At 37.3% G+C, this 115343-nt stretch carries 110 protein-coding genes, 16 tRNA genes, 2 rRNA genes, 1 pseudogene, 1 riboswitch and 1 other annotated feature (1 of these 131 running past the window's edge); of the genes and pseudogenes, 100 read left to right on the forward strand and 29 right to left on the reverse strand.

The window, feature by feature from the left end; all coding sequences use genetic code 11:
- From JOC86_RS13830 to JOC86_RS14000, 35 genes are all read left to right on the forward strand, one after another.
- Nucleotides 1-367, forward strand: a 23S ribosomal RNA gene (locus JOC86_RS13830); the annotation flags it as partial.
- Between the two features lie 145 nt (nt 368-512).
- Nucleotides 513-628, forward strand: a 5S ribosomal RNA gene (rrf, locus tag JOC86_RS13835).
- A 7-nt stretch (nt 629-635) separates the two neighbouring features.
- Nucleotides 636-710, forward strand: a tRNA-Asn gene (locus JOC86_RS13840).
- A 3-nt stretch (nt 711-713) separates the two neighbouring features.
- Nucleotides 714-805, forward strand: a tRNA-Ser gene (locus tag JOC86_RS13845).
- 20 nt (nt 806-825) lie between these two features.
- Nucleotides 826-900, forward strand: a tRNA-Glu gene (locus JOC86_RS13850).
- Between the two features lie 10 nt (nt 901-910).
- Nucleotides 911-986, forward strand: a tRNA-Val gene (locus tag JOC86_RS13855).
- 22 nt (nt 987-1008) lie between these two features.
- Nucleotides 1009-1085: transfer RNA gene (locus JOC86_RS13860), tRNA-Met, on the forward strand.
- 3 nt (nt 1086-1088) lie between these two features.
- Nucleotides 1089-1165: transfer RNA gene (locus tag JOC86_RS13865), tRNA-Asp, on the forward strand.
- 321 nt (nt 1166-1486) lie between these two features.
- Nucleotides 1487-1562 (forward strand) — tRNA-Phe (locus tag JOC86_RS13870).
- Nucleotides 1563-1615: 53 nt separating this feature from the next.
- A tRNA-Thr gene (locus JOC86_RS13875) sits at nt 1616-1691 on the forward strand.
- 10 nt (nt 1692-1701) lie between these two features.
- Nucleotides 1702-1785, forward strand: a tRNA-Tyr gene (locus JOC86_RS13880).
- A 7-nt stretch (nt 1786-1792) separates the two neighbouring features.
- Nucleotides 1793-1866 (forward strand) — tRNA-Trp (locus JOC86_RS13885).
- Between the two features lie 13 nt (nt 1867-1879).
- Nucleotides 1880-1955: transfer RNA gene (locus tag JOC86_RS13890), tRNA-His, on the forward strand.
- 45 nt (nt 1956-2000) lie between these two features.
- Nucleotides 2001-2072 (forward strand) — tRNA-Gln (locus JOC86_RS13895).
- Between the two features lie 3 nt (nt 2073-2075).
- Nucleotides 2076-2150: transfer RNA gene (locus JOC86_RS13900), tRNA-Gly, on the forward strand.
- Between the two features lie 6 nt (nt 2151-2156).
- Nucleotides 2157-2230 (forward strand) — tRNA-Cys (locus JOC86_RS13905).
- A 7-nt stretch (nt 2231-2237) separates the two neighbouring features.
- Nucleotides 2238-2318, forward strand: a tRNA-Leu gene (locus tag JOC86_RS13910).
- 506 nt (nt 2319-2824) lie between these two features.
- Nucleotides 2825-3985, forward strand: coding sequence for an MFS transporter (locus JOC86_RS13915; protein ID WP_205173539.1), 1161 nt, complete (start codon nt 2825-2827; stop codon nt 3983-3985).
- 288 nt (nt 3986-4273) lie between these two features.
- Complete coding sequence (locus tag JOC86_RS13920) at nt 4274-4564, forward strand: antibiotic biosynthesis monooxygenase family protein (protein WP_205173540.1); 291 nt, start codon at nt 4274-4276, stop codon at nt 4562-4564.
- A gap of 31 nt (nt 4565-4595) precedes the next feature.
- Complete coding sequence (locus JOC86_RS13925; protein WP_205173541.1) at nt 4596-4940, forward strand: avidin-fold protein; 345 nt, start codon at nt 4596-4598, stop codon at nt 4938-4940.
- A 137-nt stretch (nt 4941-5077) separates the two neighbouring features.
- A complete protein-coding gene (locus tag JOC86_RS13930; protein WP_205173542.1) occupies nt 5078-6283 on the forward strand; it encodes a lactate 2-monooxygenase in 1206 nt (401 codons plus the stop codon).
- Between the two features lie 419 nt (nt 6284-6702).
- Nucleotides 6703-6776: transfer RNA gene (locus tag JOC86_RS13935), tRNA-Gly, on the forward strand.
- 279 nt (nt 6777-7055) lie between these two features.
- Entirely contained in the window at nt 7056-7478 is a 423-nt protein-coding gene (locus tag JOC86_RS13940; RefSeq protein WP_205173543.1) for a hypothetical protein, read from the forward strand.
- A 22-nt stretch (nt 7479-7500) separates the two neighbouring features.
- Nucleotides 7501-8115, forward strand: coding sequence for a signal peptidase I SipW (gene sipW, locus JOC86_RS13945; protein ID WP_239587617.1), 615 nt, complete (start codon nt 7501-7503; stop codon nt 8113-8115).
- Between the two features lie 75 nt (nt 8116-8190).
- A complete protein-coding gene (locus tag JOC86_RS13950) occupies nt 8191-8781 on the forward strand; it encodes a CalY family protein (RefSeq protein ID WP_205173544.1) in 591 nt (196 codons plus the stop codon).
- Between the two features lie 52 nt (nt 8782-8833).
- Nucleotides 8834-10339, forward strand: coding sequence for an alkaline phosphatase PhoX (locus JOC86_RS13955; RefSeq protein WP_205173545.1), 1506 nt, complete (start codon nt 8834-8836; stop codon nt 10337-10339).
- 244 nt (nt 10340-10583) lie between these two features.
- Entirely contained in the window at nt 10584-11480 is an 897-nt protein-coding gene (locus JOC86_RS13960; protein ID WP_239587657.1) for a carbohydrate ABC transporter permease, read from the forward strand.
- On the forward strand, nt 11480-12307 hold the full coding sequence (locus tag JOC86_RS13965) for a carbohydrate ABC transporter permease (RefSeq protein WP_205173547.1): 828 nt from the start codon (nt 11480-11482) through the stop codon (nt 12305-12307). The genes JOC86_RS13960 and JOC86_RS13965 overlap by 1 nt, the downstream gene beginning before the upstream one ends.
- Before the next feature lie 81 nt (nt 12308-12388).
- Nucleotides 12389-13666, forward strand: a complete 1278-nt coding sequence (locus JOC86_RS13970; protein ID WP_205173548.1) for an ABC transporter substrate-binding protein — start codon at nt 12389-12391, stop codon at nt 13664-13666.
- Between the two features lie 180 nt (nt 13667-13846).
- Complete coding sequence (locus JOC86_RS13975; protein ID WP_205173549.1) at nt 13847-15637, forward strand: sensor histidine kinase; 1791 nt, start codon at nt 13847-13849, stop codon at nt 15635-15637.
- A complete protein-coding gene (locus JOC86_RS13980) occupies nt 15618-17177 on the forward strand; it encodes a response regulator transcription factor (RefSeq protein ID WP_205173550.1) in 1560 nt (519 codons plus the stop codon). The genes JOC86_RS13975 and JOC86_RS13980 overlap by 20 nt, the downstream gene beginning before the upstream one ends.
- Nucleotides 17178-17195: 18 nt before the next feature.
- Complete coding sequence (locus JOC86_RS13985) at nt 17196-17921, forward strand: ThuA domain-containing protein (protein WP_205173551.1); 726 nt, start codon at nt 17196-17198, stop codon at nt 17919-17921.
- An 11-nt stretch (nt 17922-17932) separates the two neighbouring features.
- A complete protein-coding gene (locus JOC86_RS13990) occupies nt 17933-18958 on the forward strand; it encodes a Gfo/Idh/MocA family protein (protein ID WP_205173552.1) in 1026 nt (341 codons plus the stop codon).
- 15 nt (nt 18959-18973) lie between these two features.
- The gene (locus JOC86_RS13995) at nt 18974-20014 is read left to right on the forward strand and encodes a Gfo/Idh/MocA family oxidoreductase (protein WP_205173553.1); all 1041 of its coding nucleotides are present in this window, start codon (nt 18974-18976) and stop codon (nt 20012-20014) included.
- Nucleotides 20015-20026: 12 nt separating this feature from the next.
- A complete protein-coding gene (locus JOC86_RS14000; protein WP_205173554.1) occupies nt 20027-20995 on the forward strand; it encodes a sugar phosphate isomerase/epimerase family protein in 969 nt (322 codons plus the stop codon).
- A 179-nt stretch (nt 20996-21174) separates the two neighbouring features.
- On the opposite strand, the gene JOC86_RS14005 is transcribed toward JOC86_RS14000, so the two are convergent.
- Nucleotides 21175-22518, reverse strand: coding sequence for a sodium-dependent transporter (locus tag JOC86_RS14005; protein WP_205173555.1), 1344 nt, complete (start codon nt 22516-22518; stop codon nt 21175-21177).
- Between the two features lie 90 nt (nt 22519-22608).
- Nucleotides 22609-22818, reverse strand: a binding site (T-box leader).
- Nucleotides 22819-22887: 69 nt separating this feature from the next.
- On the reverse strand, nt 22888-23556 hold the full coding sequence (locus JOC86_RS14010; RefSeq protein ID WP_205173556.1) for a B3/B4 domain-containing protein: 669 nt from the start codon (nt 23554-23556) through the stop codon (nt 22888-22890).
- Nucleotides 23557-23869: 313 nt separating this feature from the next.
- Between JOC86_RS14010 and queG the strand changes: the two genes are divergently transcribed.
- The 10 genes from queG (at nt 23870) to proC (ending at nt 34173) form a co-directional block, all read left to right on the forward strand.
- Nucleotides 23870-25009 carry a tRNA epoxyqueuosine(34) reductase QueG gene (gene queG, locus JOC86_RS14015; RefSeq protein WP_205174218.1) on the forward strand — a complete coding sequence of 380 codons (1140 nt, stop codon included), beginning with the start codon at nt 23870-23872 and terminating at the stop codon, nt 25007-25009.
- Between the two features lie 117 nt (nt 25010-25126).
- Nucleotides 25127-25984 (forward strand): amidase domain-containing protein, encoded by an 858-nt coding sequence (locus JOC86_RS14020; protein WP_205173557.1) that lies wholly within the window; start codon nt 25127-25129, stop codon nt 25982-25984.
- Nucleotides 25985-26051: 67 nt separating this feature from the next.
- Entirely contained in the window at nt 26052-26525 is a 474-nt protein-coding gene (trmL, locus tag JOC86_RS14025) for a tRNA (uridine(34)/cytosine(34)/5-carboxymethylaminomethyluridine(34)-2'-O)-methyltransferase TrmL (RefSeq protein WP_205173558.1), read from the forward strand.
- 294 nt (nt 26526-26819) lie between these two features.
- A complete protein-coding gene (gene nfsA / locus JOC86_RS14030) occupies nt 26820-27569 on the forward strand; it encodes an oxygen-insensitive NADPH nitroreductase (protein ID WP_205173559.1) in 750 nt (249 codons plus the stop codon).
- A gap of 525 nt (nt 27570-28094) precedes the next feature.
- Entirely contained in the window at nt 28095-29990 is a 1896-nt protein-coding gene (locus tag JOC86_RS14035) for a PrkA family serine protein kinase (protein ID WP_205173560.1), read from the forward strand.
- Between the two features lie 93 nt (nt 29991-30083).
- The gene (locus tag JOC86_RS14040) at nt 30084-30263 is read left to right on the forward strand and encodes a hypothetical protein (protein WP_205173561.1); all 180 of its coding nucleotides are present in this window, start codon (nt 30084-30086) and stop codon (nt 30261-30263) included.
- Nucleotides 30264-30352: 89 nt separating this feature from the next.
- Nucleotides 30353-30520, forward strand: a complete 168-nt coding sequence (locus JOC86_RS14045; protein ID WP_205173562.1) for a hypothetical protein — start codon at nt 30353-30355, stop codon at nt 30518-30520.
- Nucleotides 30521-30844: 324 nt separating this feature from the next.
- Nucleotides 30845-32011 (forward strand): sporulation protein YhbH, encoded by a 1167-nt coding sequence (gene yhbH, locus JOC86_RS14050; RefSeq protein ID WP_205173563.1) that lies wholly within the window; start codon nt 30845-30847, stop codon nt 32009-32011.
- A 212-nt stretch (nt 32012-32223) separates the two neighbouring features.
- Nucleotides 32224-33255 carry a phosphotransferase enzyme family protein gene (locus JOC86_RS14055; protein ID WP_205173564.1) on the forward strand — a complete coding sequence of 344 codons (1032 nt, stop codon included), beginning with the start codon at nt 32224-32226 and terminating at the stop codon, nt 33253-33255.
- Between the two features lie 108 nt (nt 33256-33363).
- On the forward strand, nt 33364-34173 hold the full coding sequence (gene proC, locus JOC86_RS14060; protein ID WP_205173565.1) for a pyrroline-5-carboxylate reductase: 810 nt from the start codon (nt 33364-33366) through the stop codon (nt 34171-34173).
- A 79-nt stretch (nt 34174-34252) separates the two neighbouring features.
- Here the strand turns inward: proC and JOC86_RS14065 are convergent, their stop codons facing one another.
- From JOC86_RS14065 to JOC86_RS14085, 5 genes are all read right to left on the reverse strand, one after another.
- Nucleotides 34253-34867: a spore coat protein gene (locus JOC86_RS14065; RefSeq protein WP_205174219.1), complete on the reverse strand. Its 615-nt coding sequence runs from the start codon at nt 34865-34867 to the stop codon at nt 34253-34255.
- Between the two features lie 231 nt (nt 34868-35098).
- Nucleotides 35099-35761 carry an SIMPL domain-containing protein gene (locus JOC86_RS14070; RefSeq protein WP_205173566.1) on the reverse strand — a complete coding sequence of 221 codons (663 nt, stop codon included), beginning with the start codon at nt 35759-35761 and terminating at the stop codon, nt 35099-35101.
- A 9-nt stretch (nt 35762-35770) separates the two neighbouring features.
- Nucleotides 35771-36172, reverse strand: a complete 402-nt coding sequence (locus JOC86_RS14075) for a collagen-like protein (protein ID WP_205173567.1) — start codon at nt 36170-36172, stop codon at nt 35771-35773.
- 578 nt (nt 36173-36750) lie between these two features.
- On the reverse strand, nt 36751-38052 hold the full coding sequence (locus JOC86_RS14080) for an NCS2 family permease (RefSeq protein ID WP_205173568.1): 1302 nt from the start codon (nt 38050-38052) through the stop codon (nt 36751-36753).
- A 448-nt stretch (nt 38053-38500) separates the two neighbouring features.
- Nucleotides 38501-39112 carry a nitroreductase family protein gene (locus JOC86_RS14085; protein WP_205173569.1) on the reverse strand — a complete coding sequence of 204 codons (612 nt, stop codon included), beginning with the start codon at nt 39110-39112 and terminating at the stop codon, nt 38501-38503.
- A gap of 147 nt (nt 39113-39259) precedes the next feature.
- Between JOC86_RS14085 and JOC86_RS14090 the strand changes: the two genes are divergently transcribed.
- From JOC86_RS14090 to wrbA, 8 genes are all read left to right on the forward strand, one after another.
- Nucleotides 39260-39571, forward strand: coding sequence for a winged helix-turn-helix transcriptional regulator (locus JOC86_RS14090; RefSeq protein WP_205173570.1), 312 nt, complete (start codon nt 39260-39262; stop codon nt 39569-39571).
- 358 nt (nt 39572-39929) lie between these two features.
- On the forward strand, nt 39930-40805 hold the full coding sequence (locus JOC86_RS14095; protein ID WP_205173571.1) for a hypothetical protein: 876 nt from the start codon (nt 39930-39932) through the stop codon (nt 40803-40805).
- On the forward strand, nt 40805-41356 hold the full coding sequence (locus tag JOC86_RS14100) for a hypothetical protein (protein ID WP_205173572.1): 552 nt from the start codon (nt 40805-40807) through the stop codon (nt 41354-41356). Before JOC86_RS14095 ends, JOC86_RS14100 begins: the two co-directional genes overlap by 1 nt.
- Before the next feature lie 228 nt (nt 41357-41584).
- Nucleotides 41585-42820, forward strand: coding sequence for a sensor histidine kinase (locus tag JOC86_RS14105; RefSeq protein WP_205173573.1), 1236 nt, complete (start codon nt 41585-41587; stop codon nt 42818-42820).
- Between the two features lie 383 nt (nt 42821-43203).
- Nucleotides 43204-45465 (forward strand): RNA polymerase recycling motor HelD, encoded by a 2262-nt coding sequence (helD, locus tag JOC86_RS14110; protein ID WP_205173574.1) that lies wholly within the window; start codon nt 43204-43206, stop codon nt 45463-45465.
- 83 nt (nt 45466-45548) lie between these two features.
- Nucleotides 45549-46379: an aldo/keto reductase gene (locus JOC86_RS14115; protein WP_205173575.1), complete on the forward strand. Its 831-nt coding sequence runs from the start codon at nt 45549-45551 to the stop codon at nt 46377-46379.
- A 361-nt stretch (nt 46380-46740) separates the two neighbouring features.
- The gene (locus JOC86_RS14120) at nt 46741-47142 is read left to right on the forward strand and encodes a DoxX family protein (protein ID WP_205174220.1); all 402 of its coding nucleotides are present in this window, start codon (nt 46741-46743) and stop codon (nt 47140-47142) included.
- Nucleotides 47143-47284: 142 nt separating this feature from the next.
- Nucleotides 47285-47896, forward strand: a complete 612-nt coding sequence (gene wrbA / locus JOC86_RS14125; protein WP_205173576.1) for an NAD(P)H:quinone oxidoreductase — start codon at nt 47285-47287, stop codon at nt 47894-47896.
- A 223-nt stretch (nt 47897-48119) separates the two neighbouring features.
- Here wrbA and JOC86_RS14130 read toward each other — a convergent pair whose 3' ends face one another.
- Nucleotides 48120-49019 (reverse strand): RluA family pseudouridine synthase, encoded by a 900-nt coding sequence (locus JOC86_RS14130; RefSeq protein ID WP_205173577.1) that lies wholly within the window; start codon nt 49017-49019, stop codon nt 48120-48122.
- 173 nt (nt 49020-49192) lie between these two features.
- Here JOC86_RS14130 and JOC86_RS14135 point away from each other — a divergent pair, with 173 nt between their 5' ends.
- Nucleotides 49193-49588, forward strand: coding sequence for a YhcU family protein (locus JOC86_RS14135; RefSeq protein WP_205173578.1), 396 nt, complete (start codon nt 49193-49195; stop codon nt 49586-49588).
- Between the two features lie 52 nt (nt 49589-49640).
- Here JOC86_RS14135 and JOC86_RS14140 read toward each other — a convergent pair whose 3' ends face one another.
- Together JOC86_RS14140 and JOC86_RS14145 are read right to left on the reverse strand one after the other, a co-directional pair.
- Nucleotides 49641-50111: a thioredoxin family protein gene (locus JOC86_RS14140; protein WP_205173579.1), complete on the reverse strand. Its 471-nt coding sequence runs from the start codon at nt 50109-50111 to the stop codon at nt 49641-49643.
- Nucleotides 50108-50536 carry a disulfide oxidoreductase gene (locus tag JOC86_RS14145; RefSeq protein ID WP_205173580.1) on the reverse strand — a complete coding sequence of 143 codons (429 nt, stop codon included), beginning with the start codon at nt 50534-50536 and terminating at the stop codon, nt 50108-50110. The genes JOC86_RS14140 and JOC86_RS14145 overlap by 4 nt, the downstream gene beginning before the upstream one ends.
- A gap of 135 nt (nt 50537-50671) precedes the next feature.
- Between JOC86_RS14145 and JOC86_RS14150 the strand changes: the two genes are divergently transcribed.
- The 7 genes from JOC86_RS14150 (at nt 50672) to JOC86_RS14180 (ending at nt 59793) form a co-directional block, all read left to right on the forward strand.
- Nucleotides 50672-52360 carry a glycoside hydrolase family 13 protein gene (locus JOC86_RS14150; protein WP_275583406.1) on the forward strand — a complete coding sequence of 563 codons (1689 nt, stop codon included), beginning with the start codon at nt 50672-50674 and terminating at the stop codon, nt 52358-52360.
- Between the two features lie 436 nt (nt 52361-52796).
- Nucleotides 52797-54338 carry a bifunctional GNAT family N-acetyltransferase/carbon-nitrogen hydrolase family protein gene (locus tag JOC86_RS14155; protein ID WP_205173581.1) on the forward strand — a complete coding sequence of 514 codons (1542 nt, stop codon included), beginning with the start codon at nt 52797-52799 and terminating at the stop codon, nt 54336-54338.
- A 248-nt stretch (nt 54339-54586) separates the two neighbouring features.
- Complete coding sequence (locus JOC86_RS14160) at nt 54587-56329, forward strand: phospho-sugar mutase (RefSeq protein WP_205173582.1); 1743 nt, start codon at nt 54587-54589, stop codon at nt 56327-56329.
- A gap of 138 nt (nt 56330-56467) precedes the next feature.
- Nucleotides 56468-57190, forward strand: coding sequence for an SDR family oxidoreductase (locus JOC86_RS14165; protein ID WP_205173583.1), 723 nt, complete (start codon nt 56468-56470; stop codon nt 57188-57190).
- Between the two features lie 275 nt (nt 57191-57465).
- Nucleotides 57466-58581, forward strand: coding sequence for a GAF domain-containing sensor histidine kinase (locus tag JOC86_RS14170; RefSeq protein WP_338021762.1), 1116 nt, complete (start codon nt 57466-57468; stop codon nt 58579-58581).
- Between the two features lie 13 nt (nt 58582-58594).
- Nucleotides 58595-59236, forward strand: coding sequence for a response regulator (locus JOC86_RS14175; protein ID WP_205173585.1), 642 nt, complete (start codon nt 58595-58597; stop codon nt 59234-59236).
- A 23-nt stretch (nt 59237-59259) separates the two neighbouring features.
- Nucleotides 59260-59793: an NADPH-dependent FMN reductase gene (locus JOC86_RS14180; protein ID WP_205173586.1), complete on the forward strand. Its 534-nt coding sequence runs from the start codon at nt 59260-59262 to the stop codon at nt 59791-59793.
- Between the two features lie 2 nt (nt 59794-59795).
- Here the strand turns inward: JOC86_RS14180 and JOC86_RS25030 are convergent, their stop codons facing one another.
- Entirely contained in the window at nt 59796-59921 is a 126-nt protein-coding gene (locus JOC86_RS25030; RefSeq protein WP_275583407.1) for a hypothetical protein, read from the reverse strand.
- A 30-nt stretch (nt 59922-59951) separates the two neighbouring features.
- The gene (locus tag JOC86_RS14185) at nt 59952-60203 is read right to left on the reverse strand and encodes a YhdB family protein (RefSeq protein WP_205173587.1); all 252 of its coding nucleotides are present in this window, start codon (nt 60201-60203) and stop codon (nt 59952-59954) included.
- A 204-nt stretch (nt 60204-60407) separates the two neighbouring features.
- Here JOC86_RS14185 and JOC86_RS14190 point away from each other — a divergent pair, with 204 nt between their 5' ends.
- The 4 genes from JOC86_RS14190 (at nt 60408) to JOC86_RS14205 (ending at nt 64457) form a co-directional block, all read left to right on the forward strand.
- The gene (locus JOC86_RS14190) at nt 60408-60716 is read left to right on the forward strand and encodes a DUF3889 domain-containing protein (RefSeq protein ID WP_205173588.1); all 309 of its coding nucleotides are present in this window, start codon (nt 60408-60410) and stop codon (nt 60714-60716) included.
- Nucleotides 60717-61104: 388 nt separating this feature from the next.
- Nucleotides 61105-61431, forward strand: coding sequence for a YnfA family protein (locus JOC86_RS14195; RefSeq protein WP_205173589.1), 327 nt, complete (start codon nt 61105-61107; stop codon nt 61429-61431).
- A gap of 96 nt (nt 61432-61527) precedes the next feature.
- The gene (locus JOC86_RS14200) at nt 61528-62730 is read left to right on the forward strand and encodes an MFS transporter (protein ID WP_205173590.1); all 1203 of its coding nucleotides are present in this window, start codon (nt 61528-61530) and stop codon (nt 62728-62730) included.
- A gap of 317 nt (nt 62731-63047) precedes the next feature.
- Complete coding sequence (locus JOC86_RS14205) at nt 63048-64457, forward strand: SpoVR family protein (RefSeq protein ID WP_205173591.1); 1410 nt, start codon at nt 63048-63050, stop codon at nt 64455-64457.
- A 115-nt stretch (nt 64458-64572) separates the two neighbouring features.
- Here the strand turns inward: JOC86_RS14205 and JOC86_RS14210 are convergent, their stop codons facing one another.
- Nucleotides 64573-65211, reverse strand: a complete 639-nt coding sequence (locus JOC86_RS14210; protein WP_205173592.1) for a YczE/YyaS/YitT family protein — start codon at nt 65209-65211, stop codon at nt 64573-64575.
- A gap of 226 nt (nt 65212-65437) precedes the next feature.
- On the opposite strand from JOC86_RS14210, the gene JOC86_RS14215 reads away from it, so the two are divergent.
- Nucleotides 65438-66055: a protein kinase family protein gene (locus JOC86_RS14215; RefSeq protein ID WP_205173593.1), complete on the forward strand. Its 618-nt coding sequence runs from the start codon at nt 65438-65440 to the stop codon at nt 66053-66055.
- A 74-nt stretch (nt 66056-66129) separates the two neighbouring features.
- Here the strand turns inward: JOC86_RS14215 and JOC86_RS14220 are convergent, their stop codons facing one another.
- Nucleotides 66130-67620, reverse strand: coding sequence for a potassium/proton antiporter (locus JOC86_RS14220; RefSeq protein ID WP_205173594.1), 1491 nt, complete (start codon nt 67618-67620; stop codon nt 66130-66132).
- Nucleotides 67621-67785: 165 nt separating this feature from the next.
- On the opposite strand from JOC86_RS14220, the gene JOC86_RS14225 reads away from it, so the two are divergent.
- The 3 genes from JOC86_RS14225 to JOC86_RS14235 all read left to right on the forward strand — a co-directional run bounded on the left by JOC86_RS14225 (nt 67786) and on the right by JOC86_RS14235 (nt 70190).
- A complete protein-coding gene (locus JOC86_RS14225) occupies nt 67786-68631 on the forward strand; it encodes a YitT family protein (RefSeq protein ID WP_205174222.1) in 846 nt (281 codons plus the stop codon).
- Between the two features lie 141 nt (nt 68632-68772).
- Entirely contained in the window at nt 68773-69555 is a 783-nt protein-coding gene (locus JOC86_RS14230; RefSeq protein ID WP_239587618.1) for a hypothetical protein, read from the forward strand.
- A gap of 71 nt (nt 69556-69626) precedes the next feature.
- Nucleotides 69627-70190: a YitT family protein gene (locus JOC86_RS14235; RefSeq protein WP_205173596.1), complete on the forward strand. Its 564-nt coding sequence runs from the start codon at nt 69627-69629 to the stop codon at nt 70188-70190.
- Between the two features lie 77 nt (nt 70191-70267).
- Here JOC86_RS14235 and JOC86_RS14240 read toward each other — a convergent pair whose 3' ends face one another.
- Complete coding sequence (locus tag JOC86_RS14240; RefSeq protein WP_205174223.1) at nt 70268-71614, reverse strand: potassium transporter TrkG; 1347 nt, start codon at nt 71612-71614, stop codon at nt 70268-70270.
- Between the two features lie 194 nt (nt 71615-71808).
- On the opposite strand from JOC86_RS14240, the gene JOC86_RS14245 reads away from it, so the two are divergent.
- Nucleotides 71809-72135 (forward strand): hypothetical protein, encoded by a 327-nt coding sequence (locus JOC86_RS14245; protein WP_205173597.1) that lies wholly within the window; start codon nt 71809-71811, stop codon nt 72133-72135.
- A gap of 131 nt (nt 72136-72266) precedes the next feature.
- Here JOC86_RS14245 and JOC86_RS14250 read toward each other — a convergent pair whose 3' ends face one another.
- Nucleotides 72267-72419, reverse strand: coding sequence for a hypothetical protein (locus JOC86_RS14250; protein ID WP_205173598.1), 153 nt, complete (start codon nt 72417-72419; stop codon nt 72267-72269).
- Between the two features lie 167 nt (nt 72420-72586).
- On the opposite strand from JOC86_RS14250, the gene JOC86_RS14255 reads away from it, so the two are divergent.
- Nucleotides 72587-72958 carry an ArsR/SmtB family transcription factor gene (locus JOC86_RS14255; RefSeq protein ID WP_205173599.1) on the forward strand — a complete coding sequence of 124 codons (372 nt, stop codon included), beginning with the start codon at nt 72587-72589 and terminating at the stop codon, nt 72956-72958.
- A 7-nt stretch (nt 72959-72965) separates the two neighbouring features.
- The gene (locus JOC86_RS14260; RefSeq protein ID WP_419096093.1) at nt 72966-75077 is read left to right on the forward strand and encodes a heavy metal translocating P-type ATPase; all 2112 of its coding nucleotides are present in this window, start codon (nt 72966-72968) and stop codon (nt 75075-75077) included.
- A 386-nt stretch (nt 75078-75463) separates the two neighbouring features.
- Here the strand turns inward: JOC86_RS14260 and JOC86_RS14265 are convergent, their stop codons facing one another.
- Entirely contained in the window at nt 75464-76366 is a 903-nt protein-coding gene (locus JOC86_RS14265) for an aldo/keto reductase (RefSeq protein ID WP_205173600.1), read from the reverse strand.
- A 153-nt stretch (nt 76367-76519) separates the two neighbouring features.
- On the opposite strand from JOC86_RS14265, the gene JOC86_RS14270 reads away from it, so the two are divergent.
- From JOC86_RS14270 to JOC86_RS14305, 8 genes are all read left to right on the forward strand, one after another.
- Nucleotides 76520-76705: a VOC family protein gene (locus tag JOC86_RS14270; RefSeq protein ID WP_205173601.1), complete on the forward strand. Its 186-nt coding sequence runs from the start codon at nt 76520-76522 to the stop codon at nt 76703-76705.
- Between the two features lie 51 nt (nt 76706-76756).
- Nucleotides 76757-76939: a hypothetical protein gene (locus JOC86_RS14275; RefSeq protein WP_205173602.1), complete on the forward strand. Its 183-nt coding sequence runs from the start codon at nt 76757-76759 to the stop codon at nt 76937-76939.
- A 76-nt stretch (nt 76940-77015) separates the two neighbouring features.
- Nucleotides 77016-77124: riboswitch (TPP riboswitch) on the forward strand.
- 81 nt (nt 77125-77205) lie between these two features.
- Nucleotides 77206-78189: an ABC transporter substrate-binding protein gene (locus tag JOC86_RS14280; RefSeq protein ID WP_205173603.1), complete on the forward strand. Its 984-nt coding sequence runs from the start codon at nt 77206-77208 to the stop codon at nt 78187-78189.
- 13 nt (nt 78190-78202) lie between these two features.
- Nucleotides 78203-78493, forward strand: a complete 291-nt coding sequence (locus JOC86_RS14285; protein WP_205173604.1) for a thiamine-binding protein — start codon at nt 78203-78205, stop codon at nt 78491-78493.
- Nucleotides 78490-79254 (forward strand): ABC transporter permease, encoded by a 765-nt coding sequence (locus tag JOC86_RS14290; RefSeq protein WP_205173605.1) that lies wholly within the window; start codon nt 78490-78492, stop codon nt 79252-79254. Before JOC86_RS14285 ends, JOC86_RS14290 begins: the two co-directional genes overlap by 4 nt.
- Before the next feature lies 1 nt (nt 79255).
- Complete coding sequence (locus tag JOC86_RS14295; protein WP_205173606.1) at nt 79256-80002, forward strand: ABC transporter ATP-binding protein; 747 nt, start codon at nt 79256-79258, stop codon at nt 80000-80002.
- Entirely contained in the window at nt 79989-80783 is a 795-nt protein-coding gene (locus JOC86_RS14300) for a TatD family hydrolase (RefSeq protein WP_205173607.1), read from the forward strand. Before JOC86_RS14295 ends, JOC86_RS14300 begins: the two co-directional genes overlap by 14 nt.
- A 458-nt stretch (nt 80784-81241) precedes the next feature.
- A complete protein-coding gene (locus JOC86_RS14305; RefSeq protein ID WP_205173608.1) occupies nt 81242-82492 on the forward strand; it encodes a dicarboxylate/amino acid:cation symporter in 1251 nt (416 codons plus the stop codon).
- A 176-nt stretch (nt 82493-82668) separates the two neighbouring features.
- Here the strand turns inward: JOC86_RS14305 and JOC86_RS14310 are convergent, their stop codons facing one another.
- Nucleotides 82669-83793 (reverse strand): histidine kinase N-terminal domain-containing protein, encoded by a 1125-nt coding sequence (locus tag JOC86_RS14310; RefSeq protein ID WP_205173609.1) that lies wholly within the window; start codon nt 83791-83793, stop codon nt 82669-82671.
- Nucleotides 83794-84021: 228 nt separating this feature from the next.
- On the opposite strand from JOC86_RS14310, the gene JOC86_RS14315 reads away from it, so the two are divergent.
- Entirely contained in the window at nt 84022-84480 is a 459-nt protein-coding gene (locus tag JOC86_RS14315; protein WP_205174225.1) for a helix-turn-helix transcriptional regulator, read from the forward strand.
- A gap of 64 nt (nt 84481-84544) precedes the next feature.
- On the opposite strand, the gene JOC86_RS14320 is transcribed toward JOC86_RS14315, so the two are convergent.
- On the reverse strand, nt 84545-85060 hold the full coding sequence (locus JOC86_RS14320; protein ID WP_205173610.1) for a universal stress protein: 516 nt from the start codon (nt 85058-85060) through the stop codon (nt 84545-84547).
- 596 nt (nt 85061-85656) lie between these two features.
- Between JOC86_RS14320 and JOC86_RS14325 the strand changes: the two genes are divergently transcribed.
- From JOC86_RS14325 to JOC86_RS14340, 4 genes and pseudogenes are all read left to right on the forward strand, one after another.
- Nucleotides 85657-86934, forward strand: a complete 1278-nt coding sequence (locus JOC86_RS14325) for an MFS transporter (RefSeq protein WP_205173611.1) — start codon at nt 85657-85659, stop codon at nt 86932-86934.
- Between the two features lie 584 nt (nt 86935-87518).
- On the forward strand, nt 87519-89276 hold the full coding sequence (locus tag JOC86_RS14330) for an ABC transporter ATP-binding protein (protein WP_205173612.1): 1758 nt from the start codon (nt 87519-87521) through the stop codon (nt 89274-89276).
- Nucleotides 89273-91291, forward strand: a complete 2019-nt coding sequence (locus JOC86_RS14335) for an ABC transporter ATP-binding protein (protein ID WP_205173613.1) — start codon at nt 89273-89275, stop codon at nt 91289-91291. Before JOC86_RS14330 ends, JOC86_RS14335 begins: the two co-directional genes overlap by 4 nt.
- Nucleotides 91292-91834: 543 nt before the next feature.
- Nucleotides 91835-92607: pseudogene (locus JOC86_RS14340) on the forward strand (DUF2935 domain-containing protein).
- A gap of 23 nt (nt 92608-92630) precedes the next feature.
- Here the strand turns inward: JOC86_RS14340 and JOC86_RS14345 are convergent.
- Entirely contained in the window at nt 92631-93248 is a 618-nt protein-coding gene (locus tag JOC86_RS14345) for an NAD(P)-dependent oxidoreductase (protein WP_205173614.1), read from the reverse strand.
- 202 nt (nt 93249-93450) lie between these two features.
- Here JOC86_RS14345 and JOC86_RS14350 point away from each other — a divergent pair, with 202 nt between their 5' ends.
- The 9 genes from JOC86_RS14350 to fumC all read left to right on the forward strand — a co-directional run bounded on the left by JOC86_RS14350 (nt 93451) and on the right by fumC (nt 102481).
- A complete protein-coding gene (locus tag JOC86_RS14350; RefSeq protein WP_205173615.1) occupies nt 93451-94263 on the forward strand; it encodes an amino acid ABC transporter substrate-binding protein in 813 nt (270 codons plus the stop codon).
- Nucleotides 94247-94942 carry an amino acid ABC transporter permease gene (locus JOC86_RS14355; RefSeq protein ID WP_205173616.1) on the forward strand — a complete coding sequence of 232 codons (696 nt, stop codon included), beginning with the start codon at nt 94247-94249 and terminating at the stop codon, nt 94940-94942. The genes JOC86_RS14350 and JOC86_RS14355 overlap by 17 nt, the downstream gene beginning before the upstream one ends.
- A 20-nt stretch (nt 94943-94962) precedes the next feature.
- Nucleotides 94963-95697 carry an amino acid ABC transporter ATP-binding protein gene (locus JOC86_RS14360; protein ID WP_205173617.1) on the forward strand — a complete coding sequence of 245 codons (735 nt, stop codon included), beginning with the start codon at nt 94963-94965 and terminating at the stop codon, nt 95695-95697.
- 175 nt (nt 95698-95872) lie between these two features.
- Nucleotides 95873-96364, forward strand: a complete 492-nt coding sequence (locus JOC86_RS14365) for a YjdJ family protein (RefSeq protein WP_239587620.1) — start codon at nt 95873-95875, stop codon at nt 96362-96364.
- A 493-nt stretch (nt 96365-96857) separates the two neighbouring features.
- Nucleotides 96858-97421 (forward strand): biotin transporter BioY, encoded by a 564-nt coding sequence (locus tag JOC86_RS14370; RefSeq protein ID WP_205173618.1) that lies wholly within the window; start codon nt 96858-96860, stop codon nt 97419-97421.
- Nucleotides 97422-97624: 203 nt separating this feature from the next.
- Nucleotides 97625-99073: an AMP-binding protein gene (locus JOC86_RS14375; protein WP_205173619.1), complete on the forward strand. Its 1449-nt coding sequence runs from the start codon at nt 97625-97627 to the stop codon at nt 99071-99073.
- The gene (locus JOC86_RS14380; protein ID WP_205173620.1) at nt 99070-100218 is read left to right on the forward strand and encodes a thiolase family protein; all 1149 of its coding nucleotides are present in this window, start codon (nt 99070-99072) and stop codon (nt 100216-100218) included. The genes JOC86_RS14375 and JOC86_RS14380 overlap by 4 nt, the downstream gene beginning before the upstream one ends.
- A 28-nt stretch (nt 100219-100246) precedes the next feature.
- Nucleotides 100247-101026 (forward strand): SDR family NAD(P)-dependent oxidoreductase, encoded by a 780-nt coding sequence (locus JOC86_RS14385; RefSeq protein WP_205173621.1) that lies wholly within the window; start codon nt 100247-100249, stop codon nt 101024-101026.
- A 66-nt stretch (nt 101027-101092) separates the two neighbouring features.
- Nucleotides 101093-102481 carry a class II fumarate hydratase gene (fumC, locus tag JOC86_RS14390; protein WP_205173622.1) on the forward strand — a complete coding sequence of 463 codons (1389 nt, stop codon included), beginning with the start codon at nt 101093-101095 and terminating at the stop codon, nt 102479-102481.
- A 65-nt stretch (nt 102482-102546) separates the two neighbouring features.
- Here fumC and JOC86_RS14395 read toward each other — a convergent pair whose 3' ends face one another.
- On the reverse strand, nt 102547-102762 hold the full coding sequence (locus JOC86_RS14395; RefSeq protein WP_205173623.1) for an alpha/beta-type small acid-soluble spore protein: 216 nt from the start codon (nt 102760-102762) through the stop codon (nt 102547-102549).
- A 301-nt stretch (nt 102763-103063) separates the two neighbouring features.
- Here JOC86_RS14395 and JOC86_RS14400 point away from each other — a divergent pair, with 301 nt between their 5' ends.
- A complete protein-coding gene (locus JOC86_RS14400; protein WP_239587621.1) occupies nt 103064-103327 on the forward strand; it encodes a hypothetical protein in 264 nt (87 codons plus the stop codon).
- 69 nt (nt 103328-103396) lie between these two features.
- Here JOC86_RS14400 and JOC86_RS14405 read toward each other — a convergent pair whose 3' ends face one another.
- The 4 genes from JOC86_RS14405 to JOC86_RS14420 form a co-directional block, all read right to left on the reverse strand.
- Complete coding sequence (locus tag JOC86_RS14405; RefSeq protein ID WP_205173624.1) at nt 103397-104494, reverse strand: ABC transporter ATP-binding protein; 1098 nt, start codon at nt 104492-104494, stop codon at nt 103397-103399.
- A gap of 99 nt (nt 104495-104593) precedes the next feature.
- Nucleotides 104594-105508: a PucR family transcriptional regulator gene (locus JOC86_RS14410; protein ID WP_205173625.1), complete on the reverse strand. Its 915-nt coding sequence runs from the start codon at nt 105506-105508 to the stop codon at nt 104594-104596.
- A 120-nt stretch (nt 105509-105628) separates the two neighbouring features.
- Nucleotides 105629-105823, reverse strand: coding sequence for a hypothetical protein (locus JOC86_RS14415; RefSeq protein ID WP_205173626.1), 195 nt, complete (start codon nt 105821-105823; stop codon nt 105629-105631).
- An 86-nt stretch (nt 105824-105909) separates the two neighbouring features.
- Nucleotides 105910-106119, reverse strand: coding sequence for a DUF5342 family protein (locus JOC86_RS14420; RefSeq protein ID WP_205174228.1), 210 nt, complete (start codon nt 106117-106119; stop codon nt 105910-105912).
- A gap of 236 nt (nt 106120-106355) precedes the next feature.
- Here JOC86_RS14420 and JOC86_RS14425 point away from each other — a divergent pair, with 236 nt between their 5' ends.
- Nucleotides 106356-106751, forward strand: a complete 396-nt coding sequence (locus tag JOC86_RS14425) for a ferritin-like domain-containing protein (protein WP_239587623.1) — start codon at nt 106356-106358, stop codon at nt 106749-106751.
- A 115-nt stretch (nt 106752-106866) separates the two neighbouring features.
- On the opposite strand, the gene JOC86_RS14430 is transcribed toward JOC86_RS14425, so the two are convergent.
- The 4 genes from JOC86_RS14430 to JOC86_RS14445 are packed head-to-tail and all read right to left on the reverse strand — an operon-like array spanning nt 106867 to nt 111858.
- Complete coding sequence (locus JOC86_RS14430; protein ID WP_205173628.1) at nt 106867-108057, reverse strand: YheC/YheD family endospore coat-associated protein; 1191 nt, start codon at nt 108055-108057, stop codon at nt 106867-106869.
- Nucleotides 108054-109421 carry a YheC/YheD family endospore coat-associated protein gene (locus tag JOC86_RS14435; RefSeq protein WP_205173629.1) on the reverse strand — a complete coding sequence of 456 codons (1368 nt, stop codon included), beginning with the start codon at nt 109419-109421 and terminating at the stop codon, nt 108054-108056. Before JOC86_RS14435 ends, JOC86_RS14430 begins: the two co-directional genes overlap by 4 nt.
- On the reverse strand, nt 109418-110512 hold the full coding sequence (locus JOC86_RS14440) for a YheC/YheD family endospore coat-associated protein (RefSeq protein ID WP_205173630.1): 1095 nt from the start codon (nt 110510-110512) through the stop codon (nt 109418-109420). Before JOC86_RS14440 ends, JOC86_RS14435 begins: the two co-directional genes overlap by 4 nt.
- Nucleotides 110509-111858 (reverse strand): YheC/YheD family endospore coat-associated protein, encoded by a 1350-nt coding sequence (locus JOC86_RS14445; RefSeq protein ID WP_205173631.1) that lies wholly within the window; start codon nt 111856-111858, stop codon nt 110509-110511. Before JOC86_RS14445 ends, JOC86_RS14440 begins: the two co-directional genes overlap by 4 nt.
- A 132-nt stretch (nt 111859-111990) precedes the next feature.
- Between JOC86_RS14445 and JOC86_RS14450 the strand changes: the two genes are divergently transcribed.
- The 4 genes from JOC86_RS14450 to JOC86_RS14465 form a co-directional block, all read left to right on the forward strand.
- Nucleotides 111991-113127 (forward strand): DUF445 domain-containing protein, encoded by a 1137-nt coding sequence (locus tag JOC86_RS14450; protein ID WP_205173632.1) that lies wholly within the window; start codon nt 111991-111993, stop codon nt 113125-113127.
- Between the two features lie 126 nt (nt 113128-113253).
- The gene (locus JOC86_RS14455) at nt 113254-113607 is read left to right on the forward strand and encodes a YlbF/YmcA family competence regulator (RefSeq protein ID WP_205173633.1); all 354 of its coding nucleotides are present in this window, start codon (nt 113254-113256) and stop codon (nt 113605-113607) included.
- A 408-nt stretch (nt 113608-114015) separates the two neighbouring features.
- Entirely contained in the window at nt 114016-114882 is an 867-nt protein-coding gene (locus JOC86_RS14460; protein ID WP_205173634.1) for a Cof-type HAD-IIB family hydrolase, read from the forward strand.
- 170 nt (nt 114883-115052) lie between these two features.
- A protein-coding gene (locus JOC86_RS14465) for a coproporphyrinogen III oxidase (protein WP_239587624.1) crosses the window boundary here: on the forward strand, nt 115053-115343 show its 5' end (the start). 1212 nt of this gene lie beyond the right edge of the window; the window shows 291 of its 1503 coding nt (coding positions 1-291); its start codon is at nt 115053-115055; its stop codon lies beyond the right edge, outside the window.

Consider the following 115343-nt stretch of genomic DNA (forward strand, 5'->3'; position numbering starts at 1 on the left):
TCGGTCCCAAGGGTTGGGCTGTTCGCCCATTAAAGCGGTACGCGAGCTGGGTTCAGAACGTCGTGAGACAGTTCGGTCCCTATCCGTCGTGGGCGCAGGAAATTTGAGAGGAGCTGTCCTTAGTACGAGAGGACCGGGATGGACGCACCGCTGGTGTACCAGTTGTCTTGCCAAAGGCATCGCTGGGTAGCTATGTGCGGAAGGGATAAGTGCTGAAAGCATCTAAGCATGAAGCCCCCCTCAAGATGAGATTTCCCATCACTTATGTGAGTAAGATCCCTGAAAGATGATCAGGTAGATAGGTCTGAGGTGGAAGTGTGGTGACACATGGAGCTGACAGATACTAATCGATCGAGGACTTAACCAAGTCATATATATGAAACGATACTCGCTTTTTCTTGACATCATTCTTTATCTAGTTTTGAGAGAACAAATTTTTTTAAAAAAACTCTTGAAAAAATTGAAATACAAGGTATAATAATACTTGTCTCTAAAAAAGAAAGTACATACAGTCTGGTGATTATGGCGAAGAGGTCACACCCGTTCCCATGCCGAACACGGAAGTTAAGCTCTTCAGCGCCAATGGTAGTTGGGGGATTCCCCCTGTGAGAGTAGGACATCGCCAGGCATATCGTTCCACAGTAGCTCAGTGGTAGAGCTATCGGCTGTTAACCGATCGGTCGCAGGTTCGAATCCTGCCTGTGGAGCCATAAGGAGAGCTGTCCGAGTGGTCGAAGGAGCACGATTGGAAATCGTGTAGACGGTCAACGCTGTCTCAAGGGTTCAAATCCCTTGCTCTCCGCCATTTGAACACAAACTTACAATGGCCCGTTGGTCAAGCGGTTAAGACACCGCCCTTTCACGGCGGTAACACGGGTTCGAATCCCGTACGGGTCACCACTTACATAATGGAGGATTAGCTCAGCTGGGAGAGCATCTGCCTTACAAGCAGAGGGTCGGCGGTTCGATCCCGTCATCCTCCACCATTTTTAAACCATATAATATCATCGCGGGGTGGAGCAGTCTGGTAGCTCGTCGGGCTCATAACCCGAAGGTCGCAGGTTCAAATCCTGTCCCCGCAACCAAATGGTCCGGTAGTTCAGTTGGTTAGAATGCCTGCCTGTCACGCAGGAGGTCGCGGGTTCGAGTCCCGTCCGGACCGCCAGTTTAAAATAAAAATGATCCTTCAGGGTTTATACCCAATAGAAGGAAAAGGGTTTCGATAAGCGAGAAGGTCGAGAAAGCGACTGAAAGAACACCAGAGCGTATGTGAATACGTGAGGATGTGAGTGAAGGAGCTGACGAAGAGATTCGAAGCTTAGCGGAAGCCGAAAATTATATGGCTCGGTAGCTCAGTTGGTAGAGCACGACCGAGTAAGCTTCAAAGCGTTACTTCAGCGCACAAGTCGAGCAGCTACTTGATTAAGCTTCCTGAGACTTGGGTGATGGACTCAGCACTATTTCATTTAGGAAACAATATTAATAAGGCTCGGTAGCTCAGTTGGTAGAGCAATGGACTGAAAATCCATGTGTCGGCGGTTCGATTCCGTCCCGAGCCACCACCATTTAATCTAGTGGCTCAATAGAGTTATGTCAGCAGTTTGATCTTAGTAATGCCGGTGTAGCTCAACTGGTAGAGCAACTGACTTGTAATCAGTAGGTTGGGGGTTCAAGTCCTCTTGCCGGCACCATTAGATATATGGAGGGGTAGCGAAGTGGCTAAACGCGGCGGACTGTAAATCCGCTCCTTCGGGTTCGGCAGTTCGAATCTGCCCCCCTCCACCATTCTTATAGGGGTATAGTTTAAAGGTAGAACAGAGGTCTCCAAAACCTCCGGTGTGGGTTCGATTCCTACTACCCCTGCCAATTAATCATTATGGCGATTGTGGCGAAGTGGTTAACGCATCGGATTGTGGTTCCGACATTCGTGGGTTCGATTCCCATCAGTCGCCCCATAATTGTAGTAACATTACAAAAATGAAATACATATATTATATCGATGGGCTATAGCCAAGCGGTAAGGCAACGGACTTTGACTCCGTCATGCGTTGGTTCGAATCCAGCTAGCCCAGTTTGCGGAAGTAGTTCAGTGGTAGAACATCACCTTGCCAAGGTGGGGGTCGCGGGTTCGAATCCCGTCTTCCGCTCCATATCGAGGCGGCATAGCCAAGTGGTAAGGCAGAGGTCTGCAAAACCTTTATCACCGGTTCAAATCCGGTTGCCGCCTCCATTTTTTTGCCGGTGTGGCGGAATTGGCAGACGCGCACGACTCAAAATCGTGTTCCTCTGGAGTGCCGGTTCGACCCCGGCCACCGGTATCATTAACAAGCATTGGAACGGTACTTACAAGCGTAGGTAGCGTTATTTTTTTGCGTTTAAGGACCATTTAAATGACTGTGAGCACCGTAAAGCCCCGTTTTCCTATTTTACAGGACGTCGGGGTTTTTTAATTGCGAAAAAGTAGAGGGGTGTTAACCGGTTAAACGGAGCCGAGATTCAAGTTTCTCAAGCCATGAGGAAGAAAAAGCGCGTAAACAGGTGATACAATCAAAAATGGGCAAGCATTGAGGTAAAAAGATTAAGTCAAACACATTCAAATGTGGAAGGCTTCTTATTTTCCTCTTCTCATTGACTGATTATTTCCATTAAATTATAATCGGCTTAACAGTAAAGGGATTGAAAATATTACAAAGGAGATGTTGAGATGACACCATACGCAAGACCTCCTTGTTAATCTTTAGGATCAACTAGCTCACGAGCACCTCCATGTTCTGATTGACAAACTGTAATCAGAAATGAGAGGAGCTTAATCGTGGATTATAGGATGAATATTTGGAAACTATATGCCATTCGTATTTTTCAGAGCCTAATCCCTGCCTATGTTATTGAAAGGTTGTTTTGGGAGCAGAGAGGCATGACCATTCAAATGGTTGTGTATACGGAAATCATTTTTGCCATTACCATTGTTTTACTTGAGGTGCCGTCAGGAATTATCGCAGACAAGTGGGGTCGTAAAAACATGATCCTGTTAGGAGCCTTTTTGGAAGGCGGCATGTTTCTTATACTGATTTTCGCAACGGAGTTCTGGCACTTTGCTGCTGCTATTTTTCTATCAGGGATTGCTAATTCTGCAAGCAGAGGTGCGGAAAATGCACTACTTTATGATTCATTGCTGCTAAATGGCAGGGAACGGTCATTTGAAAAGTACCTCGGCCGATTGAATGTCTGTGATGTAACATCAGCCATCCTAGCAGCATTATGTGGAAGCTTTTTAGCAAGCGAGTTTACCTTTGAATTTAATTATTGGCTATCGCTTGCCAGTATGCTTATCTCTGTGTGTTTATCGTCAATGCTGATTGAACCAGCTGTGAAAGGTAACACTGGAGAATCCGTCGCTTTCAAAGAATATATAGTAGCTTCTGTGCAGTTTTTCAGAAGAAACCCAAGTGTATGTCTTATGGTACTTTCCGGTATGGTGACGGGTGCTTCTTTGAGTTTCGTCTGGGAGTTTTGGCAGCTTTATTTGAACAGACTGGAGATTCCGGTTGTCTATTTCGGATTATTTTCTGCAGCTTTTATGTTCTTGAGCCTTCCCGGAAATTTGCTCGCCCATATTTTGATAGACCGATTCAAGTACAGGACCTTGCTATTAACTGTAACTGCATTTATGTCTGTAGGATTCTTATATGTATCACTCATTAAAGATTTTACTGGTCTAGTGGCGATTTCCATTATTTTTTTGGTTTCAGGAATAATTGATCCCCTTGTTAGCGGATATATACATCATAGAATGGATTCCTCCATAAGAGCGACCATTGATTCGTTTCAGTCATTAGGACTGAATGCAGTGCTAATCATGACGGGGCTGGGATTTGGATATTTTTCATCTGAATTTGATGTTTTCGGTGGGTTCGGCTTCATTGCCGTGATTTGCGGGGGATATTTTCTTTACTTTTTAATTACGTCCAAAGATGCAATTGAATAGAAAAACGGAAAATAGGCTGTCACTTGTGTGGCAGCCATATTTTGACGAGAGTTTACAGTTATTCTAATAGCAAGTTTTAATAGAGATTATAATATAGAAATTATAAGGATATAAGCACTGATCAATGTTGGTGCTTTTTTTAGTTGATAGAAAATTAGGTTGTCTTCCTTGTATAGGGGATTTGTTTATATCAGGGAAATTTCATCAAATCCAGAAGGTTTTCAATCATTCGTCTTGAATATATAGATAACACAAAGAAGTAGGATTATATAGATTGGAGGTAATAAGATGATTCTTGAAGCAGTCATATTGAATGTGAGAAAGGGAAGGGAGCAGGAGTATGAGGAAGCCTTTAAAAAGGCTTCTACTATTATTTCCTCCATGAAGGGTTACATATCTCATGAATTACAGAGATGTTTAGAAGTGGAAGGGAGATATTTATTGCTTGTGAACTGGGCAACACTTGAGGACCATACAGAAGGGTTTAGGCAATCGAAAGAATATCAAGAATGGAAACAGCTGTTGCATGATTTTTATGATCCTTTTCCTTCTGTTGAACATTTTGAAAGGGTAGATTAATTTTTTATTGATAAAAAAGGAGAAGATTTTAATGATTGATTATAATGGTCGTACTTTTGTTTCGATCACCAATACGAAAAATGGTGAGGTTTCGTCAAAAACTTATTTTCACTATAAACAAGAAGGAAATATTCTTACTGCTACCTATCATGGTGGAGAAATCGTTCAGGGGACATTGATTGGAGTCGTTGATGGTAATGGGAGTCTAGAGTTTAGATATAATCATGTGAATAGGAAAAGTCAGATCAGAGGTGGAAAATGTGTTTCTACGCCAGAAATGTTATCTGATGGAAGAATAAGACTATATGAAAAATGGAAATGGCTTGACGAAGACCAGAGTGAAGGAGAATCCATTATTGAAGAAGAAATAAGCTAGGTGCTTTAATCGGTTCGCTTTTCAATAAAATATTTAGGTTGTTAGACAATTTGTATTATTTGATGTGCTTTGCCTCTATGAGATGTAGTTATAAGCAGTTTCTTTTAATCTATATTATTACTTAAAGGAGATTTAAAATGTCGAATTTCGGTAACCAAGTTCAATCTAAATTGTATCAAACGATGAAAAATCCTGATCCAAATAGGCTTCCCGTTGTTTATGAGGAGTGGGAAAAGCGTGCACGTGAGGTATTAGAAGACGGACCGTTTTATTATGTAGCGAGTGGCTCCGGTGGGGAGAAGACGTTGAAGGCAAATCTTGAAGCCTTTGATCACTGGAAGATCGTACCTAGAATTTTAAGAAATGTGGAAAATCGTGATTTATCCGTAGAGCTATTAGGTCATTCATATCCTTTTCCTTTACTTCATGCTCCCATTGGTGTGCAATCGATCATCCATCCAGAAGGTGAGCTAGCGTCCGCAAGGGCTTGTGCTGCAATAGGGGTTCCTTTTATTACGAGCTCTGCATCGACTAAATCGATGGAGGAAATTGCAGTAGCCATGGGGGATGCACCTAGATGGTTTCAATTATATTGGAGTAAAGATGAGGATATAGCAGCTAGTTTTTTAAGAAGAGCTGAGAAGTCAGGGTATTCTGCAATCGTGGTCACATTAGATACACCTATGATGGCATGGCGTGAATTTGACCTGAAAAATGTTTATTTACCTTTCTTAACAGGGGAAGGGGTTGGAAATTACTTAACAGATCCATCTTTTTGTTCGAAGCTAGCGAAGTCTCCCGAAGAGGATCCAGAATCTGCTATTGCCTATTGGACCCAAGTATTTGGCAATGCTAGCTTAACATGGAATGATCTTGCATTTCTACGAAAACATACGAAATTACCAATCTTGCTTAAAGGCGTCTTACATTCAGATGATGCAAAAATGGCATTGGAATATGGGGTTGACGGAGTCATTGTTTCAAATCATGGTGGCCGCCAAGTAGATGGAGCCATAGGAGCCATTGAGGCGCTTCCGCACATCTGTGATGTCATACAAGATCGAATTCCTGTACTGATGGATAGTGGGATAAGAAGAGGTTCAGATGTTATTAAGGCAATGGCCCTTGGTGCAAAAGCCGTGCTTGTTGGAAGACCATGTATGTATAGATTGGCTGTTGCGGGAGAACAAGGGGCGAAAGAAGTCTTACAAAACATGATTGCTGATTTGGATATAACGTTAGGATTAACAGGAGAAAGAGCGGTTAAGGAATTAAATAAATCAATCCTTATGAAATCAAATTTGTTAAGCTCTTCCCTAGAAGGCATACAACAAGGTGTTTGATGCAATCGTAGTAGGTCCTGAACAGGGCTGGTAGTCACAGCTGAAATTGCAAATGCCGAAAAAAAATGTTTTGCAAGAGACCAAGAGCCAGAAGCTTCATTCGAGGACAAGTATGGTGGTCCTTCGATGGTTTGTTGCTTGTCGACTCACCAGAAAATCCGGTCTACAAGGATCTTGGGAATTAGTAGGTACATTCGTTTTACAGATCAATCAGACGAACAACCCAAGCTGCTGATTTGAAGTAAATAGATTGGGTGTACTCAAAAGAGTTTACCTTCTTTTGAGTACAATCTTTTAAATGAAAAAAACTTTTTTTAAAAAACTATTGCATTTTTCGACAATCCTCGTTATAATAATAATTGTTCGTTGGTGAGACAAACAAGAAAGTTCATACAGGATCTATGACGAAAATTTAATATGCGGGTGTAGTTTAGTGGTAAAACCTCAGCCTTCCAAGCTGATGATGTGAGTTCGATTCTCATCACCCGCTCCATACATAACTTCAACTTCCTTATTTATAAGGGAGTTTTTTTGTGTTGAAAATGACATAAAGAGAATAATGGTTCTTATTTACTGTTATAATCAAAACCAACTGGAAAAGTGTAGTGATTAATACCCTTTTTGTTGCTTAGATTTATAGTAATTTATGTTTATTTTCTGATATTTACATCCTATTTACTCTTTATTTATGTTTCCTTAATAATAATTTCCTATGATTCAATTGTACTGAGAAATTTGTCGAGTGTAGTATTTTCGACAAGCAAATAAAGAGGTGGGAAAGATCGAAACATGGAAATTAACGTCAAGTGAAAAACGGGTATCGATTAACTTTATAAAAATTTTCAGTATTTATTCTTTGCTTTGCTTTAATTTAACTCAGCTTACCGTACCAACTTCAGCCGTTTTTAAAGATGCTCACGAAGCTACTGGTGTTATAAAAACTGGTACTTGGACAAATACGTTATCCGACAAAAGCGAGAAGTCAAAACTTCAGCCACCATCAAGAGAAACCACACCAAAAGCCCTCGTTTCATCTATATCAAGTAATCCATCAAACATAGAAGAACAACAACGTTCTAATACTGATCAAATACACCCATCAGATTATTCGGAAGTAGAGAAAAATTCGACAGAGAATAAGAAAGAAAAGGATTTATCTAAAACCACCACCAAAAATGAAATCCATGGAGGATAAAAACCCCCTTTGCTTCAATGTGATGAATAAGAAATCAACCATATGGGAGATGAAGGAAATGATAAAGAAAGCGATTAAAGCCTTTAGGAACTTGCTCTCAGCTATTCTTTTTTTGATTTTAATTCTCACGACGCTAACAGTGATGATTTCAAAAGCTTCAGGCGGGGAACCGAATGTTTTCGGTTATCAGTTTAAAACGGTCCTTTCCGGATCAATGGAGCCTAGTATTCAAACCGGATCGGTGATTGCAGTTAAGACTGTTGAAGAAAATAAAAGATTTCAAAAAGGAGATATCATCACATTTATCAATGAAGATGATCTTTTAATCACTCACAGGGTGATTGAGGTGAAATCGAATGAAAGCCGAATTAGCTATATTACGAAAGGCGACAACAATGACGGAGCAGATAGAGAACCTGTTTTACCGCAAAATGTAAAAGCGGAATATACCGGTTTTACACTACCTTATGTTGGTTATTTCTTAAATTTGGTCAATTCGAAAATCGGAAGTGCATTGCTACTAATCATCCCTGGGTTGTTACTCATTACCTATTCTATTTTCACCATATGGAAAGCTCTTTCTGAGATTGATAGAAAGAAAGAACAAGAATCGTTTTTGGAACGGAGTAGTTCTTAAAGGCATTGGTTCTCCACGAAAGTGGTTTTCAATAAAAATTATGCCCTCAACGGGTAAACAGGGAGGAATTTTTTTATGAGTATTAAAAAGAAGCTGGTTATGGGAGTAGCATCTGCGGCATTAGGACTGTCACTGGTTGGTGGGGGAACGTATGCCTACTTCAGTGACACGGAGGTGACTAACAACACATTTGCAGCCGGTACATTGGATTTAGCTGCAAATCCGACAACAATTGTCGATGTTGAGAATATCAAACCAGGTGATTCGGTCACTCGTACATTCCATCTTGAAAACAATGGGACATTAGACATCCAACAAGTCTTATTGGAGACAGGGTATACAGTTCATGATGCAAAGGGGGATAACGGTTCTGAGGATTTTGGTGAGCATATTGAAGTGGAGTTTTTATACAACGTAGATAACATACATGAAGTGATCTATAAAACAACCCTTGCAGATCTTCAAAATATGACACCTGAAGCCGTGGACCAACACGTATTCTATCCATGGCTGGGTGAAAAGGGTCTTCCATCGGGGGCAGAACACGAGCTACTTGTTAAGTTCAATTTCGTTGATAATGGTGAAGATCAAAATTTCTTTCAAGGAGATTCATTAGCTCTCGAATGGACATTTGAAGCAAAGCAAACCGCTGGTGAAGATAAATAACACTTTAATAACATTTTCCGATAAAACGAATAAAATAAGGAGGCTTTAAATCATGACAAGACAGGAAAGCGGACCGAAAAACTTGAATAGACGAGATTTTATCAAATTAGGTGGAATGAGTACGGTTGCCTTAACACTTGGGTCTGCGGGATTAATGGGAATGAATCCAGCTAAATCATTTGCGAAATCAAATGGAAATCCGGCAAACAAAGGGCAAAATTCTTTTAGTGGTTTTGGACCATTAGTGAAGGATCCAGGCGGGGTGATTGATCTTCCAAAGGGATTCCAATACCGTATTATTTCTGAAGAGGGAAAGAGAATGACAAATGGTGCACCGATCCCTGGTGATTTTGATGGCATGGCCGCATTCCAAGGTCCAGGGCATTTAACGATTTTAGTACGTAACCATGAATTGAGCGGGTCAGAATCTGCTGTACCTGGCAAAAACCCATATAACAAACAAGCTCCTGGGGGAACGACAGCACTAGTCATTGGACCGGATCGCAGGTTATTTTCTGAATATGTGACTTCTTCAGGTTCCCTTCAAAACTGTGCTGGTGGACCAACACCTTGGGGGACATGGTTAACATGTGAGGAGAATCGAACAAATGATCATGGATATGTATTTGAGGTTATGCCAAATGAGCCTGAGAACAATCTATCGAAAACTCCTATTAGAGATATGGGCTTTTTCTCACATGAAGCAACAGCTATTGATCCAGCCACTGGGATCGTGTATTTAACAGAGGATGATTTCCGTGGAAAGATTGATCCGAATGATCCTACTAATGACGAACGTTCTAGCTTCCTATATCGTTATATCCCAAATGACACAAGCAAGCGGCCAGGTGCATTGCAAAAAGGTGGAAAGCTTCAAGCGATGGCGATTGAAGAAAAGAAGAATCCAGATGCAGATTTTATGAATCCAGGGCAACGATTTGGTGTTGTTTGGAAGGATGTAAATAAAGAAGAACCTCATGATGATGCTTTAGCAAGTGGATGTGTCCGTTTTAATCGATTAGAAGGAGCTTACTTTGCTGGTGGAGTTTTCTGGTTTGATGATACAGCCGGAGGGGAAAAACGACTTGGTCAAATTTATCGTTATATTCCAGCAACTGAAACGTTAGAGCTTTTTTATGAAGGAACAGAAGCAAACAAAATGGAAAGCCCAGATAATATCTGCATTACACCTTGGGGAGACCTGTTATTTGCTGAGGACGGTGGAAATGGTAACCGTGTCATGGGGATCACCCCAGAAGGAGAAGTATACCCGTTTGTCAATAATCGTCTAAATGGTTCTGAATTCTGTGGACCTACCTTCTCACCAGATGGGAAAACATTCTTCCTTAATATTCAATCACCTGGAATTACATTCGCGATTTGGGGGCCATTCCCAGGTCGTAATCCAGCACGGCAGCGCTATATGGGACATGCTGCGCCTCCAGCAGATTTTGCACCAAAGATTTCGGCACATTCACAAGAAATCGCCAAAGCTAACGGAATTTCTGGTTTAGAAGCGGCTGCATTTCTTCGTCATGGAGTACCTCTAAAGTTATAAGGAAGTAATAAACCTCTGTTACTACTGAGTAGCAGGGGTTTTTCTATTTACACCATAACTAGAAAGATGCGATTTAAATAATCTGAAAATACAGTCAATATTTTATCCCTATTGCGTCAATTGAGTCCCCCTATATTTTCTTGATCTACCTTTATAATAATAGAAAACGTTTACATTTCAGATGGGGTGGTGAGATTGAATGAATACCGAACTTGAAACAAAAATGGCAAATACAAAACCAGTAATGAATAGCGTCCCAAAAAGAAAGGTTAATTGGAAGAGAATCCTTACTTATTCCGCTTTTGTTGGGCCTGCACTACTATTTTTTCTTGTTATACAAATTCTTCCTTTTATTATGGGACTTTATTATTCTTTTACATCATGGAATGGTGTTAGTTCCGTTGTGGAATGGGTGGGAATCGAAAATTACATTCAGATTTTCGCTAACGATCCGACCTTTTTTGATTCTTTTCTGTTTACAACAAAATTTATGTTTGCTGCTGTTGTGATTAGTAATTTAATAGGATTCAGCTTTGCCTTACTATTAAACGCAGCATTAAAGACGCGAAATATGTTACGTACCGTTTTTTTTATCCCAAATGTTATCGGTGGGTTGCTACTTGGGTTTATCTGGCAGTTTATTTTCGTGAAAGGCTTTGCTTCAATCGGAAATTTAACGGATATTGAATTCTTTAAAATGCCTTGGCTTGGAGATGAGAAAACGGCATTCTGGGGAATTGTGATTGTATTTGCATGGCAGATTAGCGGGTATATGATGGTCATCTATATTGCTGCCCTACAGGGAGTAGATCAATCCTTATTAGAAGCGGCAAGGATGGATGGGGCCACAAGCTGGACACTTTTGACGAAGATTATTATTCCTTTAATCCTGCCTGCATTTACGATTTGTTTCTTCTTGACGATCTCCATGGCATTTAAAATATTTGATTTGAATCTCTCCTTAACAGGGGGAGGACCATTTAACTCGACACAGTCTGTCGCTATCAATATTTATCAGGAAGCTTTCCAAAACAATCGCTATGGATTAGGAACAGCTAAATCGATTCTATTTTTCATCGTTGTTGCGATTTTCACGACGATTCAAGTGATGATGACAAAGAAAAAGGAGGTTGAAGCATAATGAATCCTAACTATACAAAAAAGACATTTGTATTAGAGATCATTGGGATTCTATTGGGCATCATTTTTCTTATCCCTTTTTACTTTGTTTTCATAAACTCGGTTAAAGGTTTTTCAGAAATATTAATAGATGCTGCTGCATGGCCGAAAGAGTTTTTATTTACAAACTATGTGAAGGTGTGGGATGTCATCAATTTTCCAAGGGCATTTTGGAATTCCGTCATTATCACAGTGGTTAGTAATATTGGGCTTGTTGTCATTAGTTCGATGGCTGCTTGGAAGATGGTAAGAACGCCAGGGAAGTTTAGTAAAATTCTATTTGTTCTGTTCGTCTCCGCCATGGTCATTCCTTTTCAAACCGTGATGATTCCCTTGATGAAGCTTGGTGGAACATTAGGTATTACAAATAGTATTCCAGGACTCATTATAATGTACTTTGGCTTCGGGGTTCCACTTTCCCTATTCCTCTACCATGGTTTCGTAAAAACAGTTCCAATTGAAATTGAGGAATCTGCTAAGATGGATGGTTGTAGTGAATTCGGAGTATTTTGGAGAATCGTGTTTCCGTTATTAAAACCGATTACAGTGACAGTTATCATTTTAAATACGCTTTGGATTTGGAATGATTTCCTTTTGCCTTTACTCGTGCTCCAAGACGCAGAATTACGGACGATTCCACTTGCAACCAGCTCCTTCTTTGCTCAGTACACGAAGCAATGGGACATGGGGTTAGCGGCATTGGTACTTGGGATTACGCCAATTATCATCTTTTTCCTATTTCTACAAAAACACATCATTAAAGGAATTGCTTCAGGTTCTATTAAATAGATATCAAGTTTACTATCTATCTGTATAGGTTGATAGTAAACTTATATAAATTAAACGATTTACAAGGAGGTCAATGCTTTTATGAAGCGCATTTTTATGACTTGTTTATCCATTGTATTAGTTTTAGGTATTATAAGTGGTTGTTCTTCAAGCAATTCTAGTGGAGGCTCAGAGGGTGATTCTAAATCAGGGGAAGATGTTGTTACACTAGATTTCTTCCAGTTCAAGGTAGAAATCGCTGATCAGCTTCAGGAGATGATTAATGAGTTTGAAGCGGAGCATCCAAATATTAAGATTAAGCTTGAGACGGTTGGAGGGGGAGCTGATTATGGTGCAGCTTTGAAAGCAAAATTTGCTTCTGGTGAACAGCCTGACATTTTTAATAACGGCGGTTTTAAAGAGCTGGAGCTTTGGAAGGAGCATTTGGCAGATCTCTCTGGTGAGCCATGGGTGGACCATTTATTGGATATCGGAAAGGTACCGATGACAGCTGAGGATGGTAAGCTTTATGGAATGCCTGTAAATCTTGAAGGTTATGGCTTTATTTACAATAAAGATTTATTCAAGAAAGCGGGAATTACGGAACCTCCTAAAACGATTGACGAGTTGAAGGCGGCTGCTAAAAAGCTGGAAGACAAGGATATTACTCCTTTTTCAGCTGGATATGGCGAGTGGTGGGTAATTGGGCAGCATTTACTTAATATCCCTTTTGCGCAACAAGAGGATCCTGTTGCTTTTATTGAGGGGTTAAATGAAGGATCCGAAACTATGGTGGGAAATGAGAAGTTTAAGCAATTTAAAGAAGTCATCGATACGGAGATCGACTTTGGAAATGATAACCCGTTAACAACGGACTACAATACACAAGTAACGCTATTCGCTTCTGGTGAAACAGCGATACTTCAACAAGGAAACTGGACTGAGAACATGATCTATGAGATTAATCCAGATATCAACATGGGCTTTCTGCCAATTCCGTTAAGCAATGATGCGGTGGCAAATCGTCTACCTGTAGGGGTACCAAATAACTGGGTATTAAACAAGAATTCCGAGCACCTTGAAGAGGCTAAGCTATTCTTGAACTGGATGGTCTCGTCTGAAACAGGAAAACGTTATTTAACCGAAGAATTTGCCTTTATTCCAGCATTTGATAACATTGAGCCAACTGGTTTAGGTTCATTAGGGGAATCCATTCTTGAATATTCTAAGGAAGAAAAGACCATTCCGTGGACATGGTTTAGATGGCCTGATGGAGCGAATAAGGAGTTTGCAGCTGCAATTCAAGAATATGCTGCAGGGAAAATTGACTATGAAACATTAATCCAACGTTTCCAAGATACATGGGATGACTTGAAGTAAATCTAAATAGGGCTGTCCCAAACAATGGAGCCGGGAGTCGCCATTCAAATATGATAATGGTTCCAGCTTTTATTGGGACAGCTTATTTTACACGTTAAAATCTACCAAAATATTTATTCCCCAAAAGGCTATTAGCACATTATACTTAACCTTAAACAGAGACAGGGGAGGTACCTAGGGATGAAAACCAGTATTCGAAATAAACTCATCGTTCTTTTATTACTTATTACTATTTTACCCTTTGGTACATCGATTATCATTACGTATTTCTACACGAAAGAAACGTTAAAGGATCAAGTGGTTCAAGAAAATAGTAATCTACTTTATCAAGGAAAAGTAAATTTAGAAAACTATATTAATGAATTAGATGGTTTAACATTATCTCTCTACAATAACCCTGATTTCTTGAATTTTATTAAAGCACCGAATAAAGAAAATAATTATACAACAATTGAAACGATGAAAAATGTCGTTCAGACGATTTTATATGCTGAAGACACTATTAAAGGGGTTCAAATTAATTTCGCCGATGAGAATAAGGCGATTTCAGCTTCTCGAAGGACGACGGTCATATTTTCTGACAGACGAATTCGATCAAATCAGAAGGCATTTACTAATGCAAAACATAGCCCTTTTAATATGTATATTGAACCCAGTGAAGCCAAAGACGTTGGTTCAAGCCCAATAATCACCATTCACCGAGCGCTTACCAATATTCCCTCTAGTGAAGTGCTGGCTTATATTTCTTTGGAGATCTCACCTCGGAAAATAGTAGACCTTAGTCAAAATTTATATAACCGGGATACCGAAGAATTTTATATTATTTCATCAAATGGAGAATTAATTTACCATTCTAACAATGAACCAGCAAATGTAAAGCAAAAGTGGATTGAAAAGATACAAGAGTCTGATCAAGAAAAAGGAACATTAGAGTGGAAGGATGATTCCTTTAATGGTGTGATGATGTATGATCAGATGGAATCCTCAACGGGAGGCTGGTTTTTAGTCAAAAGAGTTCCTTATACGACTTTATATGAAAGTGCTCTAAATGTGACGAAGATTAATATCATGTTCGGAGTCATCGGCTTATGTCTAGTGATCCTTTCAACCTTATTTGTATCATTTAAAATTACTTCACCTATTCGAATTCTCGTTCAAAATATTAAAGAGGTTGAAAAGGGAAATATGAAAGTGCAATTTAAGTCTTTAGGAAATGATGAAATTGGGGTACTCGGAGATCGATTTAAGCAAATGATTGAGAAAATCAATCACCTTATCAATCGTGAGTTTAAATTAGAGATTGAAAATAAAACCAATCAATTAAAAGTCCTGCAATCCCAAATAAATCCACACTTTTTATATAACGCCTTACAGTCGATAGGAACGATTGCCTTAAAGAATAAAGTACCTCAAATTTATTCCCTTATTACGTATCTCTCTAAAATTATGAGATATGGTATGGATATGGATGAAGACATTGTCCCATTACATAAAGAGATTAGTTATACGAAAGCCTTTCTTTTGCTACAAAAAGAAAGATTTGGAGAGAACTTAGAATACTCGATTGAGGTTGGTAAAGAAGTCGAAGAAGTTCTAGTTCCTAAGATGATTTTACAGCCAATAATCGAGAACTATTTCAAGCATGGCTTTGATATCCGTGAAGGAATTGGCCAAATGAATTTGTCATGCCAGAAAGAGGGTTCGCAATTGCTCATTCAAATTAAAGACAATGGAGTGGGTGTATCCGAAAGGCGACTTAAGGAGATTTATCAGAATTTTCAAGAAGGGAACCTTAAAAGGAATGGAGAACAAACTAATATAGGGTTGAAGAATGTTTATGTCAGGTTAAAGCTCTATTATGGGAAAATCGCCACTTTGCAGCTTAATAATCAAAAAGAGGGGGGCTTGTTGGTTACCATGGGGCTGCCAATAAGTATGGAAGGTGGAAAAAATGAAGGCAATCATAATTGATGATGAGAAGCATGTCCGTGAAGGCTTACTCCTTTTAGGGGAGTGGCAGAAATATGGAATCAACACCATATTGGAAGCAGAGAATGGTGATGACGCGATTACACTCATTTCTGAGCATGGACCAGAAATTATTTTTACAGATATGAGGATGCCGAAAAGAGATGGGATTAGCCTGATTAAATGGCTTCATGCTTCGGATAGTAAAAGTAAAACGATTGTTGTAAGCGGTTATGATGATTATGAATATATGAGAAATGCCATTTGCTATAAGAGCTTTGACTATATTTTAAAGCCAATCGACCCTGGAGTTTTAAATAAAACACTAGAAAGAGCGGTAAAGGAATGGAAAGAACAAGCTCTCTCAAGAAATTCTCAAAAAGAAGGGGATTTGGTTATTAATGAGGTGAAATCCCTTTATTGGGACCGGTTATTTTCATTATTCTTAACCAAATCACAAATTTCTAAGGAGGAAGAGAAAAAAATAGAAAAAGAGTATTCAATCAAGATTTCGAAAGAATCCTGTACTATGGCTGTAATTTCATTAAAACCATTGATTTTAAAGCAATTCCAAGGAGATACAGAGCTTGCTTTCTCTACGATTACGAATATTTGTAATGAATTGTTACGTAAGCAAAATGATGGAGTTAGTTTTCGGAATATTAATCAAGAAAATGAGTTGGTTATATTATTCTGGAGAGAAAAGAATATCGCGTACCTTATAGACCAAATTTACCTGCAGATCTATCAATATAATGGGATGAGAAGCATCATTGCATTGGGACATGAAGCAAATCAGTTCAAATCAGCATATGAATCTGCTAAAGAAGTGTTTCTCAAACATGATCTAACAAGTAAAAACAGGATTGTAACATCAAAAGAAATCAACTCTCGTCAAATTATCCATCTTCTTGATTTTTCACAGGATTTAAAGTGGGCTATTAGGAGTGGAAGTCTTGAACAGGTGGAGACCCTATTAAATTGCATTTTTACAAAGATTGAAAACTCTCTATTTCTAGAACAATTAGAAGATTGGGACATGCAATTTGAACTTCTGCAGAAAAATTGGTTAAATGAATATGAGATTCATAGCTCAAATGTTTTATATAGAGGATCTGATTATTGGAAGGATGATGGAACATTCTCTTTTCAAAAATTTAAAGATGAAAAAAAGAAGGAATTTCTCGATTTAATTAAGACTTTAACAGATGCAAAGTATCAGAAAGAAAAAAACAGTATGCAAAAAATCGAAGAATATCTTCAGCAAAATTATCAGCAGGATATAAACCTGAAAGAAATTGCGGATCGTTTTTACTTAAGCAGAGAGTATATCTCCAGAAAGTTCAAACAAGACTTTAATGAAACCATTACTGATTATTTAACAAAGATTCGATTAGAAAAAGCAAAAGAATTACTCGAAAACCCATATTTAAAGATTTATGAAATTGCTTATTCTGTTGGTTATCAAAATGAGAAGTATTTTAGTAAAGTCTTTAAAAAGCTCATTGGATTAACACCTAATGAATATCGAGGGTCTAAATAATTTGTGGGAGGTTTATCAATGTTAAATGTGACCGTTTGGAATGAAAATCGACATGAGCAAAAGAATCCTAAGGTAAGAGAAGTATATCCGGAAGGTATTCATGGGGCCATTGCTTCTTTTTTAAAAGAAGAGGCATTTCAAGTTAAGACTGCGACTTTAGACGAGCATGAGCATGGCCTATCAGATGAAGTTCTGAATGGCACGGATGTCCTGATCTGGTGGGGGCATATGGCTCATGAAGACGTGAGGGATGAAATTGTAGAAAAGGTAAAACAAAGGGTTCTTGATGGAATGGGGCTAATTGTTCTTCATTCAGGCCATTTTTCTAAAATATTTAAAACATTAATGGGAACCTCCTGTGACCTAAAATGGAGAGAAGCTGATGAAAAAGAACGTATTTGGATAGTTGATCCTAGTCATCCCATTGTAGAAGGATTAGGAGAATACATAGAGCTCGAAAAGGAAGAGATGTATGGAGAGCATTTTGATATACCTGCCCCAGATCAACTCGTTACGGTAAGTTGGTTTGAAGGTGGAGAAGTGTTTAGAAGTGGGTGCACCTATACCCGTGGACATGGGAAAATCTTTTATTTCCGTCCGGGCCATGAAACCTACCCCACTTATTTTCATAAGGATGTTCAACGTATCATAATGAACGCTGTAAAATGGGCTAAGCCTGCTGAAAGAAAAAAAATGGTTTACGGAAATGCTCTGGCACTTGAAGAAATCAAAGGGAGCCACTAGGAGGAATCATAATGAATAAAATCAAGGTAGCTATTATTGGTTGTGGAAGTATTGCCAAGCATCGTCATTTACCCGAGTATAAAGCACATGAATTCGTAGAAATTGTTGCTGTCTGTGATATTGTTGCTGAAAGGGCAAACGGTTTCGCAAAAGTGTATGAAGCAAAAGCTCACACGAATTATGAGGAATTGCTAAGAGATTCAACGATTGATGCGGTCAGTGTTTGTACGCCCAATTATTTGCATGCACCAATATCAATTGCAGCTCTTCAAGCGGGAAAGCATGTACTTTGTGAAAAACCGATGGCGACTTCACGAGGGGAAGCAGAAGAAATGATTTCAGCAGCAGAAAGAAGTAATAAGAAGCTCATGATTGCCCACAATCAACGTTTTGTCCCATCCCATAAAAAAGCCAGAAAGTTGATCGAGAATGGGGAGGTAGGAAAAATCTATAGCTTCCGTACGGCATTTGGTCATGGTGGTCCTGAAGGCTGGAGTGCCGATGGGAAGGATAGTTGGTTTTTTAGAAAAAATGAAGCATTCATTGGCGCAATGGGGGATCTCGGAGTTCATAAAACCGATTTACTTCGTTTTTTACTTGGAGAAGAGTTTGTAGAAGTAGGTGCCTTTGTAGAAACAAGTGCAAAAGAGAATACAGATGTCGATGATACAGCCGTATGCGTTTTAAAAACAGAAAGTGGGACAGTTGGCACGTTAGCTGCAAGCTGGTCTTACGTTTCAAAAGAAGATAATTCAACGATCATTTACGGAGAAAAAGCGATTTTACGTTTAGAGGATGATCCTGTGAATTCGTTGATTGTTCAGTATCAAAGTGGTGAAGTTGTAAAATATGAACTCGGCGGTATTCAAACAAATGAAGATGGAAACCAAACGAGTTCTGGAGTAATCGATCAATTTGTGAATTCTATTCTTCATAACATCCAGCCCCCTGTGACAGGGGAAGAGGGAATGAAATCTCTTCAAGTCGTATTATCTGCGTTAGAATCGAATGAAACCAAACGAATTATTAAATTGTAATTGAGGTGTCTATAAGTGAAGAAACTGCGAATGGGAATTGTGGGAGTAGGAGGGATAGCGCAAGACCGTCATATCCCCACATATCTAACCTTAACTGATCAAGTAACAATTGAGGCGATTAGTGATGTAAATGATAATACAGCAAAGCTAGTCGCAGAAAAATTCTCTATTCCAAATGTGTATTCACATTACGAAGAAATGTTTCAAGACGTAGATGCTATTACGATTTGCACCCCTAATAAATATCATGCTGAAATTTCAATTGCCGCTTTAGAAGCCGGTATTCATGTGTTATGTGAAAAACCAATGGCGATGAATCCCGAAGAATGTCAACAGATGCTTGAGGCAGCAGAAAAGTCAGGTAAGGTATTATCCATTGCCTATCATTATCGGTATATGAAAGATTCACGAGCAGCTAAAAGGGTAATCATTGAAAATGAAATTGGACGACCAATCGTTGCGAGAGCAAAGGCATTAAGAAGAAGGAAGGTTCCTGGCTGGGGAGTATTCACAAATAAAGAGCTTCAAGGGGGAGGGAGCTTAATTGATTATGGCTGTCATTTTCTCGATTTATCTCTCTGGCTTTTAGGAAACCCAAAGCCTATTGAAGTGATGGGAAGCGCTTATAATCATTTAGGGAAAATACCGAATCAAGTCAATTTATGGGGAAAATTCGATCATGAATCGTTTGAAGTAGATGATCATGTAACCGCTTATGTAAAATTCGATAACGGTGCATCCATGCTTTTTGAAACATCATGGTTGGCCAATATCAGGGATGATGAAGAAAGCTTAAGTATATCCGGTGAAACAGGAGGAATCGATCTATTCCCCTTACATTTAAACCAAGCAAAGTATGGCGTGCTGTTAAATAGTGAAGCCGACTGGGTTCCAGGAGAAGAGGATCCAAGTGTCCCGCAAGCACAGAATTTCATTAATAGTTGCTTAGGGTTTGAGGAGCTTGTTGTGAAACCAGAAGAAGCCATGCAAGTATCGAAAATTATTGATGCCATCTACAAAAGCAGTGAAACAGGCAGAAGCATCCGATTACAATAGGAGGAAGAATTGATGAAACTAGGTGTATTTACTGTATTATTTTCTCAAAAAAACTTTGAAGACATGCTAGGATTTGTAAAAGATGCAGGTCTTAAAGCGGTGGAAATCGGAACAGGCGGTTATCCAGGAAACGCTCACTGTGACTTGGATGAACTACTAGAAAACGAGGGTAAAAGAAAAGACTATTTAGAGAAAGTAACATCAAGAGGGTTAGAGATTAGTGCCTTTAGCTGTCATGGAAACCCAATATCACCGGAAACAGCTTTTGCTGAAGAATCACATCTAGCATTAGAAAAAACGATTAAATTGGCGAGCTTAATGAATGTACCAGTTGTGAACTGTTTTTCTGGAACGGCTGGTGATCATGAAGGAGCGAAATACCCAAATTGGCCTGTTACTCCATGGCCAAATGAATATGGAGAGATCCTGAAATGGCAATGGGAAGAGAAATTGATTCCTTATTGGAAAAAGGTTGGTCAGTTTGCAGAAGAACATAATGTAAAGATTGGACTCGAGCTCCATGGAGGCTTCTTAGTTCATACGCCATACACACTGCTAAAATTAAGAGAAGAAACATGTGATGCAATTGGAGCGAACTTGGATCCAAGTCATTTATGGTGGCAAGGAATTGATCCAGTAGCAGCCATTAAAATTTTAGGGAAAGCAGGGGCCATTCACCACTTTCATGCGAAAGATACTTACATCGATCAGGATAATGTGAATATGTATGGGCTTACCGATATGCAGCCATATGGCAGTGTACAAACCCGTGGATGGTCGTTCCGCTCTGTAGGCTGCGGCCATAGTTTACAGGAATGGTCCAATATGATGAGTGCACTAAGGACATATGGATATGATTATGTCGTCAGTATTGAACATGAGGACCCAATTATGTCAATTGAAGAAGGATTTGCACGAGCAGTAAAAAACCTGCAAGCTATTTTGATAGAAGAACAGCCTTCTGAAATGTGGTGGGTTTAGAAATTAGGATACTTTGGTAGTGTTTGGATCGGTGTGATGTAATTTGTCGCTTCCTGTCGTTTTGCTGATATATGGAAGATTTAGATCGATAAACATCAGAAATAGACTGATAAATTACGAGTTTTAACCGATAAAAAGGGCGCCAGCAACGCGGCGCCTTTTTAAAACTATAGAGCTATTTACCAAACACCTAATACATCCAGCATAACAGCAAGAATTAACAATGGTGCAACAAATCGAATAAGGAAATACCAGATTTCAAATAAGCCCTTTTTAAAGGAGCTTCCTCTTTTTAACTCTTCATAAAGTGTAGATTTTTTCATTTTTACCGGAACAAAAATGGCTATGAGCAGTGAGCCTATTGGTAATAAAACATTACTAACGGCAAAGTCGGCAAGGTCAAAAATCGTTTTGCCAAAAAGTGTTATTTCTCCTAGAATTCCAAATGATAACGCAGATGGTATGCCGCATACAAATATTGCCAGACCGATAATCCATGCCCACTTTTTCCTTTGTGTTGGTTCTCCCTTTGAAATTACGGAAACAATAATTTCAAGCATAGAGAAAGCGGATGTAAGTGCAGCAAAGAGGAACAGCACTAGAAACGCAATAAAGAAAAACATACCAAATGGAATTTGACTGAAAACGGTTGGTAGTACGTTAAATAGTAGGACTGGTCCTGCTCCGGGCTCAAGATTGAAAGAAAAGACGGCCGGGAAAATCGCTAATCCCGCTAGAAGCACGATGAAAATATTCATTCCGACTATTGAAAAAGCTGAACGAGGCAGACTTTGTGTCTTTGGTAAATAAGAACTGTAGGTGACCATGACAGATACACCAACACTTAAAGTGAAGAAAGATTGTCCCATTGCTTCTAATATTGTTTGCGATTTTACTTTTGTAAAATCGGGTTGTAAAAGGAACTTAATCCCCTCCATGGCACCATCTAGAGTAACCGCACGGATCACAAGTATGATAAAAAGAATAAATAATGCCGGCATCATGATCGCACTTGCACGCTCGATCCCTTTTTGGACTCCTTTTGAAACAACGAAAATCGTCATTAGAATAAATAATAGCTGAACAAAAACACTTATCATCGGATCTGATATGGTTTCACCAAATACTACCGCATATTGATCTGAGTTTAGTCCATTCAAATCTCCCACAATCGCTTTGAAAAGATAGACGACAATCCATCCACCAATGACACTGTAGAAGGAAAGCAGAATAAAGGAAGTGACCATTCCAATAATTCCCACCCAGTGCCATTGGGTTCCTGGAGCTATTTTTCGATACGAATCAACGGCATTGTCTTGTGCCGATCTACCGATTATAAATTCTGCTAACAGTAATGGTAATCCTAGTATAAGAGTAAATATGATAAAGATAAGAAAGAAGGCGCCTCCCCCATTTTGACCAGCAATATAAGGGAATTTCCAGATTGCCCCTAAGCCGATGGCAGACCCTGCTGCAGCTAATATAAAGCCAAGCTTGGATGACCATTGTTCACGTTGACTCACACTCATTCTCCTCTCAATTGTTTATTCATTGAATTGATGCTTTTCAAACCGTCAGAGACAGTATGCAATAAAAAAATCGCCCCTACATACAGTAGGGACGATTGAATATCGCGGTACCACCCTAGTTATGGGGAAAATCCCCATCACTCTTCACGTGTAACGGTCTTCACCGTCTTTTGCTACTAACAAAAGATGCTCTGGAAAATGAAATTCGCTTATCATTATGTACCGATTCACAGCAACCATCGGCTCTCTTAGACAGGGAAAGGGCAGCTACTAATTTTCCTTCTTAGCATGTGTATTCAATATTAGGTAATACAATTTTTATCATGTTTTTAGTCGAATTGTCAAGAATATTTTAATAATTTGTCAGCATTGAAGGATGGAAAATGCTCCCTCACCACCATGGATCTGTACAAACATATCCATCAGTGATTGCGTTAATTTATTGGCTTCCTCCATCGTTAAAGAAGGCTGTAAATATAGTACTTGAATTGCTGATGTAGTCTCTTTAGTCACTGCCGTTCGCTCTGAATCGACAAAAGGACTTCCGAATGGACCGGTTTCATCCTTTGTGACGAAGAGATTTTCTAAAGAATTGACTCTGCCATTTAACCCTATATATTCTTCACCTGCTTCTCCGATTGTAATCGAGATCGGTCCATTAATTTTATCTAAGTCATAAATACCTAATGGTACTCCGTATTGCAGAGAAAAGAAATTATTAAGATCAGTTGCTGAGTGAATAGGTGTTAAATAATTTTGCTTCTTAATTCGCCTATAGAGGGCTTCAGCTGAATGCCGATAACGGTTAGGGTCCTTCCCTAACTTTTTAAATATGGTTCTCCATTCTTGAATGGAAGGGATATCTGTTACATTTTTCGATTCAAGATCAAAATAGATCGATTCCTGAAAGAGCTGTAAACGACCTCGCAGCATTTGTGGAGAATCACCGACTTGAATATTATGATAGGTGATAATTCCTAGCTTTATATCGTTAATCTGATTGCATAAAGAAGAATTTAGTATGACTTCCAATGTTTAATCCCTCCCAAATTGATTAAAAATAGTTTATCATAGAAAACAATGAGTTTTCACTTATCCAATTTCGGAAAGATACTTTTCGTACAGGGGTTTAGTATAAATTTAGGGACTATAAAATAAGGAAATTGGCTAATCGCAATTTCTACAATTCCGACCTCTCCCTTCTGACATTAAGCACAGAAAGGGATACAGAATTTTAGCTGATTTGCTTTTAACAACAAAGTTTGTGAATGCAGACTTCAAGAAAGAAAGGAGGGTTAGACAAGCACCACTTATCAAGAAGTAGGTATTGGTGCTGACATTCGATATGGACTTTCAAAAATTAAAAAATGAAATCATTGAATACAGTAAAACGATCGGAATAGATAAAATAGGATTTACGACGGCGAATACGTTTTCTGAAATGAAGAATCTATTAATCCGTCAGGAAATGCTTGGGTATCAGTCGGGATTTGAGGAAAAGGATATTGATAAGCGCGTTGATCCCTCCTTGATTTTTGATCAACCAAGATCGATTATTGCGATTGCCTTAGCCTATCCCTCACGAATGGAAAATGCTCCAAGAAGTAAAAAGGGGGAAAGAAGAGGGATTTTTTGTCGTGCATCATGGGGACAGGATTACCATGACGTGCTAAGAAATCGACTCCAAAAATTAGAAGAATATATTTCTTCTAAAGTACCCGATGCAAAATTTAAATCGATGGTCGATACAGGTGAATTAGTGGATAGGGCGGTTGCTGAGAGGGCTGGTATTGGTTGGAGCGGAAAGAATTGTGCCATTATTACACCAGAGTTTGGCTCGTATGTTTATTTAGGCGAGATGATTACGAACCTGCCATTTGAACCAGATGAGCCGATGACTGATCAATGTGGAACTTGCAATAAATGTGTGGATGTTTGTCCAACAGGAGCCTTGGTTGAAGGCGGACAATTGGATGCCGGGAAATGCATCGCCTTTTTAACACAAACAAAGGGCTTCCTTCCAGACAAATACAGGACAAAGCTCGGAAATCGTCTCTATGGCTGTGATACATGTCAAACCGTATGTCCGGAGAATAAAAGAAAGGATTTTCATATTCACGAAGAAATGGAGCCAGATCCAGAACTAGTTAAGCCACTTTTGAAACCATTATTGACCATAACTAATCGTGACTTCAAAGAAAAGTATGGAAAAATGTCTGGTTCTTGGAGAGGAAAGAAGCCTATTCAGCGAAATGCGATTATTGCTCTCGCTCATTATAAGGATGATACGGCGATAGATGAGCTGATTACAGTTATGAAGAAGGATGTAAGACCGGTTATGCGCGGGACAGCTGCATGGGCGATAGGAAAGATTGGTCATGAACAAGGATTTTCAGCACTCATTGAGGCAAAAAATGTTGAAAAAGATAAGGAAGTACTAGCAGAAATTAATAAGGGGCTTAAGCTCTTAGAAGAACAGAAATGACTTTATTAATAGGAGGGATCTAGTTCGATTCATAGGTTCTCCTTTGGTAGGGTCATTTCTTTTTTGTTTTGAAGCAGCCCAACCTAACATAGAAATAATGTATAGGGAGGGAATCCAATGAAAAAACAATTGCTTCATACCCTAAATGAACGAATACAAGATTTTGTTGATCATAATAGAACGGATTTACATGAAAAAGCAAGAAGAAAGAGAGAATTATGCTCCAAAAGAAAAGTAGATATTATAAAAGTAAATGCGAATGCCCAAATTCGTAAAGTCATCCCTCTGCAGGAAGAAAAGCAGGTGTATTACTACGTGCATTTAAAGTACTTACTAAAACAAGATGACCATTTTTATATAGAAGAGGAAGTGGAGGAAAGAGTAGCATTATTTACCGATGAAAATCTTGTCCGAGATATAGAAGTGATGAAAGAGGAAGAGGAATTTGAGGGATCACAAGAGGTTGCTGAAGATGAAAGAGTTCACTTTCTATATGACCGTAGAAAAGCTGTTCAATATGCTGAATATTGGTGGAATAGCAATAATCCTGCATATAAAAGCTTTGAAGTCGATTGTACGAACTTTATTTCTCAATGCTTACATGCTGGTGGAGCACCGATGAGAGGATATCCGAATAGAGGAAAAGGCTGGTGGATGAGGAGTAATAATTGGAGCTATAGCTGGTCTGTTGCCAACTCTTTACGATGGCATCTTCCCTCATCAAATGTCGGTTTAAGGGGCATAGAAGTTCAATTCCCCCAGCAATTACAGCTCGGGGATGTCATTTGTTATGATTTTGAAGGGGATGGGCGATTTGATCATAATACGATTGTCACGGCAAAAGATGCTTATGGAATGCCGTTAGTGAACGCCCACACGACAAATAGCAGAATGCGGTATTGGAACTATGAAGATTCAACAGCGTATACTCCTGAAATTCAGTATAAATTCTTCACGATTGAAGATGATTCATAAAATATTGTTCTTCCTTAAATTAGTGGTATAATGTCACATAGAGTTTAAGATAGAGGTGACAGATGACTTGAGTATAAATGTAGTATTATTCCAACCAGAAATTCCAGCTAACACTGGTAATATAGCAAGAACATGTGCCGCTACGGATACAACTTTACATCTTATTCGTCCATTAGGCTTTTCTACAGATGATAAGATGCTTCGCCGTGCTGGTTTAGATTATTGGCAATTTGTTGAAATTGTTTATTATGATTCAATTGAAGAATTTTTTGAAAAAAATGAGGGTGGAGAGTTCTTCTACCTAACCAAACATGGTCAAAAAGCACACTCATCATTTGATTATTCGAATCTCGATCAAAATTATTTCTTTATATTTGGCCGAGAAACAACAGGTCTGCCAGATGATGTGCTAGCAAATAATAAGGACCGCTGTTTACGCATTCCAATGAACGATAACGTACGTTCATTAAATCTTTCTAATACAGCAGCCATCCTCATTTATGAAGCATTAAGGCAGCAGGATTTTCCTAAACTAAAATAAGATTAGCTTCTATAAGTAATATTGAAAAGGGTGTGAAATGCATGAAGCGTTTCAGCCCTTTTATTTGTTTGGCTCTTTTCTAAAAGTTTGTTGATTTTAACAAAAGTGAAAACGAAGTGGATTGGAGCTACAGGCGCTTGACTTCCTCCCCGTGGAAAGTAAGCGCCTGTAGCGGAAAGGAACGGTCAACCGTCAATTGTTTATTCCTAAAAAATAACAACCTCTACGAAAAGAGCCATTTTTTTGATTAAAAGGTTAAAATCACGATAATATAATGAAAAGGAGTGTTATAAAATGAATAAAACTATCGAAAAGCTACTTAGTCATCACTCAGTCAGAAAGTTTACAGAGAAAAAGCTAACAACAGAACAAATACATACTCTTGTAAAAAGCGCCCAAGCCGCTTCTACCTCAAGCTATATACAGGCATACACCATCCTGGGAATTAAAGATATTGAAAAGAAAAAAAGATTGTCCGAACTCGCAGGGAATCAGCCCTATGTTATAAATAATGGCCATTTCTTTGTTTTTTGTGCTGACCTCTATCGTCACGAGATTATTGGTGAAAATGAGGATGGGGACGTTATTGATTCTCTTGAAAGTACGGAAAAATTTATGGTTGCTGTCATTGATGCCGCTTTAGCAGCGCAGAATACAGTGGTAGCAGCAGAATCGATGGGCTTAGGTATATGTTATATTGGAGGGATTCGAAATAATTTAGAGGCAGTGAGTGATTTATTAGAACTTCCAGACCGTGTTATACCATTATTTGGTCTTGCTGTTGGCTATCCTGAAGAAGAAACAGGAGTTAAACCAAGATTGCCTTTACATCATATTTATCAAGAGGATCGTTATAATAGTGATCCAGGAAGAATCATGTCGGATCTAGAAGAATATAATAAAACGGTGTCTTCCTATTATGAAGCCCGAACGAATGGGAAGCGCAACGATCGCTGGACCTCTCAAATGGCAGCAATGCTTTCAAATAAAAAGAGAATGTATATGAAGGATTATGTGGAAAAGAAAAAATTTAATAAGAAGTAAGCCATAAAATAAGGCTGATTCATTCCTTCATAAATTGATCGAAAGAATGAATCAGCCTTATTCTATAACCTATTATTTGTTCGTACCTGGTTTGTCATTATAACCTGCAGTGAAAATAGCTGCAAGGAATGTTACAGTTACCCCTAAGATTAATACTGTACCCATCTTATGTGTCCTCCTTCAGTAACATTTTCCGTCTAATTTTTAGTATAGCCTATTTTAAAGATAATGTGAATGTCAGCCCTTTATTTTTTAAGGAAAATAATAAAATACAAATGAATAAGGTTTAGCTATGTACTAAAGCCAAGGAAGTCTAAGAAAAGGAAGAACGAAAGGAAAAAGCTTACTTCATGCCTCGTCTTACGCTTGTCAGGAGCACGAGAAACTTCTGCTATTTGATTTTTGAGGAGCCATTTCGTGACGAATAATCGTTTTTGAAGAAATCCCTCATGTTAATCATGTTCAAGTGACCAAGCGCATAGAGTATATTAATCGTCTCTCAACAAGCGACAGGGGGAGGTCCTTATGAGTATCTTAAGAAAAGTTGAAAACTATCGTGAAGAAGAAGAGAAATTGAAATGGGAAGGGACGTTCGCAGATTATCTAGAAATTGTAAAAGAGAAGCCATGGGTTGCACAGTCGGCACATTCACGTGTCTACAATATGATAAAAGATGCAGGAGTAGAAGAAGTAAATGGCAGACGAAGATACAAGTTTTTCAGCAACCAATTATTTGGACTTGAAGAGGCGTTAGAAAGACTTGTTGAAGAATATTTTCATCCTTCAGCCAAACGGTTAGATGTAAGAAAAAGAATCCTTCTCTTGATGGGGCCAGTTAGTGGGGGGAAATCAACCCTCGTTTCTATGCTAAAAAGAGGGTTAGAAGAATATTCACGGACTGAGCGTGGCTCTATTTTTGCCATTAAAGGCTGTCCAATGCATGAAGATCCACTTCACTTAATCCCGCAGCATTTACGGGAGGATTTCCACCAGGAGTTTGGAATTAGAATTGAAGGAAATTTATCACCCCTCAATTTAATGAGGTTAGAAAAAGAATATAGTGGACGAATTGAAGACGTTCTAATTGAGCGTATTTTTCTATCTGAAGATAAGCGTGTTGGAATTGGAACCTTCAGTCCATCCGACCCAAAATCACAGGATATTGCTGATTTAACAGGTAGTATAGACTTCTCGACGATTGCTGAATATGGTTCAGAATCTGATCCAAGGGCCTATCGTTTCGATGGTGAACTGAATAAGGCAAACCGAGGATTAATGGAGTTTCAGGAGATGCTGAAGTGTGATGAGAAATTCCTATGGCATCTTTTATCCCTTACACAAGAAGGGAATTTTAAAGCTGGCCGATTTGCCCTTATTTCAGCGGATGAGCTAATAGTTGCCCATACGAATGAAACCGAGTATCGATCATTTATTTCAAATAAGAAGAACGAGGCTCTGCATTCAAGGATCATCGTCATGCCTGTTCCTTATAACCTAAAGGTAACCCAGGAAGAGAAAATTTACGAAAAGATGATTAATGAGAGTGACGTGTCAGATGTTCACATTGCTCCACATACTTTAAGAGTGGCTGCGATGTTTACCATTTTAACTAGGTTAAAAGAGCCTAAACGCGGAGACATCGATTTCATAAAGAAAATGCGGTTATATGATGGCGAAAATGTTGAAGGGTTTAATATAGCGGATGTAGATGAAATGAAGAAAGAATATCAAGATGAAGGGATGAGCGGAATTGACCCAAGATACGTTATTAACCGTATCTCTTCCACGATCATCCGGAAAGAAGTGCCATCCATAAATGCCCTGGATGTATTGAGAGCACTTAAAGAAGGCTTGGATCAGCATCCATCGATTACACAGGAATTAAGAGAGAAATATTTAAATTTCATCTCATTGGCACGTAAAGAATATGATGATATCGCGAAAAAAGAAGTTCAAAAAGCATTTGTATACTCCTATGAGGAATCCGCTAAAACCCTTATGGATAACTATTTAGATAATGTTGAAGCCTATTGTAATAAGGCCAAAATGCGTGATCAATTAACGGGTGAAGAAATTAATCCGGATGAAAAATTAATGCGCTCCATTGAAGAGCAGATCGGAATCTCAGAAAATGCTAAAAAAGCGTTCCGTGAAGAAATCCTGATTCGAATTTCTGCTTACGCTCGTAAAGGGAAACGATTTGACTATAATTCGCATGACCGCTTACGTGAAGCCATTCAGAAAAAGCTATTTGCTGACTTAAAAGATGTAGTTAAAATCACAACATCAAGTAAGACTCCAGATGAACAACAGCTTAAGAAAATTAACGAAGTGGTTGCTCGTCTCATTGATGAATATGGTTACAATTCTAGCTCGGCAAATGATCTTCTGCGCTATGTTGGAAGCTTATTAAATCGCTAATGGGAAAATACTGCTCCATTTTATGGGGCAGTATTTTTTCTCTCCTTGTTAAAATCTATTTTTAACGGGAAAAGTAGGCATGAGGTGGTAAACATGTCAAAAAAAGCGAAAGAATTAGACAAAAATTTTGTACCGGACAACGGCTCCATGGCACCAAACATGATGGATATCAAGAACTTAGGGAAACAAATGGAAAACCTAAGAACAAATGAAGAATTGGAAGAAGTTGATAAGCAGCCAGATCCTGTCCAATATCAAAAAGAGGACACATAAATAACATTGACAGAAAAATCAGAATATAATACAATAAAGAAAATAGATATTGACGGATACAACATCACTTTCGGAAAGAAGGTGTAATGATGTCTGCCAAGCCAGTTAACAGTGAATCAGAACCCTTCAATGGAAGCATGGCTTCCAATATGGAAGAGTTAATACTGCTTGGAAAACAAATGGAGAAGCTTAGGTCAAGTGCTGAATTAAAGAGCTTTAACCGCGTATCCGATCCGGCACAGTATGATGAAGACTAATCAGGGTGACCTGATTTTTTTCTTTAAAGAAGCTAATGTTTCAAAGAGAGTCGTCTAAGGGCGACTTTTTTTACTCATAAAAAACGATTTATTATAATATGTATCATTACATGTCAGAATTTCAAAAGAGGATAAAATAGGCTTGTCTAAAGAGCGGAAAAACGTTGAATTATCTAAATTATTTGTAAATTTATTAATGTTTTTGCATAGGATAGAGTAATCAAGAATCTTATAACCTATTGGATATTTGTCATTTTGACACTCGAGATATTGTATGCATTTTAGACCAAAAGTGTGAAAAAAATTTTCCAAGGAGGGAAAATAATGAGCCAAAAGGATAACCATCAGTTTGTCATTTCGCAGGAAGACTGGTCCCTCCATCGTAAAGGTCATGATGATCAACAACGACATCAAGAAAAGGTACAAGATGCAATTAAGAATAACTTACCTGATTTAATTACCGAGGAAAACATTGTTATGTCCAACGGTCGTGAAGTTGTAAAAATACCAATTCGTTCGTTAGATGAGTATAAGATTCGTTACAATTACGATAAGAACAAACACGTTGGGCAAGGTGAGGGAGACAGTCAAGTTGGGGATGTCGTAGCCAGAGATGGCTCTCAGCAAAAAGGTCCAGGAAAAGGTCAGGGAGCAGGAGATCAAGCTGGAGAAGATTATTATGAAGCCGAAGTTTCGATGATGGAGATTGAAGAAGCCTTATTCAGTCAGTTAGAATTACCGAATCTTAAAAGAAAAGAGCAAGATGTTCAAACGGTAGAGCACATTGAATTTAACGATATTCGAAAAACAGGTTTAATGGGAAATATCGACAAAAAGAAAACGATGCTTACAGCGTACAAGAGGAATGCAATGAATGGAAAGCCGCAATTTCATCCAATTGTCACCGAGGATTTGAAATTCCGAACTTGGAATGAAGTCATGAAGCCAGAATCTAAAGCAGTCGTCCTTGCTATGATGGATACAAGCGGATCGATGGGAGTTTGGGAGAAATATATGGCACGTAGCTTCTTCTTCTGGATGACGAGATTTTTAAGAACAAAATATGAAACTGTCGAAATCGAATTTATTGCCCATCATACAGAAGCAAAAGTCGTATCAGAAGAACATTTCTTTTCAAAAGGTGAAAGCGGAGGAACCATTTGTTCGTCAGCTTATCGAAAAGCATTGGAACTGATTGAAGATAAGTATCATCCAAGTCGATTTAATATTTATCCATTCCATTTTTCAGATGGAGATAACTTAACTTCTGATAATGTCCGCTGCGTCAAACTCGTTGAAGAAATCATGAAGGTATCCAATATTTTTGGTTATGGAGAGGTCAATCAATACAACCGTCATTCAACATTGATGAGTGCCTACAAAAATATCACCAATGAAGATTTCCGCTATTTCATTTTGAAACAAAAAGCCGATGTGTTTCATGCCATGAGAAGTTTCTTTAAGAAAGAAGAAGAAAGAGCATACGCTTAATGAGTCAGGAAAAAGTCAGGAACGACTAACTGTTGTTCCTGACTTTTCATTTTGGATGAGCTGTCTGTTTAGATTAGGACAGAATATCCGTCCAAAAAGATTGATCATAAAACATTTACTGAAATTACAGAAAACTTGGTATAATCAAAGGTGAGCTAAAAAATCATTTTTGAATTTCACTACTAAATATCCTATAAATTAGAGGTACAGTCATGGAGAAATGGGTAGCCGATTTATTTAATGAAAAAGTATTGGAGAAAGCTGCTGATCGTTTTAGCGTAAGTATAAAGGAATCAAAAAAGCTTGGGGATTTTGAGAACTATGTGTATCAAGTCACGAAAGATGGAATCCCCTACATATTAAGGATAACTCATTCTTCACATAGGGAAAAAAGTCAGGTAGAAGCGGAGCTGAATTGGGTGAATTTCCTCCATTCAAAAGGTGTTAACGTGTCATTAGTGAAGCATTCGAATAATCAACTACTTGTGGAAGAGGTTTCTGTTGGAAATTCGTCCTTTTTTGCTTGTCTTTTTGAAAAAGCTCCTGGTCATCCTGTTCGGGAAAAAGAGGAATTGTTTGGGCCTGATCTTTTTGAAAAATGGGGGAAAACAATAGGGAAAATGCATAAGGTTACAAAAGGTTATAAAACGAAGGGTTCGAGAAGAGAGCGATGGGAAGAGGAAGAGCTTTTTAATTTTAAGCACTATTTATCTTCCGAAAATGACCAGGAAATCATTGATCGTGGAAATGAAATAATAAACTCAATAAAAGAGCTAGTAGAAACGAAGGATTCTTTTGGATTGATTCATTCTGATATACATCCGGGAAATTTCTTTTATCATGAAGGAGAGATCTATGTATTTGACTTTGATGACAGTGCTTACCATTATTTTATTAGTGATATCGCCATCCCATTATATTATTCGATATGGTGGAAGTTTAGAGAAGAAGATTTAGAGACTCGTACCCGTTTTGGTGAAGAATTCCTGACCAACTTTTTAAAGGGATACTTACAAGAAAATTTAATTGATGAATCCTGGATAAAGAAGATTCCTTTGTTTATGGGATTAAGGGATATGACTCTATACAGTGTATTTCATAAAAAATGGGATATTGAGAAATTGTCAGAAGAAGAAGGCAAACTCCTATCGCAGATACGTGAAAGATTGGTGAGGAAAGAACCGATCGTAGAGCTTGATTATCAACGAATCATCCGTTTAGTGAATCAAGAACGACACAATTGATAGTAAGATTACCTTAACGTTCTCAAGTATTAGGATGAACATTTAGGGTAATCTTATTTTATTTGATAAACTATTGTAGACAAAAACTTTTTATAAAGGGTGTATTAGGTGAATCAGAAAATAGGATTTATAGGTTGCGGTAATATGGCTCAAGCCATCATTGGAGGAATCATCCAATCTGGGCTATTGCCAAAGGAGTCGATTATCGGCAGTGCGAAATCGGAAAAAAGCCTTGAACAAATTAGTAGAGATTTAGCCATTAAAGTGACAAAAGAAAATATTCTCGTTGCAAAGGAAGCAGATATTCTATTCCTATCAATTAAACCGGATCAGTATGCGGCAGTGATAGAAGAAATTCGCGAGCATGTTAAAAAAGAAGTGATTATCGTAACAATCGCAGCCGGTATCACGATGGATTGGATAGAAGAACAATTTCAGTTTCCGATAAAAGTAATAAGAACAATGCCAAATACACCTTCATTAGTAAGAGAGGGAATGACCGCATTTTGTGTAAATCATACGATTCAACCAGAAGAAAAAGCAGTTATAGCCTCCTTATTAGAGAGCTTCGGAAAATCAGAAGAAATTGAGGAGAGGTTAATGGACGCGATTCCGGCAGTGAGCGGTTCATCACCTGCGTACGCTTTTATGTTTATTGAAGCATTAGCAGACGGTGCCGTCAAAGATGGAATTTCAAGGGACAAAGCGTACCAGCTGGCAGCTCAAAGCTTATTCGGTGCAGCGAAGATGGTGTTAGAAACCGGGAAACATCCTGGTGAATTAAAGGACCAAGTTTGCTCACCTGGTGGAGCGACAATTGAAGCAGTAGCTACATTAGAAAAACATCAATTTCGTGGAGCGATTTTAAAAGCTATGGAGGAATGTACGAAGAAATCAATGGATTTAGGTCGAGGGTAGTAAGATAATTGCATATTTTTAAAAATGCAGCGCTGTCCCACAAAAGGTTCCATGCCCCCATGTGTGACAGCACTACTATTTACTGAAGCGGATAGGATTGAGTAGTCTTTCCGAATCCATTGACCATCGTTTGCATATCTTGTGGATTCAGCCTAGGTACTTGATAGTATCCGTGCTTGTTTCGATAAAAGAATAACTCATAGGCCATTTCAATAAAATTAGGGACACTATCAGCAATCACTCTTCTCACAACGGGATTTGTTACTTCTAGTGCGGTCATCGTCAAGAGGGAAGCACAACTCTTTATTGAACCAAGCATTTGTCCAGAGACCTTATCATCATTCAGCTCTTGAAGGTTTGCAGCGGGCTTTTTCGGTTGGGAAGGCTTTAATCCGTATGTAACGGTATTGTTCTGTGTCATTTTATAACTTTCAGTTGGTTTCATTGGATCTTTACCTGTTGTAAAGCAATCGACAATAATATTATAGTTGTCTGCAATGAAATGATATTGCCGGTCTAATATTCCAGAGAGCTCAGGATCTTTAATAAACTGTTTCATCATTAGGTACTGATCTAGAACACCAATGAGACCGGATAAGTCTTCATGTAAATCGAATAGTTCATGCCCACCATGATTCATTTGTGGTGGATTTTGTGCTTGTGGTTGCTGACCGTTAAATTGATTTTGATTCATGTTCATTTTCAATTCCTCCTAATCTTAGTCCATCTAGTAGTATGGATTTGAGGAAAGAATCTATGCATGAAAAAATATAGATTTGGGAGGATTTAGGTTAAGGGATTTTCATGTTCTGCAGAGTATCTATGCCTTCAAGAAATAAGCCAGCCACATAGAAAGGGAAAAGGCACCCTTCCTTGGTGGCTCGCCTTATGCTTGTCGGAGCTGTTCGAGGCGCTTCCGCTTTTCTTAATATGTGTAAAATTCAACTGAAACGACGGCTCTAATGGCAATTTGTCCGGGTTGAACAGGTGCTCCCTGGTCAGCGGCTTTTAGCAATTGAACATTTGCATAAGGAATAGGTACATTTATTGGCTGTTCATTGATTACCTTTGGTTGTGGATTCAGGTTCTGACCAGATGCATGTGATAGGGTTTTTGCTTTCTGGAATGCTGTTTTGTAAGCAGCTGTGAGAGCATTTTGATAATAAAAGCCCGGGTCAGAGTGGACGAATTGGATACTTTCGACAACATTAGCACCACATTTAAGCGCTTCATCGATAATCTTTCCTACTTTATTTATGTCCCTGATGGTGATCTGAAAAATTTGCCTAACCTCATATCCAGTTAAAATCTGTTGCCCATCTTCATATCTATATTGAGGATAGACCTGGTAGGTTATCGTTTGAATATCATTTTCAGAGATTCCACTACTTTTAAAACATAATAGTAGTCTACTTGAGATTAGATTGTTTTGTTGTTGGGCTATTGATAGCTCTTTATCATTCGTAACAACCCCGAGTGTAGCGGTTGCTTGGTTAGGATCAACAAACAAAGTATGTTCTCCACTTACAGTAATGGTTCCCCTTGATGTTTTAGTGTTATCTCTTATTCCATACATTGAACGATACATATTGGTCACCTAATAGCATTGGAAGGATTGAATTCGATTTAAGTCTACTCCGAAGTATACCCATCTATAACCAATCCATCTCCATCCTGAAATAGAGCGTCTTCCTACAAAGATTGGAAAAAACCAAAAAGACTGTCTGCCTCTTAACCAAATATACGTGAAGCGGAATAAGCAGCCTTGTATAGCACCAGGGTCTACGGCTAAGGTACTTGGTCCTTGTGCAGCAAGTGAAGGCTCAAAGGATGGTGGTGGTCCTGGAGGCCCTTGATTTGTCCCACCTCCTGATTGTTCTGGAGGTGGAAAGCTAGGGAAACCTTGGTCGCTCCCTCCTCCACCTGGAAACCCAGGAAACCCTTGATTTCCTCCACTAGGCGGGAATGGAAAATTAAAGGTTTGTCTCTGATCAAACATGGCAAATATCCTCCTCTTTCTGTATTCTCGTACTATTCTATGAGAGGAGGATGGAGTGGTGCGTATCTGATATGGGCAGAGAATGTTGGTTAGATGAATAGGGAGAAAGAGACTTATATTATCACTTTTGGAAAATAATGCTCAAAGGATTATAAAAAAAGCCAGAAGGAATGGCGGTTTTACTTGTGGGAGTAAATTAGAAATAACAGTCAGTTGAAGGGATTTTCCTTATCGTCCCAACTAGTACTGACCTTCATAGCCCAGATGAAGACCATTTTCCATTACGCCCAACTTAGTTATGTCCTTCAAGCCTTTATTTAAGAGATTTGGATTAAATAATAGTCTGCAGACAGATATTCCTCATATCTAATCCACATGATTAAACACAGCAACCCCTATTAATTCAGCCGTGTAAATACCTTTGTGAGTATAGATGAAAACCGAATAGAAATTTTAATACTACAATAAAAATACACAAGCGGTTCCATTGATGAAATCGCTTGTGCACGGCTTTGTTCATATAGAATGTGTACCATTGAAGTCAATCTGTTAAGAAAGGAAGGACGATTATTACTTTATTAGTGCGGCAAAAATGCCAATTGATAAAGAAACAGTACTGCAAATATATATAACAATGGATGAACTTTCTTTCCTTCACCCTTTACCACTTTTAAGAGCGGATAAGAAATAAATCCAAGTGCAATTCCAGTTGCAATACTAGAAGTAAGTGGCATGCTTAAAATAATCAGGAACGCAGGGAAGGCTTCATCAATCTGATTCCACTTGATAGCAGAAATACTTCCCATCATTAAGCTACCTACAATGATAAGCGCGGGAGCTGTAATCGCAGATAGTCCAGATACAGCACTTACTAATGGGCCAAAGAAGGCTGCGATAATAAATAGAACAGAAACGGTTAAAGTTGTTAATCCCGTACGACCACCTGCTGCTACTCCCGAGGAGGATTCGATATAGGCAGATGTTGGACTTGTCCCAAACATTGCTCCTACTGTTGTGGCAACAGAATCAGCAAGAAGTGCTTCCTTTGCTCTTGGCAATGTGTTCCCTTTCATGAGACCTGCTTGTTGGGCAACACCGATCATGGTTCCGGTCGTATCAAAGATCGTAACAAGTAGGAAAGAAAAGACAACCGCATATAAACCGTGTTGAATAACTTCTCCTAAAGCAGTAATCGGATTAAAGACAATGAATCCTTCTGAAAGTGATGGGAATGATAAGAAACCTTCATTAAAGGAAAGCTGTCCTGTAAAGAATGCAAGGACCCCAGTTAAAACCATTCCTATAAATAATGCACCATTCACGTTTAAAACCATTAATACTAATGTTACCGCCAACCCGAATAAGGCGAGGAGAACACCAGGATCATGTAAATCCCCAAGTGTAACAAGATTTGTAGGATGAGCGGCTACGATTCCGGTAAGACGCAAACCAATAAAAGCTATAAATAATCCAATACCTGCAGTAATTCCATGCTTTAGATTTTCAGGAATTGCTTCAATTAATTTCTTTCTGAATGGTGTTAAAGATAGGAGAATAAAGATAATTCCAGCTATAAAGACAGCAGCAAAAGCAGTTTGGTAGGTGATATCATCATTACCGCCAACTACTGAGTAAGTAAAATAGGCGTTTAAACCCATACCAGGTGCGATAGCAATAGGATAATTAGCGAATAATGCCATCCATAGCGTTCCAATTACGGCTGAAATGATGGTGGCAAGAAATACTTGATCAAAAGGTACACCCGCATCAGCTAAAATGACGGGATTAACAATGACGATATAAACCATTGTTAAAAAAGTCGTAATCCCTGCAATAATTTCGGTTTTAGGATTTGTACCGTTCTCTTTCAATTTAAACATAGTGAAACCTCCAAAAGACGAACAATTTTTAAACACAAATATTATAATATTCGTTATTAATCTTAATTTCAAGTGCTGAGAGTGAAAAGATTCGTTTACAAGCTTTTCTAATCATAAAATCAAAAGGCCGTTCCAAAAGAAATGGTTTCGGATTTCTTTTAGAACAGCTTTTTTAACGTGTTAACAAATATTATATTAAGAAAGGAACTCATGAAATTTTTGGAATGCTTACGGCGTACGGCTAAAGAGTATATCGGTTTCCAGCTTCAGCACCTAGTTCCTCGAGACATAAGCCAAGGCACCTAAAAAGGGGAAAAGCTCTCCCTTACTAGGTGGCCTGTCTTATGCTATGCCTGCGGCCAACACGATGTGGTTCAGAAAGACGTTGCCACAAGACATGGCATACTTAGCCTTTCATCCTTTTTCCAAGGCTCTTCCGCTTTTCTATTTATTCCGCCCAGGTAATTAGATTACGTATATCAAGACGATCGGTTTTACGTGCCTCTTGTAACGGTTTTCCAATGGTAATTAGCATAATTGGAAGAAAACGATCAGTGACATTAAACGTTTCTTTTAGTAATTGCGGATTAAAACCTCCGATTGGGCATGTGTCCCATCCTTTTGCTTTAGCGGTTATCATTAATTGCATTGCAGCTAATGAAGCGTTACTGAAAGCAGCATCTCTTGGGTATTGGTCACGAGTATAGGCTCCTTGAATCTGCTTGTTTAAAACTGCCTTGATTTCTGCAGTCATCTCACCTTTTTCGACGGATGGGTCAAAGACGGGATCGACATTTTTATTTGCCTCGAGATCACCTAAAACGGCAACTACTGCTGATGCATCAACGATTTGTTGTTGGTTAAAAGCAATAGGAAGAAGCTTTTCCTGAACTTCTTTATGATCAAAAACAAGAAAATTCCAATGCTGCAGATTCCAAGCTGAAGGAGCTTTTCCTGCCATTTCTAAGATGCTGACTAATTCTTCACGAGGAATTTCTATATTTGGATCGTACACTTTCGTCGAACGTCTTTCTTCCATTACATTTAATATATTTTCCATAGGGGAACCCTCCTAGATATTTTCACTAATTTAAATAATGTGATATAGTAAGTAAAGTAACTTACTTTTTGTAAGTGACAACATTTCTCACTATAAAAGAAGTTTTACGCTTCGTCAAGTAATAAATTTTTAAGGAACGTGATGATTATGGATAAACAATATCTTTGCCCTAAATACGAGGCTGCTTTTGAATTATTAGGGAAGCGATGGATGGGTATCATTATTAAAGTATTATTTACAGGTCCATGCCGTTTTAAAGAATTAAATGAGTACATCCCAAATATTAGCCAGAAAATGCTTTCTGAAAGACTCAAGGAACTTGAAGGTATTGGTGTCATTAAAAGATATGTCTATCCTGAAACCCCTGTTAGAATTCAATATGGTTTGACTGAAAAAGGACTGGCATTAAAAGGTGTTTTAGAAGAAGTTCAAGATTGGGCCGAGGATTGGATGAAATAAGTGAACTCCCAACCATTCATAAGATTGTAAATGTTTTACCCTTCAAAGCAGGGGAAAATAATGTATCATATCAGAGACATAATCAAAGGAGGGTTTTCCTCATGCAAGGGAATAAAGACGAAAAAATATTAGTCATTGTGATGTTTGTTATAGCCTTCGTACTTTTAGTCGCAATCTTAAGGAAGTATATTTTTTAATCGCATAAATGTAGTGGAACGGGAGTGGCACAATCTGTGTCATTTTTTTTTTCTCCCACAGACTTCTTAATATCCTTCACGCATTTGTATTAATATTCACCACAAAAAACCCCTCCATCGAATTGGTTGAATTTGCTAATATGATAAAGGGGGGATTTAGGATGAAAATAAAAGCCTTAATGGTTCTGGCAGCGGCTTACCTTTCGATTTATTTAGCTATTTTTTGTTATGTAAAATATTTTGAATTAGAAAAGCCTCTGTTTCTTACACATTATTACGAGAAAATTGCAGCTGAATCCAGCTCGATTGTAGAATTTAACCTTTTTTATTTTGTCAATCAATCTGAGGAGAAACATTTGGTAGGGGTATCGACAAAAGGGGAAAGTGAATCCATTTTTCGTTTAAAAAGTGATGTTGCCGAATACCATGAGGGGGTTTATGTAGGGCGTAACGCATTAATTGAGGGGACACTGGTGGAAGATGAACTGGTTTTAAATGAAATGGTGTTCCTTTTTTCAGATGGGAGTCATCAAGAAGCTGATATAGGTGAAATACGTTTGATAAAAGAAATTCTTAATAAAAAGAAAATGATTGACTTCTTTGGAACAGGTTCCAGTAATCAAGGGGAATCATTCTACGGAGGGAAAATTACTAGTGACGCAACTCTAGTAGGAATTCATTATCCTTTCGAAAAGAAACTCGATTCTTTGATAACGATGAAATTAAACTCTACCAATGATTACAACCCGGCATATCCTGAAACAGTAAATTTAGAAATTACCAATAAAATGGAATATCTAAAAGTTGAAGAACTGCCATTGGAACTTGAAAGAAAAGAGCTATTGAGACTAAATGGGGTTATAAATAAAGACAAAATGTATACTAATGGAATTCACGCACTCGAGTTTCAAGTCTATGGCTACTTTAAAACAAAGGATGGGACTTTTCAGGATATTATTATGCATATAGGAGAACGTTTGTATTTGACTCAGCAAGAAATTAAGAAAATAGATAGGAAACGAGAGGAGAATCAATAGTGACTAGAAGTTTACTTCGGATCATTGTCTTTGGCTTGATGATTATTCTTGTTGATTTTAGAATAGGTACATTTGATGTCGTTAATGATTCAATTGGCTATATTCTAATCTATAATGGGATAAAAAGCATGACTAACATTAGATGGTTCCGGTATGCGAAAGTTTCGACGATTATTTTGGCGATTTTTTCTCTAATAGAGTTATTTGGTTGGAATCACATTCAATTAAATGGAGCCTATGGAGAAATGAAGCTTTTTGCAGTCTTCGGAGGACTCATTAGCCTAATCTCTTTGTTTAACAACCTGAATATTATGGCTGGATTCATTCAGCTATTACAAGATGAGGGAATTGTGGGTGCGGATAGAAAATTAGCATCTTTTAGAAAAGTATATTTTGTCATTAATGCTTTAATCATTTTACTGTTACCCTTTTCGATGTTTTTTGCTGATTGGTATTTATCCATCCTTCCTTTACCATTCCTTATTGGGTTTATAGTTGAAGTGATGTTAATCTATCGAATTAATTCTTTAAAGGCCTATTATTCTACGTGAATTTCTTTTTAGCTCCCCAAAACAGCGATTTAAAGCTAGGATGAATAGGCTAAGAGACACCAATTTATTAATGGAGGAAAACACTGATATCGTATGTGGTAGAATGGATTACCAAATTCTACAGGATTAGTCCTTTATTGGTTTTTTTATCATTAAAACCAGAAGGACATTAAACTCAACTTTGTGTTAAGATTTGGATAAAAGAACAAAAAGAGAAGGGGAAAAACAATGATTATCTTTAATCAGGATGCGATCAATAATCTATTCTATATTATTTTAAGTATATTTTTAGTGTTTTTCCTTATTGAAAAGAAATTTATTAGAGAGAAATATAATCGGCTTCTTATGACGCTTTCCTCTAGTATGGCTATCATATTGTGTATGCTTTCTCCAATTTATAAAAATGATTACTGTGTTCATGATCTTAGGATGATTCCATTTGTATTAGGAATTTTATATGGAGGACCTGTTTCTGGAGTAGCTTTGCTAGTCGTGCTTCTAGGATTTAGAATGTATCTATACGGATGGAGTTTAGTGGCATTTACAATTCATATCACGGTCTTCCTTATTACCGTTTTTTGTGTAAAAGTATTTAAACGAATGTCGAGTAGAGGAAGAATCTTCTTTTCATTTGGACTTTTCCTTGTTCATACCATTATTTCCCCAATTATTGCCGAATGGATTGCTTATTTTCCTACAGATATGAAATATGCGATCAATTTTGTTCTCGTTCCTTCAATCGGAATGCTGGTTATCACATATATCGTGGAGATTTTAATAAAACAAATCAATATGAATTATGCGATGATGAAGGTTGAAAAGATGGAAGTAGTTAGTCAGCTGGCAGCTAGTATTTCCCACGAGGTAAGAAACCCATTAACGGTCGTTAAAGGGTTTCTTCAAATGCTTTCAAGTAAGGACCTAACGGTTGATAAGAAAGATCAATATATTCAAATTGCCAATGCAGAACTTAGTCGAGCAGAAAATATCATTAGTGATTATCTCACATTTGCAAAACCGACTCCCGAAAATATTGTCGAGGTAAAAGTGGACGAGGAGCTGTTGAAAATGTTGGATATTATCGAACCATTAGCAAAACAGCATTCGATTAACGTTCATCATCAGCTTCAACCTGCTATCGTTTATGGAAATACCTCAAATTTTCAGCAAGCATTATTGAATATTTTAAAAAACGCAATAGAGGCGATGCCAAATGGGGGAGAACTCGTGATTTCCACGAAATTAGAAAAGGATCAAGTAACGATTTGTATACAAGATTCAGGAAGTGGAATGAGGAAAGAGCAGATCTCCAGATTAGGCGAACCATATTTTTCAACGAAAGAAAAAGGTACAGGCTTAGGATTAATGGTTACCTTTAGAATCATAGAAGTAATGAGAGGAAAAATCGAGGTAAAGAGTATTGTAAACAAGGGATCGACTTTTACCATTTGTTTGCCTAAATAAACGAAAGTCCTGGAAGACGAGGCACTCGCATTTGCGCAGTATCCTGAATCCTGCAGGGCTTTTTTTATTTTGTTTGTTTTCTAAAAATGGGCAATGAGCAGAGGAGGCTCATTGGCCGCCCCGCAGCATCCTTACACTCCAACTAACTCTTTTTCAAATAACAACAATGTTTATGATAACAACCTTTATTTTACTATTTTAGCAATTTATTTGATTTTACACCTCAGGAATATTGAAATGTAGATATTTTTCTGATAATATATATTTCTGCTCCCAAACGTCTACATAATTCTGTCAGATTTCCCAGTGTCTAATATCTAGCATTACTTAAACTTTTCAATGTTCTAAACTAGCGGCTGAACAAAAATGGAAAGGGGAAACAAATGACGAATGAAACTCAACTACACCCTGATTACTCAAGTGAAAAAGATCGATTAGAATTTACGAAACGTTACATCGACGTTGTCATTCAAACATCCCAAAGTAGTAAAGAGAAATTTAAAGAGAATATGGAAAAAGCATTCGGTGATGTCGACTGGCTCGAATCAAGTGCCGCCTATATCGATATTTTAACCAATGCCAGCTTTTTTGAGATGTCAAAAGAAGAATTAGAGGCTTTAACAAAGGTGAAAAAGAAGCCCTATTTTGCCCGGATTGATTATAGTCAAAAGGGGTCTAACAAAGAGGAAAAGCATTATATCGGTAAAACCTCCCTCTATCAAAGGGAGAATCAAGAGCAAATCATTGTTGACTGGCGGTCACCAATTGCAAACCTTTATTACGAAGGTCGAATTGGGAATGTCAGCTATGAGGTAGAAGATGAACAGTTTGAAGGACACCTCTCTTTAAAGAGGCAGTACATGATTGAAGATGGTGAGCTTGAAGAGATTCGGGATATTGATCTCACGACAACCGACGAACTTCTTCAAGAATCTCTAGCTAAAAGCTCAAGCAATCGTTTAACCGAAATTATCTCCACGATTCAAGAGGAACAAAATCGCATCATACGTGCGGATTTAAACAAGTCAATCATTGTTCAAGGGGCAGCAGGAAGTGGGAAAACGACGATTGCTCTTCACCGGATTTCCTATTTTATCTATAATTATAAGCAGCATTTTGACCCGAGAGAACTAATGATTCTTGCTCCAAGTAGTCTTTTTATCGATTATATTTCAGAGGCACTTCCTGAATTAGGAGTTGAAAAAGTAAGACAAACGACCTTTAGTGAATACGTAATGACGTGCCTGGAGAAGCAGCTAAAGCTTACAGATGATAAGAAACTCATCGAACTCATTGAAGAGAACGAAAAGAAAACAATAGAAACTTCCTGGATTTCAGGATTTAAAGGTTCAAAAACCTTTAGAAAAATACTTGATACGTATATTGAAGAAATTGAAAAGCGCTTCTACGCCAAAACGGACTTCTATGTAGATAAGTATCGGTTATATTCAGCAAAAAAATATACCCATCTATTAAGAGAAGAATATACCTACTTACCCATTTACCGCCGAGTAGAAAAGCTAAAGGGATTGCTTCAAAGCTATGTTAGATCCAATAAGAAAGAAATGGTCAAGAAAGTGGAACTCTTTTACGACGACAAAATCGAAAAAGCCCTCTACCAAAGAAAACATGCAGCCAATCGTAAAGAGTACATCTCAAAAGCTCTTGATAAAAAAGCTAAAAGACTTGAAGATATAAAAAAAGCGATACGGACAAGTGTCACTAGTTATATGAAACAATTTGAAAAAAAGAATCTTTATACCTATTATGAAGAATTATTTCAAGACCCAGAAAGACTAGTAGCTTATTCAAATGGCGCGCTATCTTTAAATAAATCCCAGCAGCTCTGCGATTATACTTTGAAGATCGTAAAGAAAAGAAAATATGAAATGGAAGACCTAGCACCACTCCTCTATCTTCAAACCTATCTATATGGGATTGATAAATTCTATAAAGCAAAAAATGTAGTGATTGATGAAGCACAGGATTACAGCTATCTCCAGCTTTATGCTTTAAAGAGAGCTTTAGAAACTGATATGTTTACTTTAGTAGGAGACCTTGCCCAGGGTATTCACTCCTACAGAGGTTTACAATCATGGGAGCCTGTATATCAAGACATTTTTCCAAGAGCTACTTACACAGAATTACAAAAAAGCTATCGAACGACTATTGAAATAATGAATGAAGCAAATAAATTATTGAGTAAGCTTCCTTACACATTTCCGAAAGTTAATCCAGTGGTTCGTCATGGGGAAGCACCGAAATCTATAACCTACAAAACCCACAAGGATCTGTCACTTCTTATTGAGCAGATGGTTCAGAGCGGCCGTGAAGAAGGATTTCAAACCTTTGCAGTGATCGGTAAGAGCATGGTGGATTGTGTCACAATTGCTAAAGCATTGGAGGAAGCCCTACCAGATAAAGTGAAGCTGCTGGAGGAACAGGAAACGATTCCAAAAGATCGAATTGTTGTTGTTCCATCCTATTTATCAAAAGGACTGGAATTCGATGTGGTTATGATTACAGCCGTTAACGAAAGATTCCATGAAGAAAATGAGCTGGATGTAAAGCTTCAATATGTAGCGATGACAAGACCCCTGCATCGTTTATATTTTTTAAGCAGGGAAGCCAATCAGTTCATATAATCTAGTAAAAGTTTGCGGACGAAACACATTGTTCGCAATTTCTTTTTTTCCTTTGTAAAATAAAGTGAAGGAGGGATTCATTCATGTTAAAAAGCTTACAAAGTACAAAACGCCTACATAATGGTATTGAAATTCCCTATGTCGGGTTAGGTGTTTTCAAAATGACAGACCCACAGGAAACAGTACAAGCAGTTCAAACAGCAATCGAAAGCGGTTATCGTTCAGTTGACACGGCAGCAATCTATAAAAATGAAGAGAGTGTTGGCGAAGGGGTTAGAAACACAAAGGTAAATAGGGAAGACCTATTTATTACTTCGAAGGTTTGGAATAGCGACCAAGGTTATGACTCAACATTAAAAGCTTTTGATGAATCTTTAAAAAAATTAGACATGAGTTACTTAGACCTCTATTTAATTCACTGGCCAGTTGAAGGCAAATATAAAGAAACATGGAAGGCACTTGAAAGACTTCACAACGAAGGTGTAGTAAAATCGATTGGAGTAAGTAATTTTCATCAGCATCATTTGGAAGAGCTTTTAAAAGATAGTAACGAAAAGCCAGTTATAAACCAAGTGGAACTACATCCTCGCTTAAGTCAAGAGCCATTAAGAGCTTTTTGTAAGGAGAATGACATTGCAGTTGAAGCTTGGTCACCAATTGCACAAGGTAAGATTTTGGATGAACCAACCGTAAACCATATTGCAGGGAAGCATGAAAAATCACCTGCACAGATTATTCTTCGCTGGCATTTACAAAACGATGTAGTTATTATACCTAAATCTGTCCATAAGGACCGTATTATAGAAAATGCAGATTTATTTAATTTTGAACTTTCAATGGAAGAAATGAATCAAATTAGTGGATTGAATTTGGATGAGAGGTTTGGACCAGATCCTGATAATTTTGATTTTTAATAACGATAAAGCGGCTGTCCAATAAAGGTTCAGCACCACTTTGATTGTCCAAATATAGAGGATGCCTTGAGGGTTTTTCTTCAATATGGAAGCTGTGGTCCCTTATACCTTGGTTTGGAACAGCCCTTTGTTTCTTTTTCAGGGATATTATAAAAATGATGTTGACAGGAGATGTGGTTCTATAATACAATTATCTCGAATTAAAAATAATTCCCTTTGAGATAAATTCGAAAAGCACTTATCTTATTTTTTTCAACAATATCTCAATTTCGAGATTTGTTAATTAATAATAAATGAAATTGAAATGTTTAATTAACCTCTTAAAGGGAAAGGAAACTGGGAGGAAAACATAATGACAGCTATGGCATCTTTAGGATTGCTTATCATTCGTGTGGTAGTTGGACTAACCTTTGCAGCACACGGAACACAAAAATTATTTGGTTGGTTCGGAGGACATGGCCTCCAAGGAACTGGAGGATTCTTTGAGTCTATCGGTATTAAGCCAGGTAGAACAATGGCTCTGATGGCAGGGATGTCAGAATTAGTCGCTGGATTATTATTAGCCTTAGGTCTTTTAACACCGATAGCCGCATTGTTATTTGTTGTTACCATGCTTGTAGCAATGGTAAAAGTTCACTTTCCTAACGGATACTGGGCTACTTCAAATGGGTATGAATATAATTTACTTCTCATTGTTGTCGCAGTGGGGATCGCACTGATTGGTGCAGGATCATACTCATTAGATTCTATATTATTTAGTTAAATTGAGTAAGACTAGAAGTTTAAAGTTAAACTATTAATCAGGTGAATCAGCCATTCATGTTCTAATCTTTAATTTGCCTGAATAATCAAATTGTGTGTCACCCATTACTATATAAATATTTTATCAAAGGAGAGATTTTTCAATGTCAAATGTAAAATTAGCCGTAATCTACTATAGTTCAACTGGAACGAACTACAAGCTTGCACAGTGGGCCGAAGAGGCAGCAAAGGAAGCAGGGGCTGAAGTCAAGTTAGTAAGAGTAGAAGAACTTGCACCTAAAGCAGCGATTGCATCTAATCCTGCATGGGAAAAGCATATGGAAGAAACAAAAGATGTACCAACCGTAACGTTAGGTGACTTAGAGTGGGCAGATGCCTATCTATTCAGTATTCCAACTCGTTTTGGGAATGTTCCAGCACAAATGAAGCAGTTCCTTGATACAACTGGAGGGCTTTGGTTTAATGGGAAGCTTGCGAATAAGGTAGTAAGTGCAATGAGTTCAGCAAGCAATGCTCATGGGGGACAAGAACAAACAGTCCTCGCATTATATACTACTATGATGCACTGGGGTGCCATTATTGCTGCACCTGGTTACACTGACCAATCCGCATTCACTAGTGGCGGAAACCCATACGGAACAAGTGTGACAGTTGATCAAGAAGGAAACATGGTTGAAGACGTTGAAGCAGCAGTAAAGCATCAAGCGAAACGGACAGTTCAAGTTGCAGAAGCAGTTAAAAACGGATTGCAATAATATCAAAAGGATGGCCATTGGTCATCCTTTTTTTAATGAATAATAGGAATGTAATCGGAAAAAGGTATTTGAGACATAAGCGGAGCCAACCTAAGAAGGGAAAAAGGCACCCGCTCAAGATAGCTCTACTTATGATTGTCAAATGCCCAAAAGAGCGTCAGAAAGGTGTTGCCACAGGCGTAACGAAATTAGCCATTCTTCCTTTTCTCAAGGCGGCTCCTCTTCAATTATTAAAAATGGGAGTCTTGTCTAAAAAACCTGCTTCACAACAGATTTTTTCTTCTGTAAGTGGATGTGGAAATACAATCCTTCTAGCATGTAGGGCTTGTCTCGGAAAAATTGATTTTCCACCATATAATGCATCCCCTGCTAATGGGTGTCCAATAGCGCTCATATGGACCCTGATTTGGTGCGTTCGACCCGTGTCAAGGTGAATTTCTACAAGAGTAAGTTTTCTAATTAAGTCAGCATTTATTACACGAAAATGTGTAATCGCTGTCTGTCCTGAAGGTGAAATCCTTCTCCTTGTATTATGATGGCGATCTCGTCCGATGCTTTTATCAATAACTCCACTTTTCTTCTCGACAATTCCATGGACAAGGGCTAGATAGGTCCTTTTGACTTTCCGTTCTGCCAGAAGACGATCTAAAATGGATTTGCTTAATGCATGCTTCGCAAAAATCACTGCTCCTGTTGTATCTTGATCGAGACGATGAATATGTTGAGCTCTACATCTTTCTCCGTTTGATTGTAAGTGGAATGCGACTCCGTTCGCTAACGTGTTCGTTTCTCCTGGAGAATTGGGATGAGTGTTCATATTGAAAGGTTTATTTACGACAAGTAAATGGGAATCTTCATATAGAACTTCAATGGAATGATCGACAGGGGTGACATCATTATTGCTTTCATACAAACCATGAAATCGCAGGATATCTCCTGGAGTCAGTTCTTTTTTCCATGATTCATGAATACCATTTACCGTGATGCCTTTCTCCATGCGAATGGAGTGTACGAGCTTTTTGGGAGCTTTCCATTTTGTGCGAAGAAGTCCTTCAATTGTTACATTCTCCCATTTTTCTGGAATATGTAGTGCAAAGGTTGTTGCAATTTCGTTCTTATCCATCTCTTCACCTCCTTTTTCGTCAATATCAGACAAATACCTAATTCAATTGGACTATAATTTTGTGAAACCTTTTTGTCCATGGCTATAATTACCACTCTTAAAGGACTATGAATATGTTATTCTGTATGTATCTGTTACAAGAAGATTACAACCGTTACAAAGGTGGGTTCCTCATGAAAGTATTAATTGCTTCCACACATGAGCAGGAAGAAAAAATCCAAGAGTTGATCAACTACATGTATTGTACCGTTTTTCCATACTATTTCACAGATGAAGAAATACACTATTATAACGACCTAAAAGTATTACATACTACAACTAGACACTTTGAATACTTTGGGACGTTAAAAGAAGCTTTTCAAGTTATTACAAGCCTTCAAACATTAATCAGTATTCTTGAATGTCATGATCGGAAACAAGAATATGATGAAATGTTCGATCATAATGTTCAAATACTACAGGAATTCGGATTGTTTTTTCCCTTTTCGTTAGATCAATTTCTCCAACCATCAAATGGTCAAGAGACGATTAGTATTTATGGAAAAGCAACGAATGAATTACTTGTATAGTATAAGTTTAAAAGGATAGAAAAGGCTGATCGCATTGATCAGCCTTTTTGTTTTATTCTTTTACATTTTCCGTAAACCAATTCTCCCAAGTTTCTTTCGGTTGTGAACCCGTGATTCTCGCAGCTTCTTTTCCATTTTCAAAATGGATAACAGTAGGTGTTGCTTCAATACGATAATTGTCCCAGCCTTGCTTAAATTCTAATAGATTAAATTGAACAAGATCAATCCCTAAATCCTCTGTAAGTGGTGAAACGACAGGCGTTGTATCTCTACAGTGTGGGCATGTTGGGCTATAAAAATAAACAGTAACATCCTCTTCATCCTCTAATTTTGATTTCAGCTCATCTGGAAGAATAAGATTTTGATAAAGTGGGTCATCCAGTTGGTCGATTGTAGCAGGATCTAAACTCTCTTTTTTATATGGATTTCCTTCAGCTTTTTCAGACTGCTGCATTTTGGTTACAACGGCAATTGCAGCAAAAATACCTATAATAACAATAAGAAAAATAATAACTTTTTTCATGATTTATCCTCCTTAGATGTTTTTAAAATGATGAAGCTAGTGATAAAAATAATCATAAAGGCAAGTAATGCTAAAAACGGGATGGTTACAAATCCCATCCAATTGATATACTCTCCAGTACATGGAACTCGTCCACATGCAGGGGCTTGATCGGCAAACAAGCTAACCTTTTGAATGGAATAATGATAAATGGAAATGAGTCCGCCAATTCCAGATAAAATTAGAGAGTAAATCGCTATGTTTGCATCCTTCCTTGCTGCTGCCACTCCTAACAGGATCGCCATGGGATACATTAATATTCGTTGATACCAGCATAGCACACAAGGTTCATAGAGCTTGATTTCGGAAAAATATAAACTTCCGAGCGTCGCAATAAGTGCAGTGGCCCATGAAAGAAATAGATAATTTTCTATTTTTTTGTCCATAAATAATTCCTTTCTCTATGTATTTAATAAAATTATAGTATGTTATGATTATAAAAGTAAAATACATATGATTTAACCTATAAATCGCACATTTTTTTGACTTATAATGCAAACGTTTGCATCAGGGGAGGAGTAATGAAATTGAATCAACAATGGTGGAAAAAATCTGTCGTCTATCAAATTTACCCACGCAGCTTTATGGATTCTAATGGTGATGGGATTGGGGATATCCAAGGGATTATTTCTAAATTAGATTATTTAAAAGAACTTGGTGTAGATGTGGTATGGCTATCTCCGGTATACCGATCTCCAAATGATGATAACGGATATGATATCAGTGATTACCAAGCAATCATGGATGAGTTTGGCACAATGGAAGATTGGGAAGAGATGTTAGCTGAGATGCACAAAAGAGGAATCAAGTTGGTTATGGATCTCGTTGTCAATCATACGTCAGATGAACATCACTGGTTTATTGAATCGAAAAAATCTAAAGAGAATCGTTATCGAGATTATTATATTTGGAGAAAAGGGAAACAAGGTATGGAACCGAATAACTGGGAGTCTGCCTTCAGCGGTTCTGCTTGGCAATATGATGAAGGGACAGATGAGTACTTTCTTCACTTATTTTCGAAAAAACAGCCGGATTTAAATTGGGAAAATGAAACACTACGGGAAGAAATATATAAGATGATGACTTTCTGGTTAGACAAAGGGATTGATGGTTTCAGAATGGATGTTGTGAACTTTATTTCAAAAGTTCCAGACCTACCGGATGCCCCAAATCCTGAAGGGAAAACGTATGTATCTGGAGGGGACTATTATATGAATGGTCCTCGCATACACGAGTATCTTCATGAGATGAATCGGGAAGTTCTTTCAAAGTACGATATTTTAACTGTCGGGGAAATGCCAGGGGTTACCCCTGCTGAAGCTAGTTTATACACGAATTCAGATAGAGAAGAATTAAATATGGTTTTCCAATTTGAACATATGGATGTGGATTCAGGCTCAGGTGGTAAGTGGAACGTCATCCCATTTGACCTTGTGAAGCTTAAAGCCATTTTAACAAAATGGCAACAAGAGTTATTTAATAAAGGATGGAATAGTCTATATTGGAATAACCATGATCAGCCAAGAATCGTTTCTCGTGTTGGTGATGATGGTGAATACAGAGTGAAATCAGCGAAAATGCTTGGTACACTTCTTCATATGATGCAAGGTACACCCTACATTTATCAAGGGGAAGAATTAGGAATGACAAATGTGAAGTTTGAATCCATTGTAGAGTACCGTGATATTGAAACGTTAAATATGTATAAGGAAAAAGTAGAAGAAGGCTGGAATATAAACGAAATTATGAATTCCATCTATGTTAAAGGACGAGATAACGCTCGAACTCCAATGCAATGGAATAATGAAAAGAATGCTGGGTTTACCAATGGAACACCTTGGATCAATGTTAATCCAAATTATAACGAAGTGAACGCAGATCAGGCAATTCAAGATCCTAACTCGGTCTTCCATTATTATAAAAAGCTTATTTCATTGAGAAAAGAGAAAAATATTATTACAGAAGGTTCTTTTCACTTGCTTTTGGAAAATGACCCATTCGTATATGCCTATACTCGTTCTTATGAAAATGAGCGATTATTAGTCGTATGTAATGTATCAGGTGAAAAGCAGAAATTCGATTTACCAAAGGAAATGGATCTTTCTCATCCATCTATTATGATTAGTAATGATGCGAGAAACATTGATGAAATTGGTCATTTATTATGGTTAACTCCTTGGGAAGCAGTAGTTTTTCAGTACTTTGTATAAGTCTAGTCGAGAGATTTGTCCTAAAGGGTTCCGCTTAAAGGTTTCTTTTTCAAACTTTGACCTAATCGCCCACCAGGATTTCTATGAAAGCCCTTTTGCCCTTTCTTTAAAGAAGTTACGTCTTTCATTGACTCTATGAAGGACGTTTCTTTCATTTTTTAAAAGGATTACGTCCTTCATAAGCTCCATGAAAGCCCTTTTTCCCATTGTTTAAAGGGAAATGTCCTTCATAATACCTCTCACTTCTGACCTCAAGCACACAAATCGTTTCAAGAACTTTGCTTTTGTTCTAGAAGGCACAAAAAATTATGCGAAACAGAATGGTAAAAGTCTTATCGCCGTGCCGAAAAATGAAAAAATTCGTCGGAAATCTAGGTTTTGTATATAATAATTAGGGAATACAATCAGGGTATGTGATAAAAGGAGTGTAACAAGTATGGGAGAAAAATTAGACCTTACCCAGTTTGAGAAAAAAATGATCATTCGCTCGATGAGGCATGATGATATAGATAAAATTATTGAGCTTCAGTCATTTTGTTTTCCTGAAATGGAGCCTTGGAAAGTGGATCATTTAGAAAGCCACTTATCAATATTTAAGGAAGGTCAGCTTGTCGCTGAACTTGATGGTGAAATTATTGGTTCATGTTCAAGTCTTATCATAAACTTCGATGAATATGATGACCGGCACACATGGGATGATGTAACCGATAACGGCTATATTACGAACCATAACCCAGATGGATATAATTTGTATGGAATCGAAGTAATGGTTCATCCTGAATATCGTAGAATGAAGGTTGGACATCGACTTTATGAAGCAAGAAAGGATTTAGCACGTCAGCTGAATTTAAAGAGTATCATTATTGGAGGGAGAATCCCTAATTACCATAAGTATTCAGGTGAAATGTCACCAAGGGAATATGTAGATGCCGTCAGTATGCATAAAATTTATGACCCAGTGCTTTCATTCCAGCTTATGAATAGCTTTACCTTAATGCGAATCAATCCGAACTATTTACCTGATGATAAGAAATCACAGAAATATGCTACCCTCATGGAATGGAATAATGTAGATTATCGTCCGTCTAGTAAACGACATTTCAAGACGAGCTATCCTGTTCGAATTTGTGTTGTTCAATATATGATGCGCAAAATAAACTCATTTGAAGAGTTCGCCAACCAAGTTGAGTATTTTACGGACGTTGCATCTGATGCGAAATCAGACTTTGTCGTGTTTCCTGAAATTTTCACCTCACAATTAATGTCGTTTTTAAATATAAAATCACCATCGTTAGCTGTTAGGAAGCTGACAGATTTTACTGAGGAATACATTGAATTATTTACAGATTTAGCCGTCAGGTACAATGTCAATATAATAGGTGGCTCACATTTTGTAAAAGAAGAAGATGATGAAATTTATAATATTGCTTATCTATTCCGTCGTGATGGAACCATTGAAAAGCAGTATAAAATACACATAACACCCAATGAACGTAAATGGTGGGGAATTAGCCCTGGAGACAGGGTGAAAGTATTTGATACAGATTGTGGAAAAATTGCAATTCAGATTTGTTATGACATAGAATTCCCAGAGCTTGCGAGAATTGCAACAGATAAAGGGGCAAAAATCATCTTCACCCCATTCTGTACAGAAGATCGCCAAGGGTATCTTCGTGTTCGTTACTGTTCTCAAGCACGTGCAGTGGAGAATCAAATCTATACTGTCATTTCTGGAACTGTCGGAAACCTTCCGCAAACGGAAAATATGGATATTCAATATGCACAATCAGCAATATTTGCTCCATCAGATTTTGAATTTGCAAGAGATGGAATTGTAGGTGAAACAAATCCTAATATTGAGATGGTTATGATCGGTGATGTTGACTTAGAGGTATTAAGACGCCAACGCCAGTCTGGTACGGTTCGTCAATTAAAAGACCGTCGGCATGATATTTATGGCATAAACCATAAGGAATAGACAAGAAATGGGCTGACTCGTATTGATGAGTCAGCCCTTTGTTTCATAAACGAAGTTATTTTTATGGATTGGAAGATTGATGCACACAAATTTACAACAACAATTTAAGATGGTAGCTAGTTTTATGAGGTTTTGTGATAATATGGAAGTGAAAAAGTTGTCAAAAAAACTCGGATTCTTTTCAGAGGAAATTGTCATCTTAGGCCGAATTACATAAAATGAATAGACATCATTAGGAGGGAATCAGTTTGAATTGGAAATTAACATTTGAAAAATGGAATCAATTTGAAGGCTTAGATGCCGAATTGAAAGAGTCACTAATCAATATTCAAGGCGATGAAAAATCTCTTGAAGACGCTTTTTACAAAAACCTAGAGTTTGGTACAGGTGGAATGCGTGGAGAAATCGGAGTAGGAACAAACCGAATGAATATTTATACTATAAGGAAAGCTTCAGAAGGTTTAGCCCGTTACATAGAATCTCAAGGAGAGGATGCGAAGAATCGTGGGGTCGTGATTGCCTACGACTCCCGACATAAATCCCCTGAATTTGCCATGGAATCGGCGAAAACATTAGCGACCCATGGCATTCAAACATATGTATTTGATGAATTAAAGCCAACACCTGAACTATCATTTGCTGTAAGAACTTTACGAGCATTCTCAGGAATCGTCGTCACGGCAAGCCATAACCCTCCTGAATACAATGGTTATAAGGTGTACGGTGGGGACGGAGCACAATTGATTCCAGAAGTGGCTGATAAAGTGATCGAAAAAGTGAATGAAGTTGAAAATGAGCTCGAAATAGAAGTCCGCTCTGAAAAAGAATTAAAAGATAAAGGTCTTATTAAGATGATTGGTGATGAAATGGATCAATCCTATTTAGAACATCTTTTAATGATTTCAGAAAAACCGCAAATCGCAAAAGAAGTGGATTTAAAAGTGGTATTCTCTCCTCTTCACGGAACAGCTTTGAAAATGGTGAATAAAGGATTATCTGCACTGGGCTATGACCACGTTTATACTGTTAAGGAACAAGCGATTCCGGACCCTGAATTTTTAACGGTTAAGTCGCCAAACCCTGAAGATAAAGCTGCATTTGAATTAGCTATAAGAGAAGGGGAAAAGCATGACGCTGATATCCTTATTGCGACCGATCCAGATGCCGATCGTTTGGGGGTAGCCGTTCGAATCGATAAAGGAGAATATAAGCTGTTAACAGGGAATCAGACCGGCGCTATTCTTTTAGATTATATCCTTGCTCGTAAACAAGAAAAAGATTCACTCCCTAAAAATGGCCGTGTGTTTAAAACCATTGTCACATCAGAATTAGGCCGAAAAGTAGCAGAATCATATGGAGCTTCTGTTGAAGATGTTCTAACAGGGTTTAAATTTATTGGAGAGAAAATTAGAAATTATGAACAATCTGGAGAATACCAATTTCTTTTCGGTTACGAGGAAAGCTATGGTTACCTCATTGGTGATTTTGCCCGTGATAAAGATGCTGTACAAGCTGTATTAATTGCCACAGAAGCAGCAGCTTATTACAAGAAGCATGGAAAAACATTAAATGATACTCTACACGATCTATATAAGCGTTTTGGGTATTATGAAGAAGGGTTGAAATCTCTTACCCTAAAAGGAAAAGCTGGGGCAGAGCAAATCAAAGCTATATTGAGTGACTTCCGAAAGAACCCGATTAAAGAAGTGGCGGGAATTGAAGTGATAGCCCAGGAGGATTATCAATCAAGTAAACGCTTGGAAAACCTTGAGGAAAGCGATCTTCTACTGCCAAAATCGAATGTGTTAAAATATTTCCTGGAGGATGGTTCATGGATTTGTTTACGACCATCAGGAACGGAGCCTAAAGTGAAATTTTATTTCAGTGTAATTGGAGAATCTGCAGAAGATAGCCACGAAAAGCTAGAGAAACTTCAAGAATCCATTATGCTGAAAGTGGAAACCATGATCAACACACTGGTAGGGAAGTAAGGTGACGGAATTCCTACAAAGCTAATAATGTGGGACGAAATGTGGAAGCCAGAAAATTTATCTTAAAGTGATGCTTATGGCTCTTACTAGTCCCCTCTTTTTTACAATTTAATACTAGTATCAGAAAGGAAGTACATCATGTTAAACAAACAAGTAGCTATCGTTACAGGAGCATCTAGAGGGATTGGAAAGGAAATTGCACAGCAATTACTAGAAGAAGAAGTAAAACTGACGATTGTAGGTAGTTCAGACGGAATAAAGGAAACTGGCCAACAATTAAGAGACTTAGGTTTCCAAGATGTACTAGCCATTCAAGCGGACATCTCTAAAGAGAGCGATGTCATCCGAGTGGTAGAAGAAACTATTGCTGCTTATGGAAAAATTGACCTTCTTGTAAACAATGCAGGGATTGGTTTTTTCAAATCAACAGAAGAAGTGACAGAAGAGGAATGGAGTCGAATTTTTGAGGTAAATGTTCAAGGTGTATTCTTATGTAGTAAAGCGGTTCTACCACATATGAAGAAGCAAAAATTCGGAACCATTATTACGATTTCTTCAGATGTAGCACGCTATACAATTTCGAATGCATCAGCTTATGTTGCTACTAAATATGCCGTACAAGGGTTTTGTGGATCCCTCGCACAGGAAGTTAGAGAGCACGGAATTAGAGTAGGAACAGTCAATCCAGGAATGGTGGATACCTACTTCGCCAATTCTACCCAAGGCATTCCTGAAAAAGAAGATTGGTTAAAGGTAACCGATATCGCGAGTGCTGTCGTTTATATGGCATCTGCACCTAAACATATGATGATAGATGAAATGATTCTACATCCATTTGCACAAGATTATCCAATTGCATAGTCCAACTATAAGGGGATGTTTCCAAAAGGGGTCTGGAGCTTCAAATGTAGAAGTTTTCTTCTATAAATTGAAGGTGTAGCCAGTAACTTTGGTTTAGGGACATCCTTTTTTTAATGTAAACAATCTATAAAATATAAATATAAATAACCTTTTAGTAATTCTGTCTTATTACCTGTACATATTTTTATTCCGACTAAAGTCGTAGAAGGAATTCATACAGAAAGTGAATTGCGAGAAGAAGGCTGGCTCGTATAATAATGTTAGGAGGAGTTCTTGTGAATGATAATGAGTATTCCAATATCCAATTACTTAAAGAGATTGCAGAGTTATTGAATGAGGAAACAGAAATGTTTTCGATGCTAAATGGGGCATTGAAAAAGTTAATCAAAGGTTCCAATTTTACTACTGGTTGGATTTTTTTAATAAATGAGAAAAGCCAGCATGAGTTAGCTGCATTTGAAAATCTTCCTTCCTCTTTATCCTCACAATGTTGTGAGCTAATGAAAAAAGGGGGATGCTGGTGCTTAAACCGTTTTTATAAAGGAAAATTGACAAAGGCTTCGAATATTATTGAATGTCAAAGAATTGAAATAGCGATTGAAGAAAAAAGGGGTGACACAGAGGGAATTAACTACCATGCTACTGTTCCTTTACAGTCAGGGAATGAGTCATTTGGATTGTTAAATGTGGCGGCACCTAATAAAACACACTTTTCTAAAGATGAATTGGCGTTACTGGAATCGATTGCTTTTCAAATTGGCTCAGCTATTAAACGTATTCTGTTAACCAAAAAAGAACAGGATGTCCTTCTCATGCAAGAAAGAAATCGCCTAGCAAGAGACCTTCATGATTCTGTCAACCAACTATTGTTTTCTCTTACTTTGACTGCAAGAGGGGCAGCTGAAATGACAGAGAAATTAGAAGTGAAGCAAACCTTCCAGGAAATCCAGGGATTGGCACAAGAAGCATTGAGTGAAATGAGGGCACTTATTTGGCAGTTACGGCCTAAAGGGTTAGAAAATGGCTTAATCGAAGCTGTAAAAGGGTATGGTGAGATGCTGGGATTAACACTGATTTCCTCGGTCGATGGCGTGGTCGCATTGCCATCTAAAATAGAAGAGGCATTATGGAGAATTAGTCAAGAAGCCTTGAATAATTGTAAAAAGCATTCAGGTCAGAAAGAAGTATGGTATCAACTCACAATCGTAGATAACAAAGTAACTCTCACGATTATTGACAATGGTTGTGGGTTTCAATATGATCCAAAACAACAAATGCCTTCGCTTGGCATTCAGAGCATGAAGGAAAGAGTCCATCTGTTAAATGGTACCTTTCAAATAAACAGTAATTTAGGAAAAGGAACTAGGATTTCAATAGAAATTCCTTATTGAAGAGGTGAGTAAAATGATACGTATATTGATCGCAGATGATCATCACGTTGTCCGCCGAGGTTTAGTGTTCTTTTTAAAAACCCAAAAGGATATTGAAATCGTTGGCGAGGCGAAAAATGGAGAAGAGGCAGTTAAACTTGCTCAAGAGCTAAATCCAGATTTGATTTTAATGGACTTGGTAATGCCGGTTATGGATGGAATTAAAGCAACGAAACTCATTAAGAATAAACATCCAGAAATTGAAATCATGATGCTTACGAGTTTTTCCGATCAGGACCATGTGATCCCTGCTATTGAAGCAGGTGCAGCTGGATATCAGTTGAAGGATATTGAACCAGATGAATTAGTTCGTTCGATCCGTAAGCTTTTAGACGGTGAAAATTCGTTACATCCAAAAGCGACTACTCATCTTTTATCACGAATTTCTCGGAGTCATCAACCGCCGCATTTGGTGCATGAGCTAACCAAAAGGGAGAGAGAAGTCCTAGTAGAGCTTTCTAAAGGAAAAAGTAACAAAGAGATTGCTTCAAGTCTATATATAACAGAGAAAACAGTTAAAACACATATCTCTAATATATTTGCAAAGCTTGAAGTGTCAGATCGCACGCAAGCAGCATTATATGCCGTTAAGCATGGACTTGTAACGGGTGAATGAAATTTATTAAGGAGTGTTATGTTATGAATGTCGTAATAATCAATGGGAGCCCAAGAAAAAAAGGACGCACGGGTATTGCCTCTCGATTTATTTCCAGGGAATATAATCTCAGTAGTGTGGATCTAAGTAGAGGGGATCTTCCTTTATATAATGGTGAAGAAGAACAATCGAATCATGATGCCGTTAAGGATTTACGAAAGAAAGTACGTGATGCCGACGGAGTTATCCTAGCGTCACCAGAATATCATAGTGGAATGAGCGGAGCTTTGAAGAACGCATTAGATTTTCTAAGTAGCGATTATTTTGCCCATAAACCGGTTGCATTATTAGCATGCGCTGGAGGCGGAAAAGGCGGAATTAATTGTTTAAATAATATGAGAATTGTTGCCAGAGGTGTTTATGCAAATGTCATTCCAAAACAACTCGTTCTAGATCCCCAATGCTTTGATTACGATCAAGACGGTCTATTGGAACAGCCAGCAGAGCTAGTAAAGGGAATGATGCAAGAACTCGAAATGTATGTAAAGCTTTACCAACAAATAAACATTCCCTCATAATATTATCCGACTTGAATATAAACCTTTACCGCACTAAAGCACTGCGGGACGGTTCTCGATTGCATTAATGCATTAACGCGATCGAGAACCGTCCCGCGGTGCTTTAGAGTAGTGAAGCGGCTATCCAAAGATAGCCGCTTTTTTTGGTGGAATTCTTTTTACATTTTTACTGTTTCTTCAAATGGCTGATGCCAAGTAGCTGTCATATTGGCATGCTCAACGTAACGAAGAAGTGTATACAAATTCTGTTCTATGACAGAATAATCAGTAGAAAAGTGATATGCATGTAGAAAGTGTTCGATTCTTTTTGAAAGTAGGTCATCTTTTGTTCGAACCATGAGAATTAACAGATTATCCCATTCAGAGCGATGGGTATAATACAGGGCTCTGTCATAATCCACTTTGTTCAAAGCTGCTCCCTCCTTCTTGAAGGGTTAATACTATTTTGTTCACCAATGACACTGAATTCTCACACTAAATGTTGGTTACTTGATGGATAGGCGTTTTCCTTGTATTGGATGAATAGTTTTACAGGTCTTTCATCATATTAAGAATAACAAGCAGTAGGAAGATTACTGATATTGAGGAAAAATAAAGCGAGAGGTGAAAGGATAATGAAAAAATGGTTATTATTGTTTTCAATTTTTTTCTTTTGTTTAAACCTCGGGCAAGCTGGTGCCCAACAACCGGATTATGAGAAGTTTGGTCGGATCGCCATTTCGGTTGTCCAAGAGGATTATCCAGGTGACCCTGTTAAGGATTATGTCTATAAGGGAAGAAAAAATGTGTCAGAAAATAAAGTAGCGGATACATTTCAATTCACGGTTGCTGATCAAGGGAAACAAAAACAAGTATTAGTGACCGTTATACACCAAACAGACAATGATAAGGTGTTATCTATAAATGTGGAAGAAGTTCAATAATATTGAGGACTAACTTTAATCATCAACGCTGATGATAGGAGTTAGTCTTTTTTAAAGTTAAAGATTTGATGAACTTCAATAAGAAATGGTTATCTGTGGTAATTGAAATCGCTAGCTCTTCTTAGATACTGGGCACCTAGAAACAGGGAAGCAACCCTTTTTAGGCAGTTCGTTACACTTATCTGATCTATTCAAGTTGCTTAAGCTTTTCTGATGACTTAATATGTTGATGCTTAACTTCGTACGAATTTTTTTAGAATGCCTGAAGCTACTCTCCTAATAGTATGTATGAGTCTGACTTCATTAAAAGACAACCTATAATACACATTCATCATTTAATACTCAAGTGTTTTCGTGTAACCTAAGTATAGGAGAGGTGGTTATACCTTTGGTTTCTGCTATTTTTTTGTTTATAGTAGCCGGTCTTGCTGAAATAGGCGGTGGTTACCTAATTTGGTTGTGGTTAAGAGAGTCTAAACCAATAGCATATGGGTTCGTAGGAGCCATCGTATTAGTATTATATGGAATCATTCCGACTCTTCAGCAGTTTCCTCATTTCGGCAGAGTATATGCAGCCTACGGAGGAGTTTTTGTCGTGCTAGCTATATTGTGGGGATGGTGGGTTGATCATGAAACACCCGATTTATATGATTGGATTGGTGCTGCTGTTTGTTTACTTGGAGTTTCCATTATTTTGTGGGCACCGAGAGGGTAAGTTGATATAATAGATATACATATATTACGGAAAGAGGCTAAAACATGTAGGTTCATTCTTTCTTCTAAAAACAACTGAATATGAGGAGGAAGAATGATGAAAACAAGAGCATTTCGATTTTTATGGTTAGGTCAAGCCTTTGCTAATGCCGGTGATGTCTTTTACATTGTAGCGTTGATTGCCGCTGTGTATAGTTGGACAAAATCACCAATGTTAATGACGATTGTTCCAGTAGTAATAACCTTATCGAGGTTTACGAGCTCAATATTGGCACCACTTCTTATCGGCCGTTATCCATTGAAAAGTCTGCTATTTTACTCGCAAGCAGTTAAAACCATACTCATGATCATCTTGTCGGTAATGGTACTATTTTCAATAGAGTATGTTGCCATTCTGTTTATTTTTGCGACATTCATTGCGTTTTTGGATGGTTTTGCATTACCTGCTAGAAATGCCTTAGTCCCTTCCATTGTTAAAAGAGAAGACTTAATGGGTGCAAATGGTTTCTTATCCACTAGTGACCAACTCATTCAGTTTTCAGGCTGGGCTTTCGGTGGATTAATGGTAGCTTTTATTGGTGAAGATGGGACATTGTTTGTTACAAGTCTTTTGTTTATTATCAGTACAGCGTTTATGTATAGTATCCCTGTCAAATTATATTCAAATTTTGCTTCGAATACAAAAATTCCCTTCCTCAAACAATTGAGTGAAGGCTGGACGGATGTGTGGAAAACATCTATTTTAAAGAAAATTTTTTTAGTCTATGCCCTTGAATCGTTAGCTAGTGTCGTTTGGATTGCAGCGATTTTATATATTTATGTAGAAAGGCAACTGTTACAAGGCGAGGAATGGTGGGGGTTTATCAATAGTGCCTTCTTTGCTGGATTAATTATAGCAAGTACGTTTATGCTTAAATGGCATCGACTTTTTGCAAATCGCCAGCCTCTAGTATTGATCACACTCATTACGGCGATTCTCACTTTTTTATTTGGTTATAATGAAATTCCGTTTATGGCCCTGTTCATCTCCTTTTTCTTTGGATTATTTGATCAAACAAAGGTCATTCTCTTACAAACCAATGTTCAAATGAGTATCAAACCAGAGCGTCTTGGGAAGGTATATGCTGCACAAGGAGCACTTACAACGTTGTTTTTTGCCATCGGCTCATTAGCAGCTGGAGGGCTCGTGACATTCATTGGAGTTCAAGGGGTATTTGCATTATCAAGCAGCTTCCTTTTAATTGCTGTTATTCCTACAATGTTAATACAGAATCAACTAATAAAAGAAACAGAGCGTTAACTTCAATACGACGGACCCGGTTAGGGTTCGTTTTTTCTATTGAAAAAACTTGTCGCTTCAAACAGCTCCGCTTTTCATTGTCGAGCTCCGCCTCCTTGGGGCTCCAGTCATAAGTCAGTCAAGCCACAAGAAGCACTCTTCCTGGTGATTCGCCTTATGCTTGTCGGAGGCCAACAGGGTGTTGGTCAGAATGGCGTTGCCACAGGACGTGGCGAACTTTGCCTTTCATCCTCCCCACGAGGCGCTTCCGCTTTTCTATTCATCTTTCGAATTTTTATTTCATACATTGTGATAAGAGTATAAAGGAGGACGAATTGATGAGAGATGAGGATCAGAAGCAACTTCAGAATAGTATTGCGGAGATTACGGAAATCGCTAAAGGATTTGGACTAGACTTTTACCCGATGCGTTATGAAATCTGTCCTGCTGATATTATATATACATTTGGTGCTTATGGAATGCCGACAAGGTTTTCTCACTGGAGCTTTGGGAAGCAATTTCATAAAATGAAGCTTCACTACGATCTAGGGTTAAGTAAGATTTATGAACTCGTTATTAACTCAGATCCATGCTATGCATTTCTTTTGGATTCCAACTCGTTGATTCAAAATAAATTAATTGTGGCCCACGTATTGGCTCACTGTGACTTCTTTAAGAACAATGTCCGTTTTCAGAATACTAAAAGGGATATGGTAGAAAGCATGTCCGCTACCGCAGAACGGATACGCCGTTATGAGATTGAACATGGAAAGCATGAAGTGGAGACATTTTTAGATGCTGTATTAGCAGTAGATGAGCATATTGATCCATCACTTATGAGACCGAAGCTAAGTTGGTCGATGGAAGATGTAGAGTGGGAGGAAGATCCAGCGAAGACCACCCCTTATGATGATTTATGGTCTCTTGATGAAAAGCCTAAAATCAAAGAAAGGAAAAAAGTAGTGAAAAAGTTTCCTCCTCAGCCGGAAAAAGATGTTCTTCTTTTTATTGAACAATACAGTCGGGAATTGACGGATTGGCAAAGGGATATCTTGACAATGATGAGAGAAGAAATGCTTTATTTCTGGCCACAGTTAGAAACGAAGATTATGAATGAGGGATGGGCTTCTTTTTGGCATCAAAGAATCTTAAGGGAATTGGACTTAACGAGTGGTGAATCGCTTGAATTTGCGAAACTGAATGCTGGTGTAGTCCAACCCTCAAGAACGAGTATCAATCCTTATTATTTAGGACTAAAAATCTTTGAAGATATTGAAGAAAGATACAATAACCCTTCTGAAGAAATGATGAGGCTTGGAGTTGAGCCAAATACAGGCCGGGAAAAAATATTTGAAGTGCGTGAAATTGAATCGGATATTTCATTCTTGCGAAATTATTTAAATAAAGACCTTGTTATGAGAGAAGATATGTATCTTTTCCAAAAGCAAGGGAAGGATTATAAAATTGTTGATAAGGAATGGGAAGCCGTTCGTGATCAGCTTGTAAATATGAGGGTTAACGGTGGATTCCCTTATATCACAGTCAATGATGGGGACTATATGAAAAACGGTGAGCTCTATTTGAAACATTGGTATGAAGGAATTGAGCTGGATATTAAATACCTTGAAAAAGTTCTCCCATATCTCCAGCAGCTCTGGGGAAGAACGGTACACATTGAAACGATGGTCGAGAGCCGGGAAATGTTATTTACGTACGATGGTAGAAGTGTTCAAAGGAAGTATTTATAAATGGGAAGGGAGGAAACCAAGAATTAAGGTTTTCTCCCTTTTTTAGGATAAAGGTTTGAACATTGCCATATGCAAAATGACAGTTTACGTTTTTTCCGCAGCACCCCTCTGCTTCTTAAAGCGGAAGGTTTCTTTCTGTACGAACATTAGATAATAAATGGTTTTTCCATTTCGTACAATATAAGAAGGACATCTGAAATAAAGGACTTTGAATGAAGGTATAGATAAAGGTGAATACAAAAACTGGCCCACCAATTAACCAGCCGACGACTAATACACAACTTTCCAAAAGAATTCTCACATTGCTAATAGATATTCCCGTCTTATCCGATATCGAAAGCATAAATCCATCTCTCGGACCTGCTCCAAATCCTGAAGCAGAGTACATTCCTCCCCCAATCCCCATTAATATGATTCCTATCAAAAGCGTGATGATCTCTCCTACTAGATGTGGAAATTGAGGAAAAACGTTTACCCATAGAAAAAAATCTACTAATGGACCAACAAGAAGGGCGTTAAGGAAAGTACCTATATGAAGATATTTACGATCAAGTATAAGAGAACCAATGATAAGCATTCCCCCAATCATGATGTTCCATGATCCGATGGTAAGCCCAATTTTCTCAAATAAGGCGATGTTCAACACATCCCAAGGATGAATCCCCAAATGATGTACAGTGATGGCAATTGAGATTCCATAGCTAAAAATGATGAGACCCGTAAGTAAAAAGCCAAATTTAATTAAATGTGACATCTGCGTTCTCTCCATCTTGTAAGGGATTAGTAAACCTAATTTTGTATTAAGTGTACTTCAGTCTATTATAGAGTAGAAATAAGTATTTCGGGAAGGGAAATAATTCACGATAATGCATTTAGTTTGACCATGGAATGGGGGAAACTTATAATCAAACTAATATTAGTAGCTATGTAATATACTGATTTCTACTTCAATGGCTTTGGAAACGGAAGGAGAATCTCCTTTGAAATCTTATAAAGAGCTAGCAACCAGTGTTCAATTCATTGTAAAGAAAAGTGGGGTAGTTCTTGTCAGTAAAGACGACGCTTTAGAAACCGTTGGTTTGGGAAGAAGTGCTTATGTGTTCAAGATTGGTTCGACAAATAAAGTACTTAAAGTATTCTTTCCTCAATTTATTGAAACGGCAAAAGAGGAAGCTCAAATATATGAACAACTGCAGGGAAATAAATATTTTCCTATGCTTTTTGAAGCAGGAGTAGGGTATTTAGTTATTGAATATGTTGAAGGAACTACTTTATTTGACTGTTTAAGGAAAGGGATTTATATTTCTGAAGATATAATTATTGAAATTGATCACGCTTTGGATACAGCTAGATTAAAAGGATTGAATCCCTCTGACATCCATTTACGGAATATTTTGTTAACAAAAAAGGGAACGATTAAAATGATCGATGTGGCAAGGTATCGTCAAAATAAAGATTGTACGCAATGGGATGATCTTAAAAGAGTCTATCGTGATTATTATCTGAAAAGCTTTTTCCCCAAAAAAATCCCGGCATTTATTATGAATACAATCGCTTTTTTCTACAAGAAAAAGTGGACCCCTGAATGGAGAAAGTAGTGCTTTAACGCAGTGAGGGACGGTTCTCGAAGGCTTCACCGCGGTGAAGCCTTCGAGAACCGTCCCTCAGCGCTTTAGTGTGCTATAGAGCGATCAACGTATTCATTTAGTTTGTGTTTTAATTCCTTAACGCTTTTTTTATCTGATAAAATATATAATATGTCCCCTTTGAGAATACTTGTTTCTCCGCTTGGAGTAATTAATGCTTCGTTTCGGATAATCGCATTGACAAGCACATTTTTGGGGAGTTCTAGGTTTTTCATTGTTTGACCGATAAGCTGGTTAGCTTCCTCTACATGATATTCAATCATTTCTGCATTGGCTTTCCCAATGGAAACAAGCTCTAATGTATGTGGAGGAGTTGTTTTATTGGGGCCAGTTAATTTTAATTTATTTGCTAGATAGACAATGGATGAACCTTGTATAAGGGCAGAACTCAATACAATGAAAAATACATAATTAAAGATGACTTGACTATTCTCTACGTTTGAAATCATCGGAAATGTCGCAAGTACAATTGGAACTGCTCCTCGTAATCCAGCCCACGCAATAAAAAGTTTTTCTTTATTTGTAAATTTAAAAAATGTCAGTGATAGATATACTGCAATAGGTCTTGCAATAAAGATAAGAATAAACGCAACTAAGAACCCTTTCCAAATTAAGGTCCAGTCCCAAAGCTGTGATGGAAATACAAGTAAACCGAGGATGACAAACATTAGGATTTGCATCATCCAGGCAAACCCCTCATTAAATCGAAGAATGGAATGACGATAGGTTAATTCCTTGTTCCCGATTACAAGTGCAGCAACATATACAGCGAGTAGTCCACTTGCATTAACCATAGCTGTCAGGCCGTAAGTTAAGATAGCGAAGGCTAAGGCAAATACCGGGTATAGACCACTAGAATCCAATGAGATCTTATTGATTGAATTGGAACCAATTTTACCTAATATAAATCCAATCACTAACCCAATTCCCATCTGCCAGAAGAACGAACCAATTAATAAAGCAACATTTGATTCCTCCATAGTGATTAACTGTATAAAAGAAAGTGTCAAAAAGACTGCCATTGGATCATTCGTTCCTGACTCCGCTTCAAGTGTAGAGGCAAGCTTCTGTTTAACATTCTTACCAGATAAAGCTGCAAAAACCGCTGCAGCATCAGTTGAACCAACAATTGAACCAAGTAAAAATGCTACTAACCAGTCCATACCAAGAATGTATTTCGCAGCTAAAGCAACGATGGTGGTTGTTAGTAAAACACCGAGAGTTGCTAATGATAGGGAAGGATATGCGACCTTTTTAATGCTGCTCCACTTTGTCTGGAGACCACCTTCAAACAAAATGACAATCAGTGCTAAGACACCTATTAGCTGAGCAATATTTGGATTATCGAAATAAATAATGTCTAGGATATCACTACCCATAATCATGCCAAGCATAATGAAAAGTACAAGTGATGGGACACCAAGACGGGTAGAGAATTTTGTGGTAATGACCCCTAAGATTAGTAAAGTGGATAAAAGAAGAATAATGTAATCTGTATCAAAATGATGAAGAAGCATGTGAACCCCCTATATACTATTTATGAAAATTTTATCATAACTAGACTCTATTCCTCAGCTATTATGCTCTTTAGCTTTTTCAAAATAAAAATGATCTAAATAAAGGAGGAGAATTTATTGACCGGATTTGAACAGGAAGTATTAAAACAAATTAGTCATACAAAAATGACGAAATGGGCTGTTGTCAGAAGGTCTTTGTTTATCATTTTGGGAGCAGTATTAATGGCCGTTGGACTTGAGTTATTTTTAGTCCCTAATAAAGTATTAGATGGTGGAATCGTTGGAATAAGTATTATCTTATCCCATTTAATAGGATGGAAGTTAGGAATCTTTATTTTCTTTCTTAATATTCCTTTCTTTTTTATGGGCTATAAACAAATTGGAAAAACATTTGCTCTCTCAACTTTCTTAGGAATAACCGTTTTATCAATCGGCACCACTCTCCTTCATAGTGTCCCAGGGTTTACCGATGATCTTCTGCTAGCAACTGTTTTTGGAGGAATAAGCATTGGCATTGGAATTGGGATTGTAATTCGGTATGGTGGGTCTCTTGATGGTACAGAGATTATGGCGATTCTTTTTAATAAAAAGATGCCTTTTTCTGTCGGTGAAATTATTATGATCATCAATATTTTTATTTTTATAATAGCAGGTTTTGTCTTTACTTGGGATCGTGCTATGTATTCATTAATTGCTTACTTCATTGCCTTCAAAACAATTGATGTAGCTATTCAGGGCTTGGATGAGTCAAAGTTTGCTCTTGTTATAAGTGATCGTTCTAAAGATATGGGAGACGCTATATTAGCTCGATTAGGACGGGGCGTTACTTATTTGAATGGAGAAGGGGGATTTACAGGTGATGAGAAAAAGGTAATATTCTGTGTCATTACTCGTTTGGAGGAGGCGAAGCTTAAGTCGATTGTTGAAGATTATGATAAGAGTGCTTTTCTAGCTGTTGGGACTATTGCAGAGGTTCGAGGTGGAAGGTTTAAAAAGCGGGCCATTCACTAAGTTGCTTTCTATGGAAGAATCTAGAATAAATTTGGAAAGCAATTTTTGCTCATAATAAAAAAATGACAGTAAATAACCTATAAAATGGAGTTTTTTATGAGACCTAATATGATACTAAAATTTATTTTCATTTTTTTGTTAATGAGTAGTCATAGTCTTGAAGTTTCAGCAGATAACCTTCCTTATTCACTCGAGTCATTGGAGTGGGAAAAGGTAGACAAGATTATACCTAGAGATTCTAAGTTCACAGTTATTGACATAGAATCGGGTAAATCATTTGAAGTTCAGAGAAGAGCCGGGAGTAGTCATGCGGATGTACAGCCATTAACTAAAAAAGATACTAAAATGATGAAAAATATCTATGGGGGAAAGTGGAGTTGGAACCGAAGAGCGATCTTGGTCTTAGTTGATGATCAACTCATTGCTGCTTCTATGCATGGAATGCCACATGGGGCAGGGGCGCTTGACAATAATTTTTCCGGTCATTTCTGTATTCATTTTAAGGGAAGTACCACCCATGGTTCACATAGGAAGGACCCTGCTCACCAACTTATGATATTAAAAGCAAGCCAAAAGCTAGACGAGTATTTATTTTATAGTGACCCAATTGAAATAATAAATGCTTTTTTTATTTCCATAAAAAATAAAGATGCTACGATCTTTAATAAAATCATTCATCATCCAACCGTTCCGAAGAGTTTATCGAATAAGGTGAAAAAAATAGAAAATATTAAAATTTTGCAAACTCCTGAACTTACCCCAGAGGAATATTCGGGCTTCAACGTAATAGAGGTGCCTATTAAATTTGAGCTCAAACAAAAGGGAGTAAGAAAAGAAATCATTGAAGGGAACTTAGTCTTAATCAAAGAAGGGGGAGGAAATCAGTGGTATATTGATGGCAAAAGCTTAGCTGAATTATTATAGGATTTCTTCTAAATACTAAATCCCTCACATAAGTTAGTTGTAAATGAACTGTGGACAAGGTGATACAGTACATGGAAAAACTTCTGGCAATTATTATTGGAGCCTTACTAGTGGGAATTGGTGTTAATGGGTTTTTGGTGCCTCATCATTTACTTGATGGAGGAATGATCGGGCTAGGGCTTATTTTTCATTATTTTCTTGGGTATCCAACAGGCTTATGCATCCTCGTTCTAAGCATACCTTTATATATCATTGCATGGATCTATGAACGGAACTATTTCTATCATGGTATTCATGGACTCATTTTAACGTCATTTAGTATAGATGTATTGGATTTTCTAAGAGAGCTTTTCTTCGTGCCTATTTTCCTAGGTGCGGCTATCGGTGGAATACTTGTAGGGGTCGGAATTGGGCTGATGCTTATATATGAAACAAGTACCGGTGGAACAGATATGATTGCTCAAATGTTGGCAAAAAGAGTTTCGATTAATGTTGGATGGCTTATCCTTTTCATCGATGGAATCATTGTTGTACTTGGTCTATCAGTCTTAGAGTGGAAACTATTTATGTATTCCTTAATCACTATTGTCTTTGTTGGAATATTGACAAGTATGACAGTTCGAGTGAAGCATTAATTCATCCTGAAAAAAATAAGTGAGTAGTGTTTAAATTAAGAGATCGACACTCTATAAGACTCACTACTCACCATTAATTAACCAATAATAATCCGTTCCTTAGGATAATGGTACAAAGCCTTCTGCTTACGGACTCCTATGATCACTAAGAAAGAAAGAATACCAATTCTCCCAATGAACATTAGAGCGATAATAATCACTTTTCCAAATGAACTTAAGTCAGCTGTAATGCCCATTGATAGTCCTGTCGTTCCAAATGCTGAACAAACTTCAAAGAGAATTTGCAGAGTTGAAAAAGGTTCTGTGATCGAAAGTAATACAACGGCAAGGGTACAGACAAGCGCTGCCATTAATGTTACAGCTAAAGATTTCATTACATCTTCTTGATGAATTTCGCGTTTAAAGGCTTTAATTGTAGAACTACCTTTTGCAAAATTAAGTAAGAACAGAATATTGACCGCAAATGTAGTTGTTCGGATTCCTCCTCCCACAGAGCTTGGCGAGGCCCCAATGAACATTAAAATACAAAGAACAATTAATGTCGCATCTGAGAAATCACTAACATCCATTGTGGCTAGTCCACCATTTCTTGTGGTGGTGGACTGGAAAAAAGCATAAAACAAAGACTCATGCCACGGTTTTCCTTTAAAAAATTGATCAAACTCAAGTAATATAATCACAACTGTTCCCGCTGCCATTAAGGCAAAAAAAGTAGTTGTTGTGAGCTTTGTATAAAGCGAGAAACGGAAATGGAAGCCTCTATCACTTTTATGCTGGAAAAAAGCTTTAAGCTCAATTAATACAGGGAATCCAATCGCCCCTAATGTAAGTAAGATGATATTGATACTTTGAACAAAATAATCTTTAGCAAACGGGATAAGTGACTCACCAGTAATATCAAACCCTGCATTTGTGGTTGCACTTACAGAAGCGAATAACCCTTGAAGATAGGCTTCCTGCCTCGTAGGAAAGTATTGAAGAAAATAAGTTCCTAATATTAATGCTCCTACCAATTCAATAAGAAGAATGATTCCTAATATTTGTTTCATAAGAACAACTAGTCCAGATAGATTGGATTGATTTTGATCCGTCATAATGAGCCGGCGTTCACGGAGGCCGATTTTCTTTCCAAATAGTAACCAAAAGAAAGTACCAAGTGTCATGATTCCTATGCCGCCAAATTGCAGTATAAACATGAGAATGAAGATTCCAGCAGTGCTTAATGAGTCGGGTGTTGAGACAACGGTAAGCCCCGTTACACTAATGGCACTTACAGCGGTAAATAGAACATCAATAAATGACCACTCAACCCCAGGTTCTAGAGCAAACGGTAAACTTAATAGGATGACTGAAATGATTACGGCAATTAAATAAAAAGCGACAATAATCTGTGCAGGAGATAACTCATCTAATTTTATTTTAATCTTATTCACGTAAAGAAACTCCTTCGACAATGATTCATGCAGAGTATGTACATAACAATACTTTATATCATACTACGAATGGTAAAAAGAAAAAAGTTGGTATAGACTTCCTACACGATTAAAGATTGTTTATGATATACTTTTATAGATATATTAAAGACTTTTCTTTGAAAAGCAAGAAAGGGGTCATAAATATGGCAGACGTATTTAATCAAGAACTTATCGTAGCGATTATTACTGCTTTTGCTATATATTTAATTCTAAGAGGGATTGCCATTTTTTTTGGGAAAGCAGGTAAAGGATACTTAGAAAGTAAAAAGCTACAATCCGAAAAACTTTTCCTTCAGCTTATTGGAGGGTACTATATTCTTTCAGGTGTATTAACGGCTTTTATTCCGACGTTAAATTGGAAAACAGAAGACATCTATTTCTCGATAGGGATTTATGCTTTAGTATCTGTTGCTTTTTGGGTAGGATTAGAACTTTTTTCAAAACGCCAAAGCAGTGTACAAGAAAACTAATCATAAAAAAAGGATTGTCAAGTGGCAATCCTTTTTTTGTGTTTTAATTTCCCTAATTTAGATCAATTCTAGAACCAAGGAAATAAACGAGATTTTCTTTATGGTCTGCACCCACAGAATAGGGAAAACATTTAGTAGAAAATACCTTTCTCAAACAATATATAGACAATCGATAGAATAAGGAAGCTATAGTTAATGAACCAGGGGCCTTTTGTTTGCTCTTGCTGTTTGCCAAACAATTTATCGTAAGCTTTTTTACGTAATTTTGTTTCGTTTACAACCATTTGAGCATCCCACCTTATTGTAATCGCTTTCATTAATTTTATCATAATAACAGAATATAATAAATATTCTGTTATTTACTTTATTCAAATGATGGTTTGACCATTTTAGAATCTTTAGCATATACTATATTCAAAAGATCATTTGAATGAGGTGGTGATGAGTATCTATGAAGAATCAAGATGTTTGTGAAATTACTTGTATACATGAAGAAAAAGTTTCAAGGTTAAAAACGACCTTATCATCAAATAACACTTCAAAAGTTGCTGGCCTATTCAAGGCTTTATCAGATGATACGAGAATGAAGATTGCCTTTGCTCTTTCGGTTGAGGAAGAACTTTGTGTCTGTGATGTTGCTAATATTGTAGGAGCCACTACAGCGACGGCTTCCCATCATTTAAGGCTATTAACGAAACAAGGATTAGCCAAATTTGAAAAAAGAGGAAAGCTTGTTTATTATTCCCTAGATGATAATCATGTAAAACAATTGATTGAAATTGCTTTTACTCATCAAAAGGAGGTAGAAGATCGTGACAGCTAACCAAGAGATTCCCATTAAGAAGACATACCGTGTTGAGGGCTTTTCCTGTGCTGGCTGTGCGTCAACATTTGAGAAAAATGTTCAAAACATTGATGGTGTAACAGATGCAAAGGTTAATTTCGGAGCTTCTAAAATAACCATACATGGGGATGTACCATTAAGGGAAATTGAAAAAGCGGGTTCTTTTGAAAGCTTGATTATTAAAGATGAGAAAAATTATGAGAAGACAGAAGAGACTTCTTATATAAAGAAGTATTGGAAGCTTTTGATTTCTGTAGTCTTTATCGTCGCTGCTTTCACTCTCCAATATCAGTTTGGTGAAGGATCGATTTTGTCTGTTGGCGCTTTCTTTTTAGCCATAATTATAAGTGGTTTTAACCTTTTTAAGACAGGGTTGAAAAATCTTATAGCCTTCAAGTTTGATATGAGAACGCTTATGACAGTAGCAATTATCGGAGCGGCTTTCATTGGGGAGTGGGGAGAAGGAGCTATCGTCGTTATATTATTTGCCATTAGTGAAGCATTAGAAGCCTATTCGATGGATAAGGCGAGAAATTCCATCCGTTCATTAATGGAAATTGCACCTAAGCAGGCATTGATCAGAAGAAATGGTCATGAGACAGTCATTGATGTTGAGGACATTGAGATTGATGATATTATGCTGGTTATGCCTGGTCAAAAAATCGCAATGGATGGAGTTGTTTTGAATGGAGTCTCTACTGTTAACCAAGCGGCCATTACAGGAGAATCTATCCCTGTGGAAAAAAATATAGAAGATCAAGTATTTGCAGGAACGTTGAATGAAGACGGCCATTTAGAAGTAAAGGTGACTAAAAAAGTTGAAGATACAACACTGTCGAAAATCATTCACCTAGTAGAAGAGGCTCAAGCAGAAAAAGCTCCTTCTCAAGCCTTTGTAGATCAATTTGCAAAATATTATACTCCGGCTATCATTGTGATTGCTTTCATGGTTGCGATCATTCCACCGTTATTCTTTGAAGCTGAATGGTTGACATGGGTTTATCAAGGTCTTGCAGTGTTAGTTGTTGGCTGTCCATGTGCACTGGTCATTTCTACTCCAGTTGCTATTGTTACCGCCATTGGGAATGCAGCAAAAAATGGAGTTCTCATTAAAGGCGGGGTGTATCTCGAAGAAATGGGTCAGCTGAATGCGATCGCATTTGATAAAACAGGTACATTGACAGCAGGAACACCTGTAGTTACTGATTTTGTCCTATTATCGGAAGAGCAATTATCTGAAGCTAAACAATGGGAATTGATCTCTGCTATGGAATATCGATCACAGCATCCTTTAGCGCGTGCGATTTTATTTGAAGCAACCGAGAGAGGAATAGAATATAAATCGATTTTTATCGATGACTTCAAATCGATAACTGGTAAAGGGATTAAAGCAACAATAGAGGGTCATATTTATTATTTTGGAAGTCCGTTGCTATTTAATGATATTCTCACCCAAGAGCAAATAGAGAATATTTATCAGCTACAGCTCAAAGGGAAGACGGTAATGGTTTTTGGTTCAGAAAATGTTGTTTATTCAATAACGGCTGTAGCCGATAAAATCAGAGAGAATAGTTCTGAGCTTCTTTCAACACTTCATCAAAATGGGATTACCCATACGATTATGTTAACAGGCGATAATGAGGCCACTGCCCATGCAATTGGAAGTGAACTGGGAATAAAAGAGATCCAATCTGAGCTTTTACCACATCAAAAATTAGGCTTTATAAAAGAACAAAAGGCACGCTATGGTAAAGTCGCAATGGTAGGGGATGGAGTTAATGATGCTCCTGCACTGGCAGCTGCAAATATTGGAATTGCGATGGGAGGAGCTGGATCGGATACAGCACTTGAAACAGCAGATATAGCTCTTCTAAGTGATGATTTAAGGAAGCTCCCTTATATTGTTCGATTAAGTAGGAAGGCTCTCACAATCATTAAGCAGAATATTACATTTGCCATCGGAATAAAACTAGTGGCCTTACTCCTTGTTGTCCCAGGATGGTTAACCCTTTGGATTGCCATCTTTGCAGATATGGGGGCTACACTACTAGTGACTCTTAATGGATTGCGTTTATTAACGGAGAGAATGAAGGAATAGAAAATTGCATCTTAGCCCAGTAGAAACCTGTCAATAGATAGGTTTCTTTCTTCATTTACTAAACTATTGATCGTTATGTACCTATAGGAAATAAGTATAGGGAAATTTCAATTTGCTACTAAATCCCATCCATTAAAATGTTTAAAAGCAAAAATGCAGGGTAAAGCAAAGTCGGAGGGATTAAGATGCAGCAAAGAAAACCTGCAGATGGCCAGAAGGATTTTTATATCAACTTACTATTACGGATTAGAATCTACAAAACTGCAGGAAGCAACTATATGAGTTAAGCCTTCGTGAGCTACATACATTATTGTTAAACTATTATTTTGAATAAATAAAAGCAAGCACCTTTCTAATGAGTGCTTGCTTTTCCTACCTTTCTCCATTTATGGTACCTCACACCCCATTGAGCTATGAAGGATTTCGAACCATTGATCAAGAGTTAGCTTTACATTCATGCTCTCTATAGCTTTATCAATTCTCGTTTTTTTTCCAGATCCTATTATTGGCATGATTTTAGAAGGATGATTAAGAAGCCATGCATATAGTACTTGGTCGATTCCAGCTGCATTTATTTCTTCAGTTATTTTCACTAAAGTATTACGTAAACGAACAGATTTGTCATCCTTTGCTGAGAAAATCTTCCCTCTTGCCAGGGGGGACCATGCCATTGGCGCAATTCTATTCTCCAAACAATGATTTAAAGTTCCATCATCAAAATTTTCAAGATGATAGGCGGATAATTCAATTTGATTAGTGATGAGTGGTAAGTCTAAATAGGATTGGAGCATATTGTATTGGTGGTCTTTAAAATTTGAAACCCCAAAGTACCTTACTTTTCCTTCTTGTTTAAGCTTTGTAAACGCTTCTGCTACTTGGACAGGATCCATAAATGGATCTGGGCGATGTATTAAGAGAACATCTATGTAATCTGTCTGAAGATTAAGCAGTGAACTTTCAACGGATTTAACAATATGTTGTTTACTTGTATTATAGTGATGCGATTGATGGTTAGGACGATTGTGAGAAGGGAGGACAATCCCACACTTTGTTACAATCTCGATTTTCTGCCTCAAAGAAGGCTTTAATTTAAGGGCATCTCCAAATAGTTCTTCACATAAATAGCTTCCATAAATATCAGCGTGATCAAAGGTAGTAATGCCTTTTTCGACACAATGCTGGATGAGATCCAAGGTTGTTTCTGTTGCTTGTTTCCAATCGGCTAGACGCCATAATCCATGTATCAATCTTGAGAAAGATAGATTGTTAGCTAGCTGAACTCTTTCCATAATAATACCTCCTTATTCGTTTTCCTCATTATACCTGTCTAATACGATAAATTTATACTTAATTGCTTAATAGATATGTGAAAAAAGGAATGATGAATGAAAAATAGAAGTTATAAGGAATAGTTGGTTTATTTATGGAGGGGGAAGAGGTTCGTGCTAAAAATTGATAGCATTCCGTGCTTACATTTACCTGTGACAGATGTGGAAATTTCGGTAAGGTGGTGGCAGGAATATTTTCACTTGAAATTGGAATCTCCATATAATCCTGGGGATAAGATGGCCAGTTTAAGAACGCAAAATGGACAATGGATCTTTTTATGGAAAGTGAATGAGGTGTAGCCATTATCGATTTATGCTGGTGAAAAATTATTCAATTCAGATCATAATAGTTTGTATGTTGCTACTTTAAATATTGATAATGAAAAAGGGAAAGTAAAAGAAAAATATGAAGGATTGAAATCAAAAGGTTTAAAGGTCGGGGAGTTGCATCATGCTTGGAATGGATTTGCTTTTGATTTGTATGATCCAGACGGAAATAAGTTTAATATATGGGGAGGTAAATGGGAGGAGTGAACAAACCACTTGATATAAAGTGGGAAGTATGGCACAGTATTAAAGTGAAAAAGCGTTTAAATTTATTACTTTATAGTGAGAATAGTAGGGGAACCGAATCAATTCGGTTGAGATTGTACATAAGTACTAACCCTTTGAACCTGATCTGGTTTAAACCAGCGTAGGGAACATATTCTTAGACGGTTTTATTTCGTTTATAATATGCGCCCCGGGTTCAAAGTCCCTGGGGCGTTTTTGGTGTTAATATTACTTTAGGGGGAAAGTCAATGAAAAAATGGTTGATGGTGATCCTATCAATCGGACTATTAGCGGGCTGTGGCTCGGAGAATAGTAAAGAAGATAATAGTGATTCACTTGAGAAGGTGTCAGTTGTGCTTGATTGGACACCAAATACAAATCATACAGGCTTATATGTAGCTAAGGAAAAAGGTTATTTTGAAGAACAAGGATTAGATGTTGAGATTGTTATGCCTGGAGAAGCGGGAGCAGATCAAATTGTTGCTTCAGGAAAATCAGAATTTGGAGTAGGCTATCAAGAAGGTGTGACACAAGCTCGCGTTCAAGATGTGCCCCTGGTGTCAATAGCTGCAGTCATTCAACATAATACCTCTGGATTTGCTTCTCCAGAGGATAAGGGAATTAAGACACCTAAAGATTTTGAGGGCAAAACGTATGGTGGCTTTGGATCCCCGGTGGAAAAAGAAATAATGTCAGCATTAATGAAGCAGGATGGTGCCGATATTAACAAGGTCAATATTGTAAATATGGGGGATACAGACTTTTTTACAGCCGTAAAACGGGACATTGATTTTGCATGGATTTATTATGGTTGGACAGGGGTTGAGGCTGAACTACGTGGGGAAGAGTTAAATATGGTTTATCTTACCGACTACTCTGACAAACTTGACTACTATACACCTGTTCTGACGACTTCGGAAAAAATGATCAGTGATGAGCCTGAAAAGGTGGAAGCATTTGTTGCTGCAGCATCGAAAGGCTATGAGTTTGCCATTGAAAACCCTGAAGAAGCTGCCGACATCTTAATTAAAGCTGAACCTGATTTGGATGCAGAACTTGTTAAGAAAAGTCAAGAATGGCTTACAGACAAGTATCAAGATGATGCACCTAGATGGGGGGAGCAAAAGAAAGAAGTATGGGAGAATTATGGAGACTGGATGTATAGCAACGGCTTGATTGAAAAGAAACTAAATGCTGAGAAAGCTTTTACAAATGAATTTTTACCAGAATAAGAGGTGAAGGAAAATGGGGAATTCTTTAATAAGCATTCAAATTATACCAAAGACAAAAAATGGGGAAAGTGTTATTCCGTTAGTAGATGAGGCGATATCTATCATCGAAGAATCCGGTGTGAAATTCGAGGTACACCCTCTGGAAACTACAATGGAGGGCGAGCTTTCAGAATTAATGAAGGTGATTGAGAAAATGAATGAACGTATGGTTGAACTCGGTTCTGTTAACGTGATTTCTCAAGTGAAAATTCTTTATCAACCGAGTGGGATTGCGATGGATGATTTAACGGAGAAATACCGATGAACAAGACATTATCGTTAAAAGGATGGCGGCCTTTAGTGGTCATCATCCTTTTGTTTATCATTTGGGAATGCAGTACAAGGTTCGGAAGGATTCCGGCTTGGCTACTTCCTGCGCCATCCGAAATTGTTGCAGAAGCCATTGACGTATGGCCCAATTTTCAAATTCATTTACTGTCGACTATAAAATTGACTCTTATTGGTTTTGTTATTGGTTGCAGTTTTGGACTGATAATAGCAATAAGCCTACATATGATCCCTATCGTTCGTGAATCGATATATCCATTAATCATCCTTTCGCAAAATATTCCAATCATCGTTCTTGCCCCGTTATTAGTGGTGTGGTTCGGTTTTGGGTTAATGCCAAAGATCATTGTCATCACTCTTGTTTGTTTCTTTCCAATTGCCGTGGCTACGATGGATGGTTTTCGGCAAACTGGACAAGAATTAAAGCACTATATGCAAATGGCAGGTGCCTCAAAATGGCAAATTTTCACAAAGCTAGAATGGCCGCATGCACTACCATCTATTTTTTCTGGGTTGAAAATATCAGCTACATATAGTGTGATGGGGGCAGTTATTTCTGAATGGCTTGGAGCAAAAAGCGGTGTTGGTGTCTTTATGACACTTGCATCTTCATCGTTCAGGACCGATCGAGTGTTTGTGGCGATTTTTGCGATAATGGTCCTAAGTCTATCGTTTTTCGCTTTCATTATTGCTTTAGAAAAGTGGATGATTAAATGGAGACCACAAGGAGAGAAGTAAAATGGGGAAGCTAAAAATACAAAACCTTAAAAAGTCATTTGACTCAACAAATATTATAGATAATCTTTCTTTAACAGTAGAGGATGGGGAATTCGTCTCTATCCTCGGACCTTCTGGAAGTGGGAAAAGTACATTATTTCATTTAATTGGAGGACTTTATTCTCCTGAAGAAGGAAGGATTGTACTCGATGGAAAGGAGATTAATGGAAAACGAGGATTTATCAGCTATATGCCACAGGCTCCTTCGTTATTTCCATGGAGAACAGTCATAGATAATGTGATTTTAGGGCAAGAACTTAGTGGCAAGCCAGATAAAGAGAAAGCCCTACAGTTAATTGATCGAGCTGGATTGAAAGGGTTTGAACAATCTTTCCCGCATGAACTGTCAGGGGGGATGAAGCAAAGGGTTGCATTTATTCGTGCATTATTAAGCCCTCAACCTTTAATTTGTTTAGATGAGCCATTTTCTGCACTTGATGAATTTACAAGACTCGAAATGCAGAAATGGTTACTTTCGATTTGGGAAGAGCATCCACGATCTGTTCTTTTTGTTACTCACAATATCGAAGAAGCGTTATTTTTATCCGATCGTGTCATTGTTCTATCCCATCGGCCTGCCACGATTAGAAGTGAATTTAAGGTTCCTTTTTCACGGCCTAGAGATGAAAGCATCGTTCTTTCTGAAGAGTTTTTACAATGGAAAAAGAAACTGTATGGAGAGTTGCAATTTAAAAATGGTAAACATTAATTCTTATCGTGTCATTGACGCTCATATCCATTTAGATTTATATGATTATGAAGAGCAGGAAAGGATCATCGAAAGTCTTGAAGAGTCGAGTGTAGAGGGGCTCGTTTCTGTATCTTTTCATTTGGAGAGCTGCATGAAGAACTTCGAGATCTCAAAGCGGAATCCTAGGATAAGGTCAGCCTTTGGATTTCATCCAGAACAGTCTCTCGTAAGTGAAGCAGAGTTAGACAAGCTCATCTCCTTTATAAGGCGGAATAACCGTGACATGGTGGCGATTGGGGAGGTTGGGCTGCCTTATTATACTAGAATGGAAAACCCTTCATTACTAATAGAGCCATATATTGAATGCTTAAAATCTTTTATTCAGCTTTCAAGTGAACTAAGAAAGCCAATTGTCCTTCACAGTGTTTACGATGACGCCCCGGTAGTATGTGATTTACTAGAACGGGAATCTGTGGAACGTGCACATTTTCATTGGTTTAAAGGTGATGCAAAAACCATTCAAAGAATGCAGGCAAATGGTTATTATATTTCTGTGACGCCTGATCTTCTATACGAAAAGGAAATTCAGAAACTTGTTAATTCTTACCCACTTTCACAAATGATGGTAGAAACAGATGGGCCTTGGCGATTTGAAGGTCCGTTTACAGGTAAGATGACACACCCAGTATTTATTCATAAAGTAGTAGAAAAAATTTCGACTATAAAAAGAACACCACTCCGAGAAGTATACGAGCAGTTGTACATTAACACTGAGAACTTCTTTAAATGTACTTGGTAGCCACAGAAACAGAGGAACCACATCTTGTTTAACTAGATGAATATGCAATAGAAACTCGGAACTTTTTATATTAGATAAAACATTATTAAGGAGTATAAAGGTTGCCAAACCGATCATTTACAGGGGAATCTGCTTTCATAAAGTTTGAAGAAATGATATAACTATTTACAGAATCTTCCCTAGAGTAGGGAAATAGAATTAATTTTAAGCAATTACTTAAAACTTAGGATTTATATCTGTATAATGATAATATTGTATTTTCTGAATAAACCGTTTACATTCACCAAAACACACTGTACCACGCTAATGCGCTAAGGGACGGTTCTCGATCGCGTTAACACGTTAACGCGATCGAGAACCGTCCCGGAGTGCGTTAATGCGTTAATGTGTTTGATGAGTTGAAAATACAAGTAGTCATAGGAAAATATTTTGTTTATTTTATCAATAGGGGGAGACGTATGAAATTTAATTTAACTACAAAGATTGTCATCGGATTGATATTAGGAGCAATTGTTGGTTTAGGATTAAACTTGTTCGCAAAAGACATATTTGATGTTTTAGATCCATATCTTTTTTCACCATTAGGTAAAATCTTCTTAAATCTCATTTCTATGTTAGTGGTTCCGATTGTATTCTTTTCTATTGTTTTAGGTGCTGCAGGGCTTGGAGATCCAAAAATGCTTGGAAGAATTGGTTTGAAAACGGTTATTTATTTCTTATTTACCACTTCTATAGCGATAACCATCGGACTGGCATTAGCGAATATCCTTGATCCTGGATTAGTTGAAGGGATCGACAAGACACAAGCAGAAGGATATAAAGCAGAAGGGGAAGCACCTCCAATCAGTGAAACACTGATGAATATCATTCCAAAAAATCCAATTACTGCAATGACTGAAGGAAATATGCTGCAAATCATTGCATTTTCGATTTTTATCGGACTTGGTTTAACTGTACTGGGAGAAAAGACTAAAGGAATATATAAACTTGTGGAACAAGGTAATGACCTGATGATGTATTTAGTTGGACTTGTCATGAAGTTTGCTCCATACGGAACATTTGGCCTTATTGCCTCTGCTATCGGCTCACAAGGATTCAGTGCATTAAAATCAATGGGACTATACTTTAGCGTTGTCTTACTAGCCCTAATCATACATGCTATCGTTACTTATGGTGGAACGATCATGTTTCTGGCTAAGAAAAGTCCTATCTGGTTCTTCAAGAATTTTGCACCAGCTATGAGTGTTGCGTTTAGTACATCCAGCAGTAATGCAACATTGCCAATCTCAATGGAGGTTGCCCAAAAGAAATTAAAGGTACCTGAGCCAGTTAGTTCATTTGTTCAGCCTCTCGGGGCGACGATTAATATGGATGGAACTGCCATCATGCAAGGGGTTGCAACCGTATTTATTGCTCAAGTCTATGGAGTAGATCTGAGTATGGGAGAATTAGTAACCGTCGTATTAACAGCTGTATTAGCAAGTATTGGTACTGCTGGGGTTCCTGGTGTAGGACTGATCCTGTTAGCCATGGTATTAAGTAGTGTTAATTTACCAGTGGAGGGTATTGGATTGATTCTTGGTATTGATAGAATACTCGATATGGCAAGAACATCAATCAATATTTCTGGAGATGCAGCTTGTGCTGTCTATGTTGCAGAAACAGAGAAAAAAAGAAGGATCAAGGATCAACGAGGGGAGAGTATATAGAACTTTTAGCTATAACCTTGTATAAACACAAAAAGCTAAATTCTATTTTTCTTCGTATTCATGATCAGAAGTTGAGGACTAAGTGTAAATTGAAAAACAATTTCCGTTTTCCTTATTAAATCAAATATTTCAAAAAAATATTCAAAAAAGAGGCTGCCAATTTGGGTTCAGCCTCTTTATTTTTGCTTATAGATGGGGATATGAATGATAAATGAGGTTTGATGATCATTAGAAGTACAGGATAAATCTCCTCCGTGCTGATCAACAATTTCTTTACAAACGAATAAGCCTAAGCCAGTCCCAGAAGATTTGGAGGTAACAAACGGTTCAAAAATCGTACTTTGAATATCATCCGGTATTTTAGGTCCATTGTTAGAAATCCTAATGATCACAAAAGAGTTTAAGATTTCTGTGTTTATCCAAATTTTACGCTTGGATTCTAAGGAGTCAAGCACGTCTATAGCGTTAAAGATAATATTAATAATAACCTGTCTAAATTCGTCCTTCCAACCTTCAATCGTAACTTCTTCTTGAAGGCTCGTTTGCACATTGACATTTACTTCAAGAATTCGAGGATATAAAAACGTAAGAACTTGTTCAACAAGTTCATTCAGTTTAAAGAAGCTTTTCTCTTTTTCCATGCTCCCTTTCTTTGATAAAAGTAAAAATTGAGATATTCGAAAATTTAATTGCTCTAGCTCTGATGCAATAATATCTAAGTATGAAATGGAAGGGTATTCAGATCTTAACAGTTGCACAAAACCATTTATAGATGTTAGTGGATTCCGAAATTCATGGACAAAACTAGAGGTCATTTGTCCTAGTAATGATAATCGGTCTTCATGATTCGAATCAATATACTGGTCCTTCTTTTCAATAAGTTCATTTTTTAGATTGGTGTAGTGAGAAACTGTATAAAAAGAAAACTTATCGAAAAAATAATTAATCTTGTCAATGCTGTCTTGCACTTCGCTCAAATTATTATTAATCTGATGGAACTGCTTCAATATTTCTGTCCTTCCAAGATTTAAATTATATACAAATTCACCAATGTTCGTATCTGACTGAAATCGTTGTTCAGCGATGTTACAGGCTGTTTCCTTTACATAAGTATCAATTTGTTCGGGTGGCAAAGTGAATCCTTTTAGAAATTGTTCATAAATAATCTCAGAATTTTTATAAATCTGTTTTGGTGCATAAGCATTATGGGGTGCTTGGTTAAGTTCACGGTGCCAATTGCTAATCATCTTTTTTTGATTTTGAATAAAATAATGTATTACATCATGCTTGAGTTGGGCCATATAATTCACCTCGTTTTTAATTATAGCAGTCTTATTTGAATAAATGACAAAAAATTCTAAAATATTTAACAGAAGATGAATTTTTTCTACGTATTCTCCTGAAATACGGGAAAATCTTTTATAGGTTTACACTTTTTCTAAATCCTGTTGAGACAACATTACCAAAATATTGGAACTTTTAATATGGATAGTGTAAAATTTCACTATGATGATGAAAAAGGTGATGGAATGACGAAAGAGGAAATTATTTTATTGATATCAGATAAACTAAGATTAATCCGTACAGAAGCAAATTACACACAGGATAGGATGGCGACTGTCATTGGAGTGTCCAAAAAGACTTTGGTGCAAATTGAAAAAGGCAGAGCTTTAGCCAATTGGACAACGGTGATTGCTATTTGCGCATTATTTCGAGAAAGTGACACAGTCTCTAACGCATTAGGGGGAGATCCTCTTGAAGTAATTGAAACGATAGCTCGTGATGGGATCGATTTTCGCAAAGAAAAAACCCTTGGTGGAAAAGTATGGTGGCGTGAACTCGATCGAAAAAGGGGGTACATCATCCAGAAAAATTTAATCAGTCAACATTTGCGCATATTAGATGAAGATTATTATCGTATTTATAGTACGTTTGACGAAACTGAAGCATTATCAAGATTCCAGGAATTATATTCAGAACATGAATGACTTTGCCAATCAACTATGAGTATACATAATATAAGAGGGTGACCTAAGGGATCACCCTCTATTTCTACTTAACGATGAGCACACTGCATGGACACTCATGTGTTATTTTTTCGCTTACACTCCCGAGGAACCATTTCTTAATTCCACTTTTTCCACTATTCCCTAATAGAATAAGGTCAACATTATGTTCTTCTGCATAATGAATAATGCTATCAGACTCAGATCCACTTAATATTTCAAATTGAGCTTGCAGACCGCGGGCTTCGAAATCTTCTCTTACTCCTTTTAAAACTTCATGTTCTTTATTACTAATTACGAGATGTTCATTGGTTTCTTTATAATTATCATAGTTAGGAGGGAGATTAGCAACGTATGTGCTATCCAGACCTGGACTAGATACCGCGGTATGATCAGCAAATCTTTCAAAACGTGAAGTATTCTTATGAACATTTTGATCACTAGCTACATGAACTATCGTTAATTTTGCCCCAGGAATAGCTTTTAATAGCTCCTCGGCTTTATTTAACGCTTTTTTACTTGGTTCAGTTTGATCATAAGCTAATAAAATATTTTTATACATTCACCTTCACCTCGAATGATTATCGAATTTTTGATTCTTCTTAATGTATAACCGAAATAATACTCATCAATCATATTTTTTGAAATTTCGAAAAATAATATTTAAGGATTTTAGAAAGATTGGGAAACTTAAGCCCAAGTATTCCAAAAAAGATAATTAGCAGGGGTTATTATCCAATGAATTTGTGCATTAGAATTCTCTTCTAGTATGATTTTCACCTGTTAATGTTTTTGCATTTTATATAAATACTTATTATAGAAGACTAATTATCCAACCAATGACAACAATTGCTCCAATAATCATTAAGATCGTACGTAACATATTTATCACCTCATGTACGAGAATTCTTTTTATTTGTTAATAATGATGTACCCCTTGAAAAGAAAGTTAAACCTTTTTAGAAATTCAATGAGGTCTTAGTGACTTGGTGCTGTTTAAAGAAGAATGTTTTGCACAAACCTTAAGTCACTCTTTATATTGGATGATTCTTCCTCAGACTTAAGGCGGAACCAAAAACCATCATTAGACGCTCAAATATCATCTTTAATAAGTCTAGACTAATAAACAGAACTCAGATGATAAGGATGGGGAAGAGAATGAAAAAAATCAAGGGAATTTTCAGTAAACCAATCTTTGTGAAATTATTCATTGCAAATATCACTTCTCATTTAGGAAGTGTTATTGGAGTTACAGCCTTTATGTTTTATTTATTGGACCGGTTTTCAAATCAGCCAATGTATGCGACATTAACAGAATTGATGCACTCCCTCCCAACATTATTTGTCTTTTTTCTGGTTGGCGTGTTTGCCGACCGCCTTGACAGACAAAAAATTGCCTATCACTGTGATACAATCTGTGCATTCTTGTCGATTGTCCTTTTAGGGGTGCTCTATATCGGATGGATGCCATTAATTATGGCTGTGCTGTTTTTACAAAGTGCCATTCAAAAATTTTTCTTTCCTGCTGAGCAAGGGATTTTACAGGGAATTCTTTCAAAAGATGATTATTCAACAGCAGCTGGTTTAAATCAAATGGTCATGAGTCTATTCATGTTATTTGGAAATGGAATCGCAATACTAATCTATTGGCTCTCAGGAATTTATGGAGCCATCATTTTTGATGCCTTAACATTTATCATTAGTGCCATATTTATTAGAAAATGTTCTGTTCCAGAGGAGGTTCGTCTACCGAATGGATATCATTCATTGAAGGATTTAAATATAAAATTTGTTATGAAAGACTTTATCGTCGGCATCCAATATATTATTAACTCCAAGCTTTTGATGGCCCTTATAAGCGGTTTCCTCGTCTTTGGAATTGTAAATGGTGGATTCACTGTGATGCCAATCTTTATATTAAAATATAAATTAGCTCCAGAAAGCTACGAAGAATATTCTATATTGCTAGGAGTGGCTTTCGGTGCAGGTGTTTTAATTGGAAGCTTTATTGCTACAACTCTTCTCCAGAAGTTTAAATTTCATCAAATGATCATTATCGGTCTCTTATTTTCGGGAAGTTTAATTATATTGTCATCCTTTGCTTCACAAACATGGATATTCCTAGGAGTCATATTTATCTCAGCACTAGGACTACCTTTTGTGAATATTGCTATAGGAGGTTGGATGCCAAGCATTGTTGAACCCAAAATGATGGGAAGAGTTCAGGGATGGATTAGTCCGCTCATGATGGTTTCTCAATCCATTACGTTAGGTTTCCTTGCATGGAGTTTCCCATCCATCTTAAGTATTGAGATGCTTTATTGGATTGTGGGAGGGTGCTTAATAATAGTAGGAATATTCTATTCTGTAATTCTTCCAAAATACATAAAGGGTAATCAACAAATTAAAGGGGGAACCGTTACTCAGAATATATAACAATAAGTTCTTCCAGGGGTAGCTGTATTGTTCTTTAGTACAATGCATGTTTAAATCTATCTAACATTGATTCTATAACCCCTTTTAAAATAATTACAACCAGCGACAAATTCAGGTTGCTTCGCACGACCCTAAATTTAGAAAATAAATAATTAAAATAAAATTGACACAATTATTCCTGGCATGGTAAAGTAAGTAAGGAATTAGAAAAATTATGAAATGGAGGTACGTGATCATGGAAAAAGTAAACATTCAAACACCAGAGTTCATTAAAGTGAAATTTCATGAATACCACGTAACCTACCTGCTAAATCAGTCTTAATATTATAAATTATTAAGGCACAGGTTACGTATGTATACCTGTGCCTTTTTTATGTCTTTAAAACGGTTGTCTTAAAGGGCGCATTCATTTGAAGGGACCATTCTCTTCATTTGTTCAGCTCTTTTGGGCAGCCTTTTTATATTTAACAATAAAAAGGAGGATACAAAATGATTGTGATTCAAACAAAACAACTAATGACGCCAGCTGAGACAGAAGGTGGATAGCAACAGGTCATCAAGGTGAGTGACGGGAGGAAGAGAAAATGTTCAGCATTTTTAAAAAGTTAGCTTGGTTTTTTAAAGAAAATTGGAAGAGATATACGGTAGCGATTGTATTACTTACGATTGTTGGCGTTTTAGACGTGATTCCCCCAAAATTAGTGGGGATGGCAATTGACGCTATATATGTAGGGGATTTAACTTGGAATGTTCTAGTGAATTATTTATTATTTCTTATCATCATTACGGTTGTTTCCTATGGAATGACTTATTTCTGGATGTATCAGTTATTCGGTGGGGCATTTCTCATCGAAAGAAAGCTGCGTTCAAGATTTATGCAGCATCTCCTTAAAATGACCCCTACCTTTTTTGAGAAAAATCGAACAGGGGATTTGATGGCAAGAGCCACAAATGATTTAAAGGCGATTTCAGTAACAGCCGGATTCGGAATTTTAACGCTTGTTGATTCAAGTGTGTTTATGTTAACGATTCTTTTTACTATGGGATTTCTAGTTAGCTGGAAGCTGACTCTAGCCGCCATTATTCCCTTGCCGATCATGGCACTATTAATGAAGGTGTATGGAGCGAGAATCCATAAACGATTTACGGAAGCACAGGATGCCTTTGGTGAAATGAATGATCGGGTGCTCGAATCGATTGCAGGTGTACGTGTGATTCGTGCCTATGTTCAGGAAAGGGCAGATGAAAAGCGTTTTGCAAAAATGACAGAGGATGTGTACAACAAAAATATAAAAGTTGCACGTATTGATTCATTATTTGATCCGACGATTAAAGTTCTTGTAGGGCTTAGTTATTTAATTGGTCTTGGCTATGGTTCTTATCTGGTTTTTCATCAAGCGATTTCAATAGGCGATCTTGTATCCTTTAATGTTTATTTAGGCATGTTGATATGGCCGATGTTTGCGATTGGGGAATTGATCAATGTGATGCAGCGCGGGAACGCATCACTTGACAGAGTACAGGAGACATTGAGATATGAAGAGGATGTAAAAGATCCCATACATCCACAAATGATTCAGAATCCTGAGATGCTCGGATTTGAAGAGGTATCTTTTCAATACCCTACTTCTAAAGTGGTAAACCTGTCTCAAGTAAATACCGCTTTAAGTAAAGGAGAGACCCTTGGAATTGTAGGGAAAACGGGTAGTGGAAAAACAACCTTTGTTAAACAGCTGTTACGTGAATACCCAATTGGAGACGGAAAGCTCACAATAAATGGGACATTAATTAACGACCTACCACTTGGAACGGTGAGAGACTGGATTGGTTATGTTCCACAGGATCATGTGTTGTTTTCACGGTCAGTAAAAGAAAATATTCTGTTTGGCCGGGAAGCAGCAACAGAGGAAGAGTTAAATAAAGCCATTGATTTAGCAGATTTCAAGAAAGACCTACAAATGCTTCCGGATGGATTAGCGACACTTGTTGGTGAGAAGGGTGTTGCACTATCAGGTGGGCAGAAGCAAAGAATCTCGATTGCTAGGGCGTTGATTAAAGATCCCGAAATCTTAATTCTAGATGATTCTCTTTCAGCCGTTGATGCTAAAACAGAATCGAAAATCATCGAAAACATTCGAAAGGAACGTGGTGGGAAAACGACGATCATTACAACCCACAGACTTTCAGCTGTTGAGCACGCCGATTGGATTATTGTTTTTGATAATGGTGAAGTCGTTGAGGAAGGCCGGCATGAAGAACTCTTACAGAATAATGGCTGGTATAAAGAACAATATGATCGCCAACAAATTGAGGAATCATCGCTTAAGGGGGTGGAAGTATGAACGTGGGAAAAAGATTAGTAAGATACGCACTGCTTTATAAAAAAATGATCATCGCAGCACTGCTGATGTTAACCGTATCTGTTGCTGCTGAACTAGCAGGACCATTTATCGCAAAAAAAATGATTGACGACCACATCCTCGGGATTGAAACATCCTGGTATGAAACGACAAAGGGTGAAGATGCGGTTCAATATGAAGGTAAGTGGTATAAAAGAGGAAGTTATTTCGCTGAGGGTGAAAACAGAGGAGAAGAGGTAAGAGTTCTTCAAGTAAATCGTCATTTTTATTTTACAAATGCTTCCCTTCCCTTTGATGGTGAGAGAAGTGTGAAAAACAATTCATTAACGGTTACTAAGGGTGAAGAAATCTTTTCAGTCCCTGTTGAAAAGATATCAGCAAAACAGGTAGTAAGTTTTTATCAACCAGAAATTCTTAGAATTATCAAGCTGCTTGGTTTCTATTTTGGATTACTTGTACTCGCAACGTTTTTCCAGTATGGTCAGGGCTTCTATCTTCAGAAAGCGGCAAATCGAGTCATTCAAAAAATGAGAACGGATATCTTTGAACATATTGGACGTCTACCGATCCGCTATTTCGACAATCTCCCTGCTGGGAAAGTAGTGGCTAGGATTACAAATGACACAGAGGCGATCAGAGAACTATATGTCACCGTACTATCAACTTTCTTCACTAGTACAATTTACATCACGGGAATTTACATCGCCTTATTTATCTTAGATGTTAGGTTAGCATTGATCTGTCTGATTCTTTTACCGATTTTGTATGTATGGATGATTGTTTATCGTAAATATGCATCAAAATACAATCACGTAATCCGTTCAAAAGTAAGTGATATTAATGCAACTATCAATGAATCCATACAAGGGATGAATATCATTCAAGCTTTTCGAAGAGAGAAATTAACAGAGAAAGAGTTTGAAGAATTAAACAACACTCATTTTCATTATCAAAATAAGCTTTTAAGTTTAAATTCATTTACCTCTCATAATCTGGTGAATGTGTTAAGAAATATCACGTTTGTCGCTTTTATTTGGTATTTTGGCGGAGGATCAATCGGAGTAGGGACCTTTGTAACTTTAGGTGTTTTATATGCCTTTGTAGATTATATCAATCGATTATTTCAGCCAGTAACAGGTATAGTGAATCAATTAGCAAACTTAGAGCAAGCTTTAGTAGCAGGGGAACGTGTGTTCCGATTACTGGATGAAGAAGGAATACCTGTTGAGGATCAAAGAATCCATAGATACAAAGGTGATGTAATCTTCGATTCTGTATTCTTTGGTTACAAAGAAGAGGAGTATGTGTTAAAGGATATTTCTTTTTCGGCTAAACAAGGAGAGACAGTAGCATTAGTGGGTCATACAGGATCAGGGAAAAGTTCCATTATGAATCTATTGTTCCGTTTCTATGATTGTAATGAAGGGAAAATCCTTATCGATGGTCAGGATATTAAAAACATTCCATATCAAGCAGTTCGGGAACATATGGGAATCGTCCTACAAGATCCATATTTGTTTACAGGGACGATTGCAACGAATGTAACCTTAGAAAATAATAAGATCACTAAAGAAAAAATGGAAGAGTCTCTTAAGGCCGTTGGAGCAGACAAAGTACTTCAAAATCTTGAAAACGGATATGAAGAACCAGTTATTGAGAAAGGGAGTACGCTTTCTTCTGGGCAAAGGCAGCTTATCTCCTTTGCTCGGGCATTAGCCTATGATCCAGCCATATTAATTCTTGATGAAGCAACTTCAAGTATTGATACCGAAACAGAAGCCATTATACAAGAGGCAATGGAAGTATTAAAGAAAGGGCGAACAACCTTTATTATTGCTCACAGGCTGTCTACTATTAAAAATGCAGACCAAATCCTTGTATTAGAAAAAGGAGAAATCATGGAAAAAGGAGACCATGAGGAACTTATGAAAAAACAAGGACGATATTATCAAATGTATCAAATTCAGCAAGGCAACAATGCTGAAAAAGCCGGCTAATCATTAAATTGTGGTTCTATTCGAGAAGATTGTTGAGTTTTATAAGTTGAAGGTTTTATAAATGAAGCCATTGGCAAATCGCCAATGGTTCTTAGTCCCCCCTCTCACTTCTGACATCAAGCATACAGAGTATTACTGGAACATACGTTTATTCTAAAAGACAACAACGCTTTCGAAATGGTCTAAATACAAAGGTGGCTTAAACATTGCTTATTGCTATGATTAAGTCACCTTTTATTGTTTGTTCTGTTTTCTAAATAGTTGTTGTTTTTAAAGAGCATTTATTTTTGTGAAAAGTCGATCTTCTCTGCAGGTGCGAGACTCCTGAGGGACAGGTGAGACCTAAGCAGGAGAAAGGTGATCACCGCCCGCACCGCGGAAAGCGAGCATCCTTTCGCTGCAACCAACTAACTTTTTAAAAAGTAATAATAATGTTTAAGAAAACAACCTATAGTTTTGACTAACAGGAAAAAAAGCAACCCGATGACATAAGCAAGACTTATTGAAGAATATGAATATTAAGAGAAGAAAGGGGTAGAGAGAATGGCAAAAAAATATGTAGACGAAGCTCAATTTGAACATGAATTTTGGCTGAACGTTCTAAAGGATCATACTGTATTTATGAAAGATCATTAGGACATAAGGAAAAAAAGGATATCCAAAAGGCAATTGAATTGAAACAGACGTTTACAACCAAATTAAAGGAGTTAAAGGGATTATCTTCAAAAGAACAATGGGTTCAATTTAGTAACGACATAGTAGAACATGTTGATGCTTTAAAAAAGTTTAAATTATCCCTTTTAAAGAGGCAATTAACAACAGATATTGTGATTCATCTTGTTCCAACCTTTTTAAATCATATGGTCAATGAATTAGAAGAATATCAAAAGGTCCTAAAGTACTTAACAGGTGGCAAACTTCCACCGATATTTCATGAATTACACCACCATTTACTTTGGCTTCTCGATGCATCAGGGCATGCTGGATCCATCGGAAGTACGATGGATTTGACGGAGCGGGATTTAAGGAAAAAAAGTAAGCTATTTGAAGGGGAGTTTAATGATTTTTATTTAAAAGCAGTCGAGATGGCAGGATATCTAAGATCAAATGTAAAGTCCTTCCCTGCATTAAAAAAATTCAATGATGATGTAGAAATCGAAATTCGGCTCTTCCAGGTGTTTTTGAATGAACTAGAAGAATTGGAATTAAATCATAAAAATTTAAGTGCATTCTCACCATTGATGGCGGATCATATGTATCGAGAAGAAGCGTATTATCTTAAAAAAGTAGCTGAGTCTTCAAGTGTAAATCGGTGAGGGGGTTCTGCCCCCTCACCTTCTTAATAACAAATCCCTACACGTGTTCTAATAAATCGATCACTAAAAAGCTGTTTGTAGGCAAAATCCCCTGTATCAAATACAGAAATACTCTGGCCACCTTCTGGCAGCATATTTTCCTCGGTACGGTATTTTCCGACACGTTCACCCTCGGGTAAATAAGTAGGACAAACCACTGTGTATTCCATTTCCGATTCTCTAATCATTATGTAGGCTTTTAAATGATCTTCAGCGGCACGGGTCATTCTCCTTTTTGATTCACTTGATTGAAAACGGTAGAGAGAGGGTTCTTGTCTTGATTGAAGAATTCCAGCTGTACCAATTGTGATAATTCGTCTTACACCAGAAAATCTCATTGAATTTAGAATGTATGGCGTGCTCCTGGATAAAACATTATTCTGATCAGTCCCTAAACAACTAATCACGGCATCACAATTCCTTATTGTTTTTATAAGAAGGTCTTGATCTAGAACTGTCCCTTTAACTTTTACCAAATTCGATGATTGGTCTAGCTTTTCAGGATGCCTTGTTAAAGCATATATTAAATGGTTATTTTGTAATGCATTTTCAAGAACAACGCTTCCAACACGCCCAGTAGCCCCTAATAATGCTATTTTCATGAATGAATCCTCCTTTATCTTCTAAATTAAATTGTAGTTCATTTTCATGATTTTCTCATTAATAGTGCATGATAAAAGGGAGGACAATCTAAAAATAAATGGGAAATATCTCGAAAATGAAACATTTTTATTGACTTTAAGTCCTATCCGTTTTATGATGACATTCTAACAAATAATTCCGATAAGATTAGGTGGTTTAAAGATGAAAAAGTGGAAATTATCATTAATACTCATTCTATCCGTTTCAATGTTACTAGCCGCATGTGGAACATCAGAAGATAAGGAAAATGCATCTGAGGATAAAGAACAATCACTTTATGACAAAGTAATCGATGAAGGGAAACTAATCGTTGGTACTGAAGGGACATATCCTCCATTCACATTCCATGATGATTCTGGAAAACTAACAGGTTTTGATGTTGAAATTGCAAGAGAAGTGGCGAAACGACTAGGTGTTGAAGCAGAGTTTAAAGAAACTCAGTGGGATGCAATGTTTGAAGGATTGAACTCCAAACGTTTTGATATGATTGCAAATCAAGTAGGTATTAGAGAAGATCGTCAAAAAGAATATGATTTCTCAAACCCATACATTGAATCTTCTGCTGTATTGGTTACATCTAAAGATAACGATAAAGTCAAATCATTTGAAGATATTGAAGGGCTCACTTCAGCACAATCTTTAACAAGTAATTATAAAAATATCGCAGAAAACTATGGTGCAAAAATTCAAGGTGTTGAAGGTTTAGCCCAAGCCATTCAACTCCTGGAACAAGGTCGTGTAGACGTTACAGTGAATGACAAACTTTCAATTCTTGATTACAAAAATAAGAAAAAGAATGCAAACATTAAAATCGCTGCAACAGAAGAAGATGCTGCTCAAAGTGGCTTAATGTTTAGAAAAGGGAACGACAAATTAGTAGAAGAAGTTAATAAGGCGTTAAAAGAAATGAAAGAGGATGGCACATACTTAGAAATTTCCGAAAAATGGTTCGGCGAAGATGTTTCTCCTAAATAGCATTCTTCAAGATCCTCAACGTATGATGGACATTTTACAAAGCTCCCTTCTTCCAATGGTCAAGGGAGCTTTGTATTATTCTATTCCCTTGACAATGATCTCATTTATTCTTGGAATGATCTTGGCCATCCTCACAGCATTAGCAAGGCTTTCAGGATTTAGTATATTAAGAGGGATTGCAAGGGTATACGTCTCAGCTATCAGAGGAACACCTTTACTCGTTCAATTATTTATAATCTTTTACGGATTACCATCCATTGGTTTAAAGTTCGACCCATTTCCGTCTGCTGTCATTGCCTTCTCTTTAAATGTCGGTGCATATGCATCTGAGATTGTAAGAGCGGCAATCCAATCTATTGCTAAAGGGCAATGGGAAGCAGGATATTCCATTGGGATGACCTATGGACAAACGTTAAAGCGAATCGTTTTACCCCAAGCGGCTCGAGTATCGATTCCACCTTTATCAAATTCTTTTATCAGCCTTGTAAAGGATACTTCCCTTGCATCCTTAATTTTAGTAACGGAGCTATTCCGAAGAGCACAGGAAATTGCGGCAACCAACTATCAGTTCTTACTACTATATGTTGAAGCAGCTTTTCTCTATTGGATCATGTGCTTCATCTTAACAATCATTCAAGATCGAATCGAAAGCCGATTAGATCGATATATCGCTAAATAAGGAAATAAAGGAGTATTATCATGATTTCCATAAAAGGATTAAAAAAGCAATTTGACGATTTAGAAGTTTTAAAAGGAATGGACATTGAAGTGAGAAAAGGTCAGGTAATTGTTCTCATTGGCCCTTCAGGTTCTGGAAAAACGACCTTTTTACGTTGCTTAAATGCCCTCGAAATACCAAATGGAGGAGAAATAACGATAGGAGATATTGGCGCGAACTTTAATGGAAAGGTTCCGAAACAAAAGCTTCTGAAACTTAGAAGACAAACCGGTATGGTGTTTCAGAGCTATAATTTGTTTCCTCATATGACGGCTTTAGAAAATGTAATGGAAGGCCCTATTACGGTTCAAAAAAGGTCAAAATCAGAAGTTTGTGAAAAAGCGAAGGCTTTACTTGAGAAAGTGGGATTAGGAGATAAGATTGATTATTATCCTTTTCAGCTTTCTGGCGGTCAGCAGCAGAGGGTTGGAATAGCAAGAGCTCTTGCTATTGAACCAAAGGTCATGTTATTTGATGAACCGACTTCTGCCCTTGATCCAGAGCTTGTTGGTGAGGTTCTTAAAGTCATGAAAGACTTGGCTGAAGAAGGAATGACAATGGTTGTAGTCACCCATGAAATGCGTTTCGCAAAAGAAGCTGCAGATGAAGTCATTTTCATGGATGGTGGTCATATTGTTGAAAGAGGCGACCCTATGACCATCTTTGAAAACCCTCAGAATGATCGAACTCGAAAATTCTTAAGCTTAATTCAGTAAAAAAGGATTGACTAAAAAGTGTTTGAGGCTGACCAAAAAAGTTCAGGAACTGCGATGTAGCCATATGATGGGGGGTGGTTCCTGACGCTTTGATTTTGGGTTTCGATCTTTTTTTATTTTACTGTATTTCTTTCACTTGAGAAAATATGGTATATTGAGTTCGAGGTGTTTGAAAATGAGTTTGAAAAATCTAGTTCAATTGATGTTTGCTATTTTACTTATATTATTTTCAACTTCTGCGACTTGGTATGAAGGCAGTGCGATATTAGATAATCCATGGGAATGGAAATACACTGCATTATTTTCCCAATGGATCCATGGGGAAGTCCAGCATCACAGTGACATCTCACAACTAGATTTTTTTATCTACGCTGCAAAATTTAAACCTGCATATCCTTTGATGATGTTCATTAGTGGATTTTATTTGATAATAGTATTAGGTTATGTGATTATTGGAAATTACCATAAAAAGCTAGCTATTTTTCTAGGTTCAATTGGGGCTTTATTATTCCTGCTTGGAAGTATAATAGCATCCTCACCAACTATTGGCGGGAATCTTTTTACAGTAGTTTTTATGCTTGTAGCGAGCATATGCATATTTACCGCCTTAACCCTTTACTTTCAATGGTATAAACGTATTAAGGTTAGAGTTTTTTCAACAAAATGATGGAATCGAAAGGGCTCTTAAAGAAGGGCCTTTTTAGTTTGGGAACTTTCTATTAGATTTGGAGTCACCTTTGTTTAGACTAGAATGGGTAATTTACGGATTTTGTATAAATTTGTCGAGCGGTCAATATATGCTGTATTTCGGACAAATAAAATGGGTGGGGGGACAAATTATCGGCATTGATGGACAAATTATTATCGTTCACGGACAAAATAATCTTCGAAGAACTAATATTATCGATTTTGTCTATGAACTCGAATTCAAATATATACGTCTCCAGTTCGGTTATGATCAGATTAAGTACATAAATCAACATTATGACCTCAATAAAAGTCACAACATTCAGTGATTCTCAACAACTTTCTATTCTTTTGATCTCCCAGACTCAAATGTAATCCCCTCAACTAAGTAAACCTACTTGCGAAAGTGGTTGACAATAATCCTTCTACCCTATATATTTTGAACATAGATAATTATTGGGGGTTCTGGTTTGATGAGGCTTAGAGATATGATATTAGCAGCTATGTTCGCAGCTATTGTTGCTGCATTAGGGGTATTTCCACCGATTACGCTTCCTTTTACACCCGTGCCGATTACCGCTCAAACCTTTGGGGTTATGTTAGCCGGCGCAGTTCTAGGAGCACGATTAGGTGGAATTTCCTTAAGTATTTTTGTGTTACTTGTTGCCATTGGTGCGCCCATTCTATCGGGTGGCAGAGGGGGAATACCGACACTGATTGGACCAAGTGGAGGGTATATTCTTTCATGGCCAATTGCCGCTTTAGTTATCGGTTTCTTTGTGGATCGCTTTAGAGATAAACTGAAATTATGGAATATGATTTTGTTCAATTTTATTGGAGGAATCCTGGTCGTTTATTTAGGTGGAATCTCGTATTTAGCCTTTGTATCTGATATGAGCTGGTGGGTTGCCGCTAATTCTGCCCTTATTTACATTCCAGGTGATGCCGTGAAAGCTGTATTATCAGGAATGCTAGCGCTGCAACTCCATAAAACAGCACCTGTTGCAAAATTACACAAAGAACAACGAGCCGCTTAAGACTTTTGAATAGATTTAGTAGAAGCTAACCCAAATTAATGTGTAGGGATCACCTCTTTATCATCTAGAGAAATCTATGTTGATGAATACAATTTGATTCCCAACTCTATTGGGAGCTTCTTTTTTTACGCTTTCTTGCTTAGGACATCCATTCATGATTTGATAGAATTAGAGAAAAATAGCATAGATGGGGAGCTACGGACATGTTTATTGGAGATCATCTAGAAACATTTAGTATAGAGCAGAACGAGAAACCTGCGATTGTTTCAAAAGAAAAAGTCATAACATACGGAGAGTTTACCCGTATTGTGATAACTTTACAAAAAAAGCTTTATTCAATTGCAAAAAAGGGAAAAAAAGTTGCTCTATTAATGGACGATGATACAAATTTTTTACACTTATTTTTTGCGATTATTCGAAACGGTTGTATCGCTGTACCACTCGATCCAAAGTGGACGAAAAATGAACGGGATCATGCCCTTACGATTTCAAAACCAGATCTTCTTATCACTTCTCATAATATTGAGCATAGTGAAGCTCTTTCCGTTATTAACTTTGATCAATTAACAAGACAACAAGAGAGGAATGAAGACATAAAACCATTTTTGACTTTGGATAATCTTTTTTATATTGGGTTTACATCAGGCTCATCTGGGAAACCAAAAGGGTTTATTAGAAATCATCGTTCATGGCTTGAGAGCTTCAACGTTTATGAAAATGTATTTGATTTAAATTCAACTCAATCAATGATTTCACCAGGTCCTCTTTGTCACTCTCTTAGCTTGTTTACAAGTGTTCATACGATACATATGGGGGCAACTTTGTACGTCTCACCCCAATTTGATCCAATTGATTTATATCGCTGGATGACAGAAGAAAAGGTGGATGTATTTGTTGGGGTACCGACGATGGTCGAGGGGATCACAAGATCGAATCAATCAAACATTAATACTAGAGTAAAAAGAATGATCGTTTCAGGCGCAGGCTGGCCACAAAACTCGATTACCCATGCAAAAAATATGTTTCCAATGGCACAATTGTATGAGTATTATGGAGCATCTGAGCTTAGTTTTGTATCATATAAAGAATTAACCAAAGAAGTTTCAGGCTCAAGTAAGCTATTTCCTAATGTGAACGTGTCTATTTTAAATGAAAAACGAATGAATTGTAAGGAAGGTCAAGTAGGGGAAGTGTTTGTTAATAGTCCGATGCTATTTACTGGCTATATTAATAATGATGAAGAAACGAGAAAAGTACTCTCTGAGTTTGGAGCAACTGTCGGGGATATTGGCTGCTTAGAAGAGAATGGAAATCTTACCTTAGTGGGACGGAGTAGTAATATGCTGAAAAGTGGAGGACTTAAAATATATCCTGAGGAAATAGAATCCGTATTAAAAGGAATGGATGAAATCAATGAAGTTGTTGTTATTGGAGTAGAAGATGATTATTGGGGAGAAAAGGTTGTCGCTCTAATCGAATGGAAAAATCAAGATCAACGTAAAACAGTTGAAGAAATAAAGAATTATTGTCAAACACACCTTTCTTCCTATAAGTGTCCAAAACAATTTATTTCAAGGGAAAGTTTTCATTACACAAAAAGTGGAAAAATTGATCGTCAAGCCATACGAAGGGAAATGGAGGAAGATACATGAATGAAGCCGTCATCATAACAGCTAAAAGAACTCCAATCGGTAAGATCGGAGGAATACTAAAGGATTATGGTCCAGAAGACCTAACAGCCAAGGTTATTCGATCGATTATTCATGAATATCCCTTCATAGCAAATTCCATTGATGATGTCATCCTAGGAAACACGGTTGGACCTGGTGGGAATTTGGCAAGACTTTCAGCATTAACGGCAGGCTTACCCCTATTTGTTTCAGGTCTAACATTAGATCGTCAATGTGGATCAGGATTAGAAGCCGTCGTGACAGCATGCCGTTTTATCCAGGCAGGCGCTGGAGACATTTATTTAGCCGGTGGGGTAGAAAGTACAAGTAAAGCCCCATGGAAAATTGAAAAACCTGCTAATTCCTATAGTCCATTACCACCGAAAATGTTTACAAGAGCGCGATTTTCACCAGATGAAATTGGTGATCCTGAAATGGGGGTAGCGGCTGAAAATGTAGCAGAGAAATATGCAATCTCAAGGGATGATCAAGATCGATATTCCTTATTAAGTCATCAAAAAGCTGTTAAATCCTTAGAAAATGGAAGGTTTGAAGATGAAATTGTATTGGTTGGTGAAACCTCTCGTGATGAATGTCCGAGGCAGAATACATCCTTTGATAAACTTCAAAGCCTTCCACCTGTTTTCAAATCAAATGGTACCGTCACTGCAGGGAATGCCTGTCCAATTAATGATGGCGCTGCCATTGTCCTTGTAATGTCTAAACAAAAGTGTGTTGAGTTAGGAATCAAGCCGACAATACAGTTTGTTAATAGCTCTGTCAAAGGAGTAGATCCAAATCTATTAGGAATCGGACCAATTCCTGCTGTTCAAACTCTTTTAGAAAAAGAAAATTTAACGATCGAAGATATTGACACAATAGAGTTTAATGAAGCTTTCGCCTCTCAAGTTCTTGCTTCATTGAAAGAATTAAATATAAATGAAGAAAAGGTCAATAGAGGCGGAGGAGCGATTGCGCTAGGTCATCCTTATGGAGCATCAGGAGCCATTCTTGTAACAAGATTATTTTATGAAATGAAAAGAAGAAAGGACCGATACGGAATCGCCACCTTAGGTATTGGTGGCGGCATGGGGCTTGCTGCTTTATTTAAGGAGATCGAGGAATAAAGAAAATGTAGTTTGGGAAGGGATGCTCATGCTAAAAGATCGTGTCATAATCATAACAGGCTCCACTAGGGGAATTGGAAAAAGCATTGCTTTAGAACTCGCAAAAGATGGAGCGAAAATCGTTGTAAATGGAACAAATTCGGAAGAGGTTAATAATGTAGTAAATGAGTTAAGAGCTTTAGGACATACCGCTATTGGAGTACCTGGCAGAGTTCAAGAAATGTCTACTGGAAGAATGCTTGTTAAAGAAGCAGTGAAAGCATTTGGAGGGGTGGATGTTTTAATTAATAATGCAGGAAATGTTAAGGATCAAATGACTCATCGATTAGCAGAAGAAGACTGGGATTCTGTTATTGATGTCCATCTAAAAGGAACGTTTTCATGTACAAAAGCCTTTATCGATTATCAGAAATCCAAGGGAGGCGGCATGATCATGAATATGACTTCTTTAGCGGGAGTGGAAGGTTCTATTGGTCAACTAAATTATAGTGCCGCAAAAGCTGGCATCATAGGAATGACAAAAACCTTAGCAAAAGAACTAAAAAGAATGAACATCAAAGTTGTAGCAATCGCACCTGCTGCTTTAACAGATATGACCATTCCACATGTTGAGAAAGCGAGAAAAAAGGCGGAGGAAAAAGGAGAACAACTCGACCCATACTGGGAAATTGGGATGGCAAACGATGTCGCTTATTTTATCAAAGACATTATTCTTAACCGAGCTGATTTTGAATCAGGAGAAATCTACAGTGTAAACGGTAAAACGATAGGAAAATGGGAAAGTCCTAAATGGATGAAAAGAAATTAGAAATAGATTAACGAATGGTGATTTGTGGAACAATATAAAGTATGTAAAAGTAAAGGAGGAGAATGCATGAATTATAGAGTGGAAAAAGACACTATTGGTGAAATAAATGTCCCCTCTGAAAAATATTGGGGGGCACAAACACAAAGAAGTCTCGACAATTTTAAAATAAGCCAAGAAAGAATGCCTTTAGAAGTCACATATGCTTTTGCACAATTAAAAAAGGCAGCAGCCATTGTCAATCAAGATCTTGGTAAGTTGTCGTCTGAAAAGATGAAGAGCATTACAAAAGCTTGTGATGAGATCATAGAGGGGAAATTAGACGAGCATTTCCCATTAGTTGTTTGGCAAACAGGAAGTGGTACCCAATCCAATATGAATGTCAACGAAGTGGTAGCTTATCGAGCAAATCAAATTCTTAAAGAAATCGGGTCGACCGAAAAAGTTCATCCAAATGATGATGTCAATATGTCCCAAAGCTCCAATGATACCTTTCCGACAGCCATGCATATTGCAGCTGTTAAGGAAATGAATGAATCTCTTTATCCATCTGTAAATCAATTCCAACAGACATTAAATCAAAAAGAGCAAGAATTTATGAGAATCATAAAGATTGGGCGAACACATCTACAAGATGCTACACCATTAACTCTTGGTCAAGAAATCAGTGGCTGGAGAGCAATGGTCGAAAAATCCCTTCGAATGATTAAAGAAAGTAGTAAACATTTATTAAATCTCGCAATAGGCGGGACAGCTGTTGGAACCGGAATAAACGCTGACCCTTCATTTGGTGATAAAGTAGCGAATCAATTAGCCAAACAAACAGGTTACTCATTTGTATCCTCAGATAATAAATTCCATGCATTAACCTCACATGACGAAATCGTGCACGTTCACGGCGCCTTAAAGGGGTTAGCAGCAGATGTTATGAAGATTGCCAATGACATTCGCTGGCTTGCAAGTGGACCGAGAAGCGGGATTGGTGAAATCATCCTTCCTGCAAATGAACCAGGAAGTTCAATAATGCCAGGTAAAGTCAACCCCACCCAAAGTGAAGCGTTGACAATGGTATCTGTTCAGGTTTTTGGAAATGATGCCAGCATTGGGTTTGCAGCAAGTCAGGGGAATTTTGAACTAAATGTATTTAAACCTGTGATTATCCATAATTTTCTTCAATCAGTCCGGTTACTTTCAGATGGAATTAAATCTTTTGATGAGAAATGCGCAGCAGGAATCGAAGTGAATGAAGAAGTAATCGAGAAATTCGTTAACCATTCACTCATGCTTGTCACGGCTCTAAATCCGTATATTGGGTATGAAAAAGCAGCAGAAATTGCTAAATTAGCTCACCGGGAAAAACTAACCTTGAAAGAAGCCGCTTTAAGAACAGGTTATCTCACCGAGAAACAATATGAGGAATGGATTAATCCATTGAAAATGGTGAATTTACCAGATTAATCTCATTAAAGGAAAGCCCTTGACGAAAAGTCAAGGGCTCGAGTCATGTTATTCAATTTTTTTAATTAAGCTTGTCCGCCGAATTGTTGCTCAGCCATTTGTACAAGACGCTTAGTGATCTCTCCACCTACAGATCCGTTTGCACGAGATGTAGCATCTGGTCCAAGTTGTACGCCGAACTCAGAAGCGATTTCAAACTTCATTTGATCGATAGCTGCTTGTGCTCCTGGTGCAACTAATTGGTTAGAAGAATTGCCGCGAGATTGTTGTTGTTGTGGCATGTTCTGTCATCTCCTTGTTGTGTAATATAGTTTTTTGGTTGGGTTAGTTGGAATTGCACCAACTCGCTACATTGTAGTGACCATCTATTATGGTGTAACCCAGTAATCAAGAATTAAGACTTCTACAAGTCTCCTTATTGAATGTTTTCAGCTGTTAATCCCGCTGTTACTAAGTATTATGGATATCCTGAGGATTTATATTCAAAAAAAATAGAGGGAATTTCTTCCTAATGAATAACATGTTTTGTGTACATATTTCATTGTTTTTCAGAGAGGATATAATTATACAAACATGTGAAAAATGGTGATAAAGATGAAGGCATGTGCATTATGTAATGGAGTCTCTCACTATAAAGAAAACTGTCCTCAGTGTGGAAGAATATTGATGGATTATGGCAGAGTGTATGATTATTATGATGATTATAGTGCCTATATGGATATCGATAGTATTCAATTAGCAGATGGAATACCCAGGAGTTCTGGAGACGAGGAATGTTTACACTTATTTGGATGCTCGAATTGCTTAGTTGAAAAACCTATAAATATCCCTTTTACTACAATATAAAAACGGAGTTGCCTATTTGAGGCTTAACTCCGTTATATTCTTTATCCGTAATTAGATATGTGAGGGTGCTTATCTAATTCTGCTTTCTGTTTCAACATCGAAAAAGTGTGCTTTATTCATATCAAAGGCAAGATCGATGGTTTGACCTGCTTGAATATCTGCACGTGAATCGACACGAGCTACAAATTCTTGGCCGCTTAATTGTGAATAAAGCATTGTTTCTGCTCCAGTAAGCTCTGAAACTTCAATTGCTGCTTTAATCTTCGTACCTTGTGAAGAATCGATGAATAGAGGTTCATCATGAATATCTTCAGGTCGTACCCCTAAAATTAACGATTCTCCTACATATCCCTGTTCACGCAAAACTTTCATTTTACCTTCAGGAACTGCAACCGAAGCATCGCCAATTTTAAATGAACCATCTTCCAATGTTCCATTGAAGAAGTTCATTGCTGGTGATCCAATAAATCCTCCAACGAATACGTTTTCAGGATTATCATATACTTCTTTCGGAGATCCCACTTGTTGAATGATCCCGTCTTTCATAACAACGATTCGAGAAGCCATTGTCATCGCTTCTGTTTGGTCATGGGTTACATAAATAGTTGTTGTTTGTAAACGTTGATGAAGTTTGGCGATTTCAGCACGCATTTGAACACGAAGCTTTGCGTCCAAGTTAGATAGAGGTTCATCCATTAAGAAGACTTTCGCATCACGGACAATCGCACGCCCTAATGCAACACGCTGACGCTGACCACCAGATAAAGCTTTCGGTTTACGATCCAACAATGCTTCTAGGCCAAGAATCTTTGCTGCATCCTTTACACGACGGTCAATTTCTTGCTTATCGAATTTACGAAGCTTTAATCCAAAAGCCATATTGTCATAAACGCTCATATGTGGATAGAGTGCATAGTTTTGGAAAACCATCGCAATATCACGATCTTTTGGTGCCACATCATTCACACGTTTTCCATCGATAGAGAAATCACCTTGAGAGATTTCCTCTAACCCGGCAATCATACGAAGTGTCGTTGACTTTCCGCAACCAGATGGTCCTACAAATACGATAAACTCTTTGTCTTGAATATTGAGATTAAAATCTTTTACAGCGGTTACATTTTTCTCGTACACTTTATAAATATTTTCTAGCTTTAACTCTGCCAAAAGAATCTCCTCCTATTTTATACAATCGTTAGAATCTATAAATTCATTTTAACGAAAGCCCTTACATTCGAGTATGTGTACATTGCACAAAAATTCTTACTATTTATTGGGCAGGTTGTTCTTCTGAAAAAAAAGACACCCTAGATAAGAAGTAAGAGCTCCTTGAAAACTCTTAATATCGAGACCGCTTTTTTCGATGAACTTATCAATTCTATACTGAACACTGTTTCTATGCATGAAAAGAGCCTTCGCTGTTTGTGTTGTGTTTGAATGATTCTCTAAATAAGTTTTAATGGTTGTTACAAGCTCGGGATCTTCAATAAAGGTTTGTTCAATACTGTGAAACCATTCTTTTTTTTCGGCAAGTGGTATTTTTTCAAGAATGATATGGGGGAGAATCGATTCAAGACTATGTATTCGTTTGCTTGTAAGTCTTTCTCTTGCATTATTAAATAATTCTTCTTCTTTTCTAAATAAGGAAATAAAAGAAGAGTTAAATGGATAAAATTTTCCAATAAAGAATTGGGGAACTGTATATAAATCACTTTCGAGTACTTGAATACTAGAAAGTAATTGTTCTTCCGTAATATTCCACTGTGAGTGTTCTTCAATAATGCACCCATTTGATTCGGATTCAAAGATCACAATACCGTTTTCAGAAAAAAGATGCTCCATTGCTTCAGAAAGAATAGAGAAATCAGTGGTGTCTTTCAGTGAAAAATGGATGGTTCTGTACAGCTTGTCTGAATGAACATCGACGGAATTCCCTTGGTAAAGAAATTCGTACCAGATAATACTGTTGGTGTTCTTATTTAAAGGCTCTGATATAGGGCACCATTCTTCAAATAGAGTTTGAAGTAATTCTGTCTCTTTTATTGTAAGATCTGTTTTCGGAATTCCGATATATTGCTTTGTATTATGGACTTTTAGCCAAAGGTGATCATTTGGATAAAATGAAACTGGATTTTCGGAATGTATCGAATTTGGATATTTTTTAAGAAGTTGCTTTAACATGAATTTCCCTCTTTTAATCGTTTCTTTCATTTTACGAAAAAATAGAGAAGTTTCAAAGTGAAAAAGGTGTTAGATGAACCACCTCATACCCTGAGATGGTTTCTAACACCTTCTTCTAACTTAATGATATTGATGGGGAGGAGCTTCTTCAGGAAATTCTTTAGCTTCCTCAATGTTAGTCGAATCTTCTCTCATATGAACAGACCCGCCACACATGCCTTCATTAATAAAACGATCGACATCTAAAAAAACCTGATCTCTTCCTTCGTATTGTGTATCCGGTAGAAATTGATATTCCTTCTCTTTTTCCTTCAAAGCTCATCATCTCCTTAAGGATATTTTTTGATGATCAAAAGGACTTCATGTATAGAGCTTTATGGAAAATTTCTTCGGAAACATTTTTATTCGTAAACATGAAAGAGCATGAGTTCATGAATTTGTTTTTTGATGAAATCTTGATTTTCTTCGCTCGGGGATTGACCAATCCACTCAATTTCACCGGTTTTATGATAATTCCCCTCATACCTGACCCCTTTGAAAAAGAATGTAAACACCCATCCTGGAAGCTGTTTATTGTCATACATATTCTTAAATTGAAAATGTGAAATCACTTCTATCACCTCAACGTTCATTGTAAAGGGTTTTTGCTAAAGATGAAAGTTGCTGATATGGCAAAATAAAAGATTAGTTTGCTCGGGTTTGAGGGTGGTGCCAGGTACAAAACGGTCAAATTGTACAGGCAGAAAATCGCCTTATTGTACTTGGCACACATTAAAGCTTTTATGTGGACATAATTCCTGATTCACTTTCATAAGTTTAAGGGAGGATTGGTTAAGGAGGATTTATGGTGGATTTTTTAGAGAATTTACAGAAGGCTATTGATAATGAATGGTCAGCTTTTTATTTTTACAAGGATCTTAAAGTAAAAACAAATAACCCTTTATTTGTAGATTTTATTGGACATGCTATGGAGGATGAGAAAAAGCATTTTGAGATGTTTCAATACTTACATTATCTACTGTCAGGTAAGTATTATGAAAATAAACAAGATAAGGTTGAGTATACAACCTTTAAAGAGGGGGTTCTTATCGCTTTAAAGGATGAATTGGAGGCAGCAGAGTTTTACCGTGATATGCTGTTTTATATCCCTAAACAACAAGCATATCAGCCTCTCTTTGTGGCAATGACGGATGAAATGGAGCATAGTACAAGGTTTTCTACGATTTATAATTCATTAAAATAATATTCCATCATGAAAGTCAAAAAATCTCAATAACTAAATGTCAGGAACCACAATTTCAACAAATTATTTTAAAGTGTGGTTCCGGATTCTTTTTGGGTCATCCCTAGACTTTTTGTCAATACAATAATTGATTTTCCTTTGCTTGAAGAAGGAACGCTTCAACCAAACGTTTTAATCGATTCGTTTCAATTTCTTCTTCGTCAAACTTCATTGGTTTAGAATTTACCTCAAATAGCACTAGTTCTCCATCTTTTCTTTTTCCTAAATCAAGGGAAAACTCTCCGATCAACCCGTAATGGTTCATTAGTAATCCTCCGCAGATTCTTACAATTTCAGGGATTTCTTCCATTTGTTTTTTTGAATTTACGGCTTTAAGGGACAGAATTTTACCTCCCTGGGGAACATGAGTAGTTACCTCCTGCCTCTCAGAGCTTCTAATCCCGATACCTGTTACGACAAACTCATTATTGACATTTTGAGATAGAACGCGAAAATCATAGCGATGATTTTGAAAGGTTTGACATTCAATGGCTTCTTGGATAATGTGGGTCCCTTCAATAAACCAGTGATGATAATGTTGAATAAGTCTATCAAATGAAGAAAAACCTTCTATTTTTGTTGTACTTCTACAAATGATTTTATCATCTGCTCTATGTTCAATAAGGCGTATTCCATTCCCTTGTGATGAGAGTACTGGTTTTACATAGGCTTTCTTATATTTTTCTAAAAATAATTGTGCCTTTTCGATTGAAGTCATTTTTTCGGTAAAGGGTAGTAAGGGTTTAATGATCCTACTTTTATTTAAAACCTGATAAATATCCCATTTATCAAAAAAATGAGGGTTAAAGTAAGAAATCTGATTTTCTTCCACAAACGATTTGAAAATATGATGATCATGACTATTTTCTGCTGTACGAGATGGGACGCGATTATAAATAAAATGTGGGAATGGAAGAGTGCAGGTTAGCCATTTATTTGATTCTGCATGATAAATCAGCCCCTCAATTGTTTGATGATGAATATCAGAAGGTGTAAAAACAAACGAAAGAGCTCCTTGCTCTTGAAGAGCACACTGTAGCTTTTTAAAAAAGGAAAAATTCCCCCGGTAATTTCCCTCAGGATTCCGACTTACTAGAATTCCAATAAGGGGGCCACAATTTTTGTTATCTTCATCCAGTCTAAACGAATGATCTGCTTTTTCTTCTGGTTTATAGATTACATATTTGTTCAGTCCAAAACCTAATGAAGAGTATCTGGAATCCCTATGAAAGAAAAAGGCTTTCTTTTTATTGTAATAAATCTTCATGTGACTAGTTCCTCTGTAGCAGTAAGTGATTGTCCTGCTAAATATATCCCGAACGAAAGTGACAGCTGTCTTGTAAGTAAATCAAATTCCTTAAGGTCGGGGTGGGAGAAAATGGATCGACCTGGTTTGGAATTGGCTTCGAATAACCATATATTTCCTTCTGTATCAATTCCAAAATCAAATCCAATTTCGCCAATATAGCCATTCATATTTTCTTCAATTGCACTCGAGAGACAAAGAGCTGTTTTCATTAACATTGCTTCTGAACGATGACGGAGGTCGTCATCAGGAAAGACCTCAGATAAACTTTTTACTAGTCCACCATTATGAATATGGGTGGTTACACTTCCTTGACCGGCAACCTTTGCGGCTAATGCACTGACTTGCCACTCGCCAGACTCGTCTTTATTTGTATGAACCCTAAAGTCAATTTTCCGTTTTTCGAATTGAATTAGTTTTATACCTTGCTGGACAATCATTTTATGAAAAGATTTAGGACTGATGAGTTTGGTACATAGCTTCTCAAGAGAAGAAAAGCGATATAGTCTGTTTTTCCCTTTTTTATCTTGCATCCGACAATAATAATTCTCTTCAGCAGCTGAATAATAGAGCTGAAGAATTCCTAGACCAAGACTTCCATTTATCGGTTTGATAAAGACAGTGCTGTATTTCGAAATCATGGTTTCGATTTGTGAAAAAGATTGTAAAGAATGTGTTTCCGGTAAAAAAGCTGCGGCTTCGGGATGATTTTCAATTTTTTCAAATACCTCTAACTTATTAAAGAATCCAGGGTTATACCAAGGTATTCCATATTGATTTTGTAAGCGATGTTTTATTTCTTTGTATTGTGTTCCTTTTTCACTTCTTCGATTGGGGAGTCGATCGTATACAACATTCGGAAGAGGGATGTTATAGGTTTCCCACATATTATCATGATAAAAATGCCCCTTTACAACCCCGTTCTCCCAGTCAATGTGATTTTCTCCGAAAAGAAATGGGACAACACCAATGGAAGATTGAACAGAGAGGAGCTTTGAGAACATTGAACTTCTTTGACCAATGGGAGAGAGCTTGAAACTTGTAAAGCCATTGGTAAAAATGCCGATTAATGGTCCAAAATAAATGGTGTTCTCTCGAGTAAACACATTGATTTTTGATAAGAATTTCGGGATTTTTAGGCGATTAGCCAAAGAGTAACTTAAAGCAAATACATTTTGTTTGTTAGGGTGAGGCAGACAAACGACATTTTCTTGGAATGAACCAAAACTAATTAATTTAGTTTCGCATTCATCTACAATGCTTCTTGGACAATAGATAACCTCCTCATTATGCTCAAACCAATCAATTTTGTAGGCTTTTCTCATTTTATTTCACCTCTTGAAAAAGGATGTTCAAACATCGACTCCATACTGGAAAGGTATTTTAATGGTGCATGAAATAATGCAGTAACTCGATCAGAGTAAAGGGAGGTTATGATCTTGTGTCCCGGTTTGGAATTAGTGTCGAGAATCCACAAGGAATGATCGGGTTCTATAAGAATATCAAGCCCTAATTCGAAAAGTGGAGCAAATGAAGTTTCTAATAATGAAGGGAATAATAGTAAAATATTTGTTAATTGATCTTCAATTTTCCCCCAATCTAAATGTTTATTCTTTTCCTTCCATTCATGATAGTGTAAAAATCTTGCTCCAGCGCTAATGTTGGTTAAGATTCCATTTTTGGCACCAACACGAATCCCTTTTCCTGCTATCCTCCAGTTACCTTCCATGTTTTTCTGCAGGAGTATCCTTAAATCAAATGGCTGTTTTTCTTTTGAAAGATTATTTAGTCTAGGCTGCATCATAAAGGTGTGATGTTTCATTAATCTTCTGGTTAAACGTAAGAATGATGAAGGTTGTAATAGTGATTCAACCATTTTTCCATTTGCCTTTGTCGTTTTTACTATGATCCGTTCTTTTGAAGTGGAAATATGATAAATCGCATATCCGCCAGCACCATCTATCGGCTTTAGTATAATTTCCTTTTCAGACTTTAAAAAAGATAATACATCCTGTTCGTTCTCACCCAATTTAGTTGTAGGTAAATATTGACTTATAGAAGGATAAGCTTGTAAAGTCTCATGAATTCTCCATTTATTTGGAAGTCCATAACCAAGAAACGTAATATCCTGCTTATTTTTTAACCATTGAACAATCGTTTTAGCTTTAAGAGAGTCTGGGTGTTGAGAATAGCTCGTTTTATCATAAATATATTCTGGAAGAGGATGGGTGCCTGCAATCCATTCTTGAGTAAGTTGATTGAAATAATATCCATCGAATTCTTCACGAATTGGATTAACTTTATTGGGGGAGAATTGAAACACTTTAATATCATAGTTATCTGCCTCTTTTGCTATCCCGTTATAATAGGAATGTTCTGTCGAAGGATCTAATGTCATGATTCCTAATGTTTTCATATTTCTCCATCACTCCTTTCTAACCACTTTTGTTTACATACCTGATAAAGAGCTTTAACGGAGGGGCGGATTCCGTTCGTTTCATGATAGTTTTGTTTTGATGGTTTAGAATTGATTTCAATCACCCAAGGATTCCCCAAGTGATCAATGCCGATATCGATTCCTAGCTCACCAAAGGATAGATGACTCTTATTATATAATGTTTCACATGATGCAATTGCTAACTCCTTCATCCTTTTATATGTTTCAAGAACCTGATTCCCTTTAAATAATGATGATAAAAGCACTAATGGTTTTTCTATTCTTCCACCTCTAGAAAGATTTGAGACAAACTCATCCTTCCCAGAAATCCTTGCAACGGTAGACGTCACCTTCCATTCATTACGGATAAAGTGACATAAAAATCTAAAGTCAATGGATTGCCCTTGATAAGTACTAAGTGGAATCGTTTCTTGTATGAGATAGGCGGAGCGAGGACGACACCATTTATCGAGAAGCTCTTCTACCTCATTCCAATTAGAACAATTAATTTTACGTTCTGTAGAAAACGAATTTTGTACGATACTGAAGCTAGAAGCTATTTTTCTTATTCTTATTAGATTTCGACCTTGGCTACCTGCCTTATGTTTGATGAATAAATCACCATAGACACCTATTTTTTCCTTTAATTCAGAAAATGTAAATCTATTTGTATATGGAAGATATCGATGTAGAGATGCTGATGAGAATAATTGATCGTATACTTCCATTTTGGATAAAAATGATTGATTAAATACAATGACTCCATTTTTCGTAAAGCTTTCAAGAGAGATTTGGGCTTCTCGGTCCTTTTTTCGTGAATGGATCCGATTATAAAGGATTGCAGGAAGTGGAATAATGGAAGGCAGCCACATCTTTTGGTCATCATTGTAGGAATACCCTCTTAATCGTGATTGATCTAAATCTTTTAAATGAATAAGAAATAATAATCCTCCACACGTTTCAACCCATTGACTGAATTCTTTACAGAAAGTATCCATAACCCCTAGGGATAAACCATATTCATCCTTTTGTTTGCAATCGGTCACTACCCCAATGACAGGGCCAGCATGCAATGATTTTCCCGGGGTAATTTTAAGATTGATGCAAGGGAAAGTCATGGAAGAATAGCGTTTCGTCTGATAAAGTATTAATGGTGAGGAAGAATTTCCGGTAAATTGAAACATTCTTACATACTCTAAATCATTTCCAAAATAGAATGGAAAAAGACTTCCTTCCTGATTAATAATAAAAAGCTCCTTACTAATATAGAGACATGGAAAATCTGTTTCAAGTTGTTCAATTATGAGCTTGCACTGTAATCCCATACACATTCCCCACTTGGACAACCCATATTTTTGACATTATAATATTGAAATGGGCTAATGCTGATATAGCATTTTATGTAGAGAGAGATAAAATGTGATGAACGTGTTTTTTAGGAAGGATGAAAGAACGGAATGAATATGTTGTTAACGATATTTTTTATGGTAATCATTGGAGCTGTTATTGGTGGAATGACGAATTCACTAGCAATAAAAATGTTATTTAGACCCTATAATCCTATCTATTTCGGAAAATGGAGGGTTCCTTTTACTCCAGGACTGATTCCAAAGAGAAGAGATGAGCTTGCAGAACAGATGGGGAAAATGGTTGTTCAACATTTATTAACACCGGAAGGAATCCAAAGAAAATTTCTAAATGAAGAATTTCAAAAAGAAATCACAAATTGGATTCAAAAAGAAATGAACCCGTTCATTGAGACGGATCAATCAGTTGACGAATTCCTGACCACATTGGGGATTTCTGTTAATAAAAAGATGATTGAAAGTACTGTAGAAAGTTTTGTAGAAAAAAAATATCTGCAAATCAAAGCAGAATATCAAGATAAAACCATTTCAGAAACCATTCCAGATGAATTTCTTCTAAAAATTAGTGGTAAGGTTCCTGATATCGTAAACTGGATCTCCTATAAAGGAGAAGAATATTTCACTAGCCCAGAAGGCAAGCAAAAGGTCAAAATAATGATAGATGATTTCTTCAAAGAGCGGGGATCACTAGGGAATATGATTGGAATGTTTCTAGGGAATACTTCTATTTCTGATCGTATTCAACCAGAAATAGTTAAGTTCATTAAGCATGAGGGAACAAAAGAGATCTTGTATAAACTGCTTATAAAAGAGTGGGAAAAAGTACAATCATTGAGATGGAGAGATTTATCTCAACATGTGGAAGAGGATGATATCTTACAGTTCCTAAAAAGCTCCGTCAAAAAAGTGATGGATATTGATAAAATCCTATCTACGAGTATGAAAGCATATTTAACTCCATATAAGACATATATTCTTGAAGAATTAATCCCAACTTTGGTTAAAATGGCAACAAGTAAAGTCACCAAAGGAATGGGGGATATTCTTAAAAAGCTTAAGTTAGAAGAAGTTGTAAAAGAACAAGTAGAAACTTTCTCAGTACAACGGATCGAGGAGATGGTGCTGGGAATAACAAGTAGTGAGTTGAAAATGATCACATACTTAGGAGCACTTCTTGGAGGACTCATTGGGCTAATACAAGGGATCATCGTGATATTCCTTCAATAATTCAAATGAACTTCCTCGCATTCTATCACATAGTTTGTTATAGTGGGTAATGGTTAAGATTCACAAAAGAAGCAGATTCAAAAGTAAGTTTAGCCGGATCGGTTTCAAATACTAGGAGGTTTTATTTTGTCAGTAAATGTGTATGATCATGCGAATGAGCTTGAAAGTGCAATCCGTCAAAGTGAGGAATTCGAAAATTTAAAGAAAATGTACGATGAAGTGAATAGTGATGAAACGGCTCAACGTATGTTTGAAAACTTCAGAGATATCCAATTAAATCTCCAGCAAAAGCAAATGAGTGGAGAAGAAATCACTCAGGAAGAAGTAGAACAAGCTCAGAAAACGGCTGCTCTTGTACAGCAACATGAAAAAATTTCTAAATTAATGGAAGCAGAACAACGGATGAGCATGCTAATTACAGAACTGAATAAAGTAATAATGAAACCACTTGAAGAACTATATGGTTCAATGCAAAAATAATTCTAAAAAGACCCTGAAGCGTTAGGTACATCCTTTTGCGCAGGGTCTTTTTTATGTATGATTATAACTTTTCTGCTTTGAATACGTAAGTGCTCGTTCATTAAGTTCGTGGTGTCAGTCCCTCCCATGAAGGAGTGGGCTTTTAGATGAACAAGTAGTTCATTTTCATTTATATTGGTTTTCCTTGGGAGTGACGGACCCCTGTGCTCCTTGCAAGATAGTGCTGAAGTCCGTGATCGAAGAAATGCTTCTGGAGGGGTGAGTATTACATAGGATGTATTTTGAGTATGCTTCTTCGTTTTGACTTTTCTGCTTTTCATATTAAATAAGTGTGAACTTGTCATAAAAGCCTTGTTTAAGTCATAAATGTATAAAAAGCACTAGACACCATATAGAGGGGGAACATCTATGATTTATCGTATGCTCGCAATGGATATTGACGGAACATTATTAAATCATAATGGCCGATTAAATAAAGAAAGTAAAGCAGCAATCGAATATGCACAAAGCAAAGGAATACATGTCACACTTGTTACAAACCGCAACTTTTCAACATCAAAACGATTAGCTAAGGCTTTGAAAATTGAAGGGTATATCGTGACCCATAGTGGAGCATATATCGCCTCAAAACTTGAAAAACCACTATTTGTAAATAAAATTAATGAAGATATTACTTATGAAGTCGTGAATTTTCTCGAAAGATTTAATGTTCAAATTGCCATCGTCCACGAAAAATTTACGGTCATGAATCAACGAGAAACCGATAGCTCGATGCTAGGCAAAATCTCCTGGCAAAGAGATTCTAAGCTCTTTTATGGAAAACATTATGTAGAATCACTTAGTGATCATTTAGTAGAAAAACCAGTGGCTACACCTAAAATTGAAGTAGCCTTTTCTACAAATGAGGAAGCGGAGGAAGCGGGACTTGCCTTAAATGGTATGTACGATGAAGTTGAATGTATTCATCGTGGAGAAGGTAAAATGGATATTGTAGCAAAGGGGGTATCCAAACTTCGCGGACTTCTCTACTTATGTGAGAGGCTAGGAATCACCCGTGAACAAGTGGTGATGGTGGGAAGCAAGATAGATGATATTTCACTAATGGAATGCTGTGGCCTGGGTGTTGCCATGGGAAATGCCCCAAAGGAAGTGAAAGAAGCAGCGGACTGGATTACAAGAACTGAAGCACAAAATGGTGTACAGTATATGGTCAAGGAATTATTTAGAAAGCAACACCCAATTGACTTTTTAAAGAAAATGAATGTGATTAAATAGAAAAAGTGAGCCTGAAGGGAAGTAACGATCCTTTTAGGCTTTTTATATGGATATTATCGGATACTGAAAAAAGGAGCTCATAAATATTTCTTACTCAAATCAATAGCCATTGACCCACACCATCACTTTCAGTACACTAGTAAAAGCTAAAACCTGAACGTGAAAGGTGAATGATTGTGAATATACAAATTAACGGACTAAATGATGAACGATTTCAACGTCCACTGCAGCTCATTGCTAATTTATTTTTTGAAGAACCAAAGGTATTCCGTGAACACTTAGAAGATGCTGATATAATTATTGATTTTCACCTGGACATCGATAAAAAAATTAAATCAGAAGCAGTATTATCCATAAAATACAAAGCAGAACAAATTCATGCCAAGTTTGAAAAGGAATTTATTCCTTCGAATAATGAAAAAGAACGATTTAAGCAACTGAAAAATGCCATTTCCCATGTT

Origin of the sequence: Rossellomorea pakistanensis, from assembly GCF_016908495.1 — a bacterium.
Taxonomy (GTDB): Bacteria; Bacillota; Bacilli; order Bacillales; family Bacillaceae_B; genus Rossellomorea; species Rossellomorea pakistanensis.

Excerpts from the sequence above, each read along its gene's own strand:
- JOC86_RS13915 (WP_205173539.1), top strand. The coding sequence starts at position 2,825 with ATGAATATTTGGAAACTATATGCCATTCGTATTTTTCAGAGCCTAATC.
- JOC86_RS13920 (WP_205173540.1), top strand. The coding sequence starts at position 4,274 with ATGATTCTTGAAGCAGTCATATTGAATGTGAGAAAGGGAAGGGAGCAG.
- JOC86_RS13925 (WP_205173541.1), top strand. The coding sequence starts at position 4,596 with ATGATTGATTATAATGGTCGTACTTTTGTTTCGATCACCAATACGAAA.
- JOC86_RS13930 (WP_205173542.1), top strand. The coding sequence starts at position 5,078 with ATGTCGAATTTCGGTAACCAAGTTCAATCTAAATTGTATCAAACGATG.
- sipW (WP_239587617.1), top strand. The coding sequence starts at position 7,501 with ATGAATAAGAAATCAACCATATGGGAGATGAAGGAAATGATAAAGAAA.
- JOC86_RS13950 (WP_205173544.1), top strand. The coding sequence starts at position 8,191 with ATGAGTATTAAAAAGAAGCTGGTTATGGGAGTAGCATCTGCGGCATTA.
- JOC86_RS13955 (WP_205173545.1), top strand. The coding sequence starts at position 8,834 with ATGACAAGACAGGAAAGCGGACCGAAAAACTTGAATAGACGAGATTTT.
- JOC86_RS13960 (WP_239587657.1), top strand. The coding sequence starts at position 10,584 with ATGAATAGCGTCCCAAAAAGAAAGGTTAATTGGAAGAGAATCCTTACT.
- JOC86_RS13965 (WP_205173547.1), top strand. The coding sequence starts at position 11,480 with ATGAATCCTAACTATACAAAAAAGACATTTGTATTAGAGATCATTGGG.
- JOC86_RS13970 (WP_205173548.1), top strand. The coding sequence starts at position 12,389 with ATGAAGCGCATTTTTATGACTTGTTTATCCATTGTATTAGTTTTAGGT.
- JOC86_RS13975 (WP_205173549.1), top strand. The coding sequence starts at position 13,847 with ATGAAAACCAGTATTCGAAATAAACTCATCGTTCTTTTATTACTTATT.
- JOC86_RS13980 (WP_205173550.1), top strand. The coding sequence starts at position 15,618 with ATGAAGGCAATCATAATTGATGATGAGAAGCATGTCCGTGAAGGCTTA.
- JOC86_RS13985 (WP_205173551.1), top strand. The coding sequence starts at position 17,196 with ATGTTAAATGTGACCGTTTGGAATGAAAATCGACATGAGCAAAAGAAT.
- JOC86_RS13990 (WP_205173552.1), top strand. The coding sequence starts at position 17,933 with ATGAATAAAATCAAGGTAGCTATTATTGGTTGTGGAAGTATTGCCAAG.
- JOC86_RS14000 (WP_205173554.1), top strand. The coding sequence starts at position 20,027 with ATGAAACTAGGTGTATTTACTGTATTATTTTCTCAAAAAAACTTTGAA.
- queG (WP_205174218.1), top strand. The coding sequence starts at position 23,870 with ATGGACTTTCAAAAATTAAAAAATGAAATCATTGAATACAGTAAAACG.
- JOC86_RS14020 (WP_205173557.1), top strand. The coding sequence starts at position 25,127 with ATGAAAAAACAATTGCTTCATACCCTAAATGAACGAATACAAGATTTT.
- nfsA (WP_205173559.1), top strand. The coding sequence starts at position 26,820 with ATGAATAAAACTATCGAAAAGCTACTTAGTCATCACTCAGTCAGAAAG.
- JOC86_RS14035 (WP_205173560.1), top strand. The coding sequence starts at position 28,095 with ATGAGTATCTTAAGAAAAGTTGAAAACTATCGTGAAGAAGAAGAGAAA.
- JOC86_RS14040 (WP_205173561.1), top strand. The coding sequence starts at position 30,084 with ATGTCAAAAAAAGCGAAAGAATTAGACAAAAATTTTGTACCGGACAAC.
- JOC86_RS14045 (WP_205173562.1), top strand. The coding sequence starts at position 30,353 with ATGTCTGCCAAGCCAGTTAACAGTGAATCAGAACCCTTCAATGGAAGC.
- yhbH (WP_205173563.1), top strand. The coding sequence starts at position 30,845 with ATGAGCCAAAAGGATAACCATCAGTTTGTCATTTCGCAGGAAGACTGG.
- JOC86_RS14055 (WP_205173564.1), top strand. The coding sequence starts at position 32,224 with ATGGAGAAATGGGTAGCCGATTTATTTAATGAAAAAGTATTGGAGAAA.
- JOC86_RS14065 (WP_205174219.1), bottom strand. The coding sequence starts at position 34,867 with ATGAATCAAAATCAATTTAACGGTCAGCAACCACAAGCACAAAATCCA.
- JOC86_RS14070 (WP_205173566.1), bottom strand. The coding sequence starts at position 35,761 with ATGTATCGTTCAATGTATGGAATAAGAGATAACACTAAAACATCAAGG.
- JOC86_RS14075 (WP_205173567.1), bottom strand. The coding sequence starts at position 36,172 with ATGTTTGATCAGAGACAAACCTTTAATTTTCCATTCCCGCCTAGTGGA.
- JOC86_RS14080 (WP_205173568.1), bottom strand. The coding sequence starts at position 38,052 with ATGTTTAAATTGAAAGAGAACGGTACAAATCCTAAAACCGAAATTATT.
- JOC86_RS14085 (WP_205173569.1), bottom strand. The coding sequence starts at position 39,112 with ATGGAAAATATATTAAATGTAATGGAAGAAAGACGTTCGACGAAAGTG.
- JOC86_RS14090 (WP_205173570.1), top strand. The coding sequence starts at position 39,260 with ATGGATAAACAATATCTTTGCCCTAAATACGAGGCTGCTTTTGAATTA.
- JOC86_RS14095 (WP_205173571.1), top strand. The coding sequence starts at position 39,930 with ATGAAAATAAAAGCCTTAATGGTTCTGGCAGCGGCTTACCTTTCGATT.
- JOC86_RS14105 (WP_205173573.1), top strand. The coding sequence starts at position 41,585 with ATGATTATCTTTAATCAGGATGCGATCAATAATCTATTCTATATTATT.
- helD (WP_205173574.1), top strand. The coding sequence starts at position 43,204 with ATGACGAATGAAACTCAACTACACCCTGATTACTCAAGTGAAAAAGAT.
- JOC86_RS14115 (WP_205173575.1), top strand. The coding sequence starts at position 45,549 with ATGTTAAAAAGCTTACAAAGTACAAAACGCCTACATAATGGTATTGAA.
- JOC86_RS14120 (WP_205174220.1), top strand. The coding sequence starts at position 46,741 with ATGGCATCTTTAGGATTGCTTATCATTCGTGTGGTAGTTGGACTAACC.
- wrbA (WP_205173576.1), top strand. The coding sequence starts at position 47,285 with ATGTCAAATGTAAAATTAGCCGTAATCTACTATAGTTCAACTGGAACG.
- JOC86_RS14130 (WP_205173577.1), bottom strand. The coding sequence starts at position 49,019 with ATGGATAAGAACGAAATTGCAACAACCTTTGCACTACATATTCCAGAA.
- JOC86_RS14135 (WP_205173578.1), top strand. The coding sequence starts at position 49,193 with ATGAAAGTATTAATTGCTTCCACACATGAGCAGGAAGAAAAAATCCAA.
- JOC86_RS14140 (WP_205173579.1), bottom strand. The coding sequence starts at position 50,111 with ATGAAAAAAGTTATTATTTTTCTTATTGTTATTATAGGTATTTTTGCT.
- JOC86_RS14145 (WP_205173580.1), bottom strand. The coding sequence starts at position 50,536 with ATGGACAAAAAAATAGAAAATTATCTATTTCTTTCATGGGCCACTGCA.
- JOC86_RS14150 (WP_275583406.1), top strand. The coding sequence starts at position 50,672 with ATGAAATTGAATCAACAATGGTGGAAAAAATCTGTCGTCTATCAAATT.
- JOC86_RS14155 (WP_205173581.1), top strand. The coding sequence starts at position 52,797 with ATGGGAGAAAAATTAGACCTTACCCAGTTTGAGAAAAAAATGATCATT.
- JOC86_RS14165 (WP_205173583.1), top strand. The coding sequence starts at position 56,468 with ATGTTAAACAAACAAGTAGCTATCGTTACAGGAGCATCTAGAGGGATT.
- JOC86_RS14175 (WP_205173585.1), top strand. The coding sequence starts at position 58,595 with ATGATACGTATATTGATCGCAGATGATCATCACGTTGTCCGCCGAGGT.
- JOC86_RS14180 (WP_205173586.1), top strand. The coding sequence starts at position 59,260 with ATGAATGTCGTAATAATCAATGGGAGCCCAAGAAAAAAAGGACGCACG.
- JOC86_RS14190 (WP_205173588.1), top strand. The coding sequence starts at position 60,408 with ATGAAAAAATGGTTATTATTGTTTTCAATTTTTTTCTTTTGTTTAAAC.
- JOC86_RS14200 (WP_205173590.1), top strand. The coding sequence starts at position 61,528 with ATGAAAACAAGAGCATTTCGATTTTTATGGTTAGGTCAAGCCTTTGCT.
- JOC86_RS14205 (WP_205173591.1), top strand. The coding sequence starts at position 63,048 with ATGAGAGATGAGGATCAGAAGCAACTTCAGAATAGTATTGCGGAGATT.
- JOC86_RS14210 (WP_205173592.1), bottom strand. The coding sequence starts at position 65,211 with ATGTCACATTTAATTAAATTTGGCTTTTTACTTACGGGTCTCATCATT.
- JOC86_RS14220 (WP_205173594.1), bottom strand. The coding sequence starts at position 67,620 with ATGCTTCTTCATCATTTTGATACAGATTACATTATTCTTCTTTTATCC.
- JOC86_RS14225 (WP_205174222.1), top strand. The coding sequence starts at position 67,786 with ATGACGAAATGGGCTGTTGTCAGAAGGTCTTTGTTTATCATTTTGGGA.
- JOC86_RS14230 (WP_239587618.1), top strand. The coding sequence starts at position 68,773 with ATGAGTAGTCATAGTCTTGAAGTTTCAGCAGATAACCTTCCTTATTCA.
- JOC86_RS14235 (WP_205173596.1), top strand. The coding sequence starts at position 69,627 with ATGGAAAAACTTCTGGCAATTATTATTGGAGCCTTACTAGTGGGAATT.
- JOC86_RS14245 (WP_205173597.1), top strand. The coding sequence starts at position 71,809 with ATGGCAGACGTATTTAATCAAGAACTTATCGTAGCGATTATTACTGCT.
- JOC86_RS14250 (WP_205173598.1), bottom strand. The coding sequence starts at position 72,419 with ATGGTTGTAAACGAAACAAAATTACGTAAAAAAGCTTACGATAAATTG.
- JOC86_RS14255 (WP_205173599.1), top strand. The coding sequence starts at position 72,587 with ATGAAGAATCAAGATGTTTGTGAAATTACTTGTATACATGAAGAAAAA.
- JOC86_RS14265 (WP_205173600.1), bottom strand. The coding sequence starts at position 76,366 with ATGGAAAGAGTTCAGCTAGCTAACAATCTATCTTTCTCAAGATTGATA.
- JOC86_RS14280 (WP_205173603.1), top strand. The coding sequence starts at position 77,206 with ATGAAAAAATGGTTGATGGTGATCCTATCAATCGGACTATTAGCGGGC.
- JOC86_RS14285 (WP_205173604.1), top strand. The coding sequence starts at position 78,203 with ATGGGGAATTCTTTAATAAGCATTCAAATTATACCAAAGACAAAAAAT.
- JOC86_RS14290 (WP_205173605.1), top strand. The coding sequence starts at position 78,490 with ATGAACAAGACATTATCGTTAAAAGGATGGCGGCCTTTAGTGGTCATC.
- JOC86_RS14295 (WP_205173606.1), top strand. The coding sequence starts at position 79,256 with ATGGGGAAGCTAAAAATACAAAACCTTAAAAAGTCATTTGACTCAACA.
- JOC86_RS14300 (WP_205173607.1), top strand. The coding sequence starts at position 79,989 with ATGGTAAACATTAATTCTTATCGTGTCATTGACGCTCATATCCATTTA.
- JOC86_RS14305 (WP_205173608.1), top strand. The coding sequence starts at position 81,242 with ATGAAATTTAATTTAACTACAAAGATTGTCATCGGATTGATATTAGGA.
- JOC86_RS14310 (WP_205173609.1), bottom strand. The coding sequence starts at position 83,793 with ATGGCCCAACTCAAGCATGATGTAATACATTATTTTATTCAAAATCAA.
- JOC86_RS14315 (WP_205174225.1), top strand. The coding sequence starts at position 84,022 with ATGACGAAAGAGGAAATTATTTTATTGATATCAGATAAACTAAGATTA.
- JOC86_RS14320 (WP_205173610.1), bottom strand. The coding sequence starts at position 85,060 with ATGTATAAAAATATTTTATTAGCTTATGATCAAACTGAACCAAGTAAA.
- JOC86_RS14325 (WP_205173611.1), top strand. The coding sequence starts at position 85,657 with ATGAAAAAAATCAAGGGAATTTTCAGTAAACCAATCTTTGTGAAATTA.
- JOC86_RS14330 (WP_205173612.1), top strand. The coding sequence starts at position 87,519 with ATGTTCAGCATTTTTAAAAAGTTAGCTTGGTTTTTTAAAGAAAATTGG.
- JOC86_RS14335 (WP_205173613.1), top strand. The coding sequence starts at position 89,273 with ATGAACGTGGGAAAAAGATTAGTAAGATACGCACTGCTTTATAAAAAA.
- JOC86_RS14345 (WP_205173614.1), bottom strand. The coding sequence starts at position 93,248 with ATGAAAATAGCATTATTAGGGGCTACTGGGCGTGTTGGAAGCGTTGTT.
- JOC86_RS14350 (WP_205173615.1), top strand. The coding sequence starts at position 93,451 with ATGAAAAAGTGGAAATTATCATTAATACTCATTCTATCCGTTTCAATG.
- JOC86_RS14355 (WP_205173616.1), top strand. The coding sequence starts at position 94,247 with ATGTTTCTCCTAAATAGCATTCTTCAAGATCCTCAACGTATGATGGAC.
- JOC86_RS14360 (WP_205173617.1), top strand. The coding sequence starts at position 94,963 with ATGATTTCCATAAAAGGATTAAAAAAGCAATTTGACGATTTAGAAGTT.
- JOC86_RS14365 (WP_239587620.1), top strand. The coding sequence starts at position 95,873 with ATGAGTTTGAAAAATCTAGTTCAATTGATGTTTGCTATTTTACTTATA.
- JOC86_RS14370 (WP_205173618.1), top strand. The coding sequence starts at position 96,858 with ATGAGGCTTAGAGATATGATATTAGCAGCTATGTTCGCAGCTATTGTT.
- JOC86_RS14375 (WP_205173619.1), top strand. The coding sequence starts at position 97,625 with ATGTTTATTGGAGATCATCTAGAAACATTTAGTATAGAGCAGAACGAG.
- JOC86_RS14380 (WP_205173620.1), top strand. The coding sequence starts at position 99,070 with ATGAATGAAGCCGTCATCATAACAGCTAAAAGAACTCCAATCGGTAAG.
- JOC86_RS14385 (WP_205173621.1), top strand. The coding sequence starts at position 100,247 with ATGCTAAAAGATCGTGTCATAATCATAACAGGCTCCACTAGGGGAATT.
- fumC (WP_205173622.1), top strand. The coding sequence starts at position 101,093 with ATGAATTATAGAGTGGAAAAAGACACTATTGGTGAAATAAATGTCCCC.
- JOC86_RS14395 (WP_205173623.1), bottom strand. The coding sequence starts at position 102,762 with ATGCCACAACAACAACAATCTCGCGGCAATTCTTCTAACCAATTAGTT.
- JOC86_RS14400 (WP_239587621.1), top strand. The coding sequence starts at position 103,064 with ATGGTGATAAAGATGAAGGCATGTGCATTATGTAATGGAGTCTCTCAC.
- JOC86_RS14410 (WP_205173625.1), bottom strand. The coding sequence starts at position 105,508 with ATGTTAAAGCAACTTCTTAAAAAATATCCAAATTCGATACATTCCGAA.
- JOC86_RS14430 (WP_205173628.1), bottom strand. The coding sequence starts at position 108,057 with ATGAAGATTTATTACAATAAAAAGAAAGCCTTTTTCTTTCATAGGGAT.
- JOC86_RS14435 (WP_205173629.1), bottom strand. The coding sequence starts at position 109,421 with ATGAGAAAAGCCTACAAAATTGATTGGTTTGAGCATAATGAGGAGGTT.
- JOC86_RS14440 (WP_205173630.1), bottom strand. The coding sequence starts at position 110,512 with ATGAAAACATTAGGAATCATGACATTAGATCCTTCGACAGAACATTCC.
- JOC86_RS14445 (WP_205173631.1), bottom strand. The coding sequence starts at position 111,858 with ATGGGATTACAGTGCAAGCTCATAATTGAACAACTTGAAACAGATTTT.
- JOC86_RS14450 (WP_205173632.1), top strand. The coding sequence starts at position 111,991 with ATGAATATGTTGTTAACGATATTTTTTATGGTAATCATTGGAGCTGTT.
- JOC86_RS14460 (WP_205173634.1), top strand. The coding sequence starts at position 114,016 with ATGATTTATCGTATGCTCGCAATGGATATTGACGGAACATTATTAAAT.